This window comes from Pelomonas sp. V22 (assembly GCF_030014915.1).
Classification (GTDB): domain Bacteria; phylum Pseudomonadota; class Gammaproteobacteria; order Burkholderiales; family Burkholderiaceae_C; genus JAUASW01.
The window spans coordinates 1,634,452-1,743,947 of the sequence record NZ_JAGIXS010000001.1 but is presented as its reverse complement, the minus strand read 5'-3'; the positions used below and the strand labels follow the sequence as shown (position 1 = coordinate 1,743,947).

General features: G+C 68.6%; 108 protein-coding genes (1 of these 108 running past the window's edge). 40 read left to right on the top strand and 68 right to left on the bottom strand.

What is annotated here, in order from left to right:
- The 8 genes from J7U46_RS07875 to J7U46_RS07840 all read right to left on the bottom strand — a co-directional run.
- Positions 1 to 47 carry the beginning of a gluconate 2-dehydrogenase subunit 3 family protein gene (locus tag J7U46_RS07875; RefSeq protein ID WP_282824477.1) on the bottom strand. The gene continues 568 nt to the left of window position 1, outside the view, so the window shows 47 of its 615 coding nt (coding positions 1–47); it begins with the start codon at positions 45 to 47; its stop codon lies off the left edge, out of view.
- Between the two features lies 1 nt (position 48).
- Positions 49 to 1,851: a GMC family oxidoreductase gene (locus J7U46_RS07870; RefSeq protein ID WP_282824476.1), complete on the bottom strand. Its 1,803-nt coding sequence runs from the start codon at positions 1,849 to 1,851 to the stop codon at positions 49 to 51.
- Positions 1,852 to 1,861: 10 nt separating this feature from the next.
- Positions 1,862 to 2,959 carry a Gfo/Idh/MocA family oxidoreductase gene (locus J7U46_RS07865; RefSeq protein WP_282825023.1) on the bottom strand — a complete coding sequence of 366 codons (1,098 nt, stop codon included), beginning with the start codon at positions 2,957 to 2,959 and terminating at the stop codon, positions 1,862 to 1,864.
- 20 nt (positions 2,960 to 2,979) lie between these two features.
- The gene (locus J7U46_RS07860; protein ID WP_282824475.1) at positions 2,980 to 3,984 is read right to left on the bottom strand and encodes a sugar phosphate isomerase/epimerase; all 1,005 of its coding nucleotides are present in this window, start codon (positions 3,982 to 3,984) and stop codon (positions 2,980 to 2,982) included.
- 175 nt (positions 3,985 to 4,159) lie between these two features.
- Positions 4,160 to 5,131, bottom strand: coding sequence for a substrate-binding domain-containing protein (locus J7U46_RS07855; RefSeq protein WP_282824474.1), 972 nt, complete (start codon positions 5,129 to 5,131; stop codon positions 4,160 to 4,162).
- 6 nt (positions 5,132 to 5,137) lie between these two features.
- Positions 5,138 to 6,133 carry an ABC transporter permease gene (locus J7U46_RS07850; RefSeq protein ID WP_282824473.1) on the bottom strand — a complete coding sequence of 332 codons (996 nt, stop codon included), beginning with the start codon at positions 6,131 to 6,133 and terminating at the stop codon, positions 5,138 to 5,140.
- Positions 6,114 to 7,595, bottom strand: coding sequence for a sugar ABC transporter ATP-binding protein (locus J7U46_RS07845; protein WP_282824471.1), 1,482 nt, complete (start codon positions 7,593 to 7,595; stop codon positions 6,114 to 6,116). The genes J7U46_RS07850 and J7U46_RS07845 overlap by 20 nt, the downstream gene beginning before the upstream one ends.
- Positions 7,592 to 8,803, bottom strand: coding sequence for an ROK family protein (locus J7U46_RS07840; RefSeq protein WP_282824470.1), 1,212 nt, complete (start codon positions 8,801 to 8,803; stop codon positions 7,592 to 7,594). Before J7U46_RS07840 ends, J7U46_RS07845 begins: the two co-directional genes overlap by 4 nt.
- Before the next feature lie 322 nt (positions 8,804 to 9,125).
- Between J7U46_RS07840 and J7U46_RS07835 the strand changes: the two genes are divergently transcribed.
- Genes J7U46_RS07835 through J7U46_RS07820 form a run of 4 tightly spaced genes read left to right on the top strand, consistent with a single transcriptional unit; the run spans position 9,126 to position 13,494 of the window.
- Positions 9,126 to 10,292 carry an efflux RND transporter periplasmic adaptor subunit gene (locus J7U46_RS07835; RefSeq protein WP_282824469.1) on the top strand — a complete coding sequence of 389 codons (1,167 nt, stop codon included), beginning with the start codon at positions 9,126 to 9,128 and terminating at the stop codon, positions 10,290 to 10,292.
- A 3-nt stretch (positions 10,293 to 10,295) separates the two neighbouring features.
- On the top strand, positions 10,296 to 10,988 hold the full coding sequence (locus J7U46_RS07830) for an ABC transporter ATP-binding protein (protein ID WP_282824468.1): 693 nt from the start codon (positions 10,296 to 10,298) through the stop codon (positions 10,986 to 10,988).
- Between the two features lie 18 nt (positions 10,989 to 11,006).
- Positions 11,007 to 12,176: an ABC transporter permease gene (locus J7U46_RS07825; RefSeq protein WP_282824466.1), complete on the top strand. Its 1,170-nt coding sequence runs from the start codon at positions 11,007 to 11,009 to the stop codon at positions 12,174 to 12,176.
- A 34-nt stretch (positions 12,177 to 12,210) separates the two neighbouring features.
- Positions 12,211 to 13,494, top strand: coding sequence for an ABC transporter permease (locus J7U46_RS07820; RefSeq protein WP_282824464.1), 1,284 nt, complete (start codon positions 12,211 to 12,213; stop codon positions 13,492 to 13,494).
- A 59-nt stretch (positions 13,495 to 13,553) separates the two neighbouring features.
- Here the strand turns inward: J7U46_RS07820 and J7U46_RS07815 are convergent, their stop codons facing one another.
- From J7U46_RS07815 to J7U46_RS07770, 10 genes are all read right to left on the bottom strand, one after another.
- A complete protein-coding gene (locus J7U46_RS07815) occupies positions 13,554 to 14,102 on the bottom strand; it encodes a DUF805 domain-containing protein (RefSeq protein ID WP_282824462.1) in 549 nt (182 codons plus the stop codon).
- A gap of 32 nt (positions 14,103 to 14,134) precedes the next feature.
- Positions 14,135 to 15,517, bottom strand: a complete 1,383-nt coding sequence (locus J7U46_RS07810) for a DUF58 domain-containing protein (protein ID WP_282824460.1) — start codon at positions 15,515 to 15,517, stop codon at positions 14,135 to 14,137.
- On the bottom strand, positions 15,517 to 16,503 hold the full coding sequence (locus tag J7U46_RS07805) for a MoxR family ATPase (protein ID WP_282824458.1): 987 nt from the start codon (positions 16,501 to 16,503) through the stop codon (positions 15,517 to 15,519). The genes J7U46_RS07810 and J7U46_RS07805 overlap by 1 nt, the downstream gene beginning before the upstream one ends.
- Positions 16,500 to 17,702 carry a DUF4350 domain-containing protein gene (locus J7U46_RS07800; RefSeq protein WP_282824456.1) on the bottom strand — a complete coding sequence of 401 codons (1,203 nt, stop codon included), beginning with the start codon at positions 17,700 to 17,702 and terminating at the stop codon, positions 16,500 to 16,502. The genes J7U46_RS07805 and J7U46_RS07800 overlap by 4 nt, the downstream gene beginning before the upstream one ends.
- Positions 17,699 to 18,460 carry a DUF4129 domain-containing protein gene (locus J7U46_RS07795; protein ID WP_282824454.1) on the bottom strand — a complete coding sequence of 254 codons (762 nt, stop codon included), beginning with the start codon at positions 18,458 to 18,460 and terminating at the stop codon, positions 17,699 to 17,701. The genes J7U46_RS07800 and J7U46_RS07795 overlap by 4 nt, the downstream gene beginning before the upstream one ends.
- Complete coding sequence (locus J7U46_RS07790) at positions 18,447 to 19,193, bottom strand: hypothetical protein (protein ID WP_282824452.1); 747 nt, start codon at positions 19,191 to 19,193, stop codon at positions 18,447 to 18,449. Before J7U46_RS07790 ends, J7U46_RS07795 begins: the two co-directional genes overlap by 14 nt.
- Complete coding sequence (locus tag J7U46_RS07785; RefSeq protein WP_282824450.1) at positions 19,183 to 20,145, bottom strand: stage II sporulation protein M; 963 nt, start codon at positions 20,143 to 20,145, stop codon at positions 19,183 to 19,185. Before J7U46_RS07785 ends, J7U46_RS07790 begins: the two co-directional genes overlap by 11 nt.
- Positions 20,146 to 20,278: 133 nt before the next feature.
- Positions 20,279 to 20,935 (bottom strand): RDD family protein, encoded by a 657-nt coding sequence (locus J7U46_RS07780; RefSeq protein ID WP_282825021.1) that lies wholly within the window; start codon positions 20,933 to 20,935, stop codon positions 20,279 to 20,281.
- Positions 20,936 to 21,012: 77 nt separating this feature from the next.
- Positions 21,013 to 21,522, bottom strand: a complete 510-nt coding sequence (locus J7U46_RS07775; RefSeq protein ID WP_282824448.1) for an RDD family protein — start codon at positions 21,520 to 21,522, stop codon at positions 21,013 to 21,015.
- 88 nt (positions 21,523 to 21,610) lie between these two features.
- Complete coding sequence (locus tag J7U46_RS07770) at positions 21,611 to 22,999, bottom strand: cation:proton antiporter (protein WP_282824446.1); 1,389 nt, start codon at positions 22,997 to 22,999, stop codon at positions 21,611 to 21,613.
- A 133-nt stretch (positions 23,000 to 23,132) separates the two neighbouring features.
- Between J7U46_RS07770 and J7U46_RS07765 the strand changes: the two genes are divergently transcribed.
- Genes J7U46_RS07765 through J7U46_RS07755 form a run of 3 tightly spaced genes read left to right on the top strand, consistent with a single transcriptional unit; the run spans position 23,133 to position 25,448 of the window.
- Entirely contained in the window at positions 23,133 to 23,381 is a 249-nt protein-coding gene (locus tag J7U46_RS07765) for a type II toxin-antitoxin system Phd/YefM family antitoxin (RefSeq protein ID WP_282824444.1), read from the top strand.
- A gap of 5 nt (positions 23,382 to 23,386) precedes the next feature.
- Positions 23,387 to 23,884 (top strand): PIN domain-containing protein, encoded by a 498-nt coding sequence (locus J7U46_RS07760; protein WP_282824442.1) that lies wholly within the window; start codon positions 23,387 to 23,389, stop codon positions 23,882 to 23,884.
- 4 nt (positions 23,885 to 23,888) lie between these two features.
- Positions 23,889 to 25,448 carry a tryptophan halogenase family protein gene (locus J7U46_RS07755; protein WP_282824440.1) on the top strand — a complete coding sequence of 520 codons (1,560 nt, stop codon included), beginning with the start codon at positions 23,889 to 23,891 and terminating at the stop codon, positions 25,446 to 25,448.
- Between the two features lie 24 nt (positions 25,449 to 25,472).
- Here the strand turns inward: J7U46_RS07755 and J7U46_RS07750 are convergent, their stop codons facing one another.
- A complete protein-coding gene (locus tag J7U46_RS07750) occupies positions 25,473 to 26,744 on the bottom strand; it encodes a M28 family peptidase (RefSeq protein WP_282824439.1) in 1,272 nt (423 codons plus the stop codon).
- Positions 26,745 to 26,855: 111 nt separating this feature from the next.
- Between J7U46_RS07750 and J7U46_RS07745 the strand changes: the two genes are divergently transcribed.
- Positions 26,856 to 28,172: an amidohydrolase family protein gene (locus tag J7U46_RS07745; RefSeq protein WP_282824437.1), complete on the top strand. Its 1,317-nt coding sequence runs from the start codon at positions 26,856 to 26,858 to the stop codon at positions 28,170 to 28,172.
- Between the two features lie 4 nt (positions 28,173 to 28,176).
- Here J7U46_RS07745 and J7U46_RS07740 read toward each other — a convergent pair whose 3' ends face one another.
- The 3 genes from J7U46_RS07740 to J7U46_RS07730 are packed head-to-tail and all read right to left on the bottom strand — an operon-like array spanning position 28,177 to position 29,533.
- Positions 28,177 to 28,404 (bottom strand): DUF2798 domain-containing protein, encoded by a 228-nt coding sequence (locus tag J7U46_RS07740; RefSeq protein WP_282824435.1) that lies wholly within the window; start codon positions 28,402 to 28,404, stop codon positions 28,177 to 28,179.
- A 14-nt stretch (positions 28,405 to 28,418) separates the two neighbouring features.
- Positions 28,419 to 29,015, bottom strand: coding sequence for a flavodoxin family protein (locus J7U46_RS07735; RefSeq protein WP_282824433.1), 597 nt, complete (start codon positions 29,013 to 29,015; stop codon positions 28,419 to 28,421).
- Between the two features lie 23 nt (positions 29,016 to 29,038).
- The gene (locus J7U46_RS07730; protein WP_282824430.1) at positions 29,039 to 29,533 is read right to left on the bottom strand and encodes a DUF2938 domain-containing protein; all 495 of its coding nucleotides are present in this window, start codon (positions 29,531 to 29,533) and stop codon (positions 29,039 to 29,041) included.
- A gap of 81 nt (positions 29,534 to 29,614) precedes the next feature.
- Between J7U46_RS07730 and J7U46_RS07725 the strand changes: the two genes are divergently transcribed.
- Both J7U46_RS07725 and J7U46_RS07720 read left to right on the top strand, forming a co-directional pair.
- Positions 29,615 to 30,052 (top strand): helix-turn-helix domain-containing protein, encoded by a 438-nt coding sequence (locus J7U46_RS07725; protein ID WP_282824429.1) that lies wholly within the window; start codon positions 29,615 to 29,617, stop codon positions 30,050 to 30,052.
- A gap of 15 nt (positions 30,053 to 30,067) precedes the next feature.
- Entirely contained in the window at positions 30,068 to 30,313 is a 246-nt protein-coding gene (locus J7U46_RS07720) for a helix-turn-helix transcriptional regulator (RefSeq protein ID WP_282824428.1), read from the top strand.
- Between the two features lie 15 nt (positions 30,314 to 30,328).
- On the opposite strand, the gene J7U46_RS07715 is transcribed toward J7U46_RS07720, so the two are convergent.
- A complete protein-coding gene (locus J7U46_RS07715; protein ID WP_282824426.1) occupies positions 30,329 to 31,213 on the bottom strand; it encodes a DMT family transporter in 885 nt (294 codons plus the stop codon).
- Complete coding sequence (locus J7U46_RS07710) at positions 31,213 to 32,826, bottom strand: amidase (protein WP_282824424.1); 1,614 nt, start codon at positions 32,824 to 32,826, stop codon at positions 31,213 to 31,215. Before J7U46_RS07710 ends, J7U46_RS07715 begins: the two co-directional genes overlap by 1 nt.
- 152 nt (positions 32,827 to 32,978) lie before the next feature.
- On the opposite strand from J7U46_RS07710, the gene modA reads away from it, so the two are divergent.
- From modA to J7U46_RS07690, 4 genes are read left to right on the top strand one after another with little or no spacing between them, the layout of a single operon-like run.
- Positions 32,979 to 33,749, top strand: coding sequence for a molybdate ABC transporter substrate-binding protein (modA, locus tag J7U46_RS07705; protein ID WP_282824422.1), 771 nt, complete (start codon positions 32,979 to 32,981; stop codon positions 33,747 to 33,749).
- A 12-nt stretch (positions 33,750 to 33,761) separates the two neighbouring features.
- Positions 33,762 to 34,430, top strand: a complete 669-nt coding sequence (gene modB / locus J7U46_RS07700) for a molybdate ABC transporter permease subunit (protein WP_282825020.1) — start codon at positions 33,762 to 33,764, stop codon at positions 34,428 to 34,430.
- A complete protein-coding gene (locus tag J7U46_RS07695) occupies positions 34,427 to 35,095 on the top strand; it encodes an ATP-binding cassette domain-containing protein (protein WP_282824420.1) in 669 nt (222 codons plus the stop codon). Before modB ends, J7U46_RS07695 begins: the two co-directional genes overlap by 4 nt.
- Entirely contained in the window at positions 35,092 to 35,910 is an 819-nt protein-coding gene (locus J7U46_RS07690; RefSeq protein WP_282824419.1) for a TOBE domain-containing protein, read from the top strand. The genes J7U46_RS07695 and J7U46_RS07690 overlap by 4 nt, the downstream gene beginning before the upstream one ends.
- On the opposite strand, the gene J7U46_RS07685 is transcribed toward J7U46_RS07690, so the two are convergent.
- Both J7U46_RS07685 and J7U46_RS07680 read right to left on the bottom strand, forming a co-directional pair.
- Positions 35,911 to 37,905 carry a phospholipase D-like domain-containing protein gene (locus J7U46_RS07685; protein ID WP_282824417.1) on the bottom strand — a complete coding sequence of 665 codons (1,995 nt, stop codon included), beginning with the start codon at positions 37,903 to 37,905 and terminating at the stop codon, positions 35,911 to 35,913.
- A 124-nt stretch (positions 37,906 to 38,029) separates the two neighbouring features.
- Positions 38,030 to 39,334: an MFS transporter gene (locus tag J7U46_RS07680; protein ID WP_282824415.1), complete on the bottom strand. Its 1,305-nt coding sequence runs from the start codon at positions 39,332 to 39,334 to the stop codon at positions 38,030 to 38,032.
- 228 nt (positions 39,335 to 39,562) lie between these two features.
- Here J7U46_RS07680 and J7U46_RS07675 point away from each other — a divergent pair, with 228 nt between their 5' ends.
- The 3 genes from J7U46_RS07675 (at position 39,563) to chrA (ending at position 43,451) form a co-directional block, all read left to right on the top strand.
- Positions 39,563 to 41,377: a rhamnogalacturonan lyase B N-terminal domain-containing protein gene (locus J7U46_RS07675; RefSeq protein ID WP_282824413.1), complete on the top strand. Its 1,815-nt coding sequence runs from the start codon at positions 39,563 to 39,565 to the stop codon at positions 41,375 to 41,377.
- A 29-nt stretch (positions 41,378 to 41,406) separates the two neighbouring features.
- On the top strand, positions 41,407 to 42,060 hold the full coding sequence (locus J7U46_RS07670; RefSeq protein ID WP_282824411.1) for a PEP-CTERM sorting domain-containing protein: 654 nt from the start codon (positions 41,407 to 41,409) through the stop codon (positions 42,058 to 42,060).
- Positions 42,061 to 42,125: 65 nt separating this feature from the next.
- Positions 42,126 to 43,451: a chromate efflux transporter gene (gene chrA, locus J7U46_RS07665; RefSeq protein WP_282824409.1), complete on the top strand. Its 1,326-nt coding sequence runs from the start codon at positions 42,126 to 42,128 to the stop codon at positions 43,449 to 43,451.
- Between the two features lie 9 nt (positions 43,452 to 43,460).
- Here the strand turns inward: chrA and J7U46_RS07660 are convergent, their stop codons facing one another.
- The 3 genes from J7U46_RS07660 to J7U46_RS07650 all read right to left on the bottom strand — a co-directional run bounded on the left by J7U46_RS07660 (position 43,461) and on the right by J7U46_RS07650 (position 45,506).
- Positions 43,461 to 43,733 carry a hypothetical protein gene (locus tag J7U46_RS07660; protein ID WP_282824407.1) on the bottom strand — a complete coding sequence of 91 codons (273 nt, stop codon included), beginning with the start codon at positions 43,731 to 43,733 and terminating at the stop codon, positions 43,461 to 43,463.
- A 214-nt stretch (positions 43,734 to 43,947) separates the two neighbouring features.
- Positions 43,948 to 44,457, bottom strand: a complete 510-nt coding sequence (locus tag J7U46_RS07655; RefSeq protein ID WP_282824406.1) for a hypothetical protein — start codon at positions 44,455 to 44,457, stop codon at positions 43,948 to 43,950.
- Positions 44,458 to 44,495: 38 nt separating this feature from the next.
- A complete protein-coding gene (locus J7U46_RS07650) occupies positions 44,496 to 45,506 on the bottom strand; it encodes a hypothetical protein (RefSeq protein ID WP_282824404.1) in 1,011 nt (336 codons plus the stop codon).
- A 49-nt stretch (positions 45,507 to 45,555) separates the two neighbouring features.
- Between J7U46_RS07650 and J7U46_RS07645 the strand changes: the two genes are divergently transcribed.
- Together J7U46_RS07645 and J7U46_RS07640 are read left to right on the top strand one after the other, a co-directional pair.
- On the top strand, positions 45,556 to 48,126 hold the full coding sequence (locus J7U46_RS07645) for a circularly permuted type 2 ATP-grasp protein (protein ID WP_282824402.1): 2,571 nt from the start codon (positions 45,556 to 45,558) through the stop codon (positions 48,124 to 48,126).
- Positions 48,123 to 49,043 carry a transglutaminase family protein gene (locus tag J7U46_RS07640; RefSeq protein WP_282824401.1) on the top strand — a complete coding sequence of 307 codons (921 nt, stop codon included), beginning with the start codon at positions 48,123 to 48,125 and terminating at the stop codon, positions 49,041 to 49,043. The genes J7U46_RS07645 and J7U46_RS07640 overlap by 4 nt, the downstream gene beginning before the upstream one ends.
- Positions 49,044 to 49,056: 13 nt before the next feature.
- Here the strand turns inward: J7U46_RS07640 and J7U46_RS07635 are convergent, their stop codons facing one another.
- Both J7U46_RS07635 and J7U46_RS07630 read right to left on the bottom strand, forming a co-directional pair.
- Positions 49,057 to 51,102: an acetyl-CoA hydrolase/transferase C-terminal domain-containing protein gene (locus J7U46_RS07635; protein WP_282824400.1), complete on the bottom strand. Its 2,046-nt coding sequence runs from the start codon at positions 51,100 to 51,102 to the stop codon at positions 49,057 to 49,059.
- A gap of 71 nt (positions 51,103 to 51,173) precedes the next feature.
- Positions 51,174 to 52,625 (bottom strand): hypothetical protein, encoded by a 1,452-nt coding sequence (locus J7U46_RS07630; RefSeq protein ID WP_282824398.1) that lies wholly within the window; start codon positions 52,623 to 52,625, stop codon positions 51,174 to 51,176.
- 148 nt (positions 52,626 to 52,773) lie between these two features.
- Here J7U46_RS07630 and J7U46_RS07625 point away from each other — a divergent pair, with 148 nt between their 5' ends.
- The 3 genes from J7U46_RS07625 to J7U46_RS07615 all read left to right on the top strand — a co-directional run bounded on the left by J7U46_RS07625 (position 52,774) and on the right by J7U46_RS07615 (position 55,615).
- On the top strand, positions 52,774 to 53,637 hold the full coding sequence (locus tag J7U46_RS07625) for an intradiol ring-cleavage dioxygenase (RefSeq protein WP_282824396.1): 864 nt from the start codon (positions 52,774 to 52,776) through the stop codon (positions 53,635 to 53,637).
- Positions 53,638 to 53,699: 62 nt separating this feature from the next.
- Positions 53,700 to 54,410 (top strand): response regulator transcription factor, encoded by a 711-nt coding sequence (locus J7U46_RS07620; protein WP_282824394.1) that lies wholly within the window; start codon positions 53,700 to 53,702, stop codon positions 54,408 to 54,410.
- Positions 54,401 to 55,615, top strand: a complete 1,215-nt coding sequence (locus tag J7U46_RS07615) for an ATP-binding protein (protein WP_282824373.1) — start codon at positions 54,401 to 54,403, stop codon at positions 55,613 to 55,615. Before J7U46_RS07620 ends, J7U46_RS07615 begins: the two co-directional genes overlap by 10 nt.
- A 52-nt stretch (positions 55,616 to 55,667) precedes the next feature.
- Here the strand turns inward: J7U46_RS07615 and J7U46_RS07610 are convergent, their stop codons facing one another.
- Positions 55,668 to 56,663: an alpha/beta fold hydrolase gene (locus tag J7U46_RS07610; protein WP_282824371.1), complete on the bottom strand. Its 996-nt coding sequence runs from the start codon at positions 56,661 to 56,663 to the stop codon at positions 55,668 to 55,670.
- Between the two features lie 60 nt (positions 56,664 to 56,723).
- Positions 56,724 to 57,527: a hypothetical protein gene (locus J7U46_RS07605; protein WP_282824370.1), complete on the bottom strand. Its 804-nt coding sequence runs from the start codon at positions 57,525 to 57,527 to the stop codon at positions 56,724 to 56,726.
- 340 nt (positions 57,528 to 57,867) lie between these two features.
- Between J7U46_RS07605 and J7U46_RS07600 the strand changes: the two genes are divergently transcribed.
- The 3 genes from J7U46_RS07600 (at position 57,868) to J7U46_RS07590 (ending at position 64,094) form a co-directional block, all read left to right on the top strand.
- The gene (locus J7U46_RS07600) at positions 57,868 to 60,078 is read left to right on the top strand and encodes a TonB-dependent receptor (protein ID WP_282824369.1); all 2,211 of its coding nucleotides are present in this window, start codon (positions 57,868 to 57,870) and stop codon (positions 60,076 to 60,078) included.
- A gap of 9 nt (positions 60,079 to 60,087) precedes the next feature.
- Positions 60,088 to 60,939, top strand: a complete 852-nt coding sequence (locus J7U46_RS07595; RefSeq protein ID WP_282824367.1) for an alpha/beta hydrolase — start codon at positions 60,088 to 60,090, stop codon at positions 60,937 to 60,939.
- A gap of 197 nt (positions 60,940 to 61,136) precedes the next feature.
- Entirely contained in the window at positions 61,137 to 64,094 is a 2,958-nt protein-coding gene (locus tag J7U46_RS07590; RefSeq protein WP_282824365.1) for an adenosylcobalamin-dependent ribonucleoside-diphosphate reductase, read from the top strand.
- On the opposite strand, the gene J7U46_RS07585 is transcribed toward J7U46_RS07590, so the two are convergent.
- Positions 64,073 to 64,225 (bottom strand): hypothetical protein, encoded by a 153-nt coding sequence (locus tag J7U46_RS07585; protein WP_282824363.1) that lies wholly within the window; start codon positions 64,223 to 64,225, stop codon positions 64,073 to 64,075. The two genes, J7U46_RS07590 and J7U46_RS07585, sit on opposite strands and share 22 nt — an antisense overlap.
- A 98-nt stretch (positions 64,226 to 64,323) precedes the next feature.
- On the opposite strand from J7U46_RS07585, the gene J7U46_RS07580 reads away from it, so the two are divergent.
- The 4 genes from J7U46_RS07580 to J7U46_RS07565 all read left to right on the top strand — a co-directional run bounded on the left by J7U46_RS07580 (position 64,324) and on the right by J7U46_RS07565 (position 66,186).
- Positions 64,324 to 64,680, top strand: a complete 357-nt coding sequence (locus tag J7U46_RS07580; protein WP_282824361.1) for a DUF2628 domain-containing protein — start codon at positions 64,324 to 64,326, stop codon at positions 64,678 to 64,680.
- A gap of 4 nt (positions 64,681 to 64,684) precedes the next feature.
- A complete protein-coding gene (locus tag J7U46_RS07575; RefSeq protein WP_282824360.1) occupies positions 64,685 to 65,188 on the top strand; it encodes a hypothetical protein in 504 nt (167 codons plus the stop codon).
- Between the two features lie 121 nt (positions 65,189 to 65,309).
- On the top strand, positions 65,310 to 65,750 hold the full coding sequence (locus tag J7U46_RS07570; RefSeq protein WP_282824358.1) for an SRPBCC domain-containing protein: 441 nt from the start codon (positions 65,310 to 65,312) through the stop codon (positions 65,748 to 65,750).
- A gap of 16 nt (positions 65,751 to 65,766) precedes the next feature.
- On the top strand, positions 65,767 to 66,186 hold the full coding sequence (locus tag J7U46_RS07565; protein ID WP_282824356.1) for a DUF1801 domain-containing protein: 420 nt from the start codon (positions 65,767 to 65,769) through the stop codon (positions 66,184 to 66,186).
- Positions 66,187 to 66,223: 37 nt separating this feature from the next.
- Here J7U46_RS07565 and J7U46_RS07560 read toward each other — a convergent pair whose 3' ends face one another.
- Positions 66,224 to 67,504: a cytochrome c gene (locus tag J7U46_RS07560; RefSeq protein ID WP_282824354.1), complete on the bottom strand. Its 1,281-nt coding sequence runs from the start codon at positions 67,502 to 67,504 to the stop codon at positions 66,224 to 66,226.
- The gene (locus J7U46_RS07555; RefSeq protein WP_282824352.1) at positions 67,501 to 68,229 is read right to left on the bottom strand and encodes a c-type cytochrome; all 729 of its coding nucleotides are present in this window, start codon (positions 68,227 to 68,229) and stop codon (positions 67,501 to 67,503) included. Before J7U46_RS07555 ends, J7U46_RS07560 begins: the two co-directional genes overlap by 4 nt.
- A gap of 194 nt (positions 68,230 to 68,423) precedes the next feature.
- Here J7U46_RS07555 and J7U46_RS07550 point away from each other — a divergent pair, with 194 nt between their 5' ends.
- Positions 68,424 to 69,833 (top strand): PLP-dependent aminotransferase family protein, encoded by a 1,410-nt coding sequence (locus J7U46_RS07550; protein ID WP_282824350.1) that lies wholly within the window; start codon positions 68,424 to 68,426, stop codon positions 69,831 to 69,833.
- A gap of 18 nt (positions 69,834 to 69,851) precedes the next feature.
- On the opposite strand, the gene J7U46_RS07545 is transcribed toward J7U46_RS07550, so the two are convergent.
- The 6 genes from J7U46_RS07545 to J7U46_RS07520 form a co-directional block, all read right to left on the bottom strand.
- Positions 69,852 to 70,847, bottom strand: a complete 996-nt coding sequence (locus J7U46_RS07545) for a hypothetical protein (protein ID WP_282824349.1) — start codon at positions 70,845 to 70,847, stop codon at positions 69,852 to 69,854.
- 77 nt (positions 70,848 to 70,924) lie between these two features.
- Positions 70,925 to 72,406, bottom strand: coding sequence for a sucrose phosphorylase (gene gtfA, locus J7U46_RS07540; protein ID WP_282824347.1), 1,482 nt, complete (start codon positions 72,404 to 72,406; stop codon positions 70,925 to 70,927).
- Positions 72,403 to 73,719 carry an MFS transporter gene (locus J7U46_RS07535; protein WP_282824346.1) on the bottom strand — a complete coding sequence of 439 codons (1,317 nt, stop codon included), beginning with the start codon at positions 73,717 to 73,719 and terminating at the stop codon, positions 72,403 to 72,405. Before J7U46_RS07535 ends, gtfA begins: the two co-directional genes overlap by 4 nt.
- Positions 73,716 to 74,699 carry a PfkB family carbohydrate kinase gene (locus J7U46_RS07530; RefSeq protein ID WP_282824344.1) on the bottom strand — a complete coding sequence of 328 codons (984 nt, stop codon included), beginning with the start codon at positions 74,697 to 74,699 and terminating at the stop codon, positions 73,716 to 73,718. Before J7U46_RS07530 ends, J7U46_RS07535 begins: the two co-directional genes overlap by 4 nt.
- A gap of 10 nt (positions 74,700 to 74,709) precedes the next feature.
- Positions 74,710 to 76,986, bottom strand: coding sequence for a TonB-dependent receptor (locus J7U46_RS07525; RefSeq protein ID WP_282824342.1), 2,277 nt, complete (start codon positions 76,984 to 76,986; stop codon positions 74,710 to 74,712).
- Between the two features lie 256 nt (positions 76,987 to 77,242).
- Positions 77,243 to 78,277 carry a LacI family DNA-binding transcriptional regulator gene (locus J7U46_RS07520; RefSeq protein WP_282824340.1) on the bottom strand — a complete coding sequence of 345 codons (1,035 nt, stop codon included), beginning with the start codon at positions 78,275 to 78,277 and terminating at the stop codon, positions 77,243 to 77,245.
- An 83-nt stretch (positions 78,278 to 78,360) separates the two neighbouring features.
- Here J7U46_RS07520 and J7U46_RS07515 point away from each other — a divergent pair, with 83 nt between their 5' ends.
- A complete protein-coding gene (locus tag J7U46_RS07515; protein ID WP_282824338.1) occupies positions 78,361 to 78,957 on the top strand; it encodes a hypothetical protein in 597 nt (198 codons plus the stop codon).
- Here J7U46_RS07515 and J7U46_RS07510 read toward each other — a convergent pair.
- The 17 genes from J7U46_RS07510 to J7U46_RS07430 all read right to left on the bottom strand — a co-directional run bounded on the left by J7U46_RS07510 (position 78,942) and on the right by J7U46_RS07430 (position 90,866).
- Positions 78,942 to 79,256, bottom strand: a complete 315-nt coding sequence (locus tag J7U46_RS07510) for a DUF1330 domain-containing protein (protein ID WP_282824336.1) — start codon at positions 79,254 to 79,256, stop codon at positions 78,942 to 78,944. The two genes, J7U46_RS07515 and J7U46_RS07510, sit on opposite strands and share 16 nt — an antisense overlap.
- Positions 79,253 to 80,596, bottom strand: coding sequence for a S41 family peptidase (locus J7U46_RS07505; protein WP_282824334.1), 1,344 nt, complete (start codon positions 80,594 to 80,596; stop codon positions 79,253 to 79,255). Before J7U46_RS07505 ends, J7U46_RS07510 begins: the two co-directional genes overlap by 4 nt.
- A gap of 18 nt (positions 80,597 to 80,614) precedes the next feature.
- A complete protein-coding gene (locus tag J7U46_RS07500) occupies positions 80,615 to 81,034 on the bottom strand; it encodes a PACE efflux transporter (protein ID WP_282824332.1) in 420 nt (139 codons plus the stop codon).
- Positions 81,035 to 81,081: 47 nt separating this feature from the next.
- The gene (locus tag J7U46_RS07495; protein WP_282824330.1) at positions 81,082 to 81,768 is read right to left on the bottom strand and encodes a hypothetical protein; all 687 of its coding nucleotides are present in this window, start codon (positions 81,766 to 81,768) and stop codon (positions 81,082 to 81,084) included.
- A 116-nt stretch (positions 81,769 to 81,884) separates the two neighbouring features.
- Positions 81,885 to 82,319 (bottom strand): hypothetical protein, encoded by a 435-nt coding sequence (locus tag J7U46_RS07490; RefSeq protein WP_282824329.1) that lies wholly within the window; start codon positions 82,317 to 82,319, stop codon positions 81,885 to 81,887.
- A 64-nt stretch (positions 82,320 to 82,383) separates the two neighbouring features.
- Entirely contained in the window at positions 82,384 to 82,638 is a 255-nt protein-coding gene (locus J7U46_RS07485; protein WP_282824328.1) for a DUF1272 domain-containing protein, read from the bottom strand.
- Between the two features lie 27 nt (positions 82,639 to 82,665).
- On the bottom strand, positions 82,666 to 83,058 hold the full coding sequence (locus tag J7U46_RS07480; RefSeq protein WP_282824326.1) for a VOC family protein: 393 nt from the start codon (positions 83,056 to 83,058) through the stop codon (positions 82,666 to 82,668).
- Between the two features lie 155 nt (positions 83,059 to 83,213).
- On the bottom strand, positions 83,214 to 83,504 hold the full coding sequence (locus tag J7U46_RS07475) for a hypothetical protein (RefSeq protein ID WP_282824324.1): 291 nt from the start codon (positions 83,502 to 83,504) through the stop codon (positions 83,214 to 83,216).
- 77 nt (positions 83,505 to 83,581) lie between these two features.
- A complete protein-coding gene (locus J7U46_RS07470) occupies positions 83,582 to 84,058 on the bottom strand; it encodes a hypothetical protein (RefSeq protein ID WP_282824322.1) in 477 nt (158 codons plus the stop codon).
- A 138-nt stretch (positions 84,059 to 84,196) separates the two neighbouring features.
- Positions 84,197 to 84,556 (bottom strand): GFA family protein, encoded by a 360-nt coding sequence (locus J7U46_RS07465; RefSeq protein WP_282824320.1) that lies wholly within the window; start codon positions 84,554 to 84,556, stop codon positions 84,197 to 84,199.
- A gap of 39 nt (positions 84,557 to 84,595) precedes the next feature.
- On the bottom strand, positions 84,596 to 85,141 hold the full coding sequence (locus tag J7U46_RS07460) for a PH domain-containing protein (protein ID WP_282824319.1): 546 nt from the start codon (positions 85,139 to 85,141) through the stop codon (positions 84,596 to 84,598).
- A gap of 74 nt (positions 85,142 to 85,215) precedes the next feature.
- Complete coding sequence (locus J7U46_RS07455) at positions 85,216 to 85,704, bottom strand: hypothetical protein (protein ID WP_282824318.1); 489 nt, start codon at positions 85,702 to 85,704, stop codon at positions 85,216 to 85,218.
- A gap of 18 nt (positions 85,705 to 85,722) precedes the next feature.
- Positions 85,723 to 86,313: a cold shock domain-containing protein gene (locus J7U46_RS07450; protein WP_282824316.1), complete on the bottom strand. Its 591-nt coding sequence runs from the start codon at positions 86,311 to 86,313 to the stop codon at positions 85,723 to 85,725.
- Between the two features lie 220 nt (positions 86,314 to 86,533).
- Positions 86,534 to 86,920, bottom strand: coding sequence for a VOC family protein (locus tag J7U46_RS07445; protein ID WP_282824315.1), 387 nt, complete (start codon positions 86,918 to 86,920; stop codon positions 86,534 to 86,536).
- A gap of 256 nt (positions 86,921 to 87,176) precedes the next feature.
- On the bottom strand, positions 87,177 to 87,662 hold the full coding sequence (locus J7U46_RS07440) for a hypothetical protein (protein WP_282824313.1): 486 nt from the start codon (positions 87,660 to 87,662) through the stop codon (positions 87,177 to 87,179).
- A 124-nt stretch (positions 87,663 to 87,786) separates the two neighbouring features.
- Complete coding sequence (locus tag J7U46_RS07435; protein WP_282824311.1) at positions 87,787 to 90,081, bottom strand: ATP-dependent DNA helicase; 2,295 nt, start codon at positions 90,079 to 90,081, stop codon at positions 87,787 to 87,789.
- Positions 90,078 to 90,866, bottom strand: a complete 789-nt coding sequence (locus tag J7U46_RS07430) for a hypothetical protein (protein ID WP_282824309.1) — start codon at positions 90,864 to 90,866, stop codon at positions 90,078 to 90,080. The genes J7U46_RS07435 and J7U46_RS07430 overlap by 4 nt, the downstream gene beginning before the upstream one ends.
- 109 nt (positions 90,867 to 90,975) lie before the next feature.
- Between J7U46_RS07430 and J7U46_RS07425 the strand changes: the two genes are divergently transcribed.
- The gene (locus J7U46_RS07425) at positions 90,976 to 91,470 is read left to right on the top strand and encodes a hypothetical protein (RefSeq protein WP_282824307.1); all 495 of its coding nucleotides are present in this window, start codon (positions 90,976 to 90,978) and stop codon (positions 91,468 to 91,470) included.
- Here the strand turns inward: J7U46_RS07425 and J7U46_RS07420 are convergent.
- The 4 genes from J7U46_RS07420 to J7U46_RS07405 all read right to left on the bottom strand — a co-directional run bounded on the left by J7U46_RS07420 (position 91,448) and on the right by J7U46_RS07405 (position 97,126).
- Positions 91,448 to 93,700 carry a diguanylate cyclase gene (locus tag J7U46_RS07420; RefSeq protein ID WP_282824306.1) on the bottom strand — a complete coding sequence of 751 codons (2,253 nt, stop codon included), beginning with the start codon at positions 93,698 to 93,700 and terminating at the stop codon, positions 91,448 to 91,450. The two genes, J7U46_RS07425 and J7U46_RS07420, sit on opposite strands and share 23 nt — an antisense overlap.
- Before the next feature lie 90 nt (positions 93,701 to 93,790).
- A complete protein-coding gene (locus J7U46_RS07415; protein WP_282824304.1) occupies positions 93,791 to 94,003 on the bottom strand; it encodes a cysteine-rich CWC family protein in 213 nt (70 codons plus the stop codon).
- Positions 94,000 to 95,547 (bottom strand): malonyl-CoA synthase, encoded by a 1,548-nt coding sequence (locus J7U46_RS07410; RefSeq protein ID WP_282824302.1) that lies wholly within the window; start codon positions 95,545 to 95,547, stop codon positions 94,000 to 94,002. Before J7U46_RS07410 ends, J7U46_RS07415 begins: the two co-directional genes overlap by 4 nt.
- Positions 95,548 to 95,587: 40 nt before the next feature.
- Complete coding sequence (locus J7U46_RS07405; RefSeq protein WP_282824300.1) at positions 95,588 to 97,126, bottom strand: methyl-accepting chemotaxis protein; 1,539 nt, start codon at positions 97,124 to 97,126, stop codon at positions 95,588 to 95,590.
- A 160-nt stretch (positions 97,127 to 97,286) separates the two neighbouring features.
- Between J7U46_RS07405 and J7U46_RS07400 the strand changes: the two genes are divergently transcribed.
- On the top strand, positions 97,287 to 98,732 hold the full coding sequence (locus J7U46_RS07400) for a sigma 54-interacting transcriptional regulator (protein WP_282824298.1): 1,446 nt from the start codon (positions 97,287 to 97,289) through the stop codon (positions 98,730 to 98,732).
- 4 nt (positions 98,733 to 98,736) lie between these two features.
- On the opposite strand, the gene J7U46_RS07395 is transcribed toward J7U46_RS07400, so the two are convergent.
- A complete protein-coding gene (locus tag J7U46_RS07395) occupies positions 98,737 to 99,609 on the bottom strand; it encodes a hypothetical protein (RefSeq protein ID WP_282824296.1) in 873 nt (290 codons plus the stop codon).
- A gap of 210 nt (positions 99,610 to 99,819) precedes the next feature.
- Here J7U46_RS07395 and J7U46_RS07390 point away from each other — a divergent pair, with 210 nt between their 5' ends.
- From J7U46_RS07390 to J7U46_RS07365, 6 genes are all read left to right on the top strand, one after another.
- Complete coding sequence (locus tag J7U46_RS07390) at positions 99,820 to 101,034, top strand: substrate-binding domain-containing protein (protein ID WP_282824295.1); 1,215 nt, start codon at positions 99,820 to 99,822, stop codon at positions 101,032 to 101,034.
- Positions 101,035 to 101,095: 61 nt separating this feature from the next.
- Complete coding sequence (locus J7U46_RS07385) at positions 101,096 to 101,854, top strand: ABC transporter ATP-binding protein (RefSeq protein ID WP_282824293.1); 759 nt, start codon at positions 101,096 to 101,098, stop codon at positions 101,852 to 101,854.
- Positions 101,851 to 102,585 (top strand): ABC transporter ATP-binding protein, encoded by a 735-nt coding sequence (locus J7U46_RS07380; protein ID WP_282824292.1) that lies wholly within the window; start codon positions 101,851 to 101,853, stop codon positions 102,583 to 102,585. The genes J7U46_RS07385 and J7U46_RS07380 overlap by 4 nt, the downstream gene beginning before the upstream one ends.
- Positions 102,582 to 103,610, top strand: a complete 1,029-nt coding sequence (locus tag J7U46_RS07375; RefSeq protein WP_282824290.1) for a branched-chain amino acid ABC transporter permease — start codon at positions 102,582 to 102,584, stop codon at positions 103,608 to 103,610. Before J7U46_RS07380 ends, J7U46_RS07375 begins: the two co-directional genes overlap by 4 nt.
- A complete protein-coding gene (locus tag J7U46_RS07370; protein ID WP_282824288.1) occupies positions 103,607 to 104,689 on the top strand; it encodes a branched-chain amino acid ABC transporter permease in 1,083 nt (360 codons plus the stop codon). Before J7U46_RS07375 ends, J7U46_RS07370 begins: the two co-directional genes overlap by 4 nt.
- Positions 104,690 to 104,691: 2 nt before the next feature.
- Positions 104,692 to 105,531: an alpha/beta hydrolase gene (locus J7U46_RS07365; protein ID WP_282825018.1), complete on the top strand. Its 840-nt coding sequence runs from the start codon at positions 104,692 to 104,694 to the stop codon at positions 105,529 to 105,531.
- Positions 105,532 to 105,534: 3 nt separating this feature from the next.
- Here the strand turns inward: J7U46_RS07365 and J7U46_RS07360 are convergent, their stop codons facing one another.
- The 3 genes from J7U46_RS07360 to J7U46_RS07350 are packed head-to-tail and all read right to left on the bottom strand — an operon-like array spanning position 105,535 to position 106,682.
- Positions 105,535 to 105,936 (bottom strand): DUF1801 domain-containing protein, encoded by a 402-nt coding sequence (locus J7U46_RS07360; protein ID WP_282824286.1) that lies wholly within the window; start codon positions 105,934 to 105,936, stop codon positions 105,535 to 105,537.
- 21 nt (positions 105,937 to 105,957) lie between these two features.
- Positions 105,958 to 106,164, bottom strand: a complete 207-nt coding sequence (locus J7U46_RS07355) for a hypothetical protein (protein WP_282824284.1) — start codon at positions 106,162 to 106,164, stop codon at positions 105,958 to 105,960.
- A complete protein-coding gene (locus tag J7U46_RS07350; protein WP_282824282.1) occupies positions 106,161 to 106,682 on the bottom strand; it encodes a cupin domain-containing protein in 522 nt (173 codons plus the stop codon). The genes J7U46_RS07355 and J7U46_RS07350 overlap by 4 nt, the downstream gene beginning before the upstream one ends.
- 123 nt (positions 106,683 to 106,805) lie before the next feature.
- Here J7U46_RS07350 and J7U46_RS07345 point away from each other — a divergent pair, with 123 nt between their 5' ends.
- Positions 106,806 to 107,870, top strand: a complete 1,065-nt coding sequence (locus tag J7U46_RS07345) for a LacI family DNA-binding transcriptional regulator (protein ID WP_282824280.1) — start codon at positions 106,806 to 106,808, stop codon at positions 107,868 to 107,870.
- 12 nt (positions 107,871 to 107,882) lie between these two features.
- Here J7U46_RS07345 and J7U46_RS07340 read toward each other — a convergent pair whose 3' ends face one another.
- Entirely contained in the window at positions 107,883 to 109,427 is a 1,545-nt protein-coding gene (locus J7U46_RS07340; RefSeq protein ID WP_282824279.1) for a tryptophan halogenase family protein, read from the bottom strand.
- Positions 109,428 to 109,496: the final 69 nt, after the last annotated feature.

Below are 109,496 nucleotides of genomic sequence, written 5' to 3'. Positions count from 1 at the left end.
CTCGCCGAGGCGGCGAGCATCCATTGGAGGGAGGTTCTGCGGTCCATCTCAAAGCTCCTTCTTGCGCAGGCGATCGACGATGTGGTCGGCCGTGCGCCAGGCCAGCGCCATGATCGTCAGCGTGGGGTTCTTGTCGGCATTGGAGGCGAACGGGGCGCCGTCGGTGATGAAGAGATTGCCCACGTCCCAGGTCTGGCACCAGCGGTTGGTGACCGACTTGTTCGCCTCGGCACCCATGATGGCGCCACCCACCTCGTGGATGATGGAGCCGCCGCTGGCAATGGCGCGCGCGCCGTCGAGCTGCGGGCCGTTGCGCACCTTGCCGCCCATGGCCTCGATGATCTGGGCAAAGGTCTTCTGCATGTGGGCGGCCTGGCGCGTCTCGTGCTCGCTCCACTGCCAGTGGAAGCGCAGCACCGGGATGCCGTAGCGGTCCTTCACCGTGGGGTCGATCTCGCAGAAGGACTTCTCGTTCGGGATCATCTCGCCCCGGCCCGAGAAATAGACGTAGGAGCCGTAGTAGCGCCGCACGTCCTGCTTGAACGCCTTGCCGTAGTTGCCGCCATTGAGCCATTGCAGGCCGGCGCCGGTGCCAAGGCCGGGCATGCGCTTGCCCGTGGAAATCTCGATGTGATAGCCGCGTGCAAAGCCGAGCTCGCCCCTCAGCTGCTCCTTGTAGAGCCACCAGGGCGAGTACACATGGCCGCCACCGGCGCCGTCTTCGTTGTGCGGCGGCAGGTTCTCGAGCGCCGGCACATGGCCCCAGAGGTCGCTGCCCACCGTGTCCATCAGATATCTGCCGACGAGGCCGCTGCTGTTGGCGAGGCCATTCGGGAAGGCCGTCGACCTGGAGTTCAAGAGGATGCGCGCCGACTCGGCCGCGCTGGCCGCCAGCACCACCACGCGGCCCAGCACTTCTTCCTGCTTGCCGGTGCTCTTGTCGATGAAGCGCACGCCGCTTGCCTTGCCTGCCTTGTCCAGCACCACCTCGTAGGCCATGGCATCGCAGAGGATGTCGAGGTTGCCGGTATCGAGGGCCGGCGGCAGGTGCACGGCCGGCGATTGGTAGGTCGCGCGGATCGAGCAGCCGCGGCCGCAGGGCGTGGCCCAGAAGCAGGCGGCGCGGCGCTGCATGTCCTTGGCGAGGATGGCCTGGGCCCGCTTGTTGCCGGGGTGCAGCTTGGCCGGCAGGGTCTGGTGGTCCAGCTTCTTGGTGAGCACGGCGCGGTGGATGGGCACGACCGGCACCCCGAGCGGCGCAGCCTTCTGCTTGATCAGGCGCTCACCGACGCGAGCGGCCGGCGGCGGCAGCAGCACGCCCTCGGGCGAATCGGGCGTGTTCTCCAGGCCTTCGTTGCTGCCGTAGACGCCGACCAGCATCTCGACCTTGTCGTAGTAGGGCGCGATCTCCTCGTAGGTCACGGGCCAGTCGAAGCCCAGGCCGTCGCGCGTCTTGGGCTTGAAGTCGTAGGGCCCATTGCGCAGCGAGATGCGCCCCCAGTGGTTGGTCCGGCCGCCCAGCATGCGAGCACGCCACCAGTCGAAGCGCTGCGTCGGGTCGGTGCTGGCCTGCGTGTAGGGCTCGCCGGGCACCTGCCAGCCGCCATCGATGGTGGCGTCGTGGAAGCCGAAGGGCTTGTCCGGCGTGCCGGCGCCGCGCAGGGGCGCGTCGGCATTGGTCTGGAACATCGGCGTCTCTTTGACGATGTCGTAGTTGCGGCCGGCTTCCAGCATCAGCACCTTCACGCCTTCCATGGCGAGGGTGTAGGCCGTCTGCCCGCCCGCAGCGCCGGAGCCGACGACGATGACGTCGTAGGCGCGCTTCTTGGTTTTCACGGTGATGTAAGGCAAGAACTTCTCCTCAGAAAGCAATCCACTGACCCTGGGATGCGACGGCGCGCTCGACGAAGCGAACGCCGCGTGCGCCGTCTGTCACGCGTGGGTAGTCGCCCGTGCGCGTGCCCGCTTGCAGGTCGGCCGCGAGCTCGGTGTAGATATTGGCGAAGGCCTCGATGAAGCCTTCGGGATGGCCGGGCGGCAAGCGGCAGCCGCGCCGGGCGGATTCGCTGAGACCGGCCGAGCCGCGTGTGAGCCGGCGAGGTGCGGCATCGAGCGGCAGGTGCATCAGCACATTCGGATCTTCCTGTCGCCAGTCCAGGCTGCCGCGTTCGCCGAACACGCGCAGGCGCAGGTCGTTCTCATGACCTACCGCCATCTGCGAAGCCAGCAACACGCCGCGCGCGCCGCCGCTGAGGCGCAGCAGCACGCTGGCGTCATCGTCCAGCAGGCGGCCGGGGCCGAAGCTGCTCAGCTCGGCGCAGAGCTGCTCGATGGCAAGACCGGTCACCGTGCTCAGCAGGTTCTCGGCATGCGTGCCGATGTCGCCGAGCGCACCGCCGGGGCCGCTCTGCGTCGGGTCGGCACGCCAGCTCGACTGCTTGTTGCTGGATTGCTCCAGCGCGCCGGCCAGCCAACCCTGGTGGTACTCGACGATCACCTTGCGGACCTTGCCGATGGCGCCGGCACGCACCAGCTCTCTGGCCTCGCGCACCATCGGATAACCGCTGTAGTTGTAGGTCACGGCGAAGGCCGTGCCGCGTGCGGCGACACGGGCCGCCAGCTCTTCGGCCTGCGCGCTGCTGTGCACCAGCGGCTTGTCGCAGGCCACATGGAAGCCGGCGTCGATGAAGGCCAGCGCCACCTCGTGATGCAGGTGGTTGGGCGTGACGATGACGAGCAGGTCGATGCGTTCGCCGGCTGGGCGCTTCAGTTCATCGGCCAGCAGGGCGTGCCAGTCGGCATGGATGCGATCCTCGGCGAGGCCCAGGTCGCGCCCCGAGGCCAGCGCCTTCTCCGGCGTGGACGACAGCGCACCCGCCACCAGCTCGTAGCGGCCATCCAGCGCCATCGCATGGCGGTGCACCGCGCCGATGAAGGCATCGCGGCCGCCGCCGACCATGGCGACCCTCAGGCGGCGAGTCACGCCATGCCTTTCGAGAATGCCGCGTCGAACGCCCCATGCGCCGGCGGGAAGTCCAGCCGCCTGCAGAAAGCCGCGCTCTCGGTCGCGCCATGCACGCGGTCCATGCGGCTGTCTTCCCATTCCACCGAGAGCGGCCCGGCGTAGCCCACGTCGTTCAGCGCCACGATGATGGATTCGAAATCGATCATGCCTCGGCCCACGCTGCGGAAGTCCCAGCCCCGGCGCGGGTCGCCGAACGTGGTGTTACCGCCGAAGGTACCCACCGTGCCATCGCCCCGCCCCCACCAGACATCCTTCATGTGCACATGGAAGATGCGCGGCCCGAACTGGCGGATGAAGCGCACATAGTCCACACCCTGGTAGGCCAGGTGGCTGGGGTCGAAGTTGAAGCCGAAGCGCGGATGCTGGTCGAGCGCTTCCAGCGCACGTTCCGAGGTGGCGATGTCGAAGGCGATCTCGGTGGGATGCACCTCCAGCGCGAAGTTCACGCCTTGCTCCTCGAACACATCGAGGATGGGCGTGAAGCGCCGCGCGAAGTCGGCGAAGCCGGCATCCCAGTAGCTCTGCGACGTCGGCGGGAAGGCATAGGCCGCATGCCAGATCGAGGAGCCGGTGAAGCCCGTTACTCGTTGAACGCCCAGCAGCCTGGCGGCGCGCGCCGTTTCGGCCAGCTCGAGGGCCGCGCGCTGGCGCACGCCCTCAGGCTCGCCATCGCCCCAGACATGGGCCGGCAGGATGGGGCGGTGGCGCTCGTCGATCAGGTCGCAGACGGCCTGGCCGACCAGGTGGTTGCCGATGGCGTAGACCTCCAGCCCATGCTGGGCCAGCAAGGCGCGTTGGCCCGCCGCATAGCCGGGCTCGTTCAGCGCCCGCTGCACATTGAAGTGGTCGCCGCCGCAGGCCAGCTCCAGGCCGTCATAGCCCATGCGCTTGGCCAGCGGCGCCAGCTCAGCGAGCGGCAGGTCGGTCCATTGGCCGGTGAAGAGAGTCAAGGGTCTCATGTCAGTGATCCATTCAGCATCTGCGACGGAAGGTATTCGGGCCGAGCGCTGGGCCGCTCCCGAGCCGGCCCGCCAGGGCGATGTGCTTGCGGCTCGATGCCGCAAGCATCGCCGTCCCCGCGGGGGACCGACCAGGCTGGCGCGCGTTCAGCGCAGCAAGACTGGGCGAGGGGCTTCAAAACGGGCTGTCGGGGAAGTGGAAGCTGGCCGCGTTCTCGCGCGTGATCAGCACCGAGGGGATGATGGTCTTGGCCGCCAGCTTCTCGCTCTTCAAGCGCGCCTCGGCGGTCAGCTTGATCGCGTCGTAGATGAACTTGGGCGAGTACGAGACATTGGCCTGGATGCGCGGGTCGCTGCCGTCCTTCAGGACCTTGACCATGCCCTTGGCACCGGCGCCGCCGAATACCAGCTTGATGTCGCTGCGCTTGGCCTGGTCGATGGCCTTCAGCACGCCGAAGGCCATGTCGTCGTCGGCCGCCCAGACGGCATCGATCTTCTTGAAGCGGGTCAGGAAGTCCTGCATCACCTTGAAGGCATCGTCGCGGTTCCAGTTGCCATGCTTGGCATCGAGCAGCTTGATGCCGGGATGCTTGGCGAGCACGGCCTTGAAGGCGTCCATGCGCTCGTTGTCAATGGTGGTGGGGATGCCGCGCAGCGCCACGATCTCGCCCTTGCCACCGAGCTGCTTGGCGATGAACTCGGCCGGCACGCTGCCGAAGGCCGTGTTGTCGCCGGCCACGTAGGCGTCCTGCGCCGTGGCATCGGTCAGGCCGCGGTCCACCACGGTCACGTAGACGCCCTTGTTGTGCAGCTGCTGCACCGGCTTCGTGAGCGCAGCCGATTCCTGCGGCAGGATAACCAGCGCATTGATCTTGTTGGTGGTCACCAGGTCCTGCAGCTGGTTGGCCTGCTCGCCGGCCGAGGCCGCTGCCTTGACCGTGATCTTCAAGCCCGGGTGCTGCTGCTCCAGCTCCTTCTTGGCCTGGTTGGCCCACCAGACGATGCCGGCGGTGAAGCCATGGTCGGCCGCCGGGATGGCCACGCCGAGATTGAGCTTGGCCTGAGCCTGGGCCTGCGCTTGCGCTTGCGCCGCAAAGGCCATCGTCAGCGCGAGAGCGACCGTGAGTCTGCGATTCAGCATGAGCATGTCTCCTTAGGTTTTGCGTCTTTGCATGAAGGCGATGGCGATGATCACCGTGCCCTGCACGGCGGCATTCAGATGGATGCTGATGAAGCTGGTGAGGTTGAGCACATTGCCGATGACCGAGAGCAGCAGGGCGCCGACCACGGTGCCTGCGATGCTGCCCGAGCCGCCCTTGAGCGCCGTGCCGCCGATGATGACGGCGGCAATGGCCTCCAGCTCCCACAGCAACCCCGTGGTGGGCGAGCTGGATCCGAGGCGCGGCACATAGAGCAGGGTCGCGATGCCCACCATCGCACCGAGCAGGCCGTAGCTGACGAGCTTGACCGTGTCGACGTTCACCGCCGCATAGCGCGCCACCTGCTCGTTCGAGCCAATCGCCTGCAGGTGGCGGCCATAGGCGGTGCGCTGCAGCAGGGCTGCAGCCAGCAGGGCTGCACAGGCGAACACCCAGACCGGGATGGGGATGCCCAGCAAGGCGCCGTAGTAGACCGGCGCATAGGCATCGGCCAGCTCGTTCTCCAGCGTGATTGCGCCGCCATCGGCCAGCCAGGTCAGCACCGCGCGAAAGATGCCGAGGGTGCCCAGCGTCACGATGAAGGGTTCGATGCGCCCGCGCGTGATCAGCCAGCCATGGGCCAGGCCGAGCGAGCTGCCTATCAGCACCGCACCCGCGGCCCCCACCGTGACGGCGACGACCGGTGACACGCCATGGGCCGCCAACGTGTTCATCAAGAGGATCACGCAGCCGGCGATCAGGGCCGCCATCGAGCCGACCGAGAGGTCGATACCGCCGCCCACGATCACGAAGCACATGCCCACGGCGATGATGCCGGTGAAGGTGGTGCGGGTCAGCACGTTGAGTGCGTTGTCCACGGTCGCGAAGTCCGGGTTCAGCACGGACGCGATCAGGCACAGCAGCACGAGGCCGATCACGGGGCCGAGTCCGTTCAATCGGGCCAGGTGCGCCGCGAGGCTGGGGCGGGAGTCAGTGCGTTCCTGTGGCATGGGCGATCAAGAGGTCTTCGCTGACGCCATCGGCGTCGAGCACGGTTTGCAGGCGGCCGGCACGCAGCACGGCGATGCGGTGGCAGAGGCCGATCAGCTCCACCAGCTCGGACGACACGACGATGACCGCGAGGCCTTGCGCCGCCAGCTGCTGGATCAGCAGGTAGAGCTCGCGCTTGGCGCCCACGTCCACGCCGCGCGTGGGCTCGTCCAGCACCACGATGCGTGGCCCCGCATGCAGCACCTTGGCCAGGGCCAGCTTCTGCTGGTTGCCGCCGGACAGCGAGCCGCCGCGCACGCTGCTTGATCCGACGCGGATGCCGAACTCTTCGACGGCGCGGGCCAAGGCTGCCGCCTCGTCTGCAGGTTTCAACCAGGGTTTGGCATAGCGCCGCAGCGCCATCAGCGTGAGGTTGGCCGCCAGGCTGAAGTCCAGATGCAGGCCCTTGCCCTTGCGGTCCTCGCTGAGATAGCCGAGGCCGAGCTCCACAGCCTCGCGCGGATTGCGGATCCGCACCGCCTTGCCGGCGATCTCGACCCGCTCGGCGCGGCTCGCCCGCAGGCCCATCAGACCCTCAAACAGCTCGGTGCGGCCGGCGCCCACGAGGCCGGCGAAGCCGAGGATCTCGCCCGGCGCCACCTCGAAGCTCAGGTCTTCTACCCAGCCCGGTACGCTGAGCTTCTGCACCTTCAAGAGCGGCTCGGCAGTCGGCCGCGTGGTCTTCGTCGGATAGAGCTCGCTCAACTCGCGGCCCACCATGGCCTGCGCCATCTGGGCGCGCGTGAGGCTGGCCGTGGGCGTGCGGCTGATGAAGCGGCCGTCGCGCATCACGACCACCTCGTCGGTCAGCCGCTCGATCTCTTCCAGCTTGTGGGAGATGTAGATCAGGGTCACGCCCTCGGCCTTGAGCCGGCCCATCAGCGCGAACAGCGCCTCGGCCTCGGCCGGCGTCAGCGTGGCGGTGGGCTCGTCCATCACGAGCACGCGGGCGCGGCGCTGCAGGGCCTTGGCGATCTCGACGCGCTGCTTCTCAGCGAGGCTGAGCAGTCGCACCGGCCGGTCGGGCGGGCAGGCAAGGCCCACCTGGGCCAGCAGCTGCGTGGTGGCGGCGTGCATGGCGGCATCGTCCAGCCGCCAGCCACGCCGCAGCTCATGGCCGAGGAAGATGTTCTGCGCCACCGTCAGCGCCTCGGCCAGCGCGAATTCCTGGTGGATCATTGCGATGCCCGCCGCCTCGGCCGCGCGCGGGCCGTCGAAGCGCAGGGCCTCGCCATCGAGCCGCAGCTCGCCGCTGCTGGGCGTCTCGTAGCCTGCGAGTATCTTCATCAAGGTGCTCTTGCCGGCGCCGTTTTCGCCGAGCAAGCCCACGGCGATGCCGGCCTGCAGCTCGAAGCTGACGCCATGCAGCACGGTTACCGGCCCGAAGGACTTGGCAATCGCGTGGAAGGCCAGCGTCTTCATGGGGCCGCCATCACCTTGCCGCGCCCGCGCAGCACTTCCTGCAGGGCCAGCACGCCGGCGCCTATCAGCCCGGCCGAATCGCCAAGCGGCGAGTAGCCCACCTCCAGGTGCCGCGTCGACAGGGCCAGCGAGCGCTGGTAGACGCATTGCCGCAGTGCCGCGAGGTACAGCGGGCCAATGCGCGTGAGCCCGCCGCCGACGAAGACATGCGATGGGTTGAAGAGGTTGACCACCGAGGCCAGCATCTGGCCCACCAGCTGGCCGGCGCGCTGCACGATCTGGTGGGCGGCGGTGTCGCCGGCGCGGCCGGCCAGGCCCACGTCCTCGGGCGTCAGCACGCCAGCCTCGGCGAGGCGCTGGGCCAGCAGCTCGCTGGCGCCGGAGCGTGCGGCGGCCGTGGCATCGCGCGCAATCGCCGGGCCGCCGGCCATCACTTCCACGCAGCCCACATTGCCGCAATGGCAGCGCGGGCCGCCGGGGTCCACGCAGATGTGGCCCACGTCGCCGGCCGAGCCGTTGGCGCCCCGGTAGACCTCGGCATGGCAGACGATGCCGCAACCGATGCCGGTGCCGACCTTGATCAGGAGGAAGTTCTGCAGCTCGCGCTTGACCCGCCACAGCTCGGCCAGGGCCATCAGGTTGACGTCGTTGTCGACCCAGACCGGCGCCGCATAGTCGCTGCGCAGGTCTTCACGGATCGCGTAGCTGTCCCAGCCCGGCATCAGCGGCGGCTCGACCAGCTGGCCGGTCGCGAAGTCCACCGGTCCCGGCACGCCAAGGCCGATGGCCAGCACGTCGCGCGGCTTCAGCTTGCAGCGCGCCAGCAGCTCGCGCATCAGGGCGCGGGTGCGGGCCAGCACGGCGGCAGGGCCGGCGCGCACGTCGATGGCCTCGGTGTGGCGCTCGCGAAGCTTGAGGTCGAGGCCCAGCACGGCCACGTCCAGGCTGGTGGCGCCTATGTCGGCGCACAGCAGCACGCCGAGGCTGGGATGCAGGCACAGGGTTTCGGCGCGCCTCCCGCCCGAGGACTCGCGCTGGCCGCCGCGCTCCAGCCAGCCCTGCTCGAGCAGGCCGGCCACCACCGAGTTGGCCTGCGTGCGCGACAGCGAGAGGCGCGGCAGCAGGGCATCGCGCGTCGGGCCATGCAGCCACAGCACGCTTTCCAGCACATTGAGCTCATGCGGCGTGAGCCGCGACCAGCGATCCATGAGGGGCCCGGGGAATCGAATCGTGCGGACTGTAGGGGCCGGTCTTTGGTCGCACAAGTGGTAACTTCAGCTGATTTGCGGCTGAAGTGCGGCAGGCGTTTTGGGCGGCGAAAAGCGGCTCAGACGGCCCCAGCGTCGGCCGCTGGCTGCTGCCAAAAATCGACAAAGGCCCCTGCTACCATCCGCCAGCCCTGGCAGGGCCCGAGCCGGCCCGCCGCCCGAGATCTTCTTTCTTGTTCATCAGCAGGAGCGAAAAATCGATACCGGATTGCTCAAGGAGCTGCGCATCGACGGTGCGCAACGTGAGGACCATGACGGCGGGATGCCGAAGTGGATCTGGGGCCTGATCGCCGGCCTTGTGCTGCTGGGAGCCGGCGGCGCGGCCGCCTGGTGGTTCCTTGCCGGCAGCAAGCCGCTGCTGGTGCAAACCGCCACGGTGCGCGCCAATGGCCAGGGGCCCTCGGCCGACGTGGTGCTGCAAGCCACCGGCTATGTGACGGCGCGGCGCTCCGCCACCGTCTCGGCCCAGATCACCGGCACGCTGACCGAGGTGCTGATCGACGAAGGCTTCCGCGTCAAGAAGGGCCAGGTGCTGGCCCGGCTGGACGACAGCGGCCTCAAGGCCAGCCTCGCCGCCGCCGAGGCGCAAGCCCGCAGTGCCGAGGCCGCCGTGGCCCAGCAGCGCGCCCAGCTCTTGCAGGCCCAGTCGGATGCGCGCCGCCAGAACGATCTGCTGGCGCAAGGCATGACCACGCGCCAGGCCCAGGAGCAGACGGCCACCGCCGTGGTCGCCCATGCCGCCCAGCTGGAAGCCGCGTTGCGCCAGGCAGAAGCGGCGCAAGCCCAGGTCAAGCTGGCCCGCGTGAGCTTCGACTACACGACGGTGCGCGCGCCCTTCGACGGTGTGGTCACGGCCCGCGCGGCCCAGGTCGGCGAGATCATTTCGCCGCTGTCGGCCGGTGGCGGCTTCACCCGCACCGGCGTGGGCACCATCGTCGACATGGACTCGCTGGAAGTGGGCGTGGACGTGAACGAGGCCTACATCGCCCAGGTCAAGCCTGACATGCCCTGCGAGGCCGTGCTCGACGCCTACCCGGACTGGAAGATCCCCGCCCATGTGGTGACCGTGATCCCGAGTGCCGACCGCGGCAAGGCCACGGTCAAGGTGCGTGTGGCCCTGGACCAGAAGGACGAGCGCGTCGTGCCCGACATGGGCGTGCGCGTCAGCTTCCTGGCCAGCAAGGGCAAGCAGCCGCAGGCGGCGCCGCTGCCTGGCGTGCTGCTGCCGCCCGAGGCCCTGGTGCAGCGCGACGGCGGCAATGCCGTGTTCGTGGTGGCAGACGGCCGCGCCGAGCAGCGCGCAGTCAAGCTGGGCCCCGACGTCGGCAAGTTCCGCCTGGTGACCGAAGGCCTGAAGGCCGGCGACAGCGTCGTGCTGTCGCCGCCGGCCGATCTGAAGCAGGGTTCCAACATCGTGAGCAAGGACTGAAGCATGAGCGCATTGATCGAGATCCGCGACCTGTCCAAGGTCTACACCCGGGGCAAGCAAAAGGTCGAAGTGCTGCACGGCGTCAACCTCGAGGTGGCCCAGGGTGACTTCCTCGCGCTGATGGGCCCCTCGGGCTCGGGCAAGACCACGCTCCTGAACCTGATGGGCGGCCTGGATGCGCCCAGCGGCGGTTCCATCACGGTGGCCGGCGAGCGCATCGACCAGTTCAGCGGCGCCCAGCTGGCCAAGTGGCGTGCGTCCAAGGTCGGCTTCATCTTCCAGTTCTACAACCTGATGCCCATGCTGTCGGCGCAGAAGAACGTCGAGCTGCCGCTGCTGCTGACCAAGCTCTCGGCGGCCGAGCGCAAGAAGCGCGCCTCCATCGCCCTGGCCCTCGTCGGCCTCGCGGATCGCGCCACGCACAAGCCGACCGAGCTCTCGGGCGGCCAGCAGCAGCGCGTCTCGATCGCGCGGGCCATCGTGTCGGACCCGGCCCTGCTGGTCTGCGACGAACCCACGGGCGACCTGGATCGCCAATCGGCCGAGGACGTGCTGACCCTGCTGCAGGTGCTCAACCGCGAGCATGGCAAGACCATCGTCATGGTCACGCACGACCCCAAGGCCGCCAGCCGCGCCAGCCATACGCTGCATCTCGACAAGGGCACGCTCGTCACTGAAGCGGAAGCCACGGCCTGAGCCGGATGAGGTGACGCGATGAAATACCTCCACCTCATCTGGGCGGCGCTGTTCCGGCGCAAGGGCCGCACCTTCCTGACGCTCGTTTCCATCATCACGGCCTTCCTGCTGTTCGGCCTGCTGGACGCGGTGCGCGTCGGCTTCGACCAGGCCGGCCAGAGCGCCAATGGCGCGACACGGCTCCAGACCGGCTCCAAGCTCAGCTTCATCCAGCTCTTGCCGATGTCGCTGGGCGCGCGCATCACGCAGATCGATGGCGTCAAGGACACGACCTATGCCAACTGGTTCGGCGGCGCCTACCAGAAGCCCGAGAACCAGGTCTTCAGCTTCGCCGTCGCGCCCAACTACCTGGACATCTATCCGGAGATGGAAGTCTCGGCCGAGCACCGCAAGGCCTTTGCCGAGACCAAGAACGGCGCCATCGTCGGCGAGGGCCTGGCCAAGCGCTTCGGCTGGAAGGTCGGCGACCAGGTGCCCATGCAGTCCACGATCTTTCCGGACAAGAACGGCAGCCAGAACTGGCCCTTCACCATCGTCGGCGTGATCCATGTGGCCGACAAGAAGTCCGGCGGCTGGTGGGACCAGATGTTCCTCCTGAACTGGAAGTACTTCGACGACACCACGCCCTGGAACCAGGGCCAGGTCGGCTGGTACGTGACCCGCGTGAAAGACGTGAACCAGGCGGACCGGGTGCTCAAAGCCATCGACGCGATCTCGGCCAACTCCGACCACGAGACGCGCACGCAGACCGAGCAGGCCGCGATGTCCAGCTGGATGAAGCAGGTGGCCGACATCAACCTGATCGTCACCTCCATCATGGGCGCCGTGTTCTTCACGCTGCTGCTCTTGGCCGGCAACACCATGATGCAGGCCGTGCGCGAGCGCACCGGCGAGATCGCCGTGCTGAAGACGCTGGGTTTCTCAGGCGAGAGCGTGCTGGCCATGGTGCTGGCCGAATCGGTGCTGCTGCTGCTGATCGGCGGCGTCATCGGCCTTGGCCTCGCCAGCGTCATCGGCCCCATCGTCAGCGCTGGCAGTGGTGGCACCTTGAACCTGCCGGCCGCCGGCCTCGTGAGCTGGCTGATCGGCGTGGGCCTCGCGCTGCTGTTCGGCCTGGCCGTGGGCACGCTGCCCGCGCTGCGCGCCATGCGCGTGAACATCACCGATGCACTGGCGGGGAGGGCTTGAAATGAGGTTCCTAAAAAATCTAGGCCTGGTCCTGTTGACCATCGTTTTCCTCGGCCTGTGGGTGGCCTTGCCCTGGCAGGGCGCCCTTGTGCTGGCCGTGCTGCTGGCGCTGTGGATGTTTGCGTTCCGCAGCGGCACGCAGACGCGCTCGGTCGCCATGGTGGGCATCAGCACCTTGAGGCAGCGCCTGGGCTCCTCCGCTGTGATCGTGGTTGGCATCGCCGGCGTGGTGGGCGTGCTCGTCGCCCTGCTGGCCATGGCCGAGGGCTATGGGCAGACGCTGCGCAACTCCGGCAGCCTGGACACCGCCATCGTGATGCGCGGCGCCTCGGCCAACGAGGTCTCGTCCTCGCTGAGCCGCGAGGACCTGGTGCAGATCGAGCAGGCGCCCGGCATTGCTCGCAATGCCAAGGGCGAGCCCATCATCTCGGCCGAGACCGTGGTGGCGGCCAACCTGCCGGTGCGCGGCAGCAAGGTCGGTGACGAAGGCAGTGCCCAGGTGCGCGGCATCAGCGAAGCGGCCTTCCTCGTGCGGCCCAATGTCAAGATCATCGAGGGCAAGGCCTTCCAGCCGGGCCTGCGCGAGCTGGTCATCGGCAAGGGCGCGGTGCGGCAGTTCGAGGGGCTCAAGGTCGGCGCCACGCTGAAGCTGGGCAACCAGCCCTGGACCGTGGTTGGCATCTTCGCCTCGGGCGATGCGATGGAGTCGGAGCTCTGGGCCGATGCCAACGTGGTCAACGACGCCTACCGCCGGGGCGCCGGCCGCAACTCGGCCACGGTCAAGCTCGAGAACGCGGCGGCCATCAAGACCTTCAGCGAGGCGCTCGAGGCCAATCCGCAGCTCAAGGTCAAGGCCAGCACCACGCTGGACTTCTTTGCCAAGCAATCGGAGCAGATGACCAAGGTGCTGCGCATCATCGGCATCACCGTGGGCGCCATCATGGCGGTGGGCGCGGTGTTCGGTGCGCTCAACACGATGTTCGCCGCCGTGGCCACGCGGGCCCGCGAGATCGCGACGCTGCGCGCCATCGGCTTCCGCGGCCTGCCGGTGGTGGTGGCCGTGATGCTGGAGACCATGTTGCTGGCCCTGATAGGCGGCGCCGTCGGTGGCATCGCGGCCTGGGCCTTGTTCAACGGCTTCGAGGCCTCGACCATGGCGGCCGGCTCGGTCGGCAAGCTCAGCTTCAACCTGAGCGTCTCGCCCGGCCTCTTGTGGGAGGGCATCAAATGGGCCCTGGCCATCGGATTCATCGGCGGCCTGTTCCCGGCCGTGCGCGCGGCCAGCCTGCCGGTGACGGCGGCCTTGCGGGAGCTGTGAGTCGAAATAGAGAAGGCGGCGACCCGCGAGGGTCGCCGCCTTTGCTTTGTGGGTCCGCTTCAGCGGGGTGCGGCGCTCTGCGCTGCGCGGGCTCTGTCGGTGTAGTTCTTGTATTGCGGGATCGCTATCGCGGCCAGGATGCCGATGATGGCGATCACCGGCAGCAGCAGGCCCAGCACGCGCACCGCCCAGTTGTTGGGCGGCGGCGGAGGGCCGTAGTTGTTGTCGCCCTGGCTGCCCGGCACCAGCGCAAAGATCAGGGTGCCGATCAGCGGAATCAGCGAGACGATGGACAGCCAGCCGCTCGCGTTGAAGTCATGGGCACGCTTGATGCCGCAGAGGATGGAGAACCACAGCAGGGGAATCCAGCCCAGCAGGCTTGCGATGAAGCCCAGTGCCGGGTTGATCGCGATGAAGATCGCGCTCACGATGCCGACGGCGACATTGATCAGGAAACCCACGCCCACCAGGTAGGCCAGATAGCGCAGCCGCCCGATGCGCCCGGTGGCGGAGAAAAAGTTGAGCGCGGCATAGTCAGTGCCCTGCGGCACGTCGGCCACGGTGGCAGTGGGTGCTGCGTACTGGTTGTAGCTCGTATCGGTCGTCATGATTCCTCCTTGGCGTTGTGAATTGAAACGGATCAGAGCAGCCCGGCACGCTTGACCTGGTGGTAGCGGTTGACCAGGGTGGCGGCGAGGGCTTGGGGCTCCACATCGATGGACAGCCGGTCGTGATCCACCACGCGCGCGAACGCATCGTGCCGGGCCTGCAGCATCAGGTGGGCGTTGGCCACGGTCACCGCATCTTCGGCGTTATCAAGTCGCAGGTCCAGCAGCCGGCCCAGCGCTGTCTCGCGCAGGCTGGCCAGCAGCACCAGGTGCCGGCGACGCAGCAGGCGCAGCGCCGGCTGCAGCTCGGGCGCATCTTCGTCGCGGAAGTTGGTCAGCATGATGACCAGCGATCGGCGCCGCAGCCGCTTGGACAGGGCCTCGGCGGCGGCCAGGTAGTCGGAGTGCTCGCCGCCCGGCTGCAGGTCGTGCATCTTGTTCATCAGCACATTGAGGGTGCCCATGCCCTTGCGGGGCGCGCAGTCGCGGCGGGCGTGCTCGGCGCAGCCGAAGGTCATCGCACCGACTTCGTCGCCTTCGGTCAAGGCCACGTAGGCCAGCAGCATCAGCGCGTCCAGCGCGTCGTCGAAATGGCTGTTGGTACCGGCGTCGGCGCTCTGCTCGTCGGCGCGCATGCGGCGGCCGCAGTCGAGCAGGAACATCACGCATTGGTCGCGCTCGTCCTGGTACTCGCGCACCACCGGCTTGCGCTGGCGCAGCGAGGCCTTGACGTCCAGGTGGCGCAACGGGTCACCGCGCTGGTACTCGGCAAGCTGGCGGAAGTCCGTGCCCTGGCCGCGCTGCACGAAGTTCTTGATGCCGATCTGCGCGAGGCGGCGGTCGCCCGAGAGCCAGGCATAGCGGGCCAGCGCCGCGAAGTTGGGATAGACGCGCAAGGCCTGCACCTCGCCTTGCGTTTCGCGCACTTCGAAGAAGCCGGCGCGGCTCTGCCACAGCAGCTGGGTGCGGCCGAGCTCCGCGATACCGCGCTGTCGGGCCGTGACGCGGAAGGTGACGCGGCTGCGGCTCTGCCCGGCGATGGTGAGCGTGCGCGGCAGGCCTTCGAAATCGAACAAAGGGTCCAGCTCGTCGAAGACCTGCAGCCGCCAGGTAAGCAGGCCCGGGTTGACCAGGTCCAGCTTCAGCTCGGTCGACGCACCGATGGCAAAGGCTGCCGGCAAGCGCCGCAGCACCTGCAGGCCGCCGCGCTTCCACAGCCGCAGGCTGCGCCACAGATCGAAGACGGCGGCCGCAACGAGGAGGCCGAGCAGGCCGCCGCCCAGCGGCGCCACGGTGGACAGCGGCGCACCAGCCGACAGCGTGATGGTGCCGACCAGGGCCAGGCCGGCCAGCAGCCAGATGCTGGCCCGCGTCGGAATGACGACGCGCCGGGTAGCGGTGCGCGCAGGGCTCATCAAAGCCGCGGTGCCTCGACGCTTTCGAGCGCGGCCTGCAAGAGCTCGTCCAGGTCGCGGCCCTCGATCTGCGCATCCGGCGCCATGGTCACGCGGTGGCGCAGCACGGCCAGGGCCTGGCGGGCGATGTCGTCGGGCAGGATGAAGTCGCGGCCATTGAGCAAGGCCATGGCCCGAGCCGCGCGCACCAGGGCCACGCTGCCGCGTGGGCCAGCGCCGACCTCGAGGCCGGGCCAGTTTCGCGTGGCCCGCACCACGCGCACGGCGTAGTCGATCACGCGTTCATCGGCATGCACGAGGCCGGCCAGGCGTTGCAGCTCCAGCACCTGCACATCGTCCAGCACCGGCTGCACCGTCTCCAGCGGCAGGGCATGGCCAGCGCGGCCGTTGGTCACCAGCTGCACGACGGCGGTTTCCTCGTCATGCGTCGGGTAGCCGATGCGGATCTGCAGCAGGAAGCGGTCCAGCTGGGCCTCGGGCAGCGGGTAGGTGCCTTCGGTGTCGATCGGGTTCTGCGTGGCCATCACCATGAAGGGGCGTGGCAGCGGCAGGGTCTCGCCTTCCAGCGTGGCCTGGTATTCCTGCATCACCTCGAGCAGGGCGCTCTGGGTCTTGGCCGGCGCGCGGTTGATTTCGTCGGCCAGCAGCAGGTTCGTGAACACCGGGCCCTTGCGCACGCGCAGGCGGCCGAGGCCGTTGCCGGTGTCGTCCAGCACGCTGTGGCCGATCACGTCGGCCGGCATCAGGTCGGGCGTGAACTGCACGCGGGCGTACTGCAGGCGCAGTGCCTGCGACAGCGCGCGCGCCAGCAGGGTCTTGCCGAGGCCGGGCACACCCTCCACGAGCACATGGCCCGAGGCCACGACGGCGACCAGCATCTGCTCCACCGCCTGCGCCTGGCCGACGACGGCCTTGCCGACCTCGCTGCGCAGCGCATGCAGCCATTGCGTGGCGAGCTTGAGTTCCTCGGGCTTGATGGTGCTCATGGGATGGCTCTTCTTTCTTCGTGGGTTCGGTGGACCAGACTGCGCCGGGCCGTTTCTAGCAATTGCAGGTACGGCGGCAGCTGGGCCCGCGTGACGGTGCGGGCCGACAGGGCGCTGCGCAGCGCGTCTTCGTCGGTCTGCGTGGCGGCGGCGATCGCACGGGCCCGCTCGCCCGCAGCAAGCCGGGCGTAGCCGCGCAGGTGCCGCGCTGCGGCTTCCTGAAGGGCGCGTTGTTGAGCGCTTAGCAGCGCCTCGCGGCCCTCGCGGTGCAGGTAGGCGCCGAGGCCCCGCACCTGCTCGGTGATGGAGCGGCGCAGCCGGGGGGGCGCCGCGAGGCGCGGGCCGAATCGCACGGCACGGCGCCACAGCAGCGCCGCCAGCGCCAGCAGGCCGGCGACGATGGCAATCCAGCCCTGCTGCCACAGCCAGGGCAGCAGGGCCTGGCGCTTCTCGTTCAGGTAGATCCAGGCCGTGGCGCCGGGTTCGGCCTGCAGTGCGGCGGCGATCAGCTGGCCGTTGTCGCAGCGCAGGGCCGCGTCGGTGAAGAACAAGTTGTTGCTGGCGTTCAGTACGGTCACGCTGCCCCGGCCCACCGGCACGCGCAGCGCCTGCGTGATGTCTTCACGCGCCAGCGACCAGGTGGCCGTGTGGCCCCGCTTGGGCTGCAGCTTCTGGTGCATCAGCAAGACCTTGCACACAGTGAGCTTCTGCTGGCTGCCCCAGAGTGGTGGCGTTGACCGCAGGCCGACTTCGTTGAAGTGCGGGCTCGGCTGGAAGCCCTGAGCCGGGGCCGCGCTCGCCGGCGGGTCGGCCATCTTCGCGAACCGTGTTTCGACGGGCACCCAGTCGTCGAACCGGGTCTCGTACCAGCTCGCGTCCCGGGGCAGGACCAGGTGGCCACCGGCCTCCACCCATTGGCGCAACTCGGCAGTGCGCTCGGGGAACAGCTGCCAGTCCTGCGACAGCAGCACGAGGCGCGCCCCGGCAGGCGGCATCGAGGGCAGGGCCTGGTGATGAGCGACTGTCATGCCGAGCCGGCGCAGCAGCTGTTCGGTGGCATAGACCGGGTTCTCGCGGGCCTCGCCCTGCAGGGGCCGGGGCCGCTCCTCGTCCACCCATTCGGTGTTGACGACCACCCAGGCGCCGATAGCGACCAGGATCAGCAGGGCCAGCAGGCGGATGACGGTCTCCTGCTTCATGGTCGCGCTCCCTGCGCAGAGAGTCGCGCATCGAAGCTGGCACACAGCTGCTCCAGTTCCTCGGCAGGCAGCTCGCGCCGGGCATAGGCCACGGCCTGCCAGCCGGCTATCAGTTGCCTCAGGTAGGCCTGCGGTTCGGCCGCCAGGCGTTGCTGCGCCAGCGCGAGGCAGTCGCTCTCGGTGCTGGCCGCGCGTATGGCCACGCCATGGGCATGGACCAGGCGCGACAGCGCCCCCCGGTACAGCAGCGACAGCGCTGCTCGCATCTCGCCGCGCTGCCACAGGGCCCGTGCGGCCGCGCCGATGTCGGCCGGCAGGCTCTCGGGGCGGATGTCGAGCGAGCCCACGTGCGTGGGCGGCAGCTCGGCCAGAACCGGGCCGCGCCGGCGTGCCACCAGCCAGTCGCGCAGGCGCAGCAGCACCCAGATCAGCAGGGCCGCGCCTATCAGCCAGACCGCGACGCGCATGCCGCCCGAGAGGCTGGCCAGCAGGTCCAGCCACCAGTCCAGGTTCGGGTCCTTGGGCTTGTCCTTGCGCGCTTCTTCCTTGAAGCGCAGCACGCGCTCCTTCTCCATGCCGGGCAGCAGCGGATCGGCCCGCACGGCCTCGATGGCGGCCTGTACTGCGCTGGCGCTGAGGGCCGGCGGCGTCGATGCGGCTGCAGCGGCTTGCCCGGCGGATTGCTCGGCCGGTTGCGCGGCCGCGCCTTGGGCACACAGCAGGGCAGCGCTGAGCAGCAGGGCCTCAGGCAAACGCACGGCGGAACTCCTGTTCTATGTCCCAGGCTTCCAGGGCCACGCGGCGGTTCAGGTACATGGCGAAGCCGGCCGCCACGTAGAAGGGTTCGAGGAAGAGCACGACGGCGAAATAGGCCAGCGAGACCACGATGTCCAGCCCCAGCTGGCCGGCCGCATGGGCGTCGGGGTGGATGAACCAGTCCCAGATGCTGGCGCTGTGGCCCTCCGGTGCGAACCACCACAGCAGGCCGATGAGGCCATAGCTCAGCACGCCTTCCGCATGGGCGAAGGCGAACTGCAAGGCCGTGGTGGCGCCGCGGTTGTCGTTGAGCATCAGCTTGACGCGCTTGCGTCGCTGGCTGCCGCGCAGGCCCTCGAGCTGTTCGACCGGCTGGGTGTAGGCGCGCCAGGGCGAGAGGCGCCGCCACAGCAGCGTGCGCAGCAACTGACCGCCAAAGACCTGGCGGCGCGCGCGCCACAGGTCAGACCAGGCTGTGGCTTCGCCGAAGACGGCGCGCGACAGCACGAACAGCAAGCCGCGGTCCAGCCAGGGCTTGAGCCAGAACACGATCAGCACCGGCAGCCAGCCCATGGTGTCGACCGTGCACAGGGCCAGCGCGGCCACGGCCAGCAGCACCGGTGTGTAGCAGCGCCAGATCGAGCGCGCATGGCCGCGCACCAGCGCGAGACCCAGGTCGCAGGCTTCGGCCTGGCTGCGCGGGCGCAGCGCGACGGCAAGGCCTTCAACGCGCATGGCTTCTCCCGACAAAACACAGCCACGTCAGGACCAGCGCCCAGCACAGGCCCGCGACGCCGTACTTCACCGCCGGTGCGATCCAGGCGGCCGAGGACCAGAAGGCCTCGAAGGCCGCCGCGACGAAGAGCAGGAAGAAGGCCGCATAGACCAGGGGCACGGCCGCCCGCGCCGCCACGCGCAGCGCCTCGAGCCGGCTGCGCCGACCGGGCATCAGCCAGCCGAAGCCGAGGCGCAGGCCGGCCGCGCCGGACAGCACGATGCCGGTCAGCTCGAAGGCCGAATGCGTGGCCACAAAGGGCCAGAGGTTGTGGCCGAGGCCAACGCGTTGCAGATGGCCAATCGTGGCACCCATCATCAGCCCGTTGTAGAGCAGCACGAAGGCGCTGCCCACGCCGGCCAGGATGCCGGCGCCGAAGCTGCGAAAGCCGATGCCGATGTTGTTGAAGATGTAGTGGCCGAACATCTCCCAATCGCCGCCGGCTTCACGGAGGCGGCCGAGCGCCTTCTTGCCATCTCCGTACATGGCCTCGTAATTGCGCAGCTGGCTCGCATCGAGCAGGCGCAGCGCGAAGTCCGGGCCTTGCAGGGCCAGCAGGTAGGACAAGAGCAGCGGCAGCGCGAACAGCACGAGCGCCAGCAGCACGCAACGCCGCTCGGCCCGCACGGCGGCCGGCAGCTCGGAGCGCAGCAGCCGGCCCAGGGCGCGCAGGCCATAGTCCTGGCGGCGGTAGATCAGCTGGTGCGCCTCCTGCGCCAGCGCCTCCAGCCGCGCCACCAGGTGGACCGGATAGGCACGCGACTGCGCCAGTGCCAGGTGTTCGCAGACGCGTCGGTAGCGCACCGCGAGCAGCGCGCCGTCGACGCCCTGGCCCTTGCCGGCCGCAGCGAGCTGCTCGGCAAACTCCGTCCACATCGAGCCATAGGCCGCCTCGAAGCTCACGGGCGTCATGGTGTGCACCCCTCGCCCAGCGAGTACGCTGGTCGGTCCCCCGAGGGGACGCCAGCCTTGCGGCTGGCATGTCGGGCCGGCTTGGGAGCGGCCCGGCGCTCGGCCCGTGAAGACGATGCTTGGTCCCGACCGTTCACGATTTGTTCCCCATCAGCCATTGCGCCACCCCGAGCAGCCGTTCGGCCGGTCTGCGCCGGGCCTCATCGGGCTGCGTGGCGGGCAGGGCGGGTGCGGCCAGCAGGGCCAGTTCCTCGAAGCGGGCCGGTGTCAAACGCTTGGCGCGTCCGGCCCAGGAGAGGATGGCGGCCTGCTCCTGAGCGTTCAGCGCGCGGGCCGGCGCCAGCGGCGTGGCGGCCGGTGGCGCGTCGTGCAGCAGCACCGGCTTGGCATGGACCACGAGGGTGCCCGCCGCCAGATCGCCGAGGCGCTTGCAGTCGCGGTTCAGCAGCAGGCTGACGATGCCGAAGCCATAAGCCAGCGGCAGGAAGTCGGCCACGCGCAGCAGGTTGCGGGTGAACGAGGCGGCCGGCGTGATCGGCAGGCCGGTGTCCATCACCACGCGCAGGCCCAGGGCGCGCTTGCCCGGCGTGGCGCCCCAGCGGCTCAGCTCGAACACGATGGGGTAGAGCCATTCCACGCAGAACAGCGTGATCAGCATCAGGCCACCGCCCATGCCGCTCAGCGCGCCCAGCGCGCCCAAGGTCAGCGCTAGGCCCAGGTCGATGCCGAGGCGCATCAACAGATCGAGCAGGAAGGCCATGGTCCGCGCCACCAGGCCGGCGGGCTGCAGGGACAGCGCAATGCCTTCCGGCGTCTCGACCCGGGCCAGCGTGTCGATGCGCTGGACCGGTGCCGCTTGCGACGGGCTCAGAGCTTGATCACCTTGGTGTCGGCGATCGAGTCATGCAGGCATTGGCGCGAGTCGCGGAAGATCAGCAGGCAGTCGATCAGGCCCCAGATGCCGGAGGTGACCCGGTTGATGCCGAGCAAGAAGCCGACGCCGTAGCGCAGGCCCAGCATGCGCACGGCGTCGACCTTGCTGCCGTCGGTGCGAACGATGCGCAGTTTGAACAGCATCTTGGCGATGGTTTGGCCGCGTGTCACCAGCGGCCAGCCCTGCAGCAGCAGGAACATCAGGATGCCGAAGGCGGTCGAGCCAATGTTCAGTTCGGTCAGGCTCGGCGTGCCGGCATCCAGTAGCATCGACCGGAACGGCGAGAGCATGCCGACCGCCCAGATTACGCCGCCCAGCAGCAGGCCGTCGACGATGGCTGCCAACAGGCGTGTTCCGCGCCCCGCCAGCTCCACCTCGCCGCTAGGAACGTCGGCCACATGGGCCTCGGGCGGTGCAAAGCGCTGGTCGGTGGTGTCGGTCATGGTGTTCTCCCTGGAATTTATGGCCGGGATTCTGCCTGCTTACGCCGGGTCGGGTCGATTGGTGACTACACCGAAGGCGGCCGCCCCCTCAGGTGGGACTGCCGGCCGCGCTGCCACCCACGTTCTCGCCCAGCGCCTCCAGCTCGCCCGAGGCCCGCGCCTGGCGGCCATAGAAGAGCTCGAACAGCGGGCTGGCCATCATGGTGGTGACCACGGCCATCAGCACCAGCATCGAGAACAGCGCCGGGCCGATGATGCCCTTCTGCAGGCCGATGTTGATGATGATCAGCTCCATCAGGCCGCGCGAGTTCATCAGCGCGCCGATGCCGAGGGCGGTGCGGTTGTCCTCGCCCGAGAGGCGGGCCGCCAGGTAGCAGGCGCCGAACTTCGCCAGCACCGAGGCGGCCAGCACGCCGAGGGCGATCAGCAGCAACTGGCCGGAATTGATCATGTCCAGCCGCGTGTTCAGCCCCGAGTAGGTGAAGAACATCGGCAGCAAGAGGACCACGGCGAGCGGCTCGACCTTCTTCTTCAGCTCGGTCACGAAGAGGCCACGCGGCATGGCCACGCCGAGGATGAAGCCGCCGAAGATCGAGTGAATGCCCACCGCGTCCATCACGAAGGCCGAGGTGCAGAACAGGACCAGCGTGATGCCGAGCACCGTGTGGCTCATCGTGCCTTCGCGCTCCACCATGCGCCCGAGCGGCGCCAGCAGCCGGCGGCCGAAGATCAGCACGAAGCCGCCCCACAGGATGCCGCCGCCAATCGCCAGCACGGCCACGCTCGGGCCCGCACCGAAAGCCGCCAAGACCAGGGCCAGCACGCACCAGGAGGCGGCATCGTCGAAGGCGCCAGCGGTCAGCGACAGCGTGCCCAGCGAGGTATTGGCCAGGCCGCGCTCATTGATGATGCGGGCCAGCATGGGGAAGGCCGTGAGCGCGATGCAGGCGCCCATGAAGAGCGTGGCATTGGCCGTGGAGATGCCGGCCGCGAACAGGCCCGGCACGCCCAGCAGTGAAGGCGTGATCAGAAAAGCGATGAAGAACGGCGCCAGGATGCCCGCCAGCGATACGCCGACCGCACTGCGCGCCTTGGTGGCGAAATGGTCCAGCCGCAGCGTCGTGCCGACCAGGAACATGTAGAGCCCCACGCCCAGCTGGGCGCCCGAATACAGGACGTTCTTCATCTCCTTGGGGAAGATGGCAGCCTGTAGTTCCGGGAAAAACAGACCCAGCAGCGAGGGGCCGAGGATGACGCCGGCAATCATCTCACCCACCACTTGGGGTTGGGCCAGGAAGCGGCGGCCGGCCCAGCCGACCACGCGGCATGCCAGCATGATCAGGGCCAGTTGCAGGAAGAAGTGGATGCTGAAGTCGCCCGGAGAGTAGGTGGCCGCCGCCGCCGGGGCCGCCGGGCCATGCTTGGCGAACACCTCGCTGAGGATGCTGAGCAGGCTGGCAATGCGGTCGGAGCTCATGGAATTTCTTGTAGTAAAACTCCACCGCACTGTGCCAGCGGTCCGGCGGTTGTCCATCCGGGCTGACAGATTTGTACCTAGGTACCTACTTTTGACTTGCTACCATGCGCTCTCCTAGCAACCGGGATTGCCGATGAAGCTGATCTCCAGCCGCGAGTTCAACCGCGACGTCAGCCAGGCCAAGCGGGCCGCGCTGGCCGAGCCGGTGCTGATCACCGACCGGGGCCAGCCCACGCATGTGCTGATGAGCATTGCCGACTTCCGCCGTCTCAGCGGCGAGAACGAGAACATCCTCGAGATCCTGGCCATGCCGGCCAATGTGGAGCTCGACGCCAAGGACGCGGCAGACGGCGCCTGGGATCACCGCGAGGCCATCGAGTAACCATCATGTTCCTGTTCGACACCGCCCTCGTGCTGGACCTGCGCAAGGCCAAGGCCGGCCACGCCGATCCCGGGCTCGCGGCCTGGGCCGCCGGCATCGCGCGCCACAAGCTCTTCATCTCGGCGCTGAACCTGCTGGAGATCGAGACCGCGGCCGCCCGGCTGGCCCGCAAGGACCGCGCTGCCGGCCTCGCCGTGCGCGAATGGATAGACCAGCAGCTGATGCCCGCCTTCGAGGGCCGCATCCTCGCGGTCGATGCCGCCATCGTGCGCCGCCGCGCCCAGCTGCCCTATGCCAACACCCGCGATGGCCTGCTCGCTGCCACCGCGCTGGAGCATGGCCTCACCCTGGTGACGCGCCGCGTGAGCGCCTTCCGCGCCGGCCGCGTGAAGCTGCTCAATCCCACTGGCCACAGCGCGCCTCCTGGCGAGGACGAAGAGGATTGGGGCCAGGGCGCCCAAACCGGCCATCTGTGGCTGAAGAATTTGTACGTAAGGGCCTGACCCCATGACCCACAAGCGACGCATCCTCATCGTCGGCGGCGGCACGGCCGGCTGGCTCACGGCGGCCTACCTGGCCAAGCACCTGGGGCTTTCCGAGCGCAGCCATCTTGAGGTGACCGTGCTGGAGTCGCCCGAGATCGGCATCATCGGCGTGGGCGAGGGCAGCTTCCCGACGATACGCGGCACGCTGCAGTTCCTCGGCATCGACGAGAAGCGCTTCATCCGCGAGACCTCGGCCACCTTCAAGCAGGGCATCCGCTTTTGCGACTGGGCCCATGCACCTCGCGGTGCGGATCGCCACCAGTTCATCCATCCTTTCGAGGCGCCGTTCTACACCGAAGGCGTCAGCCTCGTGCCCTACTGGCTGCTGCAGGACGAGGCGACGCGCCTGCCGTTTGCGCGTGCCATGACGCTCCAGGAGCGCGTGATCGAGGCCGGCCGCGCGCCCAAGCGGGCCCATGAGGCCGGCTATGTGGCGCCGCTGAACTACGCCTATCACTTCGATGCCACCCAGCTCGCCCGGCTGCTGGCCGAGCGTGCGCGCGAGCTGGGCGTGCGGCATGTGGAGGCCACGCTGAGCGAGGTGGCGCTCGATGCCAACGGCGCCATCGCGCATGTGAACACGCTGCGGCACGGCCGCTTCGAGGCCGACCTCTACGTCGACTGCACGGGCTTCCGCGCCGAACTGATCGCCCGCCTGCCCGGGAGCGCCTTCAAGTCGGTGCGGCCTCAGCTGTTCGCCGACCGGGCGCTGACCTGCAAGCTGCCGCTTGACGCGTCCGAGGCGCTGATGGAGAGCTGCACCATCGCCACCGCCCACGAGGCCGGCTGGACCTGGGAGATCGGCCTCAACGGCGCGCGTGGCATCGGCTGTGTCTATTCGAGCGGCCACATGAGTGACGAGCGGGCCGCCGAAATCCTGCGTGACTACGTGGGGCCCGGCCATGAGGACCTGATGACGCGGCGCCTGCCTTTCGAGGCGGGCTACCGCGAGCGGCAGTGGGTGAAGAACTGCGTGGCCGTGGGCCTGTCGGGCGGCTTCCTGGAGCCGCTGGAATCGACCGGCCTCGTGCTGATCGAAGCGGCCATCGGCATGATTGCCGAGATGCTGCCGCACAGCGGGCCGATGGAAGCACCGACACGCCGGTTCAATGCGCTGATGACGGCGCGCTACGAGAACATCGTCGATTTCCTCAAGCTGCATTACTGCCTGAGTCAGCGCACGGAACCCTTTTGGCGCGACAACGCGGCTGCGGCTTCCATCCCCGAGCGGCTGGCCGAGTTCCTTGAGCAGTGGAAGCTGCGCCCGCCCGGCCGCTTCGACTTCAACCTGGACACCGAGAGCTTCGCCTTCTTCAACTACCAGTACATCCTCTACGGCATGGGCTTCCGCACCGACCTGAGCGCCGGCCGTGCGGACTTCCACCAAGGCGAAGAGGCGGCGCGGCTGTTCGCCAAGATCCAGCGCTTCGGCGACCGCGCGCTGCAGGACCTGCCCAGCCACCGCGCGCTGATCCAGCAGATCCATGCGCTCGGTGGGCGCCTGCCGCTGGCCGCGCTGTAGGGTGCTTGAACTGGCGCTTGAAGCTCAGCGCTTGGGAACGATCTTCACGCCGGTCAGCTGCGAGATCGCCGACAGCGTGGTCTGCGCGGCATTGAGGCCCAGCAGGAAGTCCTTGTCCGAGTAGGACGAGAACAGGTCGGTCGGCTGGTGCCAGTGCGGGTTCCAGCCGGCACCGATCTGCTGGCCGCGCTCGTTCTCGCGCAGCGAGATCGCGGGCACATGGTCCATGAAGGGCGTGGAGTCCGTGTTGGTCATGTGGAAGCCCACGGTGGCCGGATAGTTCGTCGCGTACTTGTCGTTGGCCGCGCGGAAATGCCAGGCCAGCTTGGCCGCACCGTCTGCGAACTTGGCGGTGGACTGGTACTCGATGTTGACATCGGCCTCGGCACGCTGCTCCTTGGGCGCCACATAGACCGGCTGGCCCTTGGCATCGAGCACGGGCTTGCCGCTTGCGTCGAGCTTCGGCACCGGCATGCCATGGTCGAACATCATCATGTCGTGCTGGATCATGCCGAGCCATCGGGGCTCGGGGTACTTGCCCGAACCCTTGGGCGACTCGATGCCCTGCAGGTCCTTGCGCTGAGCCACGTAGGCGTAGGCGCCGTTCAGGCCGGTCTCCTCGTTGTTCCAGAGCACGAAACGGATCGAGCGCTCGCTCTCCACGCCGGGCTGGCTCAGGATGCGCGCGAGCTCCATCACGAGGGCCGTGCCCGAGCCGTTGTCGTTGGCGGCTTCGCCCCAGCCAATGCCGTCCATGTGGGCGCCGACGATGTACATCTCGTCGGGCCGCGTCGTGCCGATCTTGGTGCAGTAGACGTTCTCGCGCAGCGAGGTGCCTTCGGGTGTGGGCTCGGCATTGAGCGCGCGCAGCCGCACGTCGGGCTGGTTCATCGGGTCGGTGTTCACGCCGGTGGGTGCGCGTTTGCCGAACAGCGTGCTGCCGCCCTGGCCGGCCGGGCCGCCCGCCAGCGGCGCACGCGGTGCGGCCGGCGTGCGCTTGGCAGGTTCGGTGAACTGGTACTGCAGGCGCTCGGTGTTCGTGCAGCCGTAGGACTTCAGCTGCGCCTCGATCCAGTCCAGCGCCTTGCGGTTGCGCTCCGTGCCCTGGCGGCGGTCGCCGAACTGGGTCAGGCCCTTGATCGTGGCCTTGTACTTCTCCAGTTCCAGCTGACCGACCAGCACGCTGATCGGGTCGTCCGGCGTGGCGGCCGGCGGTGTCTGTTGGGCCAGGGCCAGCGTGGCGGTGCAGGCCAGGGTGAGCAGGGCGGTGGGGAGGACCAAGGGACGAAGGCTCATGTCGTACATCCTTTTTTCGACAGGCAGGGGGCAAAGCAGGCGCGAGCATACGGCGAGAATCGCCGCACCTCACGCGGCTTGACGCCGCACGGAATCGGAGCTCGCCCAGCCATGCAATCCTCGATGCGCCGCCGCCTGATCGGCTCTGCCCTGACCTCCGCGCTGGCCCTGCTGCCAGTCTGGGCCGTCGCCGCGCCGCCGACGTCTGCGACGCTCATACGCCCCGGCCTCATGTGGACCGCCGACCAACCGCAACCCCAGCGCGGCTGGCAGCTGCTGGTGCAGGGCGAGCGCATCGCCGCCGCGGGCGCGGTGGGCAGCTTCGAGGTGCCGGCCGACGCCAAGCTGATCGAGCTGCCCGATGCCACGCTGCTACCCGGCCTGATCGACCTGCATTCGCACCTGCTGCTGCACCCCTACAACGAGGCCACCTGGAACGACCAGGTGCTGAAGGAACCCGTCGCGCTGCGCACCTTGCGCGCCAGCGTGCAGGCCCGCGACACCCTGCTGGCCGGCTTCACCACGCTGCGCGACCTGGGCACCGAAGGCGCCGACTATGCCGACGTCTCGCTGAAGCGCGCGATCGACGAAGGTCTGATCCCCGGCCCGCGCCTCTTCGTGGCCACGCGTGCCATCGTCGCCAGCTCCACCTATGGGCCCGGGCCGCGCGGCTTCCGTCCCGACATCGAGCATCTGCCGCAAGGCGCCGAAGAGGTCAGTGGCGTGCCCGAGATCCTGCGCGCGGTGCGCGACCAGGCCGGCCGTGGCGCCGACTGGATCAAGGTCTACACCGACTATTCCTGGGGCCCCGGCGGCGAAGCCCGACCCACCTTCACCCAGACCGAACTGGATGCCCTGGTCGATGCCGCGCACAGCGCCGGCCGGCCGGTCTCGGCCCATGCCGCGACGGAAGAGGGCATGCGCCGCGCGGTGCTGGCCGGTGTCGACACCATCGAGCATGGCTATGGCGGCACGCCCGAGGTGTTCCGCCTGATGGCCCAGCGCGGCGTGGCCCTGCTGCCCACGCTCACCGCCAGCGTGGCCACCTCCGAATACTCGAGGCAGTACGTGGAAGGCCAGACCCCGCCCACGCCGCGCATGCTGGCCGCGCAGAAGGCCTTCAAGGCCGCGCGCGAGGCCGGCGTGATCATCGGCAATGGCAGTGACGTCGGGGTGTTCAGCCATGGCGCCAACTACCGGGAGCTGGAATGGATGGTGCGCAGTGGCATGACGCCGCTGCAAGCCTTGCAGGCCGCCACCAGCATCGCGGCGCGCATTCTTCGGCAGGAGGGCCGCCTCGGCGTGCTGCGCACCGGCGCGCTGGCCGACCTGATCGCCGTGCCGGGCAACCCGCTGCAGGACATCCTGGCGCTGCGCCAGGTCGGCTTCGTGATGAAGGGCGGGCAGGTCTACAAGGGCGGGCGCTGACGCTTCACGGCTCAGCGGTCAGCCGCTCCACCAGCCTGCGCGCCAGCGGCGCCATCAACAGCACGGCAGGAAAGGCCAGCCCCCAGGCCATCAGCCAGGCGCTGGCCCAGAGCTGCAGGAAGCCTGACGCCAGCCCGAGCGCGCGCCAGGTCGAGAGTCCCGAGACCAGCAGCGACATCAGGCCCGAGAGGATGAGGCCGAACAGCAGTGGCGCAAATCGCTTGGCAATCATTGGGGGCCTCCCGTTCAAGCGGCGACGGCGACAGCCACGGCCGGCTCGCCGACGCGCAGCAGCGTCTCTGCGAAATGCCGCCCGAACATCCGCGCCGTCTTGAGGTCTCCCGGCACGAAGGCATCGGGCGCCGAAGCATGGCCGGCCTGGGCCATCAGGCCCGACCAGGAACCGAGCCGGTTGGCGGCCTCGTCGTAGGGCACGCCGCTGTGCTGCTCGGGCAGGATGGGATTGCCCACCCACAGCATGCCGTGCTGCATAGCGAACACGAACATCGAGGTCAAGGTGGACTGCTTGTCGCCGGACGGCAGCGAGGAGACGGTGAAGCCGGCGGCCAGCTTGTCCTTCAAGGCCTGCTGGCGCCAGAGCCGGCCGGTGGCGTCCATGAAGCTCTTGAAGGGCCCCGAGACGCCGCCGAGGTAGGTGGGCGAGCCGAGGATGAAGCCGTCGTAGGCCAGCAGCTCATTCGGGCGGCTGGCCAGGTCTTCGGCCTTCAACAGGTGGACGTCGACGGAGCCGGCGCTGCGAGCGCCTTCGGCCACCTGGGTGGCGATGTGCTCGGTATGGCCGTGGGCGCTGTGATAGATGACGGCGAGTTGTTGTTGCTTCATGGGGGAACTCCAGGGGGTGGAGGTCAGGCGGCGAAGCGCGCGATGACCAGAGCGGACAGATAGAGACCGAGGCCGAACACCAGGTGGTTGGCCAGGCTGCGCAGGCAGTTCTTCAGGGGCGTGGCGGTGCGGGACGAGGCGAAGCCAGCGCCCATCGCGGGCTGCATCACCAGCAGCGGCAGGGCCACCGTGGCCGCGCCCAGCAGCAGGGCTGGCAGCGGCGTGGGCTCGGTCACCCATGCCATGCCTTGCGTCAGCACCAGCAGGCCGGCGAAGGCGATACCGACCCCGTAGTGGACGAGCCAGCCCCAGGCCAGCTCGCCCTGCACCGGTTCGGCCCGTGCGATGGCCTCGTGGGCGATGCGGCCGCGCAGCAGGTGGCCGGCCCAGCGGCCGATGAAGGCGAAGTTCAGCGTGGGCACGCCGAGGCGCTTGAGCAGCAGGAGCCACAGGTCCATGCAGGCGGTGGCGGCGATGCCGATCAAGGCGATCAGCAAGAGGTCGGTGAGCGCTGTCATGCGGGACTCCTTCGGCTTGACTTGAGGTCGGTGTGAAGCCACTATGCAAGTTGAAGTCAACTTCAAGTCAAGAGCTATTTGATGGACATTGCTGAAGTCGCCAAACGCGCCGGCGTGCCAGCCTCGACGCTGCGCTACTACGAGAAGAAGGGGCTGATCGCCTCGCTGGGGCCGGAGGGCGCACGCCGCCAGTTCGCGGCCGGCGTGCTGGACCAGCTGGCCCTGATCGCGCTGGGGCAGGCGGCCGGGCTCTCGCTGGACGAGATCCATTCAATGCTCTCGCCCAAGGGGGAGCCCAGCATCGACCGGCGGCTGCTGGTGGCCAAGGCCGATGAGATCGACCAGAACATCCGCCACCTGCGGGCCATGAGCCGGGGCCTGCGCCATGCGGCCGCCTGCCGGGCGCCCAGCCACCTGCAATGCCCGACGTTTCAGGGGCTGCTGAAGTCAGCCGCCTCGGGGGCGCTGGACAAGCAGCGCCAGAGCCGCGCGCTGAAACCGAATGCTCGCAAGGCCTGAGGCGACAATGCCGCCATGGCACAAGGCAAGCGAATTTCCGTGGAGATAGGCCCCGACGCGCTGCGCGTGATCGGCGAGATGGGTGCGGCCGCGAAGCAGGCTCGCCTCAAGGCCGGCGAAGGCCAGGCGGCCGCGGCGGCGCGCCTGGGCGTTCATGTGCAGACCATAGGCCGCATCGAGGCCGGCGAGCCGGGCGTGGCCGTCGGCCATGTGATGGGGCTACTGGCGCTGTACGGCGTCTCGGTGCGGCTGCCGTCCTAGCCAGCGCCCCGGCGTTCAGCGCCGCGCCAGCCAGACACCGAACACCGCCAGCGCCATGCCGGCGAGGGCCAGGCCGGAGAGCGTCTCGCCGAACAGGGCCCAGGCGAACAGGGCCGTGGTCGGCGGCGTCAGGTAGAACAGGCTGGCCACATTGACCGCGCTGCCCCGGCGTATCAGCAGGTTCAGCAGGCTCACCGCGCCGACCGAGAGCACCAGCACCAGCCAGGCCAGGGCGAAGACGAAATGCCCGGTCCAGCGGACCTCCATCGTCTCGGTCAGGCCGGCCGCCAGCGCGGTGACGACGAGGCAGGGCAGGAACTGGATCACCGAGCCGCTGCGCAGGTCGAAGCTCGGGCAGAAGCGCTTCTGGTACAGCGTGCCGGCGGTGATGCCGAACAGGGCGATCACGGCCGGCAGCAGCATCGTGAAGAGCGAGGCGCTGCTTGCGCCGGCCGCTACCTTGTGGGCCACGACCAGGCTCACACCGGCAAAGCCGAGCGCGAGGCCCAGCCATTGCGCCGGCCGCACGCGTTCGCCGAGCAAGGCGCCGGCGCCCAGGGCCGTCAGCACCGGCTGCAGGCCCACCACCAGGGCCGTGATGCCGGCCGGGAGGCCATGGCCGATGGCGATGAAGACACCGCCGAGGTACACGGCATGCACCAGCAGGCCCGAGACCGCGATGTGCAGCCATTCGCGGCGGCTGCGCGGCCAGGGTGCGCGGCTGAGCAGGGCAACGACGCCCATCAGCACCAGCACCAGGGCATAGCGCAGGCTCAGGAAAATGAGCGGCTCCGCATCGGGCAGACCGAACTTGGCACCGAGGAAGCCCGTGCTCCACAGGGCCACGAAGAGCAGGGGATAGAGCCGCGCCGAGGCGCTGGCCTGATCGTTGGATGGCATCAGTTCAAACCGGTCTCGGGCAGGAACTTCGGCGCCCGCAGCTGCTGGCTGGCCTGCTCGTAGGCGTAGGCGAAGGCCAGCACGCGCGCGTCCTGCCAGGCCTGCGAGGCGATGGACAGGCCCACCGGCAGTCCACCGACCTGGCCCATGGGCACGGTGATGTGCGGATAGCCGGCCACCGCGAAGATCGAGCCGAAGCCGCCGCCGCCCGGGCGGTCGCCGAGCAGGTGGTCGATGGACGCGGCGATGTTGCTGGTGGGGCCGACCACGGCATCCAGTTGGTGCTGGCCGAACAGCGCATCGATGCCCTCGGCGCGCGACAGCCGCCGGCAACTGGCCAGTGCCTCCAGGTAGGCCGGCGCCTCGATGCCGGCCGTGGCCTCGGCGGCTTCCAGCGTCTCCTGTGCGAAGAAAGGCATGGTCTTGTCGGCATGGGCCTTGTTCCAGGCGATCACGTCAGCCAGGCTCTTGACCGGCGCATCGCTCTGGTAGGCCGCCAGGTACTTGGCGAGGCCGTCCTTCAGCTCATGCAGCAGCACCGCGAACTCACCCCGGCGGGCTTCGGCGTAGTTCGGGATCACCACGGGGTCGACCAGGATCGCGCCCTGTTCGCGCAGCGTGGCCAAAGCCTGGTCGAACAAGGCGGCCACGCCGGGCTGATTCGGGATGGCGGCGCGCACCACGCCGATGCGCTTGCCTTGCAGCGCGTCGCGCTTCAGGCCGCTGAGGAAGTCCGGCGCCGTCGCGGGCTGGGTTTGGGTGATGGCGTCGAGCGGGTCGGCGCCGGCCAGCACCTGGGCCAGCACCGCTGCATCGGCAACGCGGCGAACGATGGGGCCGGCCGTGTCCTGGCTGGCCGAGATCGGGATGATGCCGGCGCGGCTCACGAGACCCACCGTGGGCTTGAAGCCGACCACGCCGCAGGCCTGGGCCGGCGAGCAGATCGAGCCGTCGGTCTCGGTGCCCACGGTCAGCGGCGCAAGGCTGGCGGCAGCGGCCGAAGCCGAGCCGGAACTGGAGCCGCTGGGGCTGCGGTTCAGGACATGCGGGTTGCGCGTCTGGCCGCCCCGGCTGCTCCAGCCGCTGCTGGAACGGTTGCTGCGGATGTTGGCCCATTCGCTGAGGTTGGTCTTGCCGAGGATGACGGCACCGGCCGCGCGCAGCCGCTCGACGATGTGGGCATCGCGCTGCGCGCGCAGGCCGGCGAGGGCCAGCGAACCGGCGGTGGTGCTCATCTTGTCGGCCGTAGCGATGTTGTCCTTCAAGAGCACGGGGATGCCGTGCAAGGGGCCGCGCAGCTGCGGTGATTTCTTGTGGCGCCGCTCGGCATCGAGCGCGCGGGCCTGGGCGAGCGCGTCGGGGTTCAGCTCGATCACGGCGCGCAGCTTGGGGCCGCGCAGGTTCAGGGCCTCGATGCGCTTGAGGCAGTGGCGCGTGAGCTCCACCGCGCTCAGCCGGCCGGCGGCCATGGCGGCTTGCAGGGCAGCCACGTCCAGCTTGTCCAGCGCGCCGAGGGCGGGTGCGTTCGCTGCCGAGGCCGTCGAGGACGCCAGCCCGGCTCCCAGGGTGGCGGCAGCCGCCGCAAAGCTTCTCCGGTTCAATTCGCTGCTCATCGCTATCGTCCTTCCATGCCTGCACAAAGACCCGGCGGATTGTGTCGGATCGTCGCGCCGCGTTCAGATGCCGCTTGATGCCGCGTGCGCGCCTCGCCACCGGCTTGCCCTGAGGCAAGGCTTTCGTTGTGTACTCGGATATATTTCGATCGATGAACACCCCCACCCCCCGCTTCAAGATCCTGCGCCTGGCCGCTGTTGCGGTCTTGGGCGCAGCCAGCCTCGCTGCCGCCGCAGCCGACCTCACGGTCTCGGCCGCTGCCAGCCTGACCAATGCCTTCAAGGAGATGGCGACGGGCTTCGAGGCCCAGCATCCGGGGACCAAGCTCTTGTTCAACTTCGCCGCCTCGGACGCGCTGCTGGTGCAGATCGCCAAGGGGGCGCCGGTCGACGTGTTCGCCTCGGCCGACCAGGAGACCATGGACAAGGCCGAGCAGCAGAAGCTCCTGCAGGCCGGCAGCCGCCGCAACTTCGTGGCCAACAGCCTGGTGCTGGTGACGCCGCTGGAAGGCGGCCTGCAGCTCAAGACCCTCGCCGATTTGCAAAAGCCCGAGGTCAAGCGCGTTGCGCTCGGCAAGCCCGAGGGCGTGCCGGCCGGCCGCTATGCCAAGAGCGCGCTGGAGGCGGCCAAGCTGTGGCCGGCCGTCGAGCCCAAGGCCGTCTACGCGCAGAACGTGCGCCAGGCGCTGGACTATGTGGCGCGCGGCGAGGTCGAGGCTGGCTTCGTCTACGCCACCGACGCCGCCGTGCAGAAGGACAAGGTCCGCCCCGCCTTCAGCGTGGCGACCGAGACGCCCATCCTTTATCCGATCGCCGGCGTGGCCGGTGGCCCCAATGCAGAGGGCGCCCGCCAGTTCCTGGCCTATGTGCAGTCGCCCGCCGGCCAGGCCGTGCTGGCGCGGCACGGCTTCCAGAAGCCCTGAGCTATGAGCAACCTGGACCCGGCCTGGATCGCCCTTGCGCTGTCGCTGAAGGTGGCCGGCTGGGCCACGCTGCTCAACCTGGTGCTGGGCGTGGCAGCTGGCTTCGCGCTGGCGCGCTGGCGCTTTCCCGGCCGCGAGCTGCTGGACGCGGTGCTGACCTTGCCCATGGTGCTGCCGCCCACGGTGCTGGGCTACTACCTGCTGGTGCTGATAGGCAAGCGCGGCTGGCTCGGCGCCTGGCTGCATGACAGCTTTGGCATCAACCTGATCTTCACCTGGCAGGGCGCGGTGATCGCTGCGACCATCGTGGCTTTCCCCTTGGTGCTGAAGTCGGCCCGCGCCGCCTTCGAGGGCGTGGATCCGCAGCTGGAGCGCGCCGCCCGCGTGCTGGGCCTCCCGGATTGGGCGCTGTTTTTCCGCGTGACCCTGCCCATGGCCTGGCGCGGCATCCTCGCTGGCCTGCTGCTGGCCTTTGCCCGCGCGCTCGGCGAATTCGGCGCCACGCTGATGGTGGCCGGCAGCATCCCGGGGCGCACGCAGACGCTGTCGGTGGCGGTCTACGAGGCCGTGCAGGCCGGGCAGGATTCGACCGCCAACACCCTGGTCTTGATCACCTCGCTGACCTGCATCGCCGTGCTGCTGGCGGCCGGGCGGCTGGCGCCGGCGAGGCCGCTCGCATGACGGTTTTCGACGTACAGATCCGCAAGCGGATCACGAGTCCAGGCCGCAATTTCGAGCTCGATGTGAGCTTCCGCACCGAGGCCCGCCGCACCGTGATCTACGGGCCCTCGGGCGCCGGCAAGAGCCTCACGCTGCAGGCCATCGCCGGCCTGCTGACGCCTGACAGCGGCCGCATCGCTTTCGGCGGCGAGCCCTTGTTCGACAGCCGCGCCGGCCTCGCGAGCCCGGCACGTGATCGGCGCTTCGGCTACCTGTTCCAGGACTACGCGCTGTTCCCGCACCTGAACGTGCGCCAGAACATCGCCTTCGGCCTGCGGCGCGGCTGGCGCAATCCACCGGCTCAAGTCCGCGAGGCGGCGGTCGAGCGCTGGCTGCTGGCCTTCGAGCTGCAGGCCGTGGCCGGCCAGCGGCCGCACCAGCTCTCGGGCGGCCAGCGCCAGCGCACGGCCCTGGCCCGGGCCCTCGTGAACCAGCCGCGCGCCCTGCTGCTGGACGAGCCCTTCGCCGCCCTCGACCCCGAGCTGCGCGAGCGCCTGCGCGACGAGTTGCAGGCTTTGCTCGATCGCATTGACATCCCCATGCTGATGATCACCCACGACCCCGAGGACCTGGCCCGCTTCGGCGAGGCGCGGCTGCAATTGCGTGATGGGCGCATCACGCCATGAGCCGCAGCAAGCCAGCGCCGGCACTGAGCGTCGAAGCCGAACTGCGCCTGAGCCTGCAAGGCCAGGCGCTGGCCAGCGCCCGCCACCTGGCCCTGCTGGCCGAGATCGCGCGGCTGGGTTCGCTCACGCATGCGGCCAAGGCGGCCGGCTTCAGCTACAAGGGCGCCTGGAACGCCATCGAGCAGATGAGCAACCTGGCCGGTGAGCCACTGCTGGAGCGCTCGGCCGGTGGCAAGGGCGGCGGCTTCACGCGCTTGACTGAGCGCGGCGCCCAGCTGGTGCGCAACTACGGCCTGATCCAGCAGGAGCATGCGCGCTTCGTCGCACGGCTCAACCAGCAATCGCAAGGCCTCAGCGCCGACTACGCACTCCTGGAAGGCATCGCCATGAAGACCAGCGCCCGCAACCAGTTCGCCGGCACCGTGAGCGCGCTGCGCACCGGCGCCGTCAACGACGAGCTGGAGCTGCAGGTGATAGGCGGCCAGACCATCGTCGCCACGCTTACGCGCGAGAGCAGCCGCGAGCTGGGCCTGGTCGTAGGGGCGAAGGCTTTCGCGCTGATCAAGGCCTCCAGCGTGCTGCTGATGACGGACGCCGAGGGCGTGAAGCTGTCGGCCCGCAACCAGCTTCGCGGCCGTGTGGCCCGCCTGACCGAGGGTGCAGTCAACAGCGAGGTGGTGCTGGAGTTGCCCGGTGGCGGCAGCGTCGCGGCCATCGTGACGCAGGCGAGCGCCGAGGCCCTGGGCCTGGCCGTGGGCAGCGAGGCCGTGGCCGTATTCAAGGCATCCAGCGTGATCGTGGGCGTGGCCGCCTGATCAGTTGCCGTCGCCGGCATCGCCATCGTCTGAGCGGGCCTTCTTGCGCGCCTTCAGTTCGGCCTTGGCCTTTTGCAGCTTCAGCTCGGCTGCGCTGTAGCCATAAGTGATGCGGCGCCCCGGCACTGGCTTCAGCGCCTCCAGCCGCCGGCCGCTGCCGACCCAGAACTGCCGCTCGCGCGTGGCCAGGCGCGAGGCATCGAAGTAGCGGGCTTGCCAGTCGGGCCCGGGCTTGTCGGGATCGAAAGCGATGTCGTAGAACTTGCGCGGGTCGACCTTGTCGGCCGTCTCGACCTGGGCGCCCTGGCGGAGCCAGTCGGCCGCAGCCGCGCGCTGCGCCTGGCGCTGCTCGTACCAGCGCCAGCGGTAGTGCTCGAACAGGTCGGCCACGTGGGTGGCATAGGCCTCGGCCACCAGGCGGTTGCCGCGTATGAACAGCATGTTCTCGTCGTTGTTGTACGAGGCCTTGTAGCCGAGGTTGTGGCTGCCGGTCACGACCAGGCAGTTGTCGGAGAACGGGTCGATCACCACGATCTTGTTGTGCACGATGGCATGGCCGGCCTTGTAGATCTCGCGCAGCCAGCGCTCCTCGTTCTTCAGGATGCCGGCCGGGGCAACGAACTCGGCATCCATCTCCGGCGTGCGCGAGGCCTCGAATTCCATCGCCGCCTCGGGGTCGCTGATGGCGCCGCGCACGAACAGCCACGGCTTCTCGCGACAGACGGCAGCGAGCTGCTTGGGCAGGGTCCAGGAGCGGTCGTTGCCGGCCTGGCCCGGCATGAAGGCCAGCACCAGCACGGCCTGCTTGGCCTGGGCCACGGCATTGAACAGGGTCTGCATGTCGGGCGGTGCGTCGGGCCGGCCGGGCACGCGCTTGGCGTCGGGGATCAGCGTGGGCGTGTTGGGCGAGAACCAGACGGCGGCCTGGGTCTTGCCATCCTTCAGCTTGGCAAAGGGCGGGGCCGGCGCATCGGCGGCCCGCAGCGCCGCGCCCTGCAGCGCGCTGACGGCCTTGGGCACGGGCGGAATGCCGGGCGCCAGCGTGTCGTCGCGCAGCCGTTTCCAGTAGTCGAGGTAGACGCCGGCAATGACCGGCGAGCGCAGGATGACGGCGTTGTTGCTCTGCGTGCAAAGGCCCGAGCGGGTCCAGTTGGTGCTGCCGGTCAGCACGGCCTGCGGCTGGCCGGCGGCATCGACCAGCACGACGAACTTGTTGTGGCCGATGCTGCGGCTGTCGGGCAGGTAGCGCGAGATCAGCTCGCAGCCGGACTGGCTCATCGCGGCGCGGCCCTTGCTGTTGGCGTTGTCGTAGCCCTTGGTCTTGTCGCCGGTGTTGTTGGACAGCACCAGGTGCAGGGCGCCGCCCGCCTCGGCCAGCTGGCTGATCAGCAGGTCATCGGTCAGCTCGTACAGCGCGGCATAGCAGCGGCCGCCGATGGCCTTGCGCTCGGCCAGCAGCTTGAGCAGGGCGCCTTGCAGCTCGCCGCTGAGCCGCGTGCGGGCGGCGCCCTGCGGGTCGTCGAGCGCCTTCTGCAGGGCATCGGCATTGCTGCCGCCATAGGGCGCCAGCAGCTTGACCAGGGCCTGGGTGGAGAGGATGCCGCGATTGAAATAGACCTCCAGGTCCGCGCCGATCTGCTCGGTGGCGGTGATCGGATCGGAGACCAGGGGCGCGAACCCGGGGAGGGGCTCAAAGCCCGCGCCCTTCTTGCGCATCGCCACCACCTGGTACTGCAGCGGCGTGTCGCGGCTGGCGCGGTCCAGGAAATCTCGCCAGTGGAAGCCGGTGACCGGCGAGACCGTGGTCGGCAGCTCGGCCTCTGCGCCCGGCCGGTTGTCGAACTGCAGGAGCGAGCGCAGCGGCTGCCAGGCCTCGGTGCTGCCGGCGGGGCGGCGGCTGATCATGAAGCCGGCGCAGTCCTTGATCGCACGGTCGAGCGACCAGGCGATGTGGACGATGTCGTTGTTGGCGATGACGCGGATGCTGGCAGCCATGGAACCCTCCTGGCACTGTGGCCGCTGGTAGATGACGACCCCGCGAGCGGCAGCAGGCCGGGGCCCGGCCATGATCTGACTTGACGATGACAAATCAAGCATCAAGCCAGTCAAACTGAAGCCTTCATCCCTCCGTTTGTGGAGGCTGCTCCTGCCGGTCGTGCCTGTGAGGGAATGGCGCTCGCCAGGCCAGCAGCACCGGCGGCACCGAGCACAGCAGCACCAGCAGGAAGAAGCGGCGGTAGTCCTGGCCCAGCGCCGTCCAGACCCAGCCGCTCAGGCTGCCGGTGGACCACTTGGTCAGCGCCATCACGCCGGTCGCCATCGCGTAGTGGGCCGTGCAGAAAGGGCCGGGCGCCAGCTGCTGCATCATGTAAAGCATGTGGCCGACCGAGCCCATGCCGAAGCCGAACTTCTCCACCGTCACCAGCGCTGCAATCATCCAGGGGCTCTCCGGCATTGCCTGGCTCAGCCAGAAGTAGGTGACATGGGGCAGGTTCAGCGTCAGCGCCAGCAGCAGGAAGGCGCGGGGCAGGGTGAGTCGCGCCGCCACCAGTCCGCCGAGCAGGGCGCCGGCAATGAAGGCCAGCGTGCCCACCGTGCCGTTGATGTGGCCGAGGGTGGCGTTGTCGAGCCCGAGGCCGCCGGCGCTGCGCGGGTCGAGCAGGAAGAGCGGGCCGAACTTCTCGATGAAGCCTTCGCCAAAGCGGTAGAAGAAGACCACGGCCAGCATCATCGCCATCTGCGGCTTGCTGAAGAAGCTCACCCAGGTCTCGCGCAGCCCCTGCAGGCCACCGGCCTGTGCTGCAGGCGAGGCAGGCGCTCCGGTCGGCAGCATGCGCAGATGCCAGAGGCCGAAGCCGCCCATCAGCAGCGCCGCCGCCGCCATCACCAGCATCCAGCATTGCACCCAGGGCAGGGCGAAGCGCGTGTGCAAGAGGCCGGTGGCCGAGACCAGCAGGCCCGAGGCCAGCACGGCGCCGAGGTTCCAGCACATGCCCTGCAGGCCGGCATAGCGGGCCTGGTCGCGCGGCGCCATCGTGGCCATGAAGAGGCCGTCGGCCACGATGTCCTGCGTGGCCGAGGCAAAGCCGGTGATCCAGAAGAAGGCGAGCGAGGCCTGGAAGAAGCCCTCCAGCGGCAGGCAGAAGGCCACGGCGCCCAGCGAGGCCATCATCAGGAACTGCATGCGCAGGATCCACCAGCGCTGGCCGCGCAGCGGCTCCAGCAGCGGCGCCCACAGCGGCTTCAGCACCCAGGGCAGGTACATCTGCGAGGTGTAGAGCGCGATGTCCTCGTTGGCGATGCCGAGGTTCTTGTAGAGGATGGCCGCCACCGCGCCCACCATCACATTGGGCAGGCCCATGGCCAGGTAGAGCGAGGGCACCCAGCAAAGCGGATGGCGGGCGGCGCGGGCGGAGCGGTTCATGCGTGGGGGTTGGCGTGGGCCGGCATGTCGTGAGCGAGATCATGATGCCCTGATCGATGCCGATCCCGAATGGGCCAGCTATCCGGATTCTGTGTCCTGCCATATCGATATGGCATGGCTGCCAAACGCTCATGCAGATGAGCGCCGCCGGCGAGAGGGCGCAAGTAAATTGCGCCGGCCGTCATCGAAGAATGCACGGCGCTAACGCAGAAAAGACGGAGACAAGCAATGAACATGAACAGACTGCCCGCCCTCTGGGCCGGGCTGGGTCTCAGCGCAGCCCTGCTCGGGATTTCGTTTGACGCCAGCGCCGCCCTCAGCGTCACGACCACGCACGACAGCAACAACCCGGCCCGCCCGATGTACACCATCGACACCAATGGCGGCCTGGTGTTCAAGGTGCGGGGCTATGACAACGGCGCGAGCACGCAATCGGCCGGGGACATCTCCAGCCTGGTCTACAAGGGCGTGCAGTACGCCGACCAGACCAAGGGCACCCAGCTCAACAGCGGCGCCGACTACCTCTACAAGACGACCTCCATCGTCGGCGTGAAGGTGGAACTGGTTGACGCCAATGGCACTGCCACGCCGGCCTCGACCACCAATGGCGGCGTGGCGACCGGCAATGACTACATCAAGGTCACGCTGACCAGCGACGGTGGCGCGGCCGGCATGCTCACCCACTACTACCTGGTGAAGAACGGCCAGCCCCATGTCTACATGGGCACCTATTTCACCGGCGAGCCTGACACCTTGAACCTGGTGCGCTACATCGTTCGCGTGCCCATCGCGGCCCTGCCGAACGGCACGGCGGCGGGCACGCCCGGCGGCCTCACGAGCGATGGCTACTGGCCCGACGACCTGCGCGGCACCAATGCCGCCGTCGAGGCCAGCGACGTGTTCGGCTTCGCGAGCACCGATGCCCGCTACGGCCAGACCCGCTCCAAGCATTACTCGAACATGCGGCTGAAGGACTGGTCCTACATAGGTGGCACCGGTCCCGGCGTGGGCCTGTGGATCATGCGAGACAACAACGAAGGCAACTCCGGCGGCCCCTTCTACCGCAGCCTCTTGAACCAGATCACGGCCACCAACAACGAGATCACCTACATCGTCAACTACGGCGAGGGCCAGACCGAGGCCTACCGCTTCAATGTGCTGAACAGCTACACGCTGATGTTCACCGACGGCACGCCGCCGGTGGCGCCCGACACTGGCTGGTTCGGCAAGCTCGGCCTGCTCGGCTATGTGCCGCCGGTGGGGCGCGGCTCGGTGGGCGTGGCCGGCCTCAGCGGCCGCGTGCCGGGCGTTGCCTACACGGCGGGCTTTGCCAACGCCAATGCCCAGTACTGGGCCGATGTGGACCCGGTGGACGGCCACTTCACCAGCACCGGCATGCTGCCCGGCACGTACTCGATGACGATCTACAAGAACGAGCTGGCCGTCGACAGCCGCAGCGTCACCGTCACTGCCAATGCCAACTACCAGCTGAATGCCTTCGCCCTCACCGGCGACCCGGACACCACGCCCGCCATCTGGCGCATCGGGACCTGGGACGGCACGCCGCGCGAGTTCATCAACGGCGACAAGCTGACGGTGATGCATCCCTCCGATGTGCGCATGAGTTCCTGGATCGTTCCCGACTACGTGGTCGGCAGCTCCAACGCCGCCACCGGCTTCGCGGCCTACCAGTGGAAGGACGTCAACGGCGCGGTCAAGATCCGCTTCACCCTGCGCCGGGGTCAGGCCTTGCCCTACACCTTGCGCATAGGCACGACGACCGAGATGGGCGGTGCCCGGCCGCAGGTGACGGTGAACGGCTGGACCTCGGCCATCCCGCCGGCCACGCCCAAGGTCTCGCGCAACCTGACGGTGGGCACCTACCGCGGCGTCAACCGCCTGTACACCTACAACATCCCGGCCAGCGAGCTGATCGTCGGCGAGAACGTCCTGACCATCTATCCGGTCAGCGGCACGGCGGGCGTCAAGTACTTGAGCCCCGGCATCGCCTACGACGCGGTCGACCTGATCCGCACGCCCTGAGTCCCCCAGAAGAATTGCGAAAGCACCCCATGAAGAAACTCCTTGCAAGCCTGCTGCTCACTGGCCTGGCCCTGCCGGCGCTGGCCGGCCCGACCCTGAGCTTGGGCAGCGGCTCGGCCGTCAAGTACGTGCAGTACGCGGCCGACTTCGAGCTCAACACCGGCCTCGCCAACGACTACCTGGAAGGCGGCCTGCTATTCCGCTATGTCGGCAGCGGCGACAACGCCGGCTGTGGTTACGCCGGCGTCGATTGCGTCGATCCCGGCGGCAGCTACAGCGCCGCCTTCACCGGCAACTACCTGGCCACCAGCGGCAGCAATGCCTATCTGAGCATCAAAGCCACCGACCGCGACCTCACCGCCATCGAGTTCGCCGCCGACACCGGCTTCGACACCCGCGTCTACGGCTACTGGCAGACCTGGCGCGATTCGGTGATGACCGGCTCGGGCAACTTCGACCTCGGCGCCGCCGGCATTGGCGGCGTGATCGGGCTCAGCGATGCGGCCGGCTTCGACGAGGTGCGCTACTTCACGTTCTCGTCCAACGGCAAGAGCGCGGGCTTCAGCGCGCCGGCCCTGGATTCGGTGCGTGGCTTCGCCGTGCCGGAGCCCGGCACGGCGGCCCTGCTGGGGCTGGGCCTGTTCGGCCTCTGCGTGGCGGGCCGCCCACGCCAGCGAGGCTGACCCGGGCAAGGGGCGAGGCGCGGCTGCTACGCTGGCGGCCCTGCAGCCGCCATGCCTCGCCCGCCATGTCCAGCCCGCCAGCGCCTTCACGACGCGAAGCCTTCGCCTTCTGGCTCAAGCTCGGCTTCATCAGCTTCGGCGGCCCGGCCGGCCAGATCGCGGTGATGCACGAAGAACTGGTCGAGCGCCGCCGCTGGATTTCGGAGAACCGTTTTCTCCATGCGCTGAACTACTGCATGGTGTTGCCGGGTCCGGAGGCCCAGCAGCTGGCCACCTACATCGGCTGGCTGATGCACCGAACCTGGGGCGGCATCGTGGCCGGCGCGCTGTTCGTGCTGCCCTCGCTGTTCATCCTGATCGCCCTGTCCTGGATCTACCTGGCCTGGGGGCAGGTGCCCCTGATCGCCGGTGTCTTCTACGGCATCAAGCCGGCCGTCACCGCCCTGGTGCTGCATGCGGCCTGGCGCATAGGCTCAAGGGCCCTGAAGAACGGCTGGCTCTGGGCCATTGCGGCGGCCTCCTTCGCGGCGATCTTTGCGCTGCAGCTGCCGTTCCCGCTGATCGTGGCGGCCGCCGGCCTGATCGGCTTCGTGGGCGGCAAACTGAAGCCCGAGGTCTTTCGCGGCGGTGGCGGGCATGGCGCCGCCAAGGCCGGTTACGGCGCAGCGGTGATTGATGACAACACGCCCACGCCGGCCCATGCCCGTTTCAGCTGGGCTCGCTTGCGCCAGGTGGTGCTGGCTTTCGTGGCGATCTGGCTAGGCGCCATCGGCGGCCTCTGCGCGGCCTTCGGTTGGGAGGCCGTGCTGACGCAGATGGCCTGGTTCTTCACCAAGGCCGCGCTGCTGACCTTTGGTGGCGCCTATGCCGTGCTGCCCTACGTCTACCAGGGCGCGGTCGAGCATTTCCAGTGGCTGACGGCGCCGCAGATGATCGACGGCCTGGCGCTCGGCGAAACCACGCCGGGCCCCTTGATTATGGTCGTGTCCTTCGTCGGTTTTGTGGGCGGCTGGAGCAAGTCCTTGTTCGGCCCCGAGCACCTGCTGCTGGCAGGCGCGGTCGCGGCGAGCGTTGTCACCTTCTTCACCTTTCTGCCGTCCTTCTTCTTCATCCTGCTCGGCGGGCCCTTCATCGAGAGCACGCATGGCAAGCTGCAGTTCACCGCGCCGCTGACGGCGATCACGGCTGCCGTGGTCGGCGTGATCCTCAACCTGGCGCTGTTCTTTGCGTACCACGTGCTGTGGCCGCAGGGCCTCGGTGGGCGCTCTGAATGGGGGGCGGCCCTGATCGGCCTGGCGGCCGCGCTGGCGCTGTTCCGCTTCAAGCGCGGCGTGATCGAGGTGGTGCTGGGCGCGGGGCTGGCGGGCCTGACGTTGCGGCTGCTGGCCTGAGCGGTCTGCTCAGCAGCCTTCCACCTCAAGCCCGCTGACGCGCTGGCTGCGGCCATCGATCAGGTAGCGCACCACGCACTGGAAGTCGACCGGGCCCTTGGCTCCCGTCAGCTTGGCCGACTTGGCATAGACATAGATGCTGGAGCCATCTCGCTGCGGATAGACGGCCGATGGCGCGCCTAGCTTGGCACGCAGCTCCTGCACCGGCGCGCCGCGCCAGGCCGAGAGGCTTTTGTCGAACTCGGCCTGGCGGGCGGCGTCGATCTGCTGCTGCCCGCTCATCGGCGCCACTGGGTGCGGGGCCGGGCCGGGTGATGGCAGGGCGGCGCAGCCTGCGAGCAGGCAGGCCATCGCTGCGCTAGAGCAAATGCTTTGTATCGGCGCCTTCATGTCTCTGCTGTGCTCTGCACCGTGATGAGAAGGCTTCCAGCCTATAGGCTTGCGGCGCGAATGCTGTATCCGATTGAAAACTACGCAAAGCTGCGCTGGCCCGGCCTCAGGTGGCTGCTGATGCGGCGCTGCTGCTGGCGCTCTCGGACTTCTGCAGCAGCACGGTGACCATCATGACGGCCGTGAGCAGCTCGGCCTCAGGCGACTCGTCCAGCAGCTCGATGACGTGGCGCTCACGCAGCGACAGCCATTTGGCGTCGGCCCGGGCCAGGATGCGGCCGCTGCGCTCCAGTTCGAAGCTCATGTCGAGCAGGCCGCCGCGGAGCTCGGCGCCGTCCAAGGGGCCGCCCTGCACCTGCACGCGCCGGCGCCAGCCCCAGCGGGTCCTCAGCAGGAATGGCGAGCCATTGGCCTGCACCTCCCAGCAAGGCAGCCAGCTGAGCAGCCTGCGCTTGAGGCGCGCGGCTTCGCGGCCGTCCCGGGTCAGCACCCAGGTCGGGTTGAACCAGGCGAACTCCCAGGTCGCCTCGTAAAGCAGGCGTTCGTCGGCGTCGAGGATCTGCAGCCTTTCCTTCAGGCTCAGCAGCTTGCGTTTGATGCTCAGGATTTTGCTCACGGTGCCTCTTGGTTTGAATTGATTGCCTCGAGAACGGGCTAGGGTTGGGGCTGCACCCAGGCGTCATAGGCCTGCGGCCCGCCGAAGCGCCCCCAGGCCTCGGCCTCGGGGCGGCCCAGCGTGGCGGCCATCAGCAGGCCATTCATCTCGCCAACCAATCGGGTGTGCAGGATCTTGTTCTCGGGGTTCTTGTGCAGGAAGAAGGCGACGCGGTGCTCCTTGGTCGAGAGGCGCAGCCAGTCGGCGTCTTCCTCACGCGCCATCGGCGTCAGCGGTGCGAGGAAGTCCAGCATCCGCTGCGAGGCGCGCCAGGTGCCGCCGGTGGGGCTGACCACGGGTTTGCCATCCAGCACGATGTGGCGGTCGTCATAGGCCACGACGATCAGGCGATGCCGTGCGTCGCGGTCCAGCCATGCCAGCAAGCGCTGGCCATGGCCTTGCGCGGCCTCGAAGTTGTAGTTGGCATCGAGCAGCGCAATGCGCTCGACGCTGGCCGGGATATCGCCCTGTTCCATCAGCCCGAAGATCAGACTGCCGCCACCGCTGTGTGCCATCAGCTCGATGCTCACGGGCCCGGGCAGCGGTGCGGACAGGCCGTCGATCAAACGGGCGATGCGCTCATTCGCGTCTGAGCGGGCGCGCCGCCAGGCCGGCCAGGAGCGGCCCTCGGCCTCCATCAGCACCAGCACGATGTTCTGCTGAGGGCTGACTTCGCGCAGCCGCCGCACCTGGGCACCGATGTGCTGGATGTCGTAGTGCCAGTCCATGCCCGGCTGCAGCCGGGCGCCCAAGGTTTGCTCGATGCTGTTGCCATTAGGCAGGGCATAGGCGATCAGGCGCGTGGGCTTGGCCGGATCCAGGCGGGCCGGCGCGTTGTAGAGCAGGCGGATGCCGCCCTCCAGCCGCTGTTCCAGCTGGCGTTCACCGAAATGGGGCGTGGGCCGGAAGTTCGGCAGCTCGGCCGGGTGATGTGCACAGCCACCGAGCGGCAGAACGGCTGCGAGCAGGCAGGTGATCAGGCAGGTGATCAAGCAGGCGGGTGGGCGCATGGGGCATTCTCGCAACGAAGCAGGCCGGCACCGCAGGCATCATGCGAGGGTGACGACGCCAGACGCTCAGCCCGCTACCGACCTTCATGCCTTGCTGCTAGCCGCCGCCCGCAGCGGCGATGCCGGGCATTTTGACGAGCTGCGCCAGGCCCTGACCGGCCCTGCCAGCGCTGGCGCGACCATCGCGCCAGCCTGGCAGCGCTTCTTCGCTGCCGGCGGCGAGGCGCTGTGGGCCGACCTGCCGCACCGCGCCGAGCGGGTGCGGCGGCGCATCCACGAGGACGGCGCCAGCCACAACATCCATGGCCGTGAAGGCGCGGCCGCGCGCGACTGGCCATTGGAGCTGCTGCCGCTGCTGGTCGGCAGCGAAGACTGGCGCCGCATCGAGGCCGGCGTGCTGCAGCGCGCCCGCCTGCTCAATGCCGTGCTGGCCGATGTCTATGGCGAGCAGCGGCTCTTGAGCCAGGGCCAGCTGCCGGCCTCGCTGGTGCTGGCACATCCGCAATACCTGCGACCCCTGCATGGCTGCCGGCCGCCGGGCGGCGTCTTCCTGCACCTGCTGGCCGTGGACCTGGCGCGCGGGCCGGACGGCGGCTGGTGGGTCGTGGGCCAGCGCTGCCAGGCGCCTTCGGGCCTCGGCTACCTGCTCGAGAACCGCCTGATCGTGGCCCAGCAGTTCCCGGAGGCTTTCCGCGAGCTGGGCGTCCAGCGCCTCGGGGCTGCGCTGCAGTCTTTCATGCAGGGGCTGATGCGCTTGTCGCCGGCTGGCGAGCGCTCGCACGTCGCCCTGCTGACGCCAGGGCCCTTGAGCGAAACCTATTTCGAGCAGGCCTTCCTGGCCCGCCACCTGGGCCTCAGCCTGGTGGAGGCGGGCGATCTGACCGTGCGCGGCGACCAGCTGTTCCTGAAGACCCTGCACGGGCTGGAGCGCATCCATGTGCTCTTGCGCCGGGTCGACGACGAGTACCTGGACCCGCTGGAGCTGCGCCCCGACTCCACGCTCGGCGTGCCCGGCTTGCTGCAGGCGCTGCGCACCGGCGGCGTGGTACTCGCCAATGCGCCCGGCGCTGGCTGGCTGGAGAGCCCCGGGCTCGCGGCCTTCTGGCCCGGCGTCTGCGAGGCCTTGCTCGGCGAGCCGCTGCAGCTGCCGGCCGCCACGGCCTGGTGGTGCGGCGAGGCCGCCGTCTGGCAGCGTTGCCGCGAGCAACTGGCCGACTACGTGCTGGCGCCCAGCTTCCCGGCCAGCGATTGCACGCAGAGCTTCACGCCGCAACTGCTCGCCGGGCTGGACGCCGCCGCGTTGGCCGAGGTGGCGCGCCGCGTCGAGGCCGACCCGGCGGCCCACACCTTGCTCGCAAGGCTGCGTCCGGCTGAAACCCCGGTCTGGCGTGCGGGCGCGCTGGAGCCCCGGCCGGCCGTGCTGCGCGTCTATGCGATGGCCGATGGCCTCGGCGGCTGGCAACTGCTGCCCGGCGGCCTCGCGCGCGTGGCGAGCCGGGGCGAGGGCGGGGCCGATGCCTGGCTGTCGATGCGCGAGGGCAGCGCCAGCGCCGACTGCTGGGTGCAGACCGAGGGCCCAGTCGATCGCAGCAGCCTGCTGCCACGCCCGCTCACGGCCGCGGAACTGACGCAGATGCAGCGTCGCGTCAGCAGCCATGCGGCCGAGAACCTGTTCTGGCTCGGCCGCTACACCGAGCGTGCCGAGAACAGCCTGCGCCTCGCGCGGCTCAGCCTGGAGACGCTGGCCGCCGTGCAGCGCAACGCCGCGCCGCCCGAGCTGCTGCAGATGCTGGCCCGCCTGTGCCATCAACAAGGCCTGCTGGCCCAGCCGTTGCCTGCGGAGACCGGCGCCCAGGCTTTCGAACAGCAGCTGATTCACTCGCTCGGCGTGCTGGACGGCGCGCACAGCGTGGCCTGGAACCTGCAGGCCCTGGCCCGCGCCGGCCAGGCCTTGCGCGAGCGGCTCTCGGGCGAGCATTGGCAGCTGATCAGCGAACTGGGCGAGCAGTTCCGCCAGCAGCTGGCAGCGGCCCTGCAAAGCGGCACGGCCGAGCCGCTGGCCGATGTGCTGGCGGTCCTCAATCGCGCGGCCACCCAGCTTGCCGCCATCACCGGCGCCCAGACCGACCGCATGACCCGCGACGACGGCTGGCGCTTGCTCAGTGTGGGCCGCCAGATCGAGCGGCTGGACTTTCTGTCGGGCGCGCTCGCACTGGGCTTGGAGCATGGCCTGTCCGAGCAGGACGAAGGCTTTGCACTGCTGCTGGGCCTGTTCGATTCCTTGATCACCTACCGCGCCCGCTTCCAGGCGCGGCGCGAGCGCTTGCCGCTCTTGCAGCTGCTGGTGCTGGATGGCGACAACCCGCGCTCGCTGGCCTGGGTGGCGCGCACCTTGCGCGAGCGGCTGCTCAAGCTGGCCCGCCATGAGCAGGCCTGGGCCGAATCGGCGGTGGCTGCCTTGCCCCGCCCCGAGCAATGCCCGCTGGAATCGCTGAGCGATCCCGCCGTGCTGGCGAGCCTGCTGCGCGATTGCGGCAGCGAGGCACGGGCCCTGTCGCTGGCCATCAGCCGGCGCTTCTTCGCCCATGTGGGCGTGCACGACCACCGGGTGTGGCAATGAGCTCCGCTGACTTGCGCTGGCTGCGGGTGCGGCACGACACGGTCTACCACTACGGCGCGCCGGTGGAGCTGGCCCATCACCTGGCCTGCCTGGTGCCGCGCGAGACGCCCTGGCAGCGGGTGCGTGGCTGGCGGCTGCAGATCAGCCCGCGCCCCGCGCTCTGGGCGCTGGACGAGCCGCCGGCCCAGGCGCTGAGCCGCGACCCCTGGGGCAACGGCCGCCTGCTGTTCGAGCATCACGAGGTGCATGAGCGGCTGTGCGTGAGCAGCAGCTTCGAGGCGGGCCTGATGGCGCCGCCGCTGCCCAGGCTCTGGGTCGAGAGCAGCCCGCCGTGGGAGCAGGTGGCCGAGGCTTTGCGCTACCGCAGCGGCAATGCGCCGCTGGAGGCGGCCGAGTTCGCGCTGGCCTCGCCGCTGGCCCTGCCCAGCGCGGCCCTGGCCGATTTCGCGCGCCGTGCCTTCCTGCCCGGCCGGCCGCTGGCGGCCGGCGCGCAGGCGCTGATGAACCAGATCCATACCGAGTTCCGCTACCTGCCCTTGAGCACCGACGTGGGTACGCGGGCCGACCAGGTGCTGGCCGGCGGCCAGGGCGTGTGCCAGGACTTCGCCCACCTGATGATCGCGGCCTGCCGCTCGCTCGGGCTGGCAGCCCGCTATGTCAGCGGCTACCTGCTGACGCTGCCGCCATCGGGCCAGCCGCGCCTGATCGGTGCCGATGCCTCGCATGCCTGGGCGCAGGTCTGGTGCCCCGAGCAGGGCTGGCTGGCACTCGACCCGACCAACAACCTGGCTGCCGCGCTGGACCATGTGACCCTGGCCTGGGGCCGCGACTATGCCGATGTGGCACCGCTGCGCGGCGTGCTGCGCGGCGGCGGCCAGGCGCGCTTGCAGGCGGCGGTGACGGTCGAGCCGCTGTAGCGCCCGGGCGGCGCTACAGATTGACGGCGAACAGCCGCCGCATGAACAGGTCCTTGAAGCTGTGGGCCTCGCCAAGCCCCAGCCGCTCCAGGTAGGCCGGCGGCACCGGCCGCTCGCCGGTCAGGCTCTGGAAGATCATCGGTAGCAGCTCGGCCGGGTGGTGGCTGGCGTGCTTGAGCTTCTTCAGCGCGCGCACGATCTTCAGCTCGTCCTCGTCCAGGTCGGTGCCGAACGGGAAGTCGGGCAGGTGACCCGCATTGCGCCAGGGCCGCAGCCGCTCACGCAACATCTCGGGCCGGTTGTGGCGGTAGCGCTCGTCGATCTCGTGATCGACCGACAGCTTGCCGCGCGCCTTGGCCTCGGCCAGCAACTGGTCCTGGAAGCGCGAGTCGGCGATCTGCAGCAGGCGTTTGATCACGGCCTCGTCGGTCTGGCCGCGCAGGTCGGCCACGCCGTATTCGGTGATCACGATGTCGCGCAGATGGCGCGGGATGGTGCAGTTCGCATAGTCCCAGACGATGCTGCTGGACAGGCCTGCCGCGTTGTCGTGCGTGGCGCGCAGCATCAGGATGGAGCGGGCGTCGCGCAGGGCATGGCCCATGGCGACGAAGTTGTACTGGCCGCCCACGCCCGAGACCATCTGGCCCGAGGCGAGCGCATCCGAGGAGGCGGCGCCCAGCAGCGTCACCTTCATCGTGGTGTTCATCAGCCTTGCATGGCGGCGCTGGGCGCGCTTCAGCGCCTCATCGGCAAGGGCGTCGCCATAGAGCTCGTTGATGAAGCCGATGCGCGTCATCGAGATCTGCTCGCGCAGGTCTTCGGGCAGTTCGCGCAGCCGCTGGTAGAAGTCGCGCGGGCCGAGGAAGAAGCCGCCGTGCATCCGGGGCGCGTTCAACCACTGCTCGCCGAGGGCGCTGGTGTCGTCGAGATCGGCGGGCAGGGCGTCGGGCCTCAAGATGCCGAAGCGGCGCAGCCAGGCGATGTCGGCCGGGCGCAGCGGCCAGGCGATGCGGCCGCGCTCCCGCAGCAGGGCCAGCAGGCCGGGGCCGGGCCGCTCGGCCAGCCGGCCTTCGTTGGCCAGCGTTTGCAAGAGCGGGTCCATGAACACGCGGCGTCGCACGATGCCGGCGTCGATCAGCCGCATGAAGCCATTGACGAACATCTCGGAGCAGCCGTAGAGGCCCTGCGAGAAGGTGCCCAGCTCGCGGCCGTCAAGACCCTCGGGGCAGAGCGCGGCGAGCATCTGGCGGTAGTCCTCGCCCTGGTGCTCGCGCACGATCAAGGCATTGGCGATGGCATCGCCGAGCGAGCCTATGCCGATCTGCAGCGTGCCGCCGTCCACCACCAGGCTGGACGCGTGCAGGCCGATGGCGTGGTCGGCCCAGGCGATGGCGGCATTGGGCGGCGCGAACAGCGCGTGGCGGCAATCCGGGCTGTCGATCACGAGGTCGAAGCAGTCCGGGCCTGCAACGGCCTCGCCCGGCATGAAGGGCAGCTCGCGGTTGATGGCGGCCACACGCAGCAGCGGTCGGCCGAGCTGGCGCTGCTGTTCGATCAGGTCCAGCGTCAGGTCGGGGTTGCAGGACAGCGAGAGCTGGCCGTCCCGCTCGGCCACGGCCTGGGCGATCAGGTTGACGCCCTGCGCCGCCATGTCGCGCACGGCGAAGCTGTAGTTGGTGCAGACGAAACCTTGCTGGGCCGCGTCGTTGCCGAGGTAGTCCCCGGTCTTCATGAAGAACTCGTGCACCTGGATGTTGGGCGGCAGGCCGGTGCCGCGCAGGGCCTTCACGTAGTCGAGGTCGGGGTAGTCGGCGAACACCCGCTCGGCCAGCGGCGCGAGGAAATGCTGCTCCAGCTCGCTCTTGCCGACCGGCCGCTCCAGCGAGAGCGCCGTGAAGATCTTCAGCCGCCGCCCGGGCTCGGCCGCCACACGCCGGTACAGCGCATTGACGAAGGGGTTGGGCTTGCCGAGGCCCAGGGGGATGGCCATCACGATCTCGCCGGGGATGCGGGCCAGCACCTGATCGACGGCCGTGCTGATGTCTGTGCAGGTCTGCATGTCTTGTTGTCTCCTGTCCCTCAGTGTGCCGCCGGCCGCCCCCTGGCGACTTGATGCTGGGCAAGGCTCGCCTACCAGCGGCAGCCCTTGCCGCGTGCGGCATCGAGGGCCAGCGGCACAACGGCCAGGATGCCGGCCTGCTCATAGGCGCGGCGGCAGTCGGCGCGCTTGGCGGCTTCCAGCTCCTGCTCCAGCTTGCTCTTCTTGTCGGGCGGCACCGGCAGTACCTCCAGCATGCCCTTCACGCCCTGGCGCGCCAGCGGGCCGCCGGCGCGCGGCAGCGAGAGGTCCAGCTTGGGCGCGCTGGCGCCTGGGGCGGGCGGCAGGGCCAGGTCGGCACCGACGCGGCTGCCGGCATCGGGCGCACCGACGGCGGGCGCATTGCTGGCGCCTGGACTGGTGACCAGGCGCTGCGGTGCCTCGCTGGGGCTGGGTGTGGAGCTGGGCGCAGGGCTGGCTGGCGTGGTGGTCTGGGCGGCTGGCTGCGGGCTCGACGGGATGCTTGGCTGGGTGCTGGGCGAAGCTGCTGTCGGTACGGGCTCGGGCCCTGGCTTCGGCACTTCGGGCAGCGGCGCCAGCGTGGGCGCGGGGCGGGCCTGAACGGGCGTTGGCAGGCTGGGCAGGGGCTTGCTCAGCACGGGCGCGGCCACCGGCGTGCTGAAGCTGCTGACCGGACTGGGCGCCTGCGGCAGCGTCGGCAAGGCGGTGTCGGCCGCCTGCACGGCGCTGGGCAGGGCCGGCAGCGGCCTGCTGACCGGCGTGGGCGGTCTTGCCTCGCTGAGCCGCGACACCGGTCGAGCCGGCGCTGCCAGCTCTGGCATCGCGTTCGTGCTGACGGCCGTGGCCTGGGGCAGGGCGCCGGGCAAGGGCTGCAGGCTGGGGGCCGCTGGGTTGACGATGGCGCGGGTCACCGGCGCGAGCGCCGGGGCGGGGGGCGCCAGTGCCGAGCTGGAAGGCAAGGCCTCCAGCTTTTGCAGCGGGCTGGGCGCTGGCGCATTGAGCTGGCCGCGCACGACCGGCTGCGGTGTTGGCGGCAACGGAGCGAGTGCCGGGTTGCCGGCCTCCAGGCTGCTGCCCGCCAGCTTCTCACTGGGCAGCGGCTGCAGCTGGCCGCCGGGGGCGGTGTCGGCCAGGCGGCTGAGCTGCGCTTCCTCGCGGGTCGGGTTGGTCTGGCCGAGGCGGGCGGCGCCGGGCGCGGCATCGGCGGGGGGCGCCTCGCTGCGCACCCGGCCGCCGACGCGCGGCGCGCTCCGTGGCGCGGCCTCAGCGCTGCTGGGACTCGGCAGGGCGGCGCTGGTTTCGCCACCTTCGCGGGCCGGGCCGCTCTCGCCGCGCAGCGTCACATTGATCCGGCCCCACAGGCCTTCACCGGGGCGGGCCGAGCCAGGCGCGGAGCCGAGCCAGGCGACCAGGAGGCCGTGCACCAGCAGGGCCAGCAGCAGGCACTGCTCCAGCCGCGTGGGCGGGCGCGCCACCGTGGGCCAGGCGACGACGGACGGGGCTGGTCTCAGCGACAGGAGCACGGGCTTGCTTGCAAGGCGAGATGGCGATGGCCCGTAGTGTCACGCATCACCGGCCGGCTTTATGTCGGCCGCGACATAAATCGGGCAAACCCCGGACAAGCCGGCGCGCTGCAATGGCGGCCAGGCATTCGTACAGGAGTTCCGCCCCATGCATCCCCATGACAAACACGACCATGATCTCGGTCTCGCCCACGACCTCGAACAGCTGCTGCGCCAGCGCCGCCGCGCCCTGGGCTGGCTGGCCGGCGCCGGTGCCCTCGGCCTGCTCGGTTGTGGAGGCGGCGACAGCGCCAATGCTTCTTCCTCGGCCAGCAGTTCCGGCGGCAGCGGTGGTGGCACGACGACCACGCCCTCGACCGGCACGTGCAGCGTCATTCCCGAAGAGACAGCCGGCCCCTATCCCGGCGACGGCTCCAACAGCTCGGTCGGCGGCGTGGCCAATGCCTTGATGCTGAGCGGCATCCTGCGCTCCGACATCCGCACCAGCATCGCGGGAGCGAGCGGCACGGCCGGCGGTGTGCCCTTGACGATCACGCTGCGCCTCGTCAACACGAACAGCTCCTGCGCCGACCTGTCGGGCTATGCGATCTACCTCTGGCATTGCGACCGCGAGGGCCGCTACTCGATGTACTCGACCGGCGTCACGGCCGAGAACTACCTGCGCGGTGTGCAGGTCACCGGCAGCAGCGGCACGGTCACGTTCACCACCGTCTTTCCCGGTTGCTACGACGGTCGCATGCCCCATATGCATTTCGAGGTCTATCGCAGCAGCACGGCCGCCACCTCGTACTCGAACAAGCTCAAGACCTCGCAGATCGCCTTCCCCAGCGATGTCTGCTCCACCGTCTACAGCAGCGCCAGCGGCTACAGCGCCAGCGTATCGAACTTCGCGCGCATCAGCTTCGCCAGCGACAACGTGTTCAGCGACGGCTACAGCAGCCAGCTGGCCACGCTGACCGGCTCGGTGGCGGCCGGCTATGCCGCCACGCTGACCGTGGGCATCTCGGTGTGACGAGGCGCCCGGCACCTGGGTTATCGTTTCCTGACTGCCCGCCGGGCGCTCTGGAGATTGCGATGACCCGCGTGCTGGTGGTGGACGACGATGCCGAAATCCGCGATTCGCTGCAGCACTACCTGCAAGGCTTTGCCATGCAGGTGAGCACGGCCGCCGACGGCCGCGAGATGCGCCGCCTGCTCGGCGGCACCAGCTTCGAGGTCGTGGTGCTGGACCTGATGCTGCCCGACGAGAACGGCCTCTCGCTGTGCCAATGGTTGCAGCAGCAGCACCCGGACACCTCGGTCATCATGCTGACCGCCCAGGGCGACCCGATCAGCCGCGTGCTCGGCCTGGAGATGGGGGCCGACGACTACCTGGCCAAGCCCTTCGAGCCGCGCGAGCTGGTGGCGCGCATCAATGCCGTGCGGCGCCGGCTCAGCAAGGGCGAGCGCCTGGCCGATTCGGAGCGCAGTCTGCAGTTCCAGGGCTGGCGCTTCGACCGACTGCTGCGACAGCTGGTTTCGCCCGAGGGCGTGGTGGTGGCGCTCTCGAGCGCCGAATACCGCTTGCTGAATGCCTTCGTCGAGCGACCGGGCCGCGTGCTGAGCCGCGAGCAGCTGATCGAGATGAGCCGCGCGCCGGGCGTCGAGGTCAACGACCGCAGCATCGACCTTGCGGTCTCGCGGCTGCGCCAGAAGCTCGGCGATTCGCCCAAGGAACCGCGCCTGATACGCACGCTGCGCGGCGAGGGCTATCTCTTTGATGTACAGGTCACCCCATGCGCCTGAGCTGGTTCACCGACACGCTGGCCAAGCGTCTCTTCTTGTTGATGTGGGTGGCGCTGGTCGGCAGTCATCTGCTGGCCTATGGGGCGGTGAACCTGGTTCATTTCGAGCACCGCGGCATGCCCATGGTGATCCCGACACTGCCTTCATTGCCGCCGACCCCTGGCCTGCCGGGCGGGCGTTGGATGCCGCGCGATGGCGAGGCCCGCCCACCGCCGCCTGCACGTGGGGAACCCGGCCTGGGCGAAGAAGGCCTGGGCCTGCGGCCCGAGACCGAGACCGGGGGCGGTGGCCCCAGCATGCCGCCGCGGTCGATGAGCTCGGGCCTGCCTGCCGGTGTGCTGCTGATGGACTACGCCATTCGCCTGCTGGTGATTGCCCTCGCCGCCTGGTGGGGATCGCGCTGGCTGGCCGCGCCGATGAAGAAGCTGGTCGACGCTTCGGATGCGCTGGCTGCCAGCATCCGCAGCGGCCCACAGGCCGGCGCCACACCGGTGCCACTGGACGAGCAGCGAGGCACGCGCGAGGTGCGCGAGGCGGCCCGGGTCTTCAACAGCATGGCCACGCAGCTGCGTCGCCAGTTCAGCCAGCGGGCGCTGATGGTCTCGGCCATCTCGCACGACCTGCGCACCCCGCTGACCCGGCTGCGCATGCGGCTGGAGACACTGGGCCTCGACCCCGAGCCGCTGCAGCGCTCGGTCACCGACATCCGCGAAATCAATGCCCTGGTCGACACCGTGCTGGAGGTGTTCCGCGGCGACAGCGGTGCGGCCGAGGCGCCGCAGGCCAATGACATCGCCGCCCTGCTGCAGGCCCTGTGCGACGACCTGGCCGAGCAGGGCCTGGCCGTCACCTTCGAGGGCGAAAGCCTGGTGCGCGAGATCCAGCCGCAGGCCTTGCGCCGCGTGCTGGGCAACCTGATCGGCAATGCGCTGCGCTATGGCGGCCGCGCCGACGTGAAGCTGCAGCGCGACGAGCGCGGCGGCTTCAGCATCACCATCGACGACAACGGACCCGGCATCCCGGCTGCGCAGCTCGAAACGGTCTTCGAACCCTTCTACCGCGTCGAGGCCTCGCGCAACCGCCACACCGGCGGCATGGGCCTCGGGCTCTACATCGCGCGCGACCTGACGCAGCGCATGGGCGGCACGCTCCAGCTCAGCAACCGCGAGGGCGGAGGCTTGAGGGCCGAGGTCGTACTGCCCTAGGCGGTATCTGCCGTGGCGGCAGCGCCGAAGGGCGCGTGGGCCACGGGGCTGGTCATGGTTTCTTCGTCCCGCGGACAAAGCCAGCAATGGCCTCCGCAATGCCGGGTGCCAGGGGCAGGCTGGGGTCGGCATAGGTCGCAAAGTTGGCGGCCGGCGTGTCTCCCGCCACGGCCTTGAGCACATGGTTGACGCCGGGCAGCAGCACCAGCTTGGCCTTGACGTCGGCCTGGCTGAGGCGCCGCGCATCGTCGACGCCGACCTGCAGGTCGCGCTCGCCCTGCAGTATCAGCACGGGCCCGCTGTAGGCGCCGAGCAGCTTGGCAGGGTCGAGGCCGAAAGTGGAGATCAGAAAGCCCTGGACCGCCGGCGCGAAGATGCGCTGCAGGGCCGGATGCAGGGCCGACACGTCGACACGCTCGCCCTGCGTGAGCCGCGTGATGGTGCTCTCCGCATCTTTCAGGATTGGCGCATTCGCGGCGTTGGCGCGGAACTGGTCGCGCAAGACCTCGCCGAGCGGACGGCCACCGGCCGCCACCAGGATGAGGCCGCACAAGCCCTCCGGCCGCTGCGCCGCGGCCAGGGCCACCAGGCCGCCTTCGCTGTGCCCGAGCAGCCAGACGCAGGGCGCGCCCGTCTTGTGCTGGATGACGCGGGTCCAGGCCTGCGCATCGGCCGCGTAGTCCGCGATCGTCACCTGATTCGCATCCGGGATGGCGCCGCCGCTGGCGAACATGCCGCGCTTGTCGATGCGGACCGTGCTGACGCCTTGCGCCGCGAGGGCCTCGGCTAGCAGGCGATAGGGCGCGGCCTTGACGCCGAGCGGGTTGTTGCCATCCCGGTCGGTCGGGCCGGAGCCTGGAATGATCAGCACGACGGGGCTGTTGGCCCCGGCCGGGTCGGCGGACCGCAGCGTGGCCTTCAGCGGGCCTTGCGGCCCTGCCGCTTCAAGAAACTCCTCAGGAGAGGCGGCGAGCGCAGTGTGCGCCGTTGCTGCCATCAGCAGGGCGCCGAGCAGCGCCGACAGGACGGTGGTCTTGGTCTTCTTCATGTGCAGTTCCTCCCGGATGAATCCGGGCTGGAGTATGCAATGCGCGTCGCGCCTGCTTGATCACTCACGGCAGGGCGTCTTGAGTCTCTGCTCGGCCCGGCCGGCCCGGCACATCTCGAGCCAGAAGCTGCGCACGAAGGCCGGGTGGCGGGCAAACAGCGCCTTGCTGATGGGCGAGTAGTACCAACTGGTCAGTACCGGCGGCACGAGCTTGCGCAGCTTGGCCTGCACCTCGGGCGGCTGCGAGGCCATCAGCATGTCCGGCAGGATGGCCACGGCGCTGCGGCCCGAGACCAGCTTGTTCAGCACGTTCTGCGTGTCCAGGCCGTTCTCGGCCATCCAGTTGCGCTCGGCCACCAGGGCGCGCAGGGCCGGCACCGGCGCCACGCCCACGCGCATGTCTTCGGGGCCACGCAGATTCAGGCCGTCCCAGCTGACCTGCTGGTTGCCGGCCTCGATGTAGAGCGAGTAGCTGGAGAGGTAGAAGCCCAGCTGCGGGTCGGGGGCGCTGTCCAGCATCGGCAGCGCGGAGCCGGCCACCAGCTCGGAGCCAGGGAAGGCCACGCCCCAGACATCAATGTCGCCCCGGAACAGCAGCTCGCGGCCCCGCGTGATCGGCAGGCGCTGCAACTTGAGGTGAGGCTTGCAGCCGGAGCGGGCCACGGCTTGATGAATCCAGTCGATCAGCTTGCCTGCAGGCGCTGCTGACTTGTCCTTGCCCACCAGCAGCGGGGCGAGCTCATAGTCCAGCACGCCTATGCGCAACTCGGCCGGGCAGCGCTCTTCGGCATGCGCCGCGCTACACAGGAATGCGGTGGCCAGCAGTCCGTACCTGCACCGCCCGCAGCGGTAGCCCTGTGCCATGTGCTTGCCTCCCCGGTGGCTTTTGGCTTCTGCATTCTTGGTGAATGGCGTGGCCCGATCAAGCCGGTGCACGGCGCGCCAGTCCTGCCTGAAATTCAGCCACTGACTGTTTTTCAGGCAGCTGCGCCGTGCCGCCTTGCCTGAAATCCGTACGTTCGCAGCGCCGCCGAACGCTCAGCGAGGCCTTGTCTGGCATCGCCGTGCTGGGAGCATGCCCCGTCGAGGGGCTTGGATCCTAGTGGTTTGCACCAGGGCGGCGCATCCGGGCACAGCTCTTGCGCTGAGAGCCGGCATGGCGCTTCAGACGCCAGTCGTTTTTCAGATCAACAACGGAGACAACATGAGCATTCGTCCGTCCACGACTTCCCCTTCGACCGTCTGGCGTCTGTCGCCCCTCGGCCTCGCAGCCGCCCTGGCCCTGAGTGGCACGGCCTTCGCGCAGCAGGCGCCGGCCGACAAGAAGGCCGATGACAAGACCAAGGCCGAGGTGTCCACGCTGGACACGGTCACCGTGACCGCCCGTCGCCGCGAGGAGACGCTGAAGGACGTGCCCGTGGCCGTGACCGCGCTGTCGGCCACCGCGCTGGAGAGCAAGGACATCAAGAACCTCGGCGACCTGCAAGGCCAGGTGCCCAACCTCAGCGTCTATGCCGCGCGCGGCAGCAACACCACGCTGACCACCTTCATCCGTGGTGTTGGCCAGGCCGACCCGCTGTGGGGCGTGGACCCCGGCGTCGGCATCTATTTCGATGACGTGTTCATCGCCCGTCCGCAGGGCGCGCTGCTGGAAGTGTTCGACGTGCAGCGCATCGAGGTGCTGCGCGGTCCCCAGGGCACGCTGTATGGCAAGAACACGATTGGCGGCGCGATCAAGTACGTCTCCAAGCCGCTGGAAGCCAAGAACGGCGGCTCCATCGGCCTGACGGTCGGCAGCTACGGCCAGCTCAACCTCAAGGGCTCGGCCAACCTGAGCAGCGACAGCGGCGAGCTGCGCGCCCGCGTGGCCGGTGCCAGCCTGAAGCGCGACGGCTACGGCAAGAACCTGGCCGACGGCAGCGACGTTTCCAATCAGGACACGCAGGCCGGCCGCGTGTCGGTCGGCTACTTCCCCAAGAGCCTGCCATTCACGCTGCAGGTGAGCGCCGACGAGACCCGCGACAAGTCCAATATGCGCGGCTTCCGCCGCCTGAATGCCACCACGCCTGTCGACAGCAATTACGACATCAACACGGCGATGGCGAACAAGAACAACACTACGTCCAAGGGCAATTCGCTGACGGCGACCTGGGCGCTGAGCGATGCCTGGTCGGCCAAGTTCATCACGGCTGAGCGCCAGTCCGACACCAACACCGGCATCGACTTCGACGGCCTGCCCGCCAAGACCGCCGACGTGCTGGCCGCCTACTCCGACAAGTCGCGCAGCAACGAACTGCAGTTCAGCTACGACGGCGGCAGCAGCAGCGGCGTGATCGGCCTGTACACCTTCGACGGCAATGCCGGCGGCCGTGTGCGCAACAACTTCTTCAACCTGCTGTTCGGCGACACCAACGGCCGCGTCTACACCAAGAGCGAAGCCGTCTATGCCGACTGGAGCTGGAAGCTCTCGCCGCGCCTCGGCGCCAGCGCCGGCGTCCGCTACACGCAGGAAGAGAAGCACGCCATCGTGCTGAACCGCAGCTACAGCAACGACCAGTTCACCACGGTGACGGCCACCAGCGCCGACTTCGACAAGACCCGCAAGGTCACGAACACCGCGCCCAAGCTGGGCGTGGACTACAAGCTGAGCGACGAGACCAACCTGTACGCCACGCTGTCGCGCGGCTTCAAGTCGGGCGGCTACAACGTGCGTGCCAACACGGCCGCCGTGCCGGCCTCGAGCAAGCCCTTCGACGACGAGACGCTGGACTCTTTGGAGCTCGGCTCCAAGATGGTGCTGGCCGGTGGCCGCTTCGAGCTGAACACCGCCGTCTTCAAGAACAAGTACAAGAACGTGCAGCTGTCGGTGTTCAGCTCCTACACCGACCCCAAGACCGGCGCCCAGGGCTTCTTCGGCGACTTCACCAATGCCGGCAAGGCGGACGTGACCGGCCTGGAGATGGAGTTCGCCTGGCGGCCCGATGACATGTGGACCCTCTCCGGCAACCTAGCCAGCATCAACGCCAAGTACAAGGAGTACATGGACCGAGGCGTCAACGTGGCCTCGACGAAGTGGTTCACCAACACGCCGAGCTTCAGTGCGGCCTTCAACATCGAAGCCAAGTCGGCCGCGCCCTGGGGTGGCCTGCTGCGTTCGCGGATCGGCCTCAGCTACCGCACCAAGGTCTATCCGACGACGGACCTGAACGAGGTCATCGCTCAGGACGCCTATGCCTTGTTGAACGCCGGTGTGGTGTGGGAGCGTGACCGCAACTGGAGCTTCTCGCTGCAGGGCAACAACCTGACCAACCAGGCCTACCGTACCGACGGCTACAACATCCCCTCGCTGGGCGTGCTGAGCGGTTACTACGGCCCGCCGCGTTCGGTCTCGGTCTCGGCGACCTACAAGTTCTAAAGGCGCCGCATGCCCTATCTCGATCGCTACCACTCGAGCGACGACGGGCTGCGGCTGTATGCGCGTGACTACCTCGGGCCGGCGCCGGATGCACCGGTCGTCCTGTGCCTGCCCGGGCTCACGCGCAACAGCAAGGACTTCGCCGCGCTGGCCGAGAGCCTGAGCACGCGCTATCGCGTGATCTGCCCGGACCTGCGCGGCCGGGGGCATTCGCAGCGAGACGCCGATCCTTCTCGCTATCGGCCCGACCGGTACTGCGTCGACATGCTGGGCTTGCTCGATCTCTTGCAGCTGCCGCAGGTCAGCATCGTCGGCACCTCGCTCGGTGGCTTGATGGCCGTGATGCTGGCGGCAATGCAGCCGGCGCGCATCCATGCCATCGTCTTGAACGACGTGGGTCCCGAGCTGGACCCGCGCGGCATTGCCCGCATCGCGGGCTACGTGGGCAAGCAGCATGGGCCCTGCAGCCTGGACGAGGCCATCGCCCGCATCGCGGCGATCAACGGCCAGGCCTTCCCGGACTACACACGGGCGGACTGGCTGGCCATGGTGATGAACACCTGCGTCATGGAAGGCGAGCAGGTGCTGCTGGACTACGACCCGACGATCTCGCAGGGCGTGGCCAACGGCAGCGCAGCGCCCAACCTCTGGCCTCTGTTCCAGATGCTGGGCGAGCATCCGGTGCTGGCGGTACGCGGGGCGCTGTCCGACATCCTGGCGCCCGCCACGCTGGCCGCCATGGCCGAGCGCCTGCCCACGCTGCAGGCGCTGGAGATTGCCAACCGGGGCCATGCGCCCACGCTCGACGAGCCGGCCGCGCGCCAGGCCATCCACGACTTCCTGGCCCGGCATATCCCCTGATCGCGATCAAGGGATTGCGCATCAACATCTGTATGGATGTACAGTGGTGAGGAGCTTTCTCCGGAAGGCTCCGCACCGCTCTTGATCCTCATTGATGAGGATCAGGATTTCCCCGGCTGCGGCGCTTTCCGGTGGGTGCATGATGCCGTGCACCTCCTCCCGAACCATCCCGCACGCCGCCGCCGGAGTCCCGCCCCATGAGCACGCCGCAATCCCCCACCTCCACCGCTTCTTCCTCTGAGCTCGCCACCCTGCCCACCCCTCGCGCCGATGCCGCCAGCCTGCCGGCGCAGGACATCAGCGCCGAGGTGCTGATCGAGAAATACGCCAAGGGCGAGGAGCTCGACATCGAGACCTTGCGACTGCGCGTGGCGCGCGCGCTGGCAGAGGCTGAGGCGCCCGAGCAGCGGGCGCAGTGGGAGGCGAAGTTCGTCGAGGCGCAGCGGCGCGGCTTCGTGCCGGCGGGCCGCATCATGTCGGCCGCTGGCACCGAGCTCGCGGCCACGCTGATCAACTGCTTCGTGCAGCCGGTGGGCGACTCCATCGCCTCGCTGGAAGAAGGCCATCCCGGTATCTACACGGCGCTGACCGAGGCCGCCGAGACCATGCGGCGCGGCGGTGGTGTCGGCTACGATTTTTCCCGCATCCGCCCCAAGGGCGCCTGGGTCGGCGCCACGCGCTCCAGCGCCTCGGGCCCGGTCAGCTATATGCGCGTGTTCGACCGCAGCTGCGAGACCGTGGAGAGTGCCGGCGCACGGCGTGGCGCCCAGATGGGCGTCTTGCGCTGCGACCATCCGGACATCGAGGAATTCATCCACGCCAAGGACCAGGGCGACCTGCGTAACTTCAACATCTCGGTCGGCGTGACCGATGTGTTCATGCAGGCTGTCGAGGCCGGCACTGAGGTCGAGCTCACGCACAAGGCCGAGCCCGGCCCCGCGCAACGCGAGGGCGGCGCCTACCAGCGCAAGGACGGCCTCTGGGTCTACCGCCGCGTCGCAGCCCGCGATCTGTGGGACCAGATCATGCGGTCCACTTACGACCATGCCGAGCCCGGCGTGCTCTTCCTGGATCGCATCAATGCCGACAACAACCTGCATTACTGCGAGTCGATCTCGGCGACGAATCCTTGCGCCGAACAGCCACTTCCGCCCTACGGCTGCTGCTGCCTTGGCTCCGTCGACCTGACCCGCTTTGTCGAGCATGCCTTCCAGGAACAAGCCGTGTTCGACGAGGCCGGCTTCGCCGAGGTCTGCAAGCTGGCCACGCGCATGCTGGACAACGTGCTTGACGTGACGCCCTGGCCCCTGCCGGCGCAGGCCAATGAGGCACGCAACAAGCGGCGCGTGGGCCTCGGGTTCACCGGCCTCGGCGATGCGCTGGTGATGCTGAATCTGCGCTACGACACGGAGGCTGCGCGCGGCATGGCGCGGCGTATCAGCGAGGTGATGCGCAATGCGGCCTATGAGGCGAGCAGCGACATGGCGGCCGAGCGCGGCGCCTTCCCGCTGTTCAATGCCGACCTCTACCTGTCCGGCGGCAGCTTCGCCTCGCGCCTGCCGCAGGGGCTGAAGGACAAGATCCGCGCGCAAGGCCTGCGCAACTCGCACCTCTTGTCCATCGCGCCCACCGGCACCATCAGCCTCGCCTTTGCCGATAACGCGAGCAATGGCATCGAGCCGGCCTTCAGCTGGTTCTACACGCGCAAGAAGCGCATGCCTGATGGCGGCTTCAAGGAGTACGCGGTCGAGGACCATGCCTGGCGTTTGTTCCGCCATCTCTACGGCCCCGACACACCGCTGACCCCGGCCTTCGTCACCGCGCTGGAGCTCAGCGCGGCCGACCATGCAGCCATGGTCGCTGCCGTGGCGCCTTACATCGACACCTCGATCTCCAAGACGGTCAATGTGCCGGCCGACTATCCCTATGCCGATTTCCAGGACCTCTACACCCAGGCCTGGAAGAGCGGGCTCAAGGGCCTGGCCACCTACCGGCCCAACTCGGTGCTGGGTTCCATCCTGAGCGTCGAACCCACGGCCGTGCCCGAGCCGCTGCGGCCGGTGACCGAGGTCGATGGCAGCAACCAGCGCCTGCGCGTGGAGCGCCTGCCCAAGGCGGTGATGGCCTCGCTGCGCTGGCCGAGCCGGCCCGAGCTGCCGGGTGGCAATCCGGCCTGGAGCTACATGATTCGCCATCCGCATGGTGACTTCGCGCTCTTCGTAGGCGAGCTGCCGGCCGAGGGACCGGACGCCGGCCTGTTCGGCAAGAACCTGCCGTTCGAGGTCTGGGTCAATGGCGCCGAGCAGCCGCGCGGCCTGTCGGCCGTGGCCAAGACGCTGTCCATGGATCTGCGCACCAACGACGCCGCCTGGCTCAAGCTCAAGCTCGATGCGCTGACCACGGTGGCCGAGGAGCGCGCTTTTGAAATGCCGATGCCCCCGGGCGGCGAGCCGCGCCTGTTCCCTGGTGTGGTCGCGGCCACGGCGGCGGTGATTCGCTGGCGCTGCGAGCAGCTCGGCGCGCTGCAGGAAGGCGGTCCCACGCCAGTGCTCGATGCCATGTTCAGCCGCGAGGAGCCGCGCACCGGCACGTCGGGCACCTTGGCTTGGGCCGTGGACGTGGACAACCCCGCCACCGGCGAGCAGTTCACCCTCACCTTGAAGGAAGTGAGCCTGCCCACGCCCGAAGGCGGCCAGGTTACGCGGCCCTGTGCCATGGGTTTTTCTGGCAACTACCCGAAGGCGCTCGATGGCATGGCGCGCCTGCTGAGTCTGGACATGCGCGTGATGGACCCGGCATGGATCGGCATGAAGCTGCGCAAGCTCTTGAACGTGGGTGAGCCGCTCGGCCACTTCATGGCGCCGGTGCCTAACCTCTCTGGTGAGCGCCGCCAGCAGGTCTGGCCGTCCACCGTGGCCTATGTGGCGCGGCTGATCATCCACCGCTACGCCATGCTGGGCGTGCTTGACGAGCAAGGCCTGCCCCTCGTCGAGATGGGCCTCTTGCAGGCACCCATCATCAGCGACAAGGCGGCGGCCGCCACGGTCCAGGCAATGGCCGGCAAGCCCTGCCCGGAATGCGGCAACTCGACCATGATCCACAAAGACGGCTGCGATTTCTGCACCGCCTGCGGCTATGTGGGGCAGTGCGGCTGAGGGCTTGCGGTGCTGAGTGTTTTCAGCTTGTGCTCGAGCACCACCTGATGCGGCTGCCAATGGCGCTCCAGCACCTCGGCGTAGCCCTGGGCCAGCGCGGTCTGGCGAAAACTCTCGAAGCTCATGGACATGGCAGCTCCTGCATGGGGCGGGGCAACGAGTGCGTTTCCCCTAGCGAAGGCGGCTCAGCCACCATGCCATCATCGGTTCAAAAGAGGGAGTCGCACACATGGCAAGCCCGAAACGAGGCTATCTGCATCCGAGGCATGGCTACGTCGAAGTGAAGCAGGGCTTCAGCTGGCCGGCGTTCTTCATCGGCTCGCTGTGGGCGGCGGTCAAGCGGCTGTGGATCCCGACCTTTGCGCTGATGGCCCTGCTGGAAGGCCTGCTGTGGTTCCTCTCCGGCTATGCCGAGGCTAGGCAGGCCCACGGCCTGGCCCTGCTGGGCGGCTTGGCCCAGTTGGCCTATGCGATCACACGGGGCTGGTGGGGCAACCGGCTTTGGGAGCGCGCGCTGCTGGCGCGTGGCTATCAATGCGTGAGACCAGCGGCTCCGCCGGGCTCCGGTACTGGCGAGCGCGCTTGATCGCATGCCTATCACCCCGTTTCACTTTGGCCTTGGAGCCGCCCTGCATGGCGCGGCGCCCAAGACGGGGAGCTTCATCGCGTTCAGCGCGGTGAATGTCTTCATCGATTGCGAGTCGCTCTACAACCTGGTGCAGCGCCGGGATCCGGTCCACGCCTTCTTCCATACCTACCTGGGCGCCACGCTCATGGCGGCGGCCCTGCTTGGCCTGTTCATCGTGCTGCGCTGGCTCGCGTCGCGGTACTGGCTTCCCAACATCCTGCGCTGGCGCGATCTCAAGGCCGGGCAGGTCGCGGTGGGCGCCCTGCTGGGCGCCTGGTCGCATGTGGTGCTGGACAGCGTGATGCATTCGGACATCCGTCCCTTGGCCCCCTTCAGCGATGCCAACGCCCTGCATGGCGCGCTGTCGCTTTCGGACCTGCATCTGCTCTGCGTGGCGCTGGCGGTGATCGGGCTGGGGGCGGTCGGCTTTCGGCAGCGGCATTTCGGGAAAGACAAGAGGCGCTGATCGCGATCCGGGTTTCCTCGGGGGCTCTGCGGTCTATCCACGGTCGCCTCGTTCGTCGAGAGTGGAGGCGCTCGGGACGGGCTTGAGCGCTGCTGCCCACCGACACCTCCGGGAGACCGCCATGAAGAAGACCCTCAGCTTCGAAACCATCATCCAGGCGCCCCGCGCCCGAGTCTGGGAGCGCATGCTCGCGGCCGACAGCTACAAGGCATGGACGGCGGTTTTCAACGAAGGCTCCCGCTACGAGGGCAGTTGGGAGCTGGGCGCCCGCATCCGCTTCGTCGGCCCCTCGGGCGACGGCATGAGCGCCGTCATCGCCGAGAACCGGCTGCATGAATTCATGTCGATCCGCCACGAGGGCATGATCGAGAACGGCGTGGAGGACCTCAGCAGCGACAAGGTCCGCGCCTGGGCGCCCGCCTATGAGAACTACCGCTTCGAGACCGTGCCGGAGGGCTGCAAGCTCACCGTGAGCCTGGACTGCGCGCCCGACTGGGAGCAGTACATGGTCGACACCTATCCCCGAGCGCTGGCCGTGCTGAAGCAGCTGTGCGAGACCTGAGTTCAAAAGGGCAACCATGAGCAGCCAGACTTTCGCCACCAGCACCGAATCCGCTTCCGCCCAGATCGACGCCAAGATCGCTTCCCTCGCCGATTGGCGCGGCGCCATGCTGACGCGTGTGCGCGCGCTGATGCACGAGGCCCTGCCCGAGGTGGTCGAGGAGATGAAGTGGATGGGCACGCCCTGCTGGTCGCAGCAGGGGCTCATCTGCACCGGCGAGAGCTACAAGCAGGTGGTCAAGCTGACCTTCGCCAAGGGTGCTGCGCTCGCCGATCCCGCCAAGCTCTTCAACGCCAGCCTCGACGGCAATGTGCGTCGCGCCATCGACATCCGCGAAGGCGAGAAGCTGAACGAGAAGGCGCTGAAGGCCTTGTTCCAAGCGGCCGCCGCGCTCAACCAGGCCAAGCCGGCAAAGCCGGCCCGCAAGAAGGCCTGAACCCGGAGCCAGCCGCCGGCTTGACGGGGGTCGAAGGCTAGCGGATGCGCATCACCTCCAGCGTGCTGACCGGTTGGCCGGCATTGCCCCAGGCCTGGCGAATGAAGCTGGCCACGGCGGCGGTCTCTGCATCGCTCAGCGTCTGGCCGAACGGGGGCATGCCAAAGGGCTGTGGGTTGCCGGCTGTGCTCGGCAGAAAGCCACCGCGCCGGATGATCTGGACGACATTGTTCGCCGATGCCAGCGTGACCGCCCGGTTGCCGGCCAGGCGCGGGTAGATGCCGGCCACGCCCTGGCCCTGCCGGCCGTGGCAGGAGGCGCATTGCTCTTTGTAGATCCTGGCGCCTTGCAGCAAGGTCTCGTCGGCCATACGGGGCTTGCTTCGGCCGGGCGCTGGTGGTTCGTGCTGCGGCAGCGTTGCCAGGTAGTCGGCCATGGCGGCCAGGTCCCGCTCGCTGAGGTGCTGCGTGCTGGCAAAGACCACCTCGGCCATGGGCCCCGAGACCGAGGCCTCCGCCGACAAGCCGGTCTTCAAGAGCCTGACGACTTCCTGGCGCGTCCATTGCTGGACGCCGCCCTCTGCCGGTGAGGCCAGCGACGGCGCGTACCAGCTGGCATCGGGCATCAGGCCGCCGCCGAACTCGGCGTTCAGGCCGGTGCCGCCGAGGAAGTTGCGGCCCGTGTGGCAGGCCGCGCAATGGCCGAGGCCCTGAACCAGGTACTTGCCGCGATTCCACTCGACGCTTTGCTGCGGCTCAGGCTGGAAACTGACCGGCTTGAAGAACAGCGCCCGCCAGACCGCCAGCGCCGCCTGGCTGCTGTAGGGGAATCGCAGCGCATGGGACTCATTGACCTTGTTCACGGCCGGCAGGCTGCGCAGGTAGACGAACAAGGCGTCGGAGTCCTCGCGCGTCACCTGGGTGAAGCTCGGGTAGGGGAAGGCCGGGTAAAGCAATCGGCCGTCCTTGGAGCGCCCGTGGTGCATCGCCCGCCAGAAGTCGTTCGCCGTCCAGCTGCCGATGCCGGTTTGCAGGTCGGGCGTGATGTTGGGCGCCATCACCGCGCCGAAGGGCGTCTCCACGCCGTGCCCGCCAGCGAAGGGGGCGCCACCGATGGCCGTGTGGCAACCCACGCAGTTGCCGGCGCGGGCCAGGTAGGCGCCGCGCTCGACCAAGGCCGGCGAAGGCACCGGAGCGCTGGCGACGGACGCATCGGACTCTCCACGTACATTCAACCAGGCCACCAGGAGCCCGAGCAGCAGCGTGAGCGCGAGCAGGGCGGCTGCAGCCCTCCAGATCCAGCGAGCGGAACGGCTCATGGCTCGCCGCTCCCGCAGCGCATGGGCAGGGCCTGGCTTGCTGGCTCGGGCCGCGTGCCGCTAGTCAGCGTCTGGGCCGACAGCCAGGCCGCTACCGCGCCCACTTCGTCGGGCGTGAGCCGCTTGGCGATCTCGGCCATGCAGTCGGGGGCCATGGCCTTGCGGGCACCATTCTTCCAACTGCCCAGCTGGCCGCTGAGATAGCCCGCCGGCAGGGTCAGGAGGCCCGGCATGGCCGGCAGGCGGCCCGCCATTTGCGCGCCATGGCAGGCGACGCAGGCGGGGATCTGGCGGTCCGGCGCGCCCTTGAACACCAGGGTCTCGGCCATGCGCTGCTGGCGCGGGTCCAGAGTCACCGCTGGCTGGGTCGGGTAGGGCAGGTCGAGCGCGGAGAAATAGCGGGCGATGTCCTGCAGATAGTCGTCCGACATGTGCTGCATCAGGTGGTTCATCGCACCGTTGTGGCGGCGACCGTCGCGGAAATTCTTCAGCTGGTTGTAGAGGTAGCCCGCCGGCTTGCCGGCGATGCGCGGGAAGTAGCCGGCATTGGTCGCGCGGCCTTCCTTGCCATGGCACATCACGCAGGCCTGCATGCGCTGCGCCATGGTGTTCTCCACCACGGGCGTCGCCGATGCCGTCTGCGCGCCCGCCGCACCCGCCGCACCCGCCGCAATTGCGCCGCTGGCGAGGCTGGCGGCCACGAGAGCCTGGCTGAGTATTTTCATGAGGACTGCTTCTCTCTCTCTCTTTCAGGCCGTACTGTGCCCGTTCGGGCTGCACCGGTACAGGATCAGAAATTCGAATTTTCGGCGTATCAGATGCCCTCTTCTCCGGGTATTCAGAGCAGGGCGATGGCCTGTCGTTACAGTGCAGCACAGAAGAATCTTTCTGCAGATCAGTCGAACGGGCGCAGCCTGGGATGAAGCTCTACGAAGTACTGGCGGATGAACTCATGCAGGCGATCACGTCGGGTCAGCTGCGTGCCGGCGACCGCCTGCCCTCGGTGCGCGAGGCCAGCCGCAGCCGGGGCGTCAGCCCCTCGACCGTGTTCGAGGCCTACTACCTGCTCGAGGCGCGTGGCCTGATCGAGGCGCGGCCGCGCTCCGGCTACTTTGTGAGCCGGGCGGTGGCCCAGCATGCCGAGCCCGAGGCCTCGGTGCCGGAGGCCGAGGAGCTCCATGTCGAGGTGTCGGAGCTGGTGTTCCAGGTGCTGGGGCTGGCGCGCAACCGCGCCATGGTGCCGCTGGGCTCGGCCTTCCCGAGCCCGACGCTTTTCCCGCTGCCCAAGCTCGCGCTGGCGCTCGGCAAGGCGGCGCGCCAGCTGGACCCCTGGCGCACGGTCGAAGACCTGTCGCCCGGCAGCATGGACCTGCGGCGCCAGATCGGCCTGCGCTACCTCGGCGCGGGCTGCAAGGTGGATGCCGAGGAGGTGGTGATCACCAACGGTGCGATGGAAGCGCTCAACCTCTGTCTCGAGGCCGTGACGCGGCCCGGCGACCTGGTAGCCATCGAGTCGCCGACCTTCTACGGTGCCCTGCAGGCCCTGGAGCGCCACGGGCTGAAGGCCGTGGAGGTGGCGACCAACCCACGCACCGGCATGGACCTGGCCTCGCTCGCGGCCGTGCTTGAACGCCATCCGGTCAAGGCCTGCTGGCTGATGCCGAACTTCCAGAACCCGCTCGGCAGCCTGATGCCCGACAGCGCCAAGCAGGCCCTGGTGGCATTGCTGGCCGAGCATGCGGTGCCGCTGATCGAAGACGATGTCTATGGCGAGCTGTACTTCGGCCAGCGGCCCCGGCCGGCCAAGGCCTGGGACAAGGCGGGCCTGGTGCTGCATTGCAGCTCGTTCTCCAAAGCGCTGGCGCCCGGATTTCGTGTGGGCTGGGCGGCGGCGGGGCGCTTTGCGCGCGAGGTGAGCCGGCGCAAGCTGATGAGCTCGCTGGCCACGCCGGTGCCGCTGCAGGAGGGGCTGAGTGAATACCTGCAGCGCGGTGGCTACGACCGACATCTGCGCCTGCTGCGCCACACGCTGATACAGCAGCGGCAGCTCGTGCTGCGTGCCATCGCCAAGTACTTCCCGGCGGGGACGCGGGTCACGCAGCCGGAGGGCGGTTACTTCATCTGGGTCGAGTTCCCGCCTCAACTCGATGCGCTGGAGCTGCACCGCCTCGCGCTTTCGCACGACATCAGCATCGCGCCCGGCCATTTGTTCTCGGCCGACCGCCGCTTCAGGCACCATGTGCGCATCAACTTCGGTCACCCCGACAACACGCGCACAGCCGCCGCCCTGAAGACCGTGGGCCAGATCGCCGACGCCCTGATGCGCTGAAGACCGAACCGGCGCCGCTCACTCGGCCACTGCCTTCAGGCGGGCCAGCATGGCCTGCAGCGCCTCGTGGGCCATCGCCGGGATCAGCTGCTCGTAGGCCTGCGGATTCAGCTGGTAGTCGACCTCGCGGCCGGTCACCTTGCCAAACAGGTTGGTGGTCTCGCGCACCAGCCTCGCTTCGGTGATGCCGCGGCTCATCAGGTCCTCGGTCAGGTAGAGCTTGGCGATGTCGCTCTTGTGGCCCACGGCCAGGCGCGTGAAGCGCTCGCCCAGGCGCACGGCCGCCATGGCGCCGGAGCTGTAGTGCGTCCAGGTGCCGACCTTGCTGCTGCTGTTCCAGACGTAGGCGATGGGCACGAACACCCGCACATGCAGCGTGGCCGCGCCCAGGGCCTGCTGCAGGGCATTGTCGTAATAGGGCCAGTTGGTCGTGTACTGCGAGAGCCTGCCGCCGAAGGTCAGGGTGTCGTCGACGATCTGGCTGAAGCCGGTGTAGCCGTTCTTGAGGTTGTCGTACTCGTCGCCCTTGAGGTTCAGCACCAGGCCCTGGGGCACATGAAAGGCGCTCTTGTAGGCGCCCGACTTGGAGCCGGGCGAGCCGGTTTCCATCAGGAGCGGCGTGGCGCTCGATTTCTGCTGCATCACCCGGTACTCGGGTGTGGCCAGCACGGTATCGTGCGGCACCAGCTCGAAGCCGGCGGCCTTCACGCTGGCCTGGAAGTCGGCATACATCGCCTCGGTCATGCGCTGCAGCTGTGCAGGGTCGTTGCGCAGGACCGGCTCGAAGTCAACTTGAACGCCGCCGCCGTTGGACGTCTGGGCAAGCACGAATTGCACGGCATAGGAGGCGATGGCGACGCGGCGCAGCCCCTTGGCGACCGACAGGTCGCGGTCGCCGATCACCGGCGGCGAGTGGGCGAGGCTGGTGTTCTCATCCGCCTGCACGCTTGCGCTCAGCGTGCACAGCAGGAGGGCAAGGGCCGCGGTCAGGCGGCGCAGGTGGGGCAGGTTCACGGGAGGCTCCTTGTGAAGTGAGTCGATGGGCTCACCCGTGAACGCAGGAAATTTGCGCCAAAAGGCGCATGCCTAGCTCAGAAGATGTCGGTGCACACCTGACCGCTGGGTTCAGTCCAGCGGCGTTGATTGGCCAGTGTGGCCATGTCCATCGTCAGCTCGGCCCACTGGTCTGCGTGGGTCCAGCGCAGGGCCAGCGTGGCCCCCTGGCCGGGCAGCAGCTCGAAGCGGCCGCCAAAGGCCGGATGTGCATTGCGCCAGCGGATCAGCGCCAGCAGCCGCTGCACCACCGGTGTTTGCACGGCCTCGTCCAGCTGGCCCGCATCGAAGTACTGGCGGTTGATGTCGCGGCCCACACCGGTGCGCTGCAGCAGTGCCATGTCGTTGCGGCCGGCCAGCAGGCCGACGTAGTAGACCTGTGGCACGCCGGGCAGGAAGAACTGCAGGGCCCGTGCCAGCAGGTAGCGCCGCTCGTCGCCGCCGAGCGCGTCGAAGAAGGTGCAGTTGACCTGGTAAAGGTCGAGGTTGGAGGCGGCCGCGCCGGTGGCCTGTCGGCTCTGGCCGCCGCTGTTGGCATGGATGCGTTCGACCAGGGCATCGAGTTCGGCCGGCGGCACGAGACCCGGCGAGCCCTCGCGGTCGGCAGCATCGGCGCCGATGTCGATGATGCCGATGCCGTCGTGCGTGTCGAGCACCGTCAGCGCATTGTTCGGACGAATGGCGATCCAGTGCCGCAGCGGGTCGGCCGTGCCGAACTCGAAGGCGTGCAGCACCAGTGGCGGCAGCGCGAAGTCGTAGACCCAGTCCACCTGCGCGGCGATCTCGATCTGGCGCCGGTAGTAGGCATGGATCTCGACCAGCACCTCGATGCCCAGCGCCTGTGCGCGCCGGGTGAAATCCGCGATGAACTCGAAGCTCTCCGGCATCATGAAGCAGGACTCGCCGGCTTTCTTGATCGCATAGCCGGCCGCATCGAGCCGGATCATGCGGATGCCGTTCTCGGCAAAGCGCTCGAGGATGCCGTCCAGGTAGGCGCGGCCCTCGGGATGCTGCACGTCGATGTCCAGCTGCTTGGACGTGAACGTGGTCCAGAGGATCTTGCGTTCGCCATTCTTCAGCGTGGCGCAGGTGAAGGGCAGGCCGGGGCGCGGGCGGTAGATCCTGAGCAGCTGCTGCTCGGTGGCGCCGTTCGGGAACACGGCCTCCATCGTGAGGAACAGGCCGGCGTAGCGCGAGGCCTCGCCCTTCTCGGCGAAGTCCTGGAACTGCGGCGAGTCGGCCGAGACGTGGTTGACGATCACGTCGGCCATCACGTCCAGCTCGCCGGTCAGCGCACGCAGCTCGGGCCAGCCGCCCAGGCGCGGGTCGACCTGGGTGTGGTCGATCGGGTCGAAGCCGGCGTCCGCGCCATCGATCGGGTAGAAGAAGGGCAGCAGGTGCACGCCGCCGAACGCGCCGGCCAGCGGGCTCGTGCCCTGCGGAGCGAGCAGGCCGCGCAGGCCGTCGAGCGTGCCCGCCAGGCGGTCGACGTAGGTGATCAGTTGGACTTGGTTCTTCATTTCGCTTGATGCGGCAGACGCACCCTCAGGACGGCCACGGCGGCCAGCAGCAGCAGGCTGCCGGCGAGGCGGATCACCTGGGCCGGGTCGCCCCCGAGCCAGGACTGGTAGATCAGCGGCAGGGTGAGCATCTGGATCAACATGGGAATCACGATGAACATGTTGAAGATGCCCATGTAGACCCCGGCACGTTCCGGCGGGATGCAGCCGGCCAGCAGCACGTAGGGGTTGCCCATGATGCTGGCCCAGGCCAGGCCCACGCCCAGCATGGGCACGAACAGCAGGGCGCGGTCGTGGATGGACGGGATCCACCACAGCGCACCGCCCGCCAGCAGCAGGCACAGCGCATGCACCCGCTGGGCACCGAAGCGCCGCGTGAACGGCAGCATGCCGAGGGCGGCGAGGAAGGCCACGAAGTTGTAGAAGCCGCCGATCTGCCCGTTCAGCAGGCCGGCCTCACGGAAGCCGGCGGAGGTCGGGTCGTCGGTGCCGAACATCGTGCGGGCCAGGCAGGGCACGATGTAGATCCAGTAGCACATCATGGCGTACCACTGGAACAGCTTCATCCACCACAGGCGCCGCATGGCGTCGGGCATCTCGCGGAAGGCGGCGGCGATCTCGGCCAGCGTGGCCCGGGCGCCGCGCGGCCGGGCCTGCAACGTCGCGAGCTCGGACGGGCTGAGCGGCAGTTCCGGCACGCGGCGCACCGACCACCACACGGTGACGAAGGACAGCAGGGCGCCGAGCTGGAAGGCCAGCAGCGTGGTCTGCGGAATGTGGTTGCTGCCCACGGCATCGCGGCTGAGACCGGCCCAGACCATCAGCGAGGGTGCCAGGTAGGCGAGGGTCTGCGCGAGGCCGGTGAAGGCGCTCTGCGTCAGGAAGCCCTGGGCATGCTGGCTCTCATCGAGCCGGTCCGACACATAGGCCCGGTAGGGTTCCATGGTCACGTTGTTGGCCGCGTCCAGGATCCACAGCAGGGCGGCCGCGAACCACAGCGTCGGGCTGGTCGGCATCAGCAGCAGGCCGAGGCTGCACAGCAGGGCGCCGACGAGGAAGTAGGGCGTGCGCCGGCCCCAGCGCGAGACCGTGCGGTCGCTCATCGCGCCGATCAGCGGTTGCACCAGCAGGCCGGTCATCGGGCCGGCCAGCCACAGCAGCGGCAGGCTGGCCTCGTCGGCGCCGAGGTACTGGTAGATCGGGCTCATGTTGCTCTGCTGCAGACCGAAGCTGAACTGGATGCCGAAGAAGCCGACATTCATGTTCAGGATCTGCCACAGGCTGAGCCGGGGCTTGGCGGTGGAGGCGCTCATCGGATCTCCGCGAGGCTGGGTTGCAGCGGGGCAAGGCCCAGCGCTTCACGCCAGGGGTGGAAGAAGGCGGGGTCGGCCGGCGCCGGTCCGCGCTCGCCGCACATGGCAGCGGCAAAGCCGCTCGCCAGCCGCAGGGCCTCGGGCGGTGCCCGGCCGGCGAGTGTGGCCGCGAGCAGCATCGCACTGAAGGCATCGCCGGCGCCGACGGTGTCGACCAGGTGGGCCACCGGGCTGGCGGGACCTTCTGCGAGCAGGCGGCCATCGGCCGCGAAGGCCGCATGGCCCAGGGGACCGCGGGTCAGCACCAGCAGGCGCAGATCGAAGCGCTGCATCAGGCGGCCCACGACATCCTGCAGTGCCAGCGGCTCGGTCACGGTCGGGTCGGCATCCGGCAGGAACCACTGCATCAGCTGGGCCAGTTCCTCGTCGTTCACCTTCAGCCAATCGGCCTGATGCAGGCAGGCCTCGGCGATCTCGGGGTTGCGGCTGTCGTCACGCAGGTTCAGGTCGAGGAAGAACAGCCGGCCGCCCTGATCCAGGGCCTGCAGCAGGTGGCCGACCCGCATCCGTGTGGCCACGCGCCGCAGCTGCAGGCTGCCGAAATAGACGACGCCAGGCTGCTCCTCCTCGGCCAGCGCGAGCACCGGGTGCGGGTCCAGGTGGTCCCATGCGGCAACGCGGGCGATCTCGAAGCGATGGCCTTGCGGACTTTCGACGATGTGGACACGCCCGGTCGGATGCCGGGCGTCGACCTGCAGGCCCCGCTCGGACAAGCCAGAGCGCCGCATCGCCTGACGGATGCGCAGCGCGCCGGCATAGTCCTGCCCCACGCGGCTGGCCAGTTGCACGGCCTGGCCGAGGCTGGCCAGCGAGCGGGCGACGTTGAGCGGCGCGCCGCCCGCGACCGGCCCGTCGGCGAACTCGTCGACCAGGGCTTCGCCGATCAGCAGGACCGGCCCGAGGGGCAGCAACTCCGCCATGGCCGGGGGCTCAGAAGTCGAACTTCAGCGCGGCGCGCACCGTGCGGCCGTTGAGCGCGCGGGCGGCGTGGCCGTCGCCTTCGATCTCGGTGTAGGCCAGCGCATTGAACAGGTTGTTGGCCGAGATCGAGAGCTGCGTTCGGGCGTTCAGCTGGTAGCTCGCGAAGGCATTGACCACACGGTAGGCCGGCATGGTGATGGTGTTCTGGTCATCACCATACGACTTGCCCGAGCCGACGACCGACACGCCGAGCTCGAGGTCCCCGAGGCTCCAGGTCGGCGCCAGCTGGTAGACCAGCTTGGCCTGGCGGCGCGGCTGCCTGCCGACGACGCTGGCGTCGTTCGATCCCTTGATCTTGGCGTCGGTCAGCGTGGCGCCGGCATTCAGGCGCAGCGCGCCGAGGCTGTAGGCCGCTTCCAGCTCCAGGCCATTCGCGCTGTAGCGGTTGGCCGTGAAGGTGCGGGTCGTGACCTCGTAGTTGCTTTCCTTGGTGCGGGCATTGAACAGCGTGGCGAACAGGCTCAGGCCCTGCGAGCGCCACTTGACGCCGGCTTCCGCCTGGTCGATCTCGTTCACCGCGATCGGCACCGAGCCGTCGAGCGGGTTGCCGTAGAGCAGGCGGTCGGCGCTGAAGGCCACGCCGTTGCTGACGCGTCCGAACAGGGCCGTGTTCTTGTCCAGCGACAGGTTCGCACCCAGCGAGTAGGAGTCGTGCGTGACCTTGTAGTTGACCGTCTTCTGGCTCGCGCCGTCCCAGGTCTTGGCCGTGTTGTTGCCGGCCACGGTGTAGCCGGCCGCCTTCTGCTCATCACGCCGGATGCTGGCGTCGATGTTCAGCGCGCCGCTCTCCCAGGCCACGGCCGCATAGGGGGCGTTTTGCGTGTACTGCACGTTGAAGGTGCGGGTGCAGCAGCCGCCCCAGGTCGTCCAGCCGAGGGCGACGGGCTGGGTGCCGGGCTTGCCGGCGGCATCCACCACCTGGGCGGCTGTGCCGCTCATCGTCAGGTTGTACTGGTTCCAGAACCAGGTCTGGGCCACGTCCTGCGTGCCGGTGAACAAGCCACCCACCAGGGTCAGCTTGCCGCCCGGCTGCTGGATCACCTTGGTGAGCTTCAGGTCGTTGAAGCTGTTGTCCAGGCTGTCGAGCGAAGTGTTGAACAGGGTGCCGGTGAAGAAGGCCGCCTTGCCGTTGTTGCCGTTGTCGGCCGGGAACAGCGCCATGAAGCGGCCCGAGTTGGAGGCCTTGCGGAACTTGTCTTCCACGCTCAGGCCATTGCCGAGGTCGTAGCCCCCCTCGAAGCCGATGGCCGTGCTCTTGACGCGCAGGCCGTCGCGGGTGGCGCTGCTGACGGCATTGCCGTCCTTGTCCACACCCACGTCGCGCGAGAGGCCCGGCGTGATGAAGAAGGCGGTGCGCGGGTCAATGCCGCTGATCGTGTTGATGCGGCCGTTGCTCACGGTGACCGGCACCGGCATCAGCGACGGAGTCTTGTCGTCCAGCGCCTTCAGGTTCAGGCGCACCCAGCCCTGGTCGAATTTCTGCGTGATGTTGGCCTTGATCTGGCCGCCGCTTTCCAGCGTCTGGCCGGTGGGGCGGCCGCCCTCGCCGGTGCGGTTGAAGCCGCCGATGTGGAAGCTCGTGCCTGAGGCATTGCTGCCGCCGTAGTCCACGTCGATGCGACGCAGGTCGCGGCCCAGGCCCAGGCTGAGGCCCACGCTGCCACCCTTTTCGGTACCGGTCTTGCTGATGAAGTTGATGACGCCGCCGGGCGAGTTGCTCACCAGCGTGGAGGCTGAGCCGCCGCGCAGCACTTCCAGGCGCTCGACGTTGTAGTCGGCACGCAGGAACTGGTCGGCCGTGCCGAAGGCGATGTCGCCGAACAGCAGCACCGGCAGGCCGTCTTCCTGGATCTGTACATAGCGCGAGCCGCCGGCCGACAGCGGCACGCCACGCACGGTGATGTTGGCATTGCCCTCGCCGCCGGAGGACTCCGAGCGCACGCCGGGCACCGAGCGCAGCAGTTCGGTGGCGCTGGTGGCGCCGGAGCGGCTCAGCTGCTCGCCGTCCAGCGAGCTGATGGACAGGCTCTGCTTCATCTTGCTGACCTTGATCGAGGTGCCGGTCAGCACCACGCGGTCCAGCTTGAGGCCGTCACCTTCCTCCGCCTTGGCGGCGGGCGGTGCGGCGTCCTGCGCGAACACCGGGCTGAAGGCCAGGCTCAGGGCCAGGGCGAGAGGCGCGGCCGGGAAGCGACCGCGGGGCAGGGGCGAATGGGGGGCTTGCATCGTGTTGTCTCCGGGCTTGGCGCATGGGGCGCTCTGGGTGGGGTCTCCTGGAGGGTGGGGCCCCGTGACAACGGAGCCCACCTTCCTCGGCCTGACGCCATTCTGGGCTCGGTCGAATTGTTTTGCAATCGATTGCAATTCAGGGATAGCGCTATGGGATCGCGATAAATTGGGTGTTAAACGCGCGCAGAGGCGACATCAAACCGGAAAGGATTGGCGTGGATTGCAATCCTTTGCAGTGGAGAGCTGGTCGTGCTCAGGGCGCGCTCTGGCGCACCACCAGGTGCACCGGCAGCGTCACGGGCAGGGCGGTCTGACCGTTCAGCAGGGCCATGAGCTGCTCCACGAGCTGGGCACCGGCTTGGGCCACGGGCTGGTGCACGCTGGTCAGGGGTGGGTCGCAGTAGGCGGCCAGTGGCATGTCGTCATAGCCGCAGACCGCCACATCGGCCGGCACCTCGCGGCCCAGGCCGCGCAGCACCTGGATGGCCTGCAGCGCGAGCAGGTCGCTGCAGGCCACCACGCCGTCGATGGCCCGGTGCTCGGCGAAGAAGCGATCCATCGCGGCGCGGCCGCTGCTCACGTCGAAAGGCGCCCGCAGCTCCAGCCCGGCGGGGCGGGGTTGCCCGGCGCGCTCCAGAGCATCCCAGTACCCGGCGCGCCGCATCATGACCTCGGGCAACTCGGCGTCGCCCAGGAAGGCGATGTGGCGACGGCCGGCGTCCAGCAGGTGGCGTGTGGCGAGGTCGCCGCCCAGGCGGTTGTCGCCCCCCACGTTGCAGTACAGCTGCTGCGGCATCTGCGCCCCCCAGACCACCACCGGCAGCTTGCGGGCGGCCATGTCGTTGAGCTGGTCGTGGTGGCGCCATTGGCCGATCACCAGCAGGCCGGTGGCCTTGCCGGAGTCGATGATCTGTGCCGCCAGGTCCAGCCGCTCGGCGTCGACGCGCGAGAGCAGCATGTCGATGCCGCGGTCCGTCAGCTCGTCGGCGATCGCGCCGACGATGGACAGGAAGAAGGGGTCGGAGATGTGCTGCCGGGACTGCGCATCGAAGGGCACGACCACGGCCACCGTGTTGTTCTTCTGCAGGCGCAGGTTCTGGGCGCCGAGGTTGATCGAGTAGTTGAGCGACCGGGCCAGCTCGGTGATGCGCTGGCGGGTCTCGTCATTGACCAGGCGGCTGCCGCTCAGGGCCCGCGACACGGTGGACACCGAGACGCCGGCCAGGCGTGCGATGTCGGACATCTGCAGCCGGCGCTGTTCCTGCTTGCTGGGGTACTCTGCACTCATGGGCACTATTGTCGACGCCGGCCGCTGGCCGGGACCGCAGGGTTAGCGCCAGCCCATGGACGAGCCGAAGGGGGAGGAAGGGCATGGCACAGGCCGAGGATGATCGACCGCTGAGTCTGGCGCTCGGTGAGGCGCTGCAGCGCGTGGTGGCCGAGCCGCCGGCCTCGAATCAGCCGCGTGCGGTGCAGCCGCAGGCGGCCGCGCGCCGCTTGACCGAACAGGCGGCGCGCCGTGCCGCGCTGGCGGCGGGCAGCCTGTCGCTGCCGCCCGGGCCGCTCGGCTGGATGACCTTGCTACCTGAAATGATGAGCGTCTGGCGCATTCAGGCGCAGCTCGTCGCCGACATCGCTGCCGTGTACGGCCGCACCCACGAGCTTGACCGGACACAGATGCTCTATTGCCTGTTCCGCCACACGGCGGCGCAAGGCCTGCGCGACCTGGCCGTGCGCGTGGGGGAGCGCCTGATCGTGCAGCCCCTGGCGGCCGGCGCGCTCAAGCGGCTGGCCGGCGCCATCGGCCTGAAGCTGAGCCAGCGTGCACTCGGAAGCAGCATGGCGCGCTGGTTGCCGCTGGTGGGCGCGGCCGGCGTGGGCGCCTACGCCTGGTACGACACGCGCCAGGTGGCGCAGGCGGCAATCGAGCTGTTCGAGGCCGGCGACGCGGCTCAGCCGCCCGGCTGAGGCCCGCCGTAGCCTTCGATGATCACCAGGTCGATCACCGAGACCGGCGCGCGCAGCCGGATGGCGGCCTGGTAGTCGGCGCTGTGCCAGCAGTCGAGCGCGGCCTGGTAGCTGGGGAACTCGATCACCACGTTGCGGCTGCGATGGCTGCCCTCGGGGTTCTCGAAGCTGCCGCCGCGCACCAGAAAGCGCGCGCCGTAGGCGGCGAAGGGCTTGGCATTGGCGGCCACATAGGCCTTGTATTGCTCGGGATCGCTGACGTCCACGCGGGCGATCCAGTAGCCCTTGTTCTCACTCATGGCTGGCCTGCCTTGCTGGTGATGTTGGTGGGAGCCGTGTTCGTGCTCGTGATGTCGGCCTGCTTCAGCAGCCAGGCTTGCGCGGCCTCCAGGGCCAGATCGCGGCCGGCGAGCAGGGCGGCCGTGGCGGGTAGCACCGGCTCGTCCGGCTGCACGCCTATGCCCTCGATGCGCTTGCCCTTGCCGATGCGCATGTCGGCCTCGCTGAACACCAGGCGACCGCCGCCCGGCAGCGATTGCCCCGGGCCGCGCACCATCAGCAGGCAGCCGCAGCTCGCCTCGCCGAACACGCGGGCACGGCCCTGGTCCTGCAGCACGCCGGCCATCAACTCGGCCGCGCTGGCGCTGCGCTCGTCGATCAGCACGGCCAGGGGCACGCCGAGGCGTTTTTCCTGTGGCTTGATCTCCAGCGTGGGCGTCACGTCCAAGAGGCCGAACAGGGCGGAGAGCCGGCGGTTGTCGCGCGTGAACACCTCGCCGGCCTTGCCCGGCGGCAAGAGCCAGCCCAGCAATTGCAGGGTCAGCTTGAGCGAGCCGCCGCCGTTCTCGCGCAGGTCCAGCACCAGGCCCTTGCTGCCCGCCAGGCGCACGAGGCTGGTCTCCAGCCCTTGCTCCAGGCCCGGGTTGAAGCCGGCAAAGCGCAGATAGCCGAGGCCCGAATCCAGCCAATGGGCGCGGATGCCAAAGGGCTGCAGCGGGTCCTGCCTGAGCGTGAGCTCCAGCGGCGCGCCCCCGGTCTCGAAGCGCAGGCGCATCAGGCTGTCGACCGGCCGCGCATTGAAGGCCTGCTGCACCAGCGAGAAATTGGATTTCTCGGTCGAGCTGCCGCGCACCTCGGTGGCTGTGCGCTGCCACCAGGCCTCGGCCGCTTCACCATCGATCTGCACGAGCTTCATGCCGGGCCGCACGCCGAGCAGTTGGGCCTGGCTGTTGGCGGCCACGCCCTTGACGATCAGCTGGCCGTCAACGCGGGCCAGCGTGAGCCCGTGCCAGCCGCGCTGCGTGGCCTTGCCGTTGACCTCCAGGGGCGAGCGCACCGAGGTGTGGGCGTCCTTCATCTCGCCGACCATCAGGTTCAGCTCGCGCCAGAAGGCTTCGTCGTCCTTGGCCGCCAGCGCGCGGGGCCGGTAGCGCTCGCCGACGCTCTTCCAGTCGACGCCGTTGTGGTTGCCATCCACATAGTCCTCGGCAATCGTCTTCCAGACCTGATCGAAGGCGGCCTGGCGGTCGGCCGCACTCAGCGTGGTCGGCACATAGGGGGCGCGCTGCTGGGCGGGCGTGGCGCAGCCGGCCAGCAGCGTGGCGAGGGCGATGGGAGCAAGCAGTCGGGCAAGTTTCATCTTCGTGAGTCGCGTGTTTCAGCGCGCCGAATCGGGCAGGCCGAAGAGTCGGTCGAAGGCCCAGGTGAACAGCACCGTGTAGACCATGAAGAACAGCAGGAGGGCGAGGTCGGCCAGCAGGGCTTCCCACCAGCCGATGGACAGCCACCAGGCCATCACCGGCACCAGCCAGAACACGAGGCCGCCCTCGAAGCCTATGCCATGGGCAATGCGCCGGCCCAGCGAGCGGCCGCGCGTGGCCTGGCGTGCCTCCCAGCGCTCGAACAGCGCATTGAAGGCGTAGTTCCAGGCCAGGGCCACGCTGGACATCACGGCCGCGAGGCTGAGGCTCGATCCCAGGCTGTGGCCATACACCAGGGCCAGCACCGGGCCGACGACGGCGATGGCGATGAATTCGTAGAGCAGGGCCTGGACGATGCGGCGGCGGCGGGGACTCATGGGACAGCGAGGGGCAGACGGGTGGACGAGCCGCCGATGCTAGCCGCTCAGCGCACGCACAGCTGGACGCTGGCGCCGGATGACCCGGCTGCGCCCGTGGCAGCTATCGCCGTGGGCACCGAGATCAAGCGCCCGCCGCCGCGCCAGATCGTGCCATCCGGCTGGCGCTCCTCGAGGACGCATTCCATGCTGCCAAGGGCAATGCCCATCTTTTCTTCCAGGGTCAGACGGATCCTGGTGTTGCTACGCGGATCGCGCAGGGCCGGGTTGTGGAAGGGCGTGAACTCGCCCGGCTTGCCGGCCTTGGGCAGGGTGATGCGCAACGGCGCGCGCGTGCCACCCGCTTCGGTGGTGGCGGCCGCTGGGGCGGGGCCGGTGGCAGTTGCGGTGGTTTCGGTTGCAGGGCTCGTGGGAGCTGGCGCCGCGGTAGCGCTGGTGGGGGTCAGGTCTTGCGCGGCGCCGGGCGGCACGGCGAGCGGTGGCTCGGAGCGTGGCCGCACGACGGCGGCCTGCGCGGGCTTGTCCGGCGCCTTGCTGGGAGGTGGGCGCAGCCACAGCGTCAGGCTGGCCCACAGCGGCCGCACTTTCTCGGCCTGGGCCTGGCGCTGGGCTTGCAACTGCGAGCCGAGCAGCCCCAGCAGGGCGATGTGGGCGGCCGCCAGCAAGGCCAGCAGCGGCCAGCGCCGGCCGGCGCGCTGGTTCGGCCAGCGGCCCTCGATCTCGGAACGGTTCACGGGGGAGCAGGTCGGGCGCTGGGCGAGCTCAGGCGGAAGCAGGAACGGGTGAAGAAGCAATGCTGGGGCCGGCGTGTGTCAGCCCCGTCTCCACCCCGTGTCGGGCTTGAAAAAAATCAGCGGCTCAAGGTCAGGCTCAGCTTGAAGCCATTGCTGATCTCGACCTGGGCCTTCTTGCCGATCTCGGCGATCAGCGTGCCCTCGGTCGTTCCGACCAGTTGCTTCTCGCCGCCAGCCCCGTGCTGTGGCATGGCAAGGTAGTCGACACGGTAGCTGTTGCCGTCGAGCGGATTCACGCTGATGCGGTAGTGGCGCGCACCTTCGGTGAAGCCGATGCCACCGGGCGCGGCGATGCGGGCCTTGAGGCTGCTCTTCTGGCCCGCGTCGGCAATCTCGGCCTCGACCTGCAGGCTGCTCTCCCGGGCAATATTGGCGGCCGGCTTGGTGGCCGCCTCGGCGCTGGCCGGTGCGGTCTGGGCTTGTGCCAGCGAGCAACAGGCGAGCAGCAGGGCGGTGCTCAGGGCAGTGGTCAGGGGCTTGGCGATGTTCATGGGGACTCCCTCTTTCGGTGCTGTTGTGGAATGGGTTGATCAGGCGATCAGTGAAACAACGCGATCAGGGCTGCGGGCCGGGGCTGCAGCCCTGGGGCTTGTGAACGCGGGTGGTCGAGGCCGGGTTGACGGCCAGCTTGGCTGCAGGCCGACGCGGCCGGGCCACCAGCTCGCCGCCGCAATTGGGGCAGATGCCAGCCAGCTTCGTGTCGGCGCAAATCGCACAGAAGGTGCATTCGAAGGAGCAGATGCGTGCCTCGGCACTGCCCGGTGGCAGGTCGACGTCGCAGCATTCGCAGGAGGGGCGCAGTTGCAGCATGGGTGCCTCGTTTTCCAGTGAGGATGTTCAGGCCGCGAGCTCGCGCAGCTGGATCACATTGCTTTCGGGATCATGGCCGTCGCAGGCCCGGAAGCCGCGCGCTTCCCACTCTCGCGACGGCGGCGCGATGTGGCCGCCCAGGCTGGCGGCGATGGCTCGACCCGCCGCGATGCTGGCCACAGGCAGGCACAGCTTCCAGTAGCTGTCCTCGCGGACCTTCGGCGCCACGTCGGCCACCGGCTCTGGCGCACCGCGCAGGGCATGGATCACCAACTGCAGGCCGGCGATCTCGAGCACCACATGATCTTCGTCTTCATGCACGACCCCCATCGCAGCCAGCTCGCGGTAGAACCGCGCCAGGCGCTGGACGTTGGCGACGAAGAGGACGGCGCAGGGTGGTGGCAGGGCGGAAGGGATCATGTCTTGAAGTCCTGTCGTCCTGGTTCAGCAACGCAGCTGACGCGCCCGATGGCGTTGCATGAGCAGCCTGCCAGCACCTGCTGCACCATGCATGATCGCAGTGCCGAGGTCTGCATTGCTTTAATCAAAGATGCGGTTGGCAGGCGCTGTGCCCCCTAGCCGCGCAGGGAGCCGGCCAGCATGGAGGCGACAAGGGCTGCCGCCAGCCAGGCGGCGATGCGCAACAGCAGCGGCTTGTCGATGCTGCGCGAACCCGGCGCCTGGTCGGCCGGCTTGAGTCCGACGACGAACAGATGTGCCGGCAGGCCGATCAGCAGCAGCGTGCCGACCACCAACTCCACCGTGCCTCCCGAGGCGCCGCCGTAGCTGGCCCACAGCCAGGGCCAGGCAAGGGCGGAGAACAGGCCGGCCAAGGCGGCGGTGATGATGGTGGGGGTGATCTTCACGGTCTGGGGCGGTGGAGCTCAGATGCGCTGCATCATGCCATCTCTTCCCACCGCCGTCGGCGCGGCCCGCGACCGCTTCAGCGAGCGCCGCTCGGCCTGGCGGAAGCCCGGGTGTGGCCCGTAGCGACGGCTCCGCTTGCCTTGGCATCGGCGCCCTCGTCACCCTCGTGACTGGCGGATGCAGACGTGCGGACGCGGTTGGCCGGCACGAGCAGTTGGGAGGCGGGCCTCAGGTCGCCGGAGCGAGCTTCTGGCGCAGCGGTGAACAGCGCCGAGCCGCTCGAGCGATACAGCCTATCGCCCTGAATCGCCCGTGACAGCGCGCTCAGCGCATCGACTTCCCTGCAAGGTTCATCGTCCCTGGTCCAGACCATGTGGCTGCCGGGGAACTTCTCGTCCATTGCCGCAGAGATGGGCCTGGAGAGATCAATCGGCGATTCCCTGGATCGATAGACCACGGCGTTGTCTGGGCCGTAGACGGTGAAGCAGTTGAGTGCCGCCTGCGCCGCATTGGGCATCAGAGCAAGAACCAGCAGGACGCGATTTCTATTCATGATCTCTCCCTTGGTTGGCCCGGATCATATTTCGAAGATAACCACGATAAAGCGCGTCATCTGCCAAGTTTTTGACAAAACAGCAGAGCAGTTGAAGAAGGAAATGCCTGGACGGATCCCGGAGGCAGCCGGCCGTCTTCAGTCGATGTAGGCCCAGGTATCCGCTCCATCGAACCTGCGCACCCGGATGCCTTGCAGCACGGCCGGTTCGAAGTTCCGGGCGTTGAGGCCGACCCGCGTGCTGCGGGCGCTGTCCAGCGCTTCCCAATGCGTGGTGCAGCCGCAGGTCTTGCAGTGCAGGGTGCGGATCGAGCGCTCACCCCAGACGTAGGCGACGGTGTTCTCCGGATGGCCGCTCTGCTGCACCGTGCTCAGGTCGTAGAAGGCCCACAGCGCGGCGTTGCGGCGGCAGATGGAGCAGTTGCAGTCAACCAGGAACTCGGGGGCTTCTTGAACAACGAGACGAACGGCGCCGCAATGGCATGAGGCTTCGAGCATGATGAGGGTAGGTCCCGAGGGTTTTCAGCGAATGGACCGTCAGCTTGCCTGACGGCCCTGAGCGGCGATTTCGTCCAGGCGGCCGAGGATGGCGCGCAGCAGTTGCCGCATCTCGTCGTCTGTAGCGTTGGCCGCTGGTGTCTCCCGGGATCGGCTGTTCTTCAGCGCCTCGCGGCGGCTGAGGATCTGCGCACGCAGTTCGTGCGCATCGATCACGCCTATCAGCCGCATGTCGTGAGCCTGCCCGGCGGCCTGGCCGGCGGTCTCGAACTTCAGGATGCTCAGGTGGAACTGCTTGAGCAGCGGACCTTCGATGAAGGTGATGTCCTGGATGTTCTCCAGAGGAATGGTCTTCTCGACCTGGAACAGGATTCCCTTGCGAAAGCGCAGCGCCGTGGCGCCGAGCTCGCACTCCAGCTTGTCGTAGTAGTGCCGGGCCCACCATTGCCCCAGGCCGCAGAACCACAGCACGGCCAGCGGCAGCAGGATCAAGGTGATCATCATGATCGAGCCCACGTAGATCACCAGGTAGGGCCGGATCAGCGTATTGAACCTGGCCTGCAGGGGGTCGGTGGCTTGGGTCATCGGGCGCGCTCCAACTGAAGGAGGCAGGAGTATCCACTCAGTTGCTGCCGCTGGCCGGCAACGGGACGCATCACTCAGCGGCAGCGAGCCACTGTGACCGCGCCGCCGCAGGTGCGCTGCGACAACTGCGCCACCTTGAACGGCTCAGCCGTCAGCTGCACGTCGATCTCCGCGCGGTACGACGTTGCGGATTTGCCGCCTTGCGGCTGGCGGCTTTCGTGGCGCAGCACGCCTGGCACGGTGAAGCTGATCCCGCCCGAAACGCTGTTCGTCGTCAAGATGGGTGGTCCCGAGGCCGTGAAGCTGGAGCTGAAAACTGGCGCGCCGCCGGCATCCAGCCATCCGTTCAGGCGCCGCATGAAGTCGGCCCAGCCCTCGGGCGTGAACAACGGTTCGGCATCGCGCAGGCTCTGCAGATCACCCTGGCGGAAGTTCAGGGCAAGCTGCACTGACCGTTCGGCGAAGCGAGAGGCCTTGTCGTCGTCCGCCCCATTGGAACCGGCGGCTGCACCGATGGGCACCCAGGCTAGGGCGAGCAGGCAGGAGGCGGTTCGACGGCGCATATTGCTGATTTCAACGGGCTATTTGGCGAAGGGGCTGGTGCACCACTGCTGCTCGCAAGGCACGCCGTCGTTGTTGCCATCCATCTGCGTGCCGGGGCAGTTCCTCAGGAAGTACTTGGCCTCGGTGCATGAGGTCATCTGGCTGCAGTGCTTGCGGCCATCGCACAGCAGCGAGCGGTCCGACGCAGGAGCCGATGCCGTTGCGGCCGGTGGTGGTGCGAGGTCTGCGGCCGTGGATGCCGCCAGCGGTGCAGCAGGCGGCTGCTGTCGGTAGTGGTTCAGGCCGTAGGCCAGTGTCGCCAGCAAGGTGCACAGGGCAAGGCCCTTGAGGAGCAGCGACCCACCACGCCGCGGCTCGTCAGGCGTCTTGTGCATGGCCCGGTTGCGGGCGGGCGAGCCCACCACCTCGCGCTGCACCTTCAGCGCCTGCGGGCGCCCGTCCTTGCCGCGACCCAGTTCATAGCTGATCTTTTCCCCTGCCGTCGGCCGTGTGCCATCGCGGGGCAGGGCGCTGATGTGCACGAAGAGCTCGGCACCGCCGTGCGTTGGTGCAATGAAACCGAAGCCGCGCTCATCGTGCCAGGTGCGCAGGGTGCCGGAGTAGCGCATGTCAGGGCCTCGCTGAGCGCTGGTTCTTTGGCGCCGGCAGCTGCAGGCAGGCGTCAATCCTGTTGGTGAGGGCCTGCTCGATCATCGGGCTTGAATGCATGGGGGCGTTGCTCCGGGGGGTGGGACAAGGCGTCGGCATGAGGTCTTGAAATCAAGGCTGATGATCGTGGGCCGTGCGCCTTGAACGAGCGGTCGTCCGGTACTGCAAAGCGGCCGGAGATCAGCCATGGCAAACCACGCAGACCTTGTTGCCCTCGGGATCCCGGAAATAGGCGCCGTAGTAGTGGGCGTGGTACTCAGGCCGCAGCCCCGGAGCGCCTTCGTCCGAACCGCCATTCAGCAGGGCTGCTGCATGAGCTCGGTCGACCTGCTCCCGGGTGCTTGCGAGGAAGGCAAGCATCTGACCATTGCCCGCCTGGTGAGGCTCTCTGTTGAAAGGCGCCGCGATCACGAAGAGTGGCCGGGGTTCCGGGGAAGACTGCCATCCTGCCCAGGGGCGGCTCCTGTCGACAAAGCGCTGCTGTATCCCCAGTGTGTCCAGAACTGCGCCATAGAAGCGCAGCGCACGCTCGAAGTCTGCAACGCCGGTGACGATGTGTGAGAACAAGGGGAGTCTCCAGGTGCCTGGGCAGGCTGTAGCTGGCCTGCACTCAACCGGACTTGATCCGTTGCTTCAAGACGGTCTCAAAGGCAGTCGCGCAGCTGAGGGAGCGGGCGGATGCGGCTCAGACTTCCTGGCGATGCGGGTGCCAAGGCGGTTTCGAACTGATGCGCTCTGACAGCCCACCACGCAAATGATCGGTCTTTGCGTTGGCGGTGCTGCTGGCGGGCCGCAGCGGTGTGCCCTGCGGCCCTCGGCTCGGTCAGCAGGACAGGACTGCCGGGCCCTTTTCCATGGGCACCAGCCGGCAGTCGCGTTCGGTCTTCGGCTTGTTGGCTTCCTGCGTCTTGACCATGGCTTGGGCAGTGCGGTTGCGCAGCAGCACAGCTTCCTTCTGAAGCGACTCGGCCTTCTTCAGGTCGGTCTCGAGGCCCGGGACATTCGGACGCAGAAAGACGTACTGCTGGGTCTGGTCCACCTGCATCAGGTTGGCATTGAGGCCGGGGATGCTGGCTTCGGCGCCACTCTCCCACTTCACCGACACCGGGTCGATGATCTTGTAGCCATTCTTGCGGTCGGCGTCGGTCAGCTGATAGGGCACCGTGACGGGGGCATTGCCAAGGAGCTGGCCGCCTTGATAGACGGCAGCCCCCGGGGGGTCGGACAGATAGGCCACATGCACGTGGGTGGCGCAGGCACCGAGCGTGCTGCACAGCGCGAGCAAAGCGAGACGAATGACTTTTTGCATTTGCGTAGCTCCCTGGTTGGTTGGTGAGGTGCGCAACATCGTAGTCAAGCTCCCAAGGCCCTGCCAACGTGTTTCTACGCAAATTCTTGCTAAGTGGTACGGAAGCCAGGGTTTCCCCGGTCATTCAGCCCAACGCCCACCAGGCCGGTAGCAGCGCGCGCACCTCGGCGCGGCCAAACCTGTCGTCCATCAGGTGCACCACGCCCGCGTCTTCGGTCGTGCGTATCACCCGGCCGGCGGCCTGAACCACCTTCTGCAAGCCGGGCACCAGATAGGCGTAGTCGTAGCCTAGGCCTTGGCCGAAGCGCTCTTCCATGCGCTCCTTGAACTGCTCCATCACCGGGTTGACCTGGGGCAGGCCCAGCGTGGCGATGAAGGCGCCGATCAGGCGCTGGCCGGGCAGGTCTATGCCTTCGGCGAAAGCGCCACCGAGCACGGCAAAGGCCACGCCCTGGCTTTCGGCCGTGAAGCGGGCGAGAAAGGCCTTCTGCTCGGGCTCACCCATGCGGCGCTGCTGGCGCCATTGGGGCAGGGCGGGGTGGCGCTCGGCCACGCGTTCGGCCACCTGCTGCAGGTAGTCGTAGCTGCTGAAGAAGGCGAGGTAGTTGCCCGGGCGTGTGCCGTACTGCGCGGCGATGCGGTCGGCGATGCGGTCCAGCGAGGCGGCGCGGTCGCGCCAGCGGGTCGAGACCTCGCGGGCGATCTGCACCTGCAGCTGCTCGGCGCGGAACGGCGATTCCACATCGACCCGGCCATGGGTCTCGGGCAGACCCAGCAGGTCGGCATAGCACTGGGCCGGTTGCAGCGTGGCGGAAAACAGGCTGCTGGTGTGGGCGGCGGCGAGGCGCGGCTGCAGATGCGGCGCCGGGACGATGTTGCGCAGGCAGACGACCGGGCAGTCCTGGCGCCAGGCCGCGTCCTTGCCTCGCGTCAGTGGCGCGGGCGCCGTATTGCGGCTGAGGTCGATGATGGAATGTGAGGCGTCCAGCGATTCGAGCAGGCGCAGGAACTGCAGCGCCTCCAGATAAAAGCCCTGCAGCGCGGCATCGGGCGGCTCGGCCGGGTGTTCGGCCAGGTGCTCGCTGATGGCGCCATTGGCGGTGATCAAGGACTCCACCCAATCGGCCGGCGGCTCGGCGCAGACGCGGTAATCGGCCTCGCTCTTGAGGCCCTGCCAGGTCTTGCGCAGCTTGTCGAGCGCGCGCTTGATGGCGCCATTCTTGCGCGCGGTGGCGGAGCGGCGGGCTTCGGCCAGGCTGTCGGGATGCAGCTCGGCGCTGTACATGGAGCGGCCTCGATCAACGAGGTTGTGGGCCTCATCCACCAGCAGGCCCACGCGCCAGTCGTTGGCCTGCGTGAGCGCGTACAGCAGGGCGCTGCCGTCGAAGAAGTAGTTGTAGTCGCCGACCACCACGTCGGCCCAGCGCGCCAGCTCCTGGCTCAAGTAGTAGGGGCAGACCGCATGCTCGCGCGCTAGCTCGCGCACGCGGGCCTGGTCCAGCGGCGCTGCCTGGGAGACGGCAGCGGCGCGGGCGGCGGGCAGGCGGTCGTAGAAGCCTTGCGCCAGCGGGCAGCTCTCGCCGTGGCAGGCCTTGTCGGGATGCTCGCAGGCCTTGTCACGCGCCACCAGCTCGAGCACACGCAGGCCCGGCGCCGGCAACTGGCGCAGCGCGTCGAGTGCGAGTTGGCGGCCCGAGGTCTTGGCGGCAAGGAAGAAGAGCTTGTCGAGCTGCTGCGCCGGTGCGGCCTTCAGCAGCGGGAACAAAGTGCCCAGCGTCTTGCCGATACCGGTGGGCGCTTGCGCCAGCAGGCAGCGACCGCTGCGCGCCGCGTTGTAGACGGCCGTGGCCAGCACCCGCTGGCCGGCGCGGAACTCGCCGTGCGGGAAGCCGAGGGCCTGCAACTCGTCATCACGCGCCGCGCGATGCGCCAGTTCGTGCCGTGCCCAGGCCAGGAAACGGCTGCAGTGCTCATCGAAGAAAGCCTGCAGCTCGGCCGCCGTGCAGTGCTCGGTGAACACCGTCTCCTGTTCGCTGCCGACGTTGAAATAGACCAGGGCCAGCTCCAGCCCGGCCAGACCGCGCTCGGCGCAGAGCAGCGCGCCATAGATGCGCAGCTGGGCCCAGTGCAGGGCGCGGTGCGTGGCGGGCTGGCGCTCGAGCCGGCCCTTGTGGGTCTTGACCTCCTCGAGCCGGCCACGCGTGGCATCGAAGCCATCGGCGCGGCCGCGCACCAGCAGCTCCTCGTAGCGGCCGCTGAGGCTGACTTCGCGCTCGTAATCGGCGCTCCGGCGCGATGCCACCGTGGCATGTCCTTCGACGCCCTCGAGGGCCGATGGTGCGGGCGTGAAGCGCAGGTCCAGGTCGCCGGCCTTGGCGCTGAACTCGCAGAGCTCGCGCACCGCCACTCTGTATGTCACGGTAGCGCCTCGTTCAGCGGCGCCTGCGGGCTTTCGTCATCAAAGCGCGGCAGCGGCGTGGCCTTGGCCAGGGCCAGCCAGACGGCGAAGGGCAGCTGGCGCGATTGGTGGTGGGCGGGCCGCAGCTGCTCGAAGCGGCCGCTGTCCAGGTCGCCATGCAGCACCCACACGCCATAGGGCTCGGGGATCTCCTCGGGCTCGGCAATGCCGGCCGGGAACAGGTAGTAGCTCTCGCTGCTCAGCCATTCGTAGGCCTGTCGCTTGGCCGCATGGCGGAGGTCGGACAGCAGGTCGGCGCGGCTCGCCTTGACCTCGTGGACCTGCGGCTGCAGATAGGCCTCGACACTGGTATTGCGCACCGAGAACAGATCGGGCCGGGCCAGGCGCCAAGCATGTGGCGCGGCAGCTTCGGGCATGGGTTCCTCGGGCCACAGCGGTGCGCGCTCCTCGGCCCGCAGCACGGTGGCCTCGGGATCCACCATGGCCCGCAGCGAAAGCTCGCGCCAGACGATGCGGCCGCCGCCCATCAGCTGCTCGGCAAAGCGCAGCGCCAGCCTGTCGTGCTTGCTCAGGGCGCGCTGGCCCTGCTGCCGCGCCTCGGCCAGCCAGGCGATGCCGGCCTCGGTCAGCCGCAGCTGTTCGCGGCCCTGCTCGTCGTCCTGTTGGCGCACGAGACCAGCGGCGAGCAGGTCGATCTCGACGCCGTCCTTGCAGGGCCAGCCGGCCGAGCGCCAGAGGTTCATCAGGCGCGTGCGGTGCGAGCGGGTGAGGGCGATGGTGGCCATGGGAGTACTGAGTATAAATACAGTGATTCGCTGCCGGCCCCGTGTTTGCGTGGCTTGCCGCCTCCGAGGCCCTGCGTACACTCGCTCACAACTTCAAGCCACCGCCCGCATGACGCCGCCTGCCATTCTTGATGTCGAAGCCTCGGGCTTCGGCCGTGGCAGCTATCCGATCGAGATCGGTTTCGTGGCCCCCGATGGCGGCCTCTTCTGCTCGCTGATCAAGCCGCTGCCGGAATGGCAGCACTGGGACGACAGCGCCGAGGCCCTGCATGGCATCAGCCGAGAGACGCTGCTCCAGCACGGCCGCGCGGTCGAGTGGGTGGCGGCCGAGATCAATCAGCGCCTGGCCGGCCAGACCGTCTACTGCGACGCCTGGGCCCACGACTACCCCTGGCTCTCACGCCTGTTCGATGTGGCGGGCCTGGTGCCGCGCTTCAAGCTGGCCGACCTGCGCAGCCTCTTGAGTGAAGACGAGGCCGCGCGCTGGCACGACACGCTGGCCGAGGTGCGCGAGGAGTTGCGCCTGCAGCGCCACCGCGCCAGCACCGATGCCCGGGTTCTGCAGCTGACGCTGCTGCGCGTCAAGCAGGTGCTGGCCCACTGAGCGGGCTGTCCAGCACGCCGCCCCGCCAGGTGCCGCGCCCGCCACGCTTGGCCTCGTAGAGCCTCGCGTCGGCCTGGGCCACCAGGGCCTCCAGGTCGGCTTCGCTGCCCCAGGCGACGCAAAAGCCCACGCTGCAGCCAATGCGCAGTTCGTGATGCTCGATCATGAAGGGCGTGGACAGCGCCTGCACCAGCTTGCTTGCCACCAGCTCTGCGTCCTCGGTCCCATGCAAGGAACTCAGCAGCACGGCGAACTCGTCGCCACCGAGGCGGGCCGCCAGGTCGTTCGGGCGCACGGCATGGCGGATGCGGCCGGCCACGGCCCGCAGCAGCGCGTCGCCCATGGGGTGGCCGTACTGATCGTTGACCGGCTTGAAATGATCCAGGTCCAGGTAGAGCAGGGCCAGCAGGTGGTTGTGCTCGCGCGCGATGGCTAGCTTCTCGCCGGCCGCGAGGTGGAAGCCGTTGCGGTTGAGCAGCTGGGTCAGCGGGTCGGTCTGCGAGGCATGGCGCAGTCGGGCCTCTTCCTGGCGTGCGGCCGTCACGTCGCGGGCAATGCAGATGGCGCCGGCGATCTCGCCGTCGTCCAGCCGCAGCGGCGAGTAGTGCACGTCCAGGATCATCAGCTCGGGCCGGTCTTCGTAGGCCTTCTCGATGAGCTTTTGCCCACCGGCCAGGGCGGCCTCGATGGCGGGCCGGCTGAGCTGGTATTGCTCATCCCCGATCAGCTCGCGAAGAGGGCGGCCGCGCCAGGTCGCGATGTCGGTGCCGAAGTGCTCGCCGTAGCGCTGGTTGAAGTAGATGAATCGCTGCGCCGTGTCGAGCACCGCGATCATCACCGGCGCCGTGCGGGCAATGGCGCGCAGGATGGCCTCATTGCGCAGGCGTTCGCGCTGGGCCCCCAACTGGGCCGTGATGTCAGCCACCGTGCCGGCCTGGCCCACAAACTTGCCATTGACCCTCAGGGGAGCGGTGCGCAAGGCCACCAGCAGCTCGGTACCGTCGCGGCGCCGGATGGTGCGGACCATGTCCAGGGGGGTGCCCTCATCGCAGGCACGTTTCCAGCGCTCCTTGGCCGCCTCGCGCTCGCTCTCGGGCATCAGCTGCATCCACCCCCATTCAGCTTCGGCGGCCGTCATGCCGTGCAGGCGCAGGTAGGTCTCGTTCGCCCAGACGACGCGCCCAGTGGCATCAACCCGGAACAGCCCGAGCGGTGAGGCATCGCTGGTGGCCTGCAGTTCGGCATCGCGCTCGCGCAGTGCCCGGTGCTGGCGCACCAGCACCATGGTGGTCAGCATGGCGGCGAGGCTCAGCACGGCCGCGAGTCCGAGCACGGCTGAGCGTTGTGTGCGGTGCTTCTTGAGGGCCTTGCTCTCGGCTTCGGCCAGGATCAGTTTGATGCCGAAATCGGTGAGGGTCTCGAAGGCGGCATCCCGGGGCTGCCCGTCGGCCGGGCTCCGTTCGGTGTGGAAGACGCCCGACTCGCTGGACAGCGCCTGGCGCAGATCTGGCCGTGACTCGTACACGCGGGTACCCACGTAGCCCGGCACCGCAGGCACCCGGCTGAGCACCGTGCCGTCCCGGCTGAACATGGCCACGCTGGCCTCGGTGCCGCGCACGTAGAGGCCTTGCAGCTGTTGCAGCCGGTCCAGGTTGACCAGCACCACCACCATGCGCAGGTCGGCGCGCGGCTTGCTGAGCCGCATGGCCAGTGGCAGGCGCAGCGGGCTGTCCTCGTTGATGCGAAACGCCCGTCCGAGCTGAAAGCCTTCGCTGTCTGCCTGAGCCAGCAGTTCGACGAAGGGCTGGTCCTTGAGCTGGTGGAAGGCTTGCCCACTCGGGCTCGGAATGCGATAGAGCCAGCCCTGCGCGTCGCTGAGGACCACCTCGATCATCGAGCGGGTCGAGGTGTGCAGGGTCTCGACCATCTGCACCAGCGCCGTATCGTCGAGCGGACGCGCAGTGTCGCGGGTGCGCAGCCACAGGTCCACGGTGCGCAGGCTGATCTCGGCATCGCGCAGCACCTCTTCGGTTTGGGAGGCCGCTGTGTTGGCCAGCGCGCTCAGGTCGCGCTCATGGTCACGGCGCAATTCGTCGCGGTAGAGCCAGGCGAACCAGGAAACGAAGGCCCACAGCATGGCGAGCACGAGGCCGAGCGCTGCGATGGGGCCGAGCTCGAGCAAGCGCTCGCGCAGGGGCGATTGGCCGGGATGGGGCGCCGCGTCGGTCATGGGGGGCAGGCTTGGGCTGGGCCGACCCATTGTGCAAGCGCCGCAGCGGCGCCACAAGCACCGCAGGCCGGCGAAATTGTGAGCAAGGTGTCAGGTCTTGCCTGACGGGGCTTCGAGGACCTGCTGCTTCAACTCGCGCAGACAGGCCAGGCAGAGGCAGCCGCTGTAGTGGGCGGCCAGCTGCTGGCGCATGGCGTCGTCCAGTTTCATGTCGAAACAGTCGCAGCGCGCGTCGCTGGCGCCACAGTGGAAGGGCTGCTGGCAGCGCGGGCAGGCAGCGTTGATGGCGGTGGATTCATTCACGTGAATGCTTTCGCATGCTGCTCGCGCAGCAGTTTCTTCTGCACCTTGCCCATGCTGTTGCGCGGCAGCTCGGCGGCGAGCAGCATGAGTTTCGGCACCTTGAAACCGGCAATGCGGCCCTTCATCGCAGCCATCATCTCCGTCGGCTGCAGTTTTGCGCCGGGCTTGGCGACGAGCACGGCCACCACGGCCTCGCCGAAGTCCGGATGCGGCACGCCGATCACGGCCGATTCGGCCACGCCGGGCAGCTCGTTCAGAAAGCCCTCGATCTCGGCCGGGTAGACGTTGAAGCCGCCGCTGATGATCAGGTCCTTGCTGCGCCCGACGATGCTGACGTAGCCCTCGGCATCCTGCTGGCCCACATCCCCGGTCTTGAACCAGCCGTCTGCAGTGAATTCTTCCTTGGTCTTTTCCGGCATCTGCCAGTAGCCCGAGAAGACATTGGGGCCGCGCACCTGGATGTGGCCGATCTCGCCGGTGGCGCAGGGCTGGCCGGCGTCGTCCTGGATGCGCAGCTGCACGCCGGGCAGGGCCGGGCCCACGGTGCCGCCCTTGCGCGGGCCGTCAGCGCGGCGGCAGGGGTTGGAGGTGAGCATCAGCGTCTCGCTCATGCCGTAGCGCTCCAGGATCAGGTGGCCGGTGCGCTGCTGCCAGTCGCGCCAGGTCTCGATCAGGAGCGGCGCCGAACCGCTGATGAAGAGCCGCATCGTGCCGGCCGCCTCGTCGGTCAAGGTGGGTTCGGCCAGCATGCGGGTGTAGAGCGTGGGAACGCCCATGAAGACGGTGGCGTCCGAGAGGCGGCGTATCACCGCGCGCGGCTCGAACTTGCTGAACCAGATCATGCGGCTGCCGTTCAGCAGTGCGCCGTGCGAGGCGACGAAGAGGCCGTGCACATGGAAGATCGGCAGTGCATGGATCAGCACGTCGCCGCTCTTCCAGTCCCAGTAGTCCTTCAGCATGCGGGCATTCGACAGCAGGTTGCCATGCGAAAGCATCGCGCCCTTGCTGCGCCCGGTCGTGCCGCTGGTGTAGAGGATGGCGGCCAGGTCGCCCTCGGCACGCGCGGCGATCTGGTGCTGGTCGCCGTGGTGGGCGGCGCGGTCCAGCAGCGTGCCCGTGCGGTCCTCGTTCAGTGTGAACACATAACGGGTGCCGGCCTGGAAGGCGAGCTTGCTGACCCAGCCGAAATGCGGGCCGGCGCAGACGAAGACGGCGGGCGCCGCGTCCTGGATGAAGTACTCGAGCTCGGCCGACTGGTAGGCGTTGTTCAGCGGCAGGTAGACGTAGCCGGCGCGCAGCACGGCCAGATACAGCATCAGCGCCTCGACGCTCTTCTCCGTCTGCACCGCGATGCGGCTGCCGGGTTCCAGCTCCAGCGAGGCCAGCAGATTGGCCAGCATGGCCGTGCCGCGGTCCAGGTCGCGCCAGCTGTAGCTCAGCTGCTCGCCATCCGCGCCTTCGATGGCGCAGGCGTCGAGGTCGGCCGGGAAGGCGGCGCGCAGGGCGGCGAAGAGATTGGCGTTGGCGTCTTGGCGGTCGGGCATGACCCGGATTGTGGCTCGCCTCGACGCCCGGGCCTGCCGGTCAAGCGAGCTTGAACACCGAGACCAGCTCGCCCAGCATGGCCGCCTGGCCCTTCAGCGACTCGGCCGCCGCTGCGGTCTGCTCCACCAGCGCGGCGTTCTGCTGCGTCATGTCGTCCAGGTTGGCCACGGCCTGGTTGACCTGGGCGATGCCGTCGGACTGGCCCACGCTCGCCTCGCTGATCTCGTTGACCGTGGTGCTGACGCGCTGCACGGCGCCGAGGATGTCGTTCATCGAGGCGCCGCCACGGCCCACCTGCTGGGTGCCGGCATTGACGCGCTCGACCGAGTCCATGATCAGGCTCTTGATCTCCTTGGCCGCCTGGGCCGAGCGCTGGGCCAGGCTGCGCACCTCGGCCGCCACGACCGCGAAGCCGCGCCCCTGCTCGCCGGCCCGCGCCGCCTCGACCGCCGCATTCAGCGCGAGGATATTGGTCTGGAAGGCCACGCCGTCGATCACGGAAATGATGTCCGAGATCTTGCGGCTGGCCACCGAGATGCCTTCCATGGTGGTCACCACCTCGCCCATCACGGTGGCGCCATGGCGGGCCTGGCCGGCGGCCTGGTCGGCCAGCGCATTGGTCTGCTGCGCGGCCTGGGCCGAATGCTTGACCTGCTGCACCAGCTCCTGCATCGAGGCGGCCGTCTGCTCCAGGTTGGCCGCCGCCTGCTCGGTGCGGGCCGAGAGGTCCTGGCTGCCCACCGCCACCTCGCTGCTGGCATGGCCGATCGAGGAGGTAGCCTCGCGGATACCCCGCACCAGCTCGGTCAGGCGGGTCTGCATGCCCTCGACCTCGCGCAGCACCAGGCCGATCTCGTCGGCCACGCCCACCTCGATGCGGGCGCGCAGGTCGCCAGCAGCCACCGCGTGCATCACCTCGCGCATGGCGCCGAGCCGGCTGCGCAGGCTGCGCACCAGCAGTTCCACGCCGATCAAGCCTGCCAAGCCGACCACGGCCACCAGCACCATGGTGACCATCGCGTCCTTGCGGGCCACGGCGGCCACGTCGTCCACATAGACGCCCGAACCCAGCACCCAGCCCCAGGGCGCAAAGCCCTGCACGAAGCTGCGCTTGGGTTCGGGGTCGGTGGCGCCGGGCTTGGGCCAGAGGTAGTCCACGTAGCCCGAGCCACTGGCCTTGACCGTCTTGACGAACTCGACGAACAGCTGCTTGCCCTTGGGGTCCTTGTTCTCGGTCAGGTCCTTGCCATTGAGCTCGGGCTTGATCGGGTGCATCACCATGGTCGGGTGCATGTCGTTGATCCAGATGTACTCGTTGCCCGAGTAGCGGATCTTGCCGATCTCGGCCGCCGCTGCGGCCTTGACCTCGGTTTCGCTCATGGCGCCGGACTTGCTCTTGTCCAGATAGCTCTGCGCGATCTTCTCGGCGGCCTTGATCTGCTCCACCGTGGTCAGCATCTTCACGGAGAGCAGGCTGTCCGAGCTGCGCGAACTCAGCAGCATGATCACCAGCACGAAGGCCAGCAGCACGAACACCACGGCCAGGCGCAGGCGCGTGGCAAGCATCAAGTTCTTCATCGCTGTCTCCTGTTGTGAGCCGACTATCACTCTCGCCTTGACACTTGGCAAGCCGACAAAACCAAGGGCGATACGAGAGGCCGTGCGCCTGGCGGCGATGGCGCAAATCCGCCGCGCCCATAATCGCGCCTCCAGCAGTCTTGGATAGGGGCCCGCCCGCATGAATCTGAAGTCGCCAGCCTTGCCCGCCGACGCCGATGGCGTGATGCGCCTGGCCGCGCAATCGATGTTCGAGCTGATGGCCGACGCCTCGCAGGGCATGATCCTCGTGAACCGCGAGCACCGCATCGTGTGGATCAGCGAGGGCTACAAGAAGGCCCTGCCGCGCCTCGGCTTCGAGGACGAGCACGACTTCGTCGGCCGCCGCATCGAGGACGTGGTGCCCAACACGCTGATGGCCCAGGTGATCGAGAGCGGCCGGCCCATCCTCGTGGACGTGATCACCAATCTCTCGGGCACCTTCGTCGTCAGCCGCCTGCCGCTGCGCGACGAGGCTGGCGCGGTGATCGGCGCCCTCGGCATCATCCTGCTCGACACCCAGCAGACCGCCTTGCAGCCCTTGCTGCAGAAGTTCTCGCGCCTGCAGGAAGAGCTGGATGAAGCCCGCCGCCAACTGGCCGCGCAGCGCCGGCCCAAGCACCAGATCGCGAGCTTCATCGGCTCAAGCCCGGCGGCGCTGGAGGTCAAGCGCCATGCGCGCCGCGTTGCCATGACCGACTCGACCGTGCTGCTGCTCGGCGAGACCGGCACCGGCAAGGAGTTGCTGGCCCACGCCATCCACGCCGCGTCGCCGCGCGCGGCCAAGGCCCTGGTGGGCATCAACATCGCGGCGATTCCGGACACGCTGCTGGAAGCCGAGCTGTTCGGCGTGGCGCCGGGTGCCTACACCGGCGCTGACCGCAAGGGCCGCGACGGCAAGTTCGCCATTGCCGACGGCGGCACGCTGTTCCTCGATGAGATTGGCGACATGCCGCTCGCGCTGCAGAGCAAGCTGCTGCGCGTGCTGCAGGAGCAGGAGTTCGAGCCGCTGGGCTCGAACAAGGTGCGCCGCGTCGATGTGCGTGTGATCGCCGCCACCAGCCGCGACCTGGCCGCGATGATGGTGCGCGGCGAGTTCCGTGCCGACCTCTACTACCGACTCAACGTGTTGCCGATCCGCCTGCCGGCGCTGCGCGAACGTGCCGGCGACATCGAGGCCCTGGCCGATGCGCTGGGCGAGGACATTGCCCGCCGCAGCGGCCTGCCAGTGCGCACGCTGGAGCCCGACGCGCTGGAGCTGCTGGCGCGCCAGCCCTGGCCCGGCAATATCCGTGAGCTGCGCAATGCGCTGGAGCAGGCCAGCATGATGAGCGACGAGCTGCACCTGCGCGCCGAGCATTTCAAGGGCCTGCTGCCGGAGCTGCCGGCCACGGCCGCTGCGAGCGTCGCCACCGCCGCAGCCGAGCCGCCCTCGCTGCGCCCCTTGCCCGAGCAGATCGCCGCGCTGGAGCGCCAGGCCATTTCGGCGGCCCTGGCCCACACGCACGGCAACAAGCTGGCCGCCGCCAAGCTCCTGCAGATCTCGCGCGCGGCGCTGTACGACAAGCTGGCGATCTACGGGCTTTGAGCTTTCAAGGCGGGCTGTCCTGCAAGCCCGCCGCCCGCTGCACCGTCGCACTCTTGAACGCCTCCCACGCTGCCTTGCTCATGGCCTGCGCGCCAATGCGCTCCAGCTTGAAGCTCTGCCAGTCCGGGTTGTCCGGCAGGGCGTGTTCGAAGCGCTCGATCAGGCCGTCCTTGCCATTGATCCACAAGCTGCCGGCCACGTTGCCGAAGGCCGGGCCGCTCACCTCGTAGCGGTGCGTCGGAACCTCGTCCAGCACTTCGTCCTTCAGGTAGCGGAAGCGGGCCTTGCCCTTGTCGACGAAACCGCCTTCGAGCAGGCCGGCGCCGGGCTTGAAGCGGGTTTTCAGGAAGCCGAAGTCGGGGTCGACGATGCCGACCTCGAAATCGGCGCGGCGGTTCTTCAGGTAGGGCAGGGTGGCGTTCAGGCCGCTGAGGTCGAAGTTGTAGAGGTGGGCGGGCAGGTGACTCACCTTGACCGGCATCTGCGTGCCAGCCACGTCGGCAATCAGGCGGCGCTGGCCGGGGTCCGATTGCAGGCTCATCTGCAGCCGTGGCACATGGCCCTCGAGCTGGTTGTAGGACTCCATCCAGCTTTCGGTCAGCGTCTGCGGGTCCAGCTTGGCCAGCACCCAGGCGACGTAGCGGCCGTCGGCTTCCACCTTGAGCGCCTCCACCTGCAGCGGCGCTCCGAAGTACAGCGAAAGCACCAGCCGCTTCGTGCCATCGAGGTTGGACTTGATGTAGTGGACCGCCTGGTTCACCGGCGCCTTGGCGGCCTGGTAGTCGAACTGGGCCAGCGAATCGGAGGCGGCCTGGGCCGGGGCACTGCCCAGCAGGCCGCCCAGCAGCAGGATGGCGACCATCTTGTTGACTTGCATGTCTGTCTCCTTGTGGGGCGGAGGCGATTGTGCAGTGCCTGGATGGCAGACAGCGGCGGTCATGAGGATTGCCTGAATCCCGGACAGTGAGGGTATACGTCCGTTCCTCGCCCTAGGGAAATCGGGCCTGCCCGGCCTGGCACAGCGCTTGCAACAGAATGGGCACAGCGACCGGACGCACCAGGTCGTGACCACAAAGGAGACATCGCCATGAGCTTCCCCGCGCCGCGCCGTTGCGCGCTGCTGTTGCTGTCCGCCACGCTCGCGCTGGCCACCGGCCTTGCCGCCGCCCAGGCCAAGAACGAAATCCGCATCGCCCACGTCTACAGCAAGACCGGCCCGCTGGAAGCCTATGGCAAGCAGACCCAAGTCGGCCTGATGATGGGCCTGGACTACGCCACCGGCGGCACCATGACGGTGGGGGGCAAGAAGATCGTCGTGATCGAGAAGGACGACCAGGGCAAGCCCGACGTGGGCAAGAGCCTGCTGGCCGCCGCCTATGGCGACGACAAGGCCGACCTGGCCGTGGGCCCGAGCAGCTCGGGCGTGGCCCTGGCCATGCTGCCGGTGGCCGAGGAATTCAAGAAGATCCTCCTGGTCGAGCCTGCCGTGGCCGACGCCATCACCGGCGAGAAGTGGAACAAGTACATCTTCCGCACCGGCCGCAGCTCCAGCCAGGACGCGATCTCCAACGCCGTGGCCTCGGACCATGAGGGCGTCGTCATCGCCACCATCGCGCAGGACTACGCCTTCGGCCGCGACGGCGTGAAGGCCTTCAAGGACCAGCTGAAGAAGACCAAGATCGTCCACGAGGAATACCTGCCGCCGGCCACGACCGACTTCACCGCCGGCATCCTGCGCGCGGTCGAGGCGCTGAAGGACAAGCCGGGCAAGAACAACAAGTTCATCGCCGTGGTCTGGGCCGGCGCCACCAACCCCTTCAATGCGCTGGCTGCGATGGACCTGGACAAGCGCTTCGGCATCCGCGTCGGCAGCGGCGGCAACATCCTGCCGGCCATGGTGGCCTACAAGCAGTTCCCGGGCCTCGAAGGCGCGACCTACTACTACTTCGGCATTCCCAAGAACCCGGTCAATGAATGGCTGGTGGCCAACCACTACAAGCAGTTCAAGCAGCCGCCGGACTTCTTCACCGCCGGCGGCATGTCGGCCGCCATCGCCATCGTCGAGGCGCTGAAGAAGACCAATGGCGATACCGCCACCAACAAGCTGATCAAGACCATGGAAGGCATGAGCTTCGAGACCCCGAAGGGCAAGATGACCTTCCGTGCCGAAGACCACCAGGCGATGCAGTCGATGTACCACTTCCGCATCAAGGTCGACCCGGCCTTCGCCTGGGGCGTGCCGGAGCTGGTGCGCGAGATCAAGCCCGAAGACATGAACGTGCCGATCAAGAACAAGCGCTGAGGCGCCCGGCCCCGGATCTCCACGCTTCATCGCCGCCCTGCCCCCGGGGGCGGCCCGCACCATGCTCGAAACCAAGAACCTCACCATCCGCTTTGGCGGCCATGTGGCGGTCGACCATGTGTCCTGCGCCTTCCAGCCGGGCACGCTGACCGCCATCGTCGGGCCCAACGGCGCCGGCAAGACCACCTACTTCAACCTGATCTCGGGCCAGCTGCGCGCCAGCGAGGGCCAGGTCCTGCTCGACGGCGCGGACCTGAGCAGCCTGTCGGCGCCGCAGCGGACCAAGGCCGGGCTCGGCCGCGCCTTCCAGCTCACGCAGCTGTTCCCGCACCTCACGGTGCTGGAGAACGTGCGGCTGGCCGTGCAGGCGCGGCGTGGCATGGGCTTGAAGCTCCTGTCGGTGTGGCTCTCGCACCGCGCGCTGATCGACGAGGCCATGGCCATCGTCGAGCGCGTGCGGCTCGGCGCGCGGGCCACGGCGCTGGCGGCCAGCCTGCCGCATGGCGATCAGCGCAAGCTGGAGGTGGCGATGCTGATCGCGCTGGACCCCAAGGTCTACATGTTTGACGAACCGACGGCCGGCATGAGCGTGGACGAGGTGCCGGTGATCCTCGACCTGGTCCGCGAGCTGAAGGCCAAGCGCGAGCACACCATCCTGCTCGTGGAGCACAAGATGGACGTGGTGCGCGAGCTGGCCGACCGCATCATCGTGCTGCACCAGGGCCAGCTGGTGGCCGACGGCGAACCGGCGGCCGTGATCGCCTCGCCGGTGGTGCAGAACGCCTACCTGGGCACCGCGGCGGAAGAGGTGGCGGCATGAGCAGTCTTTTGAGCCTGAAGGGTGTCCACACGCACATCGGCGCGTATCACATCCTCCACGGCGTGGACCTCGAAGTGCGGCAGGGCCAGCTCACCATGCTGCTGGGCCGCAATGGCGCCGGCAAGACGACGACGCTGCGAACCATCATGGGCCTGTGGCAGGCGAGCAGCGGCACGGTGACGTTCGCCGGTCAGGACATCGCCAAACGGGAAACGCCTGACATCGCCCAGCTGGGCATCGCCTACGTGCCCGAGAACATGGGCATCTTTGCCGACCTCACGGTGCGCGAGAACCTGCTGCTGGCCGCGCGCCAGGCGCGCTCGGTCGATGATCTCGACACGCAGCGGCTCGAGTGGCTGTTCGGCTTTTTCCCGGCGCTGAAGAAGTTCTGGCTCTACCCGGCCGGCAAGCTGAGTGGCGGCCAGAAGCAGATGCTGGCGATTGCCCGCGCCCTGATCGAGCCGCGCCGCCTGCTCCTGATCGACGAGCCGAGCAAGGGCCTGGCACCGGCCATCGTGCGCAACCTGATCGAGGCCTTGCGCGAGCTGAAGAAGAGCGAGACCACGGTGCTGCTCGTGGAGCAGAACTTCAGCGTGGCCCAGGCACTCGGCGACCGTGTGGCGGTGATGGACGACGGCCGCGTGGTCCATGCCGGCGCCATGGCCGAGCTGGCCGAGAACGAAGCCCTGCAGCAGCGCCTGCTGGGGCTTTCGCTGGGAGCGCATCAATGACGACGACCACGACGCTGCCGGCGCCTGCCGCCGATGCGATTCCCAAGGCCCGCTTCGATGCGAAGCCGCTGTTGCTGCTGGCCGCGATCGCGCTGCTGGCCTTGCCGCTGGTCGGCAACCCGAGCAGCTGGGCCACGCTGACCCTGGCCGGCCTGGCCATGGGCCTGATCATCTTCATCATCGCCTCGGGCCTGACCCTGGTCTTCGGCCTGATGGATGTCCTGAACTTCGGCCATGGCGTTTTCATCGCCCTGGGCGCCTTCATGGCGACAACGGTGCTGGGGGCGATGGGTGGCTTCACCGCCAGTGATTCGCTGGGGGCCAATCTCGTCGCCGTGGCGGCTGCCAGCTTTGCCGGCATGGCGGTGGCCGGCGCGGTGGGCCTGGCCTTCGAGCGGGTGCTGGTGCGGCCGGTCTATGGCATGCACCTGAAGCAGATCCTGATCACCATGGGCGGCATGATCATCGGCGAGGAGATGATCAAGCTGGTCTGGGGCCCGCAGATGATTGCCCTGCCCATGCCCGAGGCGCTGCGCGGCGCGCTGTGGTTTGGCGACGTGTCGGTGGAGAAGTTCCGCATCCTCGCGGTACTGGCCGGGCTCAAGGTCTTTGTGCTGCTCCTGCTGGTGCTGAACAAGACCAAGCTGGGCCTGCTCATCCGCGCTGGCGTGCAGGACCGCGAGATGGTGGAGAGCCTCGGCTATCGCATCCGGCGGCTCTTCGTCGGCGTGTTCGTCGGCGGCTCGGCGTTGGCCGGGCTTGGCGGCGTGATGTGGGGCCTGTACCAGCAGGGCGTCACGCCGCAGATCGGCGCCCAGGTCAACACCCTGATCTTCATCGTCATCATCATCGGCGGTCTCGGCTCCACGCTGGGCTGCTTCGTCGGCGCGCTGGCCGTGGGCTTGCTCGCCAACTACGTGGGCTTCATCGCACCCAAGGCGGCGCTGTTCTCCAACATCGCGCTGATGGTGGCGGTGCTCTTGTGGCGGCCGCAGGGGCTGTATCCCGTTGGAGGCAAGCAATGATCCGCAGCCTGCTCTCCCACGATCTGCCGCGCAGCAAGTGGCTCGCCGCGCTGCTGATCCTTTGCGTGCTGGGCCTGGCGCTGACGCCCTTCATCTTCCCGGGCACCAAGGCGCTGAACGTCGCGGCCAAGATCCTGATCTTCATCGTGCTGGTGGCGAGCTACGACCTGCTCTTGGGCTACACCGGCATCGTCAGCTTCGCCCACACGATGTTCTTCGGCATTGGTGCCTATGGCGTGGCCATCGCCTGCAGCCGCGCCGAGGATCCTGGCTGGGGCACGGTGCTTGCCGGTGTCGGCGCGGCGCTCGCGGTCTCGCTCGTGCTGTCGCTGCTGATCGGCCTGTTCAGCCTGCGGGTCAAGGCGATCTTCTTCGCGATGATCACCATGGCCGTGGCCGCCGCCTTCCTGACGCTGGCTTCGCAGCTGTCGGAATTCACCGGCGGCGAGGATGGCCTCTCGTTCAAGGTGCCCGAGGCCCTGCGGCCTTCGACCGAGTACCTGGAAGAGCCGTTTCTCGGCGCCATGATTGACGGCAAGTTCGCCGCCTACTACCTGCTGCTCGTGGCCACGGTCGTTCTGGTTCTCTTGTTGCTGCGCATCGTCAACTCGCCCTTCGGCCGCGTGCTGCAGGCGATCCGCGAGAACGACTTCCGGGCCGAGGCCATCGGTTACCGCACCGTGGTCTACCGCACGCTGTCCAACGTGATCGCGGCAATGTTCGCCACATGCGCCGGCGCCTTGCTAGCGCTCTGGCTGCGCTACAACGGGCCGGACACCTCGCTGTCGCTGGAGATCATGCTGGACATCCTCTTGATCGTCGTGATCGGCGGTATGGGAACGATCTACGGCGCCGTCATCGGCAGCGTGCTCTTCGTGCTGGCGCAGAACTATCTGCAGGACCTGATGAAGCTCGGCGCCGGTGCGGTGGAGGGCATTCCGGTACTGTCGCAGCTGATCGCGCCGGACCGCTGGCTGCTGTGGATGGGCCTGCTCTTCGTGCTGGCGGTCTATCACTTCCCGTTCGGCGTCGTGGGCCGGCTGCGTCTTGGGTCGGCCGCAAAGAAGGCTCGGGAATGAGCGTGCCGCCGCGCTCCCGCTACCTGGTCTGCGAGGGCCGGGAACTGCATTGCCTGGAATGGGGTGCCGAGCACCCCGAGACCGTCATCGCCTGGCATGGCCTGGCACGCACCGGCCGAGATATGGACGACCTGGCCGAGCACCTGGCCAGCCGCTACCGCGTGATCTGCCCGGACACGCTGGGCCGTGGCCTCTCCGAATGGAGCCCGGCGCCCGACGACGAGTATTGCCTGGACTTCTATGTGCGCCAGGCCACCAGTCTTGTGAACCAGCTGGGCGTGGAGCGCTGCCTCTGGGTTGGCACCTCGATGGGCGGCGCCATCGGCCTGCTGGCGGCGGCCACCAGCCTGCGCGGCCGCATTCGCCGACTGCTCCTGAACGACATAGGCCCCGAGCTCGCGCCAGCCGCCGTGGATCGCATCCGCAGCTATGCCGGCAACCCGGCGGCCTTTGCCACGCTCAGCGAGCTGGAGCAGTACTTCCGCCAGATCTACGCGCCCTATGGCTGGCTGAGTGATACGCAATGGCGCCGCCTGACCGAGACCTCGATGCGCCGCCTGCCCGACGGCCGCGTGACGCCGCACTACGACCCGGCCATGGTGCGCCAGTTCATCACGCGGCCCGATGACTACAGCCGCTGGCCCGAGTGGGACAGCCTGGAGTTGCCGGTGCTTTGCCTGCGCGGTGAGAGCTCGGACCTGCTGACCGTCGAGACCGCCGAAGCCATGCGCACCCGCGGTCCGCGCGCCGTGGTCGTCACCATCGCTGATTGCGGCCATGCGCCAGCGCTGAACACGCCAGCGCAGTACGGACTGGTAGAGCGCTTTCTGGCCGGCGGTTGAGCGTCAGGAGGCCAGGGCGAGGCGCATCAGGATGTCCTGATAGGCAGCCTGCACCAGCGCCTGCAATGCAGCGCGGTCGACGGGCTCGCCGGGCTTCAGCTTGACGTGACGCATCTGCTTGCCCGCGCCCTGTAGCAGGCCGGCCGGATCGGCCAGTGCGTTGCCATGGAAGAAGCCGATATTCACATGAGCGGTGAAGGCATTGACGTAGGCGAACGGCGCATCCTGCACGCAGAGGTGGGGGCAGCCGTCGTGCATCAGCTCGCCGACCAGCGGGCCTACCTCGCGCATCAATTGGAACCAGTCGCTGGCCATCGCAGCCAGCTCGGCCGGCCTTCGTTCGAACCAGGCATCGATGGCCGGGTCGTGCTCGTGCGAGTGGGCGAACCTGAGCAGCGGTTCCATGGGTCGCCCGGGGCGCGCGCTTCAGCGCCGGCCCGCCGCCTTCTGAACGACCACGTTCTTGGCCAGCGTCTTGAAGCGCTCGCCATCCGCCTGCACCACGGTGATGGTGACGCGGCCGGTCTTGCTGGTCTTGATGTCGCGCACCAGGCCGGACTTGCCGACATGCGTGCCGCCCACCACCTGGCAGGCGGCGCCGTCCACCAGTGCTGCGGGGGAGTCATTGCTCATGGGTTCTCCTTCGCTTGAGCCTCGCGCAGTGCATCCGGCAGGCCATCGTGGCCACCCTGCGGATGCTGCGGCACATCGTCCCACCAGTCGCTGGGTTTCAGGTCCACGCGGCGCGTGGGGTTGAGCGGGTAGTAGATGCGGTTGCTGGACTTGGCCGGCTCGCCGCCGACCAGCAGCAAGGCCTCGCGCTCGGTGTTGTTGATGAAGCAGTGGCTGATGCCGGTGCCGGCCGGAAAGGCGGCCAAGTCGCCGGCCCGCATCGCATGCAGCTCGCCGTCGATCCAGGCCTGCACCTCGCCTTCGATCACGTAGACGAACTCCTCCTCGTCCGACTCGGCATGGGGCCAGGAGGAGCGCGTGCCCGGCAACAGGCGCTGCAGGTTGATGCCTATGCGCTGCAGGCCGGCCGCGCGGCCGATGCCGCGCACCGGGCCGAGCGCCTCGGTGCTTTGCGGGTAGACATGGGCGCGCTCGGGCAGGTCGGCGGCCGAGACGATGAAGCTGGGGCGTTGGGTCATGGCTGGTGGGCGTGCTTGGCGTGGAGGGCCGAGGCCCTAGTGTCAGGCCAAAGTGCAGCCGCTGCGGCCGCGAGGCCCTGCCTGTGGCACAGTCCAGCCATCCAACGCCAGCCGCTGAATCCCTTGAGCCAAAAGCCCGGGTCCGCCCCCACCATCGTCGACGTCGCCGAACAGGCCGGCGTGTCGATCAAGACCGTGTCGCGTGTGCTCAACCATGAGCCCGGCGTGCAGGAGGCCACGCGCGAGAAGGTGCTGGCCGTCGTCGCCGAGCTGAAGTACCGGCCCAAGCTTTCGGCGCGCAGCCTGGCCGGCGCGCGGTCCTTCCTGATTGGCCTGCTGTACTACGACCCCAGTGCCGCCTTCGTGGCCGGCGTGCAGCAGGGCGCCACCGTGCGCTGCCGTGAGGCGGGCTACCACCTGGTGGTGGAATCGCTGCACAACGACGCGCCCGACATCGACGTGCAGGTCGAGCGCATGGTCTCGGCCCTGCGGCCGGACGGCATGATCCTCACGCCACCGCTGTGCGACAACCCCAAGGTGCTGAAGGCGCTGCGCGAAAGCGGCACGCCCTGCGTGCTGATGTCGCCGGGCCGCCAGCCCAAGGGCCATCCCGCCCTGCCGCTGGTGCGCATGGACGACGTGCACGCGGCCGAGGAGGTGACCAACCTCCTGATCAGCCTCGGCCATGAACGCATCGCCTTCATCAAGGGCGCGACCGATCAGGCGGCGTCCAGCCTGCGCTACCAGGGCTTCGTCAATGCGATGAAGGCCCACAAGCTGGCCGTGGATCCGGAGCTGGTGCACCAGGGCGACTTCACCTACCAGACCGGTGTCGAAGGCGCGCACCAGCTCTTGAGCCGCCGCGTGCGGCCCACGGCGGTGTTCGCCAGCAATGACGACATGGCGCTGGGTGTGCTCGCCGCAGCGCAGCGCCTGGGCCTCTCGGTTCCCGCAGATCTATCGATCGCCGGCTTCGACGATTCGGCCGCTGCCAGCCTGGTCTGGCCGCCGCTCACCACGGTGCGACAGCCGGTGGCGCAGATGGCGCGCGAGGCCGTGGAGATGCTGATCGCGGCTCAGCGCGGCGAGGCCGAAGGCCCGACGCAGCGGGTGCTGCCGCATGAGCTGCTGGTGCGCAATTCCACCAGCGCGCTGGCGGGCAAGCCGGCCAGCAAGCGCAAGGTCTGAGCCGGCCGGGCTTCAGGCGCGCGCGCAGAGCTGCTCCACCAGCTGCCGGTGTGGCGGCAGATCGGTCAGGGCATGCTCGGCCAGCCGGGCAATCACCGTGAACTCGCGCTGCGCATCGGCCATGCGCGGGTAGGCGGCGCGGCTCGCCGTGATGTTGCAGCCGTACTCCATGCCATGCAGCACGTACTGCCAGCTGGAGGGCGGGTACATCTCCAGGTCGGTGATGAAGTCCAGCCGGTGCGGCGGGCGGCAGCGCCACATCGCCAGCTTGTCCTTGAGGCTGTCCGGGATGGAAGCGGGGTCGCAGTTGTCGCGCCAGAAGGCGGTATCACGGCGCTGGGTCAAGCAGTAGTGCAGCTTGACGAAGTCGACGATGCGCTCGTAGCGGGCCTTCATGAATTCGTTGAAGTACTTGGCCGCCGGTGCCGTGTCGCCATCGGCCGGGAACAGGAAGCCGATCAGGTAGGCGGCCGTCTCGATCAGGCCTATGCCCGAGGATTCCAGCGGTTCCAGGAAGCCGCCCGACAAGCCCACGGCCACGCAGTTCTTGACCCACTGCACTTCTCGGTAGCCGACGTTGAGCTTCAGGAGCCGCGGGCTCAGTCCCTCGACCGCCGGCCCTATGTGCTGGCGCAGCAGTTCCTCGGCGCGGCCGTCGTCGGTGTGCCGGCTCGAATAGACATAGCCGACGCCGCGCCGCTGCTGCAGGCCGATGTCCCAGCTCCAGCCGGCTTCATGCGCCGTCGAGATCGTGTACGAGGGGATCGGCGTGTCGGGCCGCTCGTAGGGCACCTGCACGGCCACGGCGCGGTCGACGAACAAGGTGTCGTTGATGTTGCGGAAGGGCGAGCCCAGCGCGCCGCCTATCAGCGCGGCGCGGAAGCCCGTGCAGTCGATGTAGAGGTCGGCGTCCAGCGTGCGGGCCTCGCGCGTGACCACGCCAGCAATCGCGCCCTCGGCGTCCAGCTCCACGCGCTCGACCGTGGCCAGCGTGTGCTGCACGCCCAGCGACTTGGCGTGTGTGCAGAGCAGGGCGGCGAAGCGGCCAGCGTCGAAGTGATAGGCGTAGTTCAGAGGGCCGACGAAGTCCGCGTCACTGGCGCGTTTGGGGCCGCGTGAGGCATCGGCCACGCGCTTCTGCAAGGTGGCGGCCTCCGCGAAGGCGCGGCCCTCGCCGGCGGCGCCCAGCAGCCAGTAGGGCAGCAGCTCGGGGCCGCCCGGCCGCTGGCTGGGCGTGCTGAACGGATGGAAGTAGTGGTCATGGCCCGGCGTGCCCGGCGCGCGCACCCAGTCCTTGAACTGGATGCCCTGCTTGAAGGTGGCATTGCACTCGCGGATGAAGAGTGCCTCGGGAATCCCGATGGCCGCCAGCGTGCCCTTGATGGAGGGGAAGGTGCCTTCGCCGACGCCGATGATGCCGATCTCGCTGGACTCCACCAGGGTGATGCTCACGCCACCCGGCGCGTTCGTGCCCAGGGTCTTGGCCAGGAAGGCCGCCGTCAGCCAGCCGGCCGTGCCGCCGCCGACGATGAGGATGCGCTTGATGGGCTTGTGCATGGCTTTGTCTCCGTCTGGCGCGGGCTGCGCGCGCGTTCTTTTCTGCGCCGATCAGGCTGCGAATGTACG

What these genes read in the sequence shown, in the direction of transcription:
- J7U46_RS07865 (WP_282825023.1), bottom strand. Translation starts at nt 2,959, where the DNA reads ATGGTCGGCGGCGGCCGCGATGCCTTCATCGGCGCGGTGCACCGCCAT.
- J7U46_RS07860 (WP_282824475.1), bottom strand. Translation starts at nt 3,984, where the DNA reads ATGAGACCCTTGACTCTCTTCACCGGCCAATGGACCGACCTGCCGCTC.
- J7U46_RS07855 (WP_282824474.1), bottom strand. Translation starts at nt 5,131, where the DNA reads ATGCTCATGCTGAATCGCAGACTCACGGTCGCTCTCGCGCTGACGATG.
- J7U46_RS07850 (WP_282824473.1), bottom strand. Translation starts at nt 6,133, where the DNA reads ATGCCACAGGAACGCACTGACTCCCGCCCCAGCCTCGCGGCGCACCTG.
- J7U46_RS07845 (WP_282824471.1), bottom strand. Translation starts at nt 7,595, where the DNA reads ATGAAGACGCTGGCCTTCCACGCGATTGCCAAGTCCTTCGGGCCGGTA.
- J7U46_RS07840 (WP_282824470.1), bottom strand. Translation starts at nt 8,803, where the DNA reads ATGGATCGCTGGTCGCGGCTCACGCCGCATGAGCTCAATGTGCTGGAA.
- J7U46_RS07835 (WP_282824469.1), top strand. Translation starts at nt 9,126, where the DNA reads ATGCCGAAGTGGATCTGGGGCCTGATCGCCGGCCTTGTGCTGCTGGGA.
- J7U46_RS07830 (WP_282824468.1), top strand. Translation starts at nt 10,296, where the DNA reads ATGAGCGCATTGATCGAGATCCGCGACCTGTCCAAGGTCTACACCCGG.
- J7U46_RS07825 (WP_282824466.1), top strand. Translation starts at nt 11,007, where the DNA reads ATGAAATACCTCCACCTCATCTGGGCGGCGCTGTTCCGGCGCAAGGGC.
- J7U46_RS07815 (WP_282824462.1), bottom strand. Translation starts at nt 14,102, where the DNA reads ATGACGACCGATACGAGCTACAACCAGTACGCAGCACCCACTGCCACC.
- J7U46_RS07810 (WP_282824460.1), bottom strand. Translation starts at nt 15,517, where the DNA reads ATGAGCCCTGCGCGCACCGCTACCCGGCGCGTCGTCATTCCGACGCGG.
- J7U46_RS07805 (WP_282824458.1), bottom strand. Translation starts at nt 16,503, where the DNA reads ATGAGCACCATCAAGCCCGAGGAACTCAAGCTCGCCACGCAATGGCTG.
- J7U46_RS07800 (WP_282824456.1), bottom strand. Translation starts at nt 17,702, where the DNA reads ATGAAGCAGGAGACCGTCATCCGCCTGCTGGCCCTGCTGATCCTGGTC.
- J7U46_RS07790 (WP_282824452.1), bottom strand. Translation starts at nt 19,193, where the DNA reads ATGCGCGTTGAAGGCCTTGCCGTCGCGCTGCGCCCGCGCAGCCAGGCC.
- J7U46_RS07785 (WP_282824450.1), bottom strand. Translation starts at nt 20,145, where the DNA reads ATGACGCCCGTGAGCTTCGAGGCGGCCTATGGCTCGATGTGGACGGAG.
- J7U46_RS07775 (WP_282824448.1), bottom strand. Translation starts at nt 21,522, where the DNA reads ATGACCGACACCACCGACCAGCGCTTTGCACCGCCCGAGGCCCATGTG.
- J7U46_RS07770 (WP_282824446.1), bottom strand. Translation starts at nt 22,999, where the DNA reads ATGAGCTCCGACCGCATTGCCAGCCTGCTCAGCATCCTCAGCGAGGTG.
- J7U46_RS07765 (WP_282824444.1), top strand. Translation starts at nt 23,133, where the DNA reads ATGAAGCTGATCTCCAGCCGCGAGTTCAACCGCGACGTCAGCCAGGCC.
- J7U46_RS07760 (WP_282824442.1), top strand. Translation starts at nt 23,387, where the DNA reads ATGTTCCTGTTCGACACCGCCCTCGTGCTGGACCTGCGCAAGGCCAAG.
- J7U46_RS07755 (WP_282824440.1), top strand. Translation starts at nt 23,889, where the DNA reads ATGACCCACAAGCGACGCATCCTCATCGTCGGCGGCGGCACGGCCGGC.
- J7U46_RS07750 (WP_282824439.1), bottom strand. Translation starts at nt 26,744, where the DNA reads ATGAGCCTTCGTCCCTTGGTCCTCCCCACCGCCCTGCTCACCCTGGCC.
- J7U46_RS07745 (WP_282824437.1), top strand. Translation starts at nt 26,856, where the DNA reads ATGCAATCCTCGATGCGCCGCCGCCTGATCGGCTCTGCCCTGACCTCC.
- J7U46_RS07740 (WP_282824435.1), bottom strand. Translation starts at nt 28,404, where the DNA reads ATGATTGCCAAGCGATTTGCGCCACTGCTGTTCGGCCTCATCCTCTCG.
- J7U46_RS07735 (WP_282824433.1), bottom strand. Translation starts at nt 29,015, where the DNA reads ATGAAGCAACAACAACTCGCCGTCATCTATCACAGCGCCCACGGCCAT.
- J7U46_RS07730 (WP_282824430.1), bottom strand. Translation starts at nt 29,533, where the DNA reads ATGACAGCGCTCACCGACCTCTTGCTGATCGCCTTGATCGGCATCGCC.
- J7U46_RS07725 (WP_282824429.1), top strand. Translation starts at nt 29,615, where the DNA reads ATGGACATTGCTGAAGTCGCCAAACGCGCCGGCGTGCCAGCCTCGACG.
- J7U46_RS07720 (WP_282824428.1), top strand. Translation starts at nt 30,068, where the DNA reads ATGGCACAAGGCAAGCGAATTTCCGTGGAGATAGGCCCCGACGCGCTG.
- J7U46_RS07715 (WP_282824426.1), bottom strand. Translation starts at nt 31,213, where the DNA reads ATGCCATCCAACGATCAGGCCAGCGCCTCGGCGCGGCTCTATCCCCTG.
- J7U46_RS07710 (WP_282824424.1), bottom strand. Translation starts at nt 32,826, where the DNA reads ATGAGCAGCGAATTGAACCGGAGAAGCTTTGCGGCGGCTGCCGCCACC.
- modA (WP_282824422.1), top strand. Translation starts at nt 32,979, where the DNA reads ATGAACACCCCCACCCCCCGCTTCAAGATCCTGCGCCTGGCCGCTGTT.
- J7U46_RS07695 (WP_282824420.1), top strand. Translation starts at nt 34,427, where the DNA reads ATGACGGTTTTCGACGTACAGATCCGCAAGCGGATCACGAGTCCAGGC.
- J7U46_RS07690 (WP_282824419.1), top strand. Translation starts at nt 35,092, where the DNA reads ATGAGCCGCAGCAAGCCAGCGCCGGCACTGAGCGTCGAAGCCGAACTG.
- J7U46_RS07685 (WP_282824417.1), bottom strand. Translation starts at nt 37,905, where the DNA reads ATGGCTGCCAGCATCCGCGTCATCGCCAACAACGACATCGTCCACATC.
- J7U46_RS07680 (WP_282824415.1), bottom strand. Translation starts at nt 39,334, where the DNA reads ATGAACCGCTCCGCCCGCGCCGCCCGCCATCCGCTTTGCTGGGTGCCC.
- J7U46_RS07675 (WP_282824413.1), top strand. Translation starts at nt 39,563, where the DNA reads ATGAACATGAACAGACTGCCCGCCCTCTGGGCCGGGCTGGGTCTCAGC.
- J7U46_RS07670 (WP_282824411.1), top strand. Translation starts at nt 41,407, where the DNA reads ATGAAGAAACTCCTTGCAAGCCTGCTGCTCACTGGCCTGGCCCTGCCG.
- chrA (WP_282824409.1), top strand. Translation starts at nt 42,126, where the DNA reads ATGTCCAGCCCGCCAGCGCCTTCACGACGCGAAGCCTTCGCCTTCTGG.
- J7U46_RS07660 (WP_282824407.1), bottom strand. Translation starts at nt 43,733, where the DNA reads ATGAGCGGGCAGCAGCAGATCGACGCCGCCCGCCAGGCCGAGTTCGAC.
- J7U46_RS07650 (WP_282824404.1), bottom strand. Translation starts at nt 45,506, where the DNA reads ATGCGCCCACCCGCCTGCTTGATCACCTGCCTGATCACCTGCCTGCTC.
- J7U46_RS07640 (WP_282824401.1), top strand. Translation starts at nt 48,123, where the DNA reads ATGAGCTCCGCTGACTTGCGCTGGCTGCGGGTGCGGCACGACACGGTC.
- J7U46_RS07635 (WP_282824400.1), bottom strand. Translation starts at nt 51,102, where the DNA reads ATGCAGACCTGCACAGACATCAGCACGGCCGTCGATCAGGTGCTGGCC.
- J7U46_RS07625 (WP_282824396.1), top strand. Translation starts at nt 52,774, where the DNA reads ATGCATCCCCATGACAAACACGACCATGATCTCGGTCTCGCCCACGAC.
- J7U46_RS07620 (WP_282824394.1), top strand. Translation starts at nt 53,700, where the DNA reads ATGACCCGCGTGCTGGTGGTGGACGACGATGCCGAAATCCGCGATTCG.
- J7U46_RS07615 (WP_282824373.1), top strand. Translation starts at nt 54,401, where the DNA reads ATGCGCCTGAGCTGGTTCACCGACACGCTGGCCAAGCGTCTCTTCTTG.
- J7U46_RS07610 (WP_282824371.1), bottom strand. Translation starts at nt 56,663, where the DNA reads ATGAAGAAGACCAAGACCACCGTCCTGTCGGCGCTGCTCGGCGCCCTG.
- J7U46_RS07605 (WP_282824370.1), bottom strand. Translation starts at nt 57,527, where the DNA reads ATGGCACAGGGCTACCGCTGCGGGCGGTGCAGGTACGGACTGCTGGCC.
- J7U46_RS07600 (WP_282824369.1), top strand. Translation starts at nt 57,868, where the DNA reads ATGAGCATTCGTCCGTCCACGACTTCCCCTTCGACCGTCTGGCGTCTG.
- J7U46_RS07595 (WP_282824367.1), top strand. Translation starts at nt 60,088, where the DNA reads ATGCCCTATCTCGATCGCTACCACTCGAGCGACGACGGGCTGCGGCTG.
- J7U46_RS07590 (WP_282824365.1), top strand. Translation starts at nt 61,137, where the DNA reads ATGAGCACGCCGCAATCCCCCACCTCCACCGCTTCTTCCTCTGAGCTC.
- J7U46_RS07585 (WP_282824363.1), bottom strand. Translation starts at nt 64,225, where the DNA reads ATGTCCATGAGCTTCGAGAGTTTTCGCCAGACCGCGCTGGCCCAGGGC.
- J7U46_RS07580 (WP_282824361.1), top strand. Translation starts at nt 64,324, where the DNA reads ATGGCAAGCCCGAAACGAGGCTATCTGCATCCGAGGCATGGCTACGTC.
- J7U46_RS07575 (WP_282824360.1), top strand. Translation starts at nt 64,685, where the DNA reads ATGCCTATCACCCCGTTTCACTTTGGCCTTGGAGCCGCCCTGCATGGC.
- J7U46_RS07570 (WP_282824358.1), top strand. Translation starts at nt 65,310, where the DNA reads ATGAAGAAGACCCTCAGCTTCGAAACCATCATCCAGGCGCCCCGCGCC.
- J7U46_RS07565 (WP_282824356.1), top strand. Translation starts at nt 65,767, where the DNA reads ATGAGCAGCCAGACTTTCGCCACCAGCACCGAATCCGCTTCCGCCCAG.
- J7U46_RS07560 (WP_282824354.1), bottom strand. Translation starts at nt 67,504, where the DNA reads ATGAGCCGTTCCGCTCGCTGGATCTGGAGGGCTGCAGCCGCCCTGCTC.
- J7U46_RS07555 (WP_282824352.1), bottom strand. Translation starts at nt 68,229, where the DNA reads ATGAAAATACTCAGCCAGGCTCTCGTGGCCGCCAGCCTCGCCAGCGGC.
- J7U46_RS07550 (WP_282824350.1), top strand. Translation starts at nt 68,424, where the DNA reads ATGAAGCTCTACGAAGTACTGGCGGATGAACTCATGCAGGCGATCACG.
- gtfA (WP_282824347.1), bottom strand. Translation starts at nt 72,406, where the DNA reads ATGAAGAACCAAGTCCAACTGATCACCTACGTCGACCGCCTGGCGGGC.
- J7U46_RS07535 (WP_282824346.1), bottom strand. Translation starts at nt 73,719, where the DNA reads ATGAGCGCCTCCACCGCCAAGCCCCGGCTCAGCCTGTGGCAGATCCTG.
- J7U46_RS07530 (WP_282824344.1), bottom strand. Translation starts at nt 74,699, where the DNA reads ATGGCGGAGTTGCTGCCCCTCGGGCCGGTCCTGCTGATCGGCGAAGCC.
- J7U46_RS07525 (WP_282824342.1), bottom strand. Translation starts at nt 76,986, where the DNA reads ATGCAAGCCCCCCATTCGCCCCTGCCCCGCGGTCGCTTCCCGGCCGCG.
- J7U46_RS07520 (WP_282824340.1), bottom strand. Translation starts at nt 78,277, where the DNA reads ATGAGTGCAGAGTACCCCAGCAAGCAGGAACAGCGCCGGCTGCAGATG.
- J7U46_RS07515 (WP_282824338.1), top strand. Translation starts at nt 78,361, where the DNA reads ATGGCACAGGCCGAGGATGATCGACCGCTGAGTCTGGCGCTCGGTGAG.
- J7U46_RS07510 (WP_282824336.1), bottom strand. Translation starts at nt 79,256, where the DNA reads ATGAGTGAGAACAAGGGCTACTGGATCGCCCGCGTGGACGTCAGCGAT.
- J7U46_RS07505 (WP_282824334.1), bottom strand. Translation starts at nt 80,596, where the DNA reads ATGAAACTTGCCCGACTGCTTGCTCCCATCGCCCTCGCCACGCTGCTG.
- J7U46_RS07500 (WP_282824332.1), bottom strand. Translation starts at nt 81,034, where the DNA reads ATGAGTCCCCGCCGCCGCCGCATCGTCCAGGCCCTGCTCTACGAATTC.
- J7U46_RS07490 (WP_282824329.1), bottom strand. Translation starts at nt 82,319, where the DNA reads ATGAACATCGCCAAGCCCCTGACCACTGCCCTGAGCACCGCCCTGCTG.
- J7U46_RS07485 (WP_282824328.1), bottom strand. Translation starts at nt 82,638, where the DNA reads ATGCTGCAACTGCGCCCCTCCTGCGAATGCTGCGACGTCGACCTGCCA.
- J7U46_RS07480 (WP_282824326.1), bottom strand. Translation starts at nt 83,058, where the DNA reads ATGATCCCTTCCGCCCTGCCACCACCCTGCGCCGTCCTCTTCGTCGCC.
- J7U46_RS07470 (WP_282824322.1), bottom strand. Translation starts at nt 84,058, where the DNA reads ATGAATAGAAATCGCGTCCTGCTGGTTCTTGCTCTGATGCCCAATGCG.
- J7U46_RS07465 (WP_282824320.1), bottom strand. Translation starts at nt 84,556, where the DNA reads ATGCTCGAAGCCTCATGCCATTGCGGCGCCGTTCGTCTCGTTGTTCAA.
- J7U46_RS07460 (WP_282824319.1), bottom strand. Translation starts at nt 85,141, where the DNA reads ATGACCCAAGCCACCGACCCCCTGCAGGCCAGGTTCAATACGCTGATC.
- J7U46_RS07455 (WP_282824318.1), bottom strand. Translation starts at nt 85,704, where the DNA reads ATGCGCCGTCGAACCGCCTCCTGCCTGCTCGCCCTAGCCTGGGTGCCC.
- J7U46_RS07450 (WP_282824316.1), bottom strand. Translation starts at nt 86,313, where the DNA reads ATGCGCTACTCCGGCACCCTGCGCACCTGGCACGATGAGCGCGGCTTC.
- J7U46_RS07440 (WP_282824313.1), bottom strand. Translation starts at nt 87,662, where the DNA reads ATGCAAAAAGTCATTCGTCTCGCTTTGCTCGCGCTGTGCAGCACGCTC.
- J7U46_RS07430 (WP_282824309.1), bottom strand. Translation starts at nt 90,866, where the DNA reads ATGGCCACCATCGCCCTCACCCGCTCGCACCGCACGCGCCTGATGAAC.
- J7U46_RS07425 (WP_282824307.1), top strand. Translation starts at nt 90,976, where the DNA reads ATGACGCCGCCTGCCATTCTTGATGTCGAAGCCTCGGGCTTCGGCCGT.
- J7U46_RS07420 (WP_282824306.1), bottom strand. Translation starts at nt 93,700, where the DNA reads ATGACCGACGCGGCGCCCCATCCCGGCCAATCGCCCCTGCGCGAGCGC.
- J7U46_RS07410 (WP_282824302.1), bottom strand. Translation starts at nt 95,547, where the DNA reads ATGCCCGACCGCCAAGACGCCAACGCCAATCTCTTCGCCGCCCTGCGC.
- J7U46_RS07405 (WP_282824300.1), bottom strand. Translation starts at nt 97,126, where the DNA reads ATGAAGAACTTGATGCTTGCCACGCGCCTGCGCCTGGCCGTGGTGTTC.
- J7U46_RS07400 (WP_282824298.1), top strand. Translation starts at nt 97,287, where the DNA reads ATGAATCTGAAGTCGCCAGCCTTGCCCGCCGACGCCGATGGCGTGATG.
- J7U46_RS07395 (WP_282824296.1), bottom strand. Translation starts at nt 99,609, where the DNA reads ATGCAAGTCAACAAGATGGTCGCCATCCTGCTGCTGGGCGGCCTGCTG.
- J7U46_RS07390 (WP_282824295.1), top strand. Translation starts at nt 99,820, where the DNA reads ATGAGCTTCCCCGCGCCGCGCCGTTGCGCGCTGCTGTTGCTGTCCGCC.
- J7U46_RS07385 (WP_282824293.1), top strand. Translation starts at nt 101,096, where the DNA reads ATGCTCGAAACCAAGAACCTCACCATCCGCTTTGGCGGCCATGTGGCG.
- J7U46_RS07380 (WP_282824292.1), top strand. Translation starts at nt 101,851, where the DNA reads ATGAGCAGTCTTTTGAGCCTGAAGGGTGTCCACACGCACATCGGCGCG.
- J7U46_RS07375 (WP_282824290.1), top strand. Translation starts at nt 102,582, where the DNA reads ATGACGACGACCACGACGCTGCCGGCGCCTGCCGCCGATGCGATTCCC.
- J7U46_RS07370 (WP_282824288.1), top strand. Translation starts at nt 103,607, where the DNA reads ATGATCCGCAGCCTGCTCTCCCACGATCTGCCGCGCAGCAAGTGGCTC.
- J7U46_RS07360 (WP_282824286.1), bottom strand. Translation starts at nt 105,936, where the DNA reads ATGGAACCGCTGCTCAGGTTCGCCCACTCGCACGAGCACGACCCGGCC.
- J7U46_RS07355 (WP_282824284.1), bottom strand. Translation starts at nt 106,164, where the DNA reads ATGAGCAATGACTCCCCCGCAGCACTGGTGGACGGCGCCGCCTGCCAG.
- J7U46_RS07350 (WP_282824282.1), bottom strand. Translation starts at nt 106,682, where the DNA reads ATGACCCAACGCCCCAGCTTCATCGTCTCGGCCGCCGACCTGCCCGAG.
- J7U46_RS07340 (WP_282824279.1), bottom strand. Translation starts at nt 109,427, where the DNA reads ATGCACAAGCCCATCAAGCGCATCCTCATCGTCGGCGGCGGCACGGCC.